This is a genomic window from Nocardioides albertanoniae (assembly GCF_006716315.1).
Lineage (GTDB): Bacteria > Actinomycetota > Actinomycetes > Propionibacteriales > Nocardioidaceae > Nocardioides > Nocardioides albertanoniae.
This window is the reverse complement of record NZ_VFOV01000001.1, coordinates 169395-283231: the sequence shown is the minus strand read 5'-3', so window position 1 is coordinate 283231 and position 113837 is coordinate 169395. Positions and strand designations below refer to the sequence as shown.

Here is a 113837-nt window from a genome sequence, read left to right as displayed (position 1 = left end):
AGAAGTTGTCCGCGTCGTCGGAGTTGTAATAGTCCCGGGCGACGTTGACGGCGGTGGAGTAGGCGGTCGCGTCCGGGGTCTCGACGAAGTTCTTCTCCGCGACGTGCACGAGGAAGTCGGGGTCGTCGTCGACGAAGGTCTCCTGGAAGTCGCCGTAGGTCTCGACACGCTGGAAGCCGACCTCTCGCAGCAGCCGGCGGGTGTAGTTCTTCCGCAGCGGGAACATGTTGAGGTGATACTCGGACCCGTCGGGGAAGCTGTAGCGGAACCGGGCCAGCCCGTCGTCGATGTGCTCCGGCTCGGCGCTGACCTCCTCGCCGCAGTAGTAGTAGGTGTGCTTGCTGGAGAAGCCGTTGTCGAGCATCGAGTCGTAGTTGCGCTGGTCGAGGATCAGGATGCCGTCGTGCTTGAGGGCGGCGTAGAACTCGGCCAGGGCCTTGCGGCGGTCACGCTCGGAGAACAGGTGGGTGAACGAGTTGCCGAGGCAGATGACCGCGTCGTACTTCTCGTGCACGTCGCGGTTGAGCCACCGCCAGTCGGCGTGGACGACGCGGAGGATGTGACCGCCGTACGTCCGGCCGTTGTCGAACGCCTTCGCGAGCATCTTCGGGCTGCCGTCGGCGCTGGTCGTGTCGAAGTGCTCCTCGACGAGGCGTACGGAGTGGAAGCCTGTGCCGGTCGCGACGTCGAGCACCGACTTCACGTTGTGGGCCTTCAGGAGGTCGACGAAGAAGCTTCCTTCGCTCTCGTAGCGGCGCTTCCAGTCGATCAGCTCGTCCCACTTGTCGACGAAGCCGCTGATGTATTCATCGGTGTAGTGGTCCGACTCGCGTACGGCGGTCGGGTCGGCGCCGAAGTCCTGTCGTAGGTCGTCCGGGCTCGCGAGATCGGTCGGGGCGTTCTCTACTGCGGTGGTGGCGCGATCCATATGCCTTCTTCTCCTCGGTTGCTTCGTGGGGAGCGGACCAAGGAAGGCGTCGCCAAGTCATGCACGTGCGGCGGACGCGGGGATCGCCTTCTCCCGTCCGGGGCGGACATGTGCGGGCAGTCGCCTTTGACTGCCGGCGCGTACGTCACGCTAGGGCATCCGGTCGTGGCGCGAGCCGGATCGCGGGGGACTTAACGTCGAGTTCGTCTGGCGGTCAGAGGGGGCTTGTGCTGTCGCCCTCCATGACCAGGGCGGACGCTTCTTCGTTCTCCGGGATCACCGGACTCACGGGCTTGCACGCGAGCGTGCGGAGCTCGCAGGTGACGGCCTGGCTCGCGCGGACCGTACCGTCGGTCGGGCTGACGGTCTGCTGTGCGACCCCGAAGAACGTGTCCTTGTCGCTCCAGCCGCTCAGCGTGAAGTGGTCCCAGGGAGCGTCGATCGCGCGTCCGCGGCCGGTCTTCGCGTCGTAAACGACGGCGTCGGCCGGTGTGACGTCGACCTGGAAGAGCGTGCTCCGGTCAGGGGACAACCGCCCGTTGGCGAACTCCGGGGCCTTGTCGACCTCACGGTGGCGGCCCTCGCCCTTGACCCCGATCGGATAGCCGTCGTGGAACAGGGTCTCGGTGTAGCCGTCGTAGATGACCGTCTCGTCGCCGACCTCGTCGCTCCGGGAGACCGAGCCGTCGCTGAGGTCGATGGTGGTGTCGTCGAAGAAGAGGCGCTCGTTGCTGACGCCCGCAAGCAGCGGCATGGTCTCCTCGTAGAGGTCGGCCAGGTCGTCGTCCTCGTCCGGCTTCTCGTCGGGCGTGCGGTAGAGCTGCTCGCCCGTGCGGGTGTCGAAGGCGGCCACCTGGATGGCGCGGGTGCCGAACTCGTCCTTCGGTCCGCGGGACTGGTCGACGGTCGCGAACACCGAGTGGTCCGCCGAGGTCGCCATGTTGTCCCAGACGACCTTCTCGACCTTCTGGGTGCGACCCTCGACGCTGGTGAACATCAGCGTCTCGCCGCGCATCCAGTAGACGCCGGTCGCACCGAGCGCGAACCGCTCGACCTTGTCGCCGAGCTCGACGGTCCGGTCGCCGACGTGGAGCGTCCCGTCGTGGAACCAGGACGGGGCGTCGGCGTCCCACCTCGTCGTCCCGACGGGCAGGGTGAAGGGGTCCTTCGAGGACTCCTCGCCGATGGAGGACGAGCACCCGGTCGTCACACCGAGCGCGAGCACACCGGCGAGAACCCCTCGAAATCTCATCGGACCATGATCACATCCGAGACGCCGACGATGTCGGAGGACAGTGCCTCAGGCGCTCTCGAACCAGGGGTGGTGGAGGTCGTAGTAGGTCGCTCCCTTCATCGCGTAGTCCGGCTCACGGCGTACGTCGGCGGGCGGCTCGATCTGCTCGCCCTTGCGGGCGTCGGCCTCGTTGGTGAACGCGATCGTGTCGATGAAGCTGCCGTCGGCCTCGATCGCGAGGGTGCCGCCGAGGATCTCCGGGCGAGCCTCGTGCAGCATCGTGGTGTCGGCGACCATCGCCTTGAGGCGGCTCGGGTCGTCGACGCGGCCACGGATGATCTGCACGAACCCGGCGTCGTCGGAGCCGCCGTCCATCATCAGCGTGACGTCGTCGCAGTCGTGGAACTCCATCGGCCCGTCCATGACCGCGTCCATCTTCGCGGCCCACTCCCCCTGCTCGGGACGGTCGGAGTTGGCCATCGCCGCCTCGCGGGACTCGAAGCGGACCACCGCGACGAGCTGGTCGTCGTCGGTGAACCCGTAGGTGCCGCCCAGCCACCCGGTCGCGCCCGGCGCCAGCTCGCGCCGCCACTCGTCGAGCACCTGGTGAGCCTCGTCCTGCCGGGTGCAGGGGCCCTGGATCATCTGGATGAACATTGCTGCCTCCTCGGTCGTCGGTGTGTCAACGGACCGGTCGAGGCGAGTTGCGAGCGGGCCCCGGCCGGGCCCACTCGCAACGTACGTCCGAAGGGTCGCCTCGCGCATACCCCAAACGGGCGTATTCGCAGGTTACGGCGGCTCGGGATCAGTCGACGTCGACCCAGTCGAGGGTGCGCTCGACGGCCTTGCGCCAGCCGGCGTAGCCGGTCTCGCGCTGCTCCTCGCTCCAGCCGGGCTGCCAGCGCTTCGACTCGTTCCAGTTGTTGCGCAGCTCGTCGGTGTCCTTCCAGAACCCGACGGCCAGGCCGGCGGCGTAGGCGGAACCGAGGGCGGTGGTCTCCGCGACCACCGGCCGACTGACCTCGACGCCGAGGATGTCGGCCTGGATCTGCATGCACAGCTCGTTGACGGTGACACCGCCGTCGACCTTGAGCACCTCGAGGCGTACGCCGGAGTCCTTCTCCATCGCGTCGGCGACGTCACGGCTCTGGTAGCAGATCGACTCCAGGGTCGCCCTTGCGATGTGACCCGACGTGTTGAACCGCGACAGGCCGACGATCACGCCGCGGGCATCGGAGCGCCAGTAGGGGGCGAAGAGGCCGGAGAAGGCGGGCACGAAGTAGACCCCGCCGTTGTCGTCGACCTCCTTGGCCAGCGTCTCGGACTGGGCCGCGTTGCTGATCACCCGCAGCTGGTCGCGCAGCCACTGCACCGCGGAGCCGGTGACGGCGATCGAGCCCTCGAGCGCATAGGTGGGCGGCTCGTCTCCGAACTGGTAGCAGACCGTGGTGAGGAGGCCGTTCTTCGAGCGTACGAGCTCCTGGCCGGTGTTGAGGAGGAGGAAGTTGCCGGTGCCGTAGGTGTTCTTGGCCTCGCCGGCGTTCAGGCAGACCTGGCCGACCATCGCGGCCTGCTGGTCGCCGAGGATGCCGGTGATCGGCACCTCGCCGCCCATCGGACCGTTCTTGAGCGTCGTGCCGTAGGCCTTGGGCTCCGAGGAGGGCCGGATCTCGGGGAGCATCTGGCGCGGGATGTCGAAGAAGCCGAGCAGCTCGTCGTCCCAGTCGAGGGTCTCGAGGTTCATCAGCATGGTGCGGCTGGCGTTGGTGACGTCGGTGACGTGCACGCCGCCGTTGGTGCCGCCGGTCAGGTTCCAGACCAGCCACGAGTCGGTGGTGCCGAAGATCGCGTCGCCGGCCTCGGCCGCCTCGCGGACACCGTCGACGTTCTCCAGGATCCACTGGATCTTGCCGCCGGCGAAGTAGGTGGCGGGCGGAAGACCGGCCTTCTGCCGGATGATGTCGCCGCGCTCGTCCTTGTCGAGGGCGGAGGCGATCCGGTCGGTGCGCGTGTCCTGCCAGACGATCGCGTTGTAGTAGGGCCGCCCGGTCTTCTTGTTCCACACCACCGTGGTCTCGCGCTGGTTGGTGATGCCCAGTGCGGCGATGTCCTTGTGGGTCAGCTTCTTGCGGTTGAGGGCCGTCTGGATCACCGAGCTGGTGCGCTCCCAGATCTCCACCGGGTTGTGCTCGACCCAGCCCGCCTGCGGCATGACCTGCTCGTGCTCGAGCTGGTGACGGGCGACCTCGTTGCCGCCGTGGTCGAAGATCATGCAGCGGGTGCTGGTCGTGCCTTGGTCGACGGCTGCTACGTAGTCGGGCATGTCGTCGGTCCTCTCTGTGTTCGGGTAGGTCTTCGGGTCAGGCGGTCTGGATCAGGCGGACGGATCAGGCGGTACGGCGCTCGGGCTCGGCGTCGGTCTCGGTGTCGGTCTCGGTGGTCGCGGGCACGCGGCCGACCTCCTCGGGCTCATCCTCCGCGGGCAGGAATCGTGCGATCAACACCTTGTACGCACCAGCACCGATGAGTCCACCGAGCAGCGGCCCGAGGATCGGGATCCAGAAGTAGAGGTCGCCCGCAGCGGTCACCCAGGCGCCGTCGTAGCCGGTGACGAAGGAGGCCAGGCGCGGGCCGAAGTCGCGGGCGGGGTTGATGGCGTAGCCGGCGTTGGCGCCCCAGGCCATGCCGATGCCGACGATCACGAAGGCGATCGCGACCGGCGAGAACCAGGCGATCGGGGCGGAGTTCTTGGCGTCGGTGATGGCCATGATCAGGAACAGCAGGATCGCGGTGCCGATGATCTGGTCGGCGAAAGCGGTGGTGAGGCTGATGCCCATGCCGGCGTCGCCGTTGCCCGGGAGCGTCGAGAAGATGCCCTGGGTGGCGTGGGTGTGGCCGGGGTCGACGCTGGCGATCGCGTCGCCGTACGCGAACCGCACGATGAGGGCGGCGACGAAGGCTCCCAGGATCTGGGCGAGGCTGTAGGGCAGCACCTTGCGCCACTCGAAGTCGCTGAACACGGCCATCGCGAGGGTCACGGCGGGGTTGAGGTGGGCGCCGCTGATCCTGCCCGCGGTGTAGATGCCGAGCATGACCCCGATGCCCCAGGCCCAGGCGATCGAGTCGTGGTCGCCGAGGCCGCCGTCACCGGTCACGACCTGAGCGACCACACCGACTCCGAACAGGATCAGTATCGCCGTGCCGGCGAACTCCGCGCTCATCTCTCCGATGAGCGTTCGACGTCTTGCCGAAGCGGAGCTCGAGGCGATTTGTTCTGTCATGTGGGTGCTCCTGCCGTGGTGGGGTCGGGCGGACCCCAGCACCGTAGGGACGAGTGATGGGCGTCACAACGAGAGTCGTTCGGCATTGCCGAACGCCCGCGTCGCGCTCGCTCCGAATGCGCTTTCCTCGCCGGCACGGCGCGCCCTACGCTTTCGGTGATGTCTCGGACCGTGCAATCCGTCGAGCGGGCTGCCGCGCTGCTGCGCGTGCTCTCCGCCGAGAGCGAGCCGATGGCGCTCGGGCCGCTGGCCGGCGCCGTGGGGCTCGCCAAACCGACCGCACACGGGTTGCTGCGTACGTTGGTGGTCGCGGGGTTCGTCGACCAGGACCCGGTCACCGGGCGCTACCAGGTCGGGCGCGACCTGCTCCACCTCGGCTCGGTGACCCTCGACCTCAACGAGCTGCGGTCGGTGACGCTCAACTGGGTCGACACCCTGGCCGCACGCACGGGCGAGGAGGCGCGGATCGCGGCCTATCGGGACGGGTCCGCGGTCGTGGCCCACCATGTCTTCCGGGCCGGGCCCGGGGCGCAGGAGATGGACACCGGACGCTCGCTCCCGCTGCACGCGACCGCGCTCGGCAAGGTGCTGATCGCGTTCGACCCCGGCGCCGCCCGCAGCGTGGTCGGGCAACCGCTCGACCAGCTGGCGTTCCGCACCATCACCGACCGGTCGCAGCTGCTGCGAGCGCTCGCGGACGCCCGCGACACCGGCTGGGCCGCCGCCGTCGAGGAGGTGCGGTCGGACCTGGCCGGCATCGCGGCGCCCGTGCGTGACCGAGGTGGGTACGTCGTGGCGTCGGTCGGGATCGCCGGGCCGGTCGCGCGGCTGTGCGACTCCCAGACCCAGCCGCGCGCCGACCTCGTCGCGCAGGTGACCGGCGTGGCGCGGTCGATCTCGCGGGCGCTCGGTCACGGCCGGGCCGCGGCATGACGTCGACCCGGTACGTCGCGGCGCTGGACCAGGGCACGACCTCGACGCGGTGCATGCTCTTCGACCGCGAGGGCCGGATGGTCTCGCTCGCCCAGCGGGAGCACCATCAGCACTATCCGCGCGCCGGCTGGGTCGAGCACGACCCGATGGAGATCTGGGACATCGTCTGCCGGGTCGTCCCGGAGGCGCTCGCCGACGCCGGAGCGTCGCCCGACCAGGTCGTCGGGCTCGGGATCACCAACCAGCGGGAGACCACCGTCGTGTGGGACCGGCACACCGGTCGGCCGGTGCACAACGCGATCGTGTGGCAGGACACCCGCTCCTCCGCCGTGCTTCCCCGGATCGCCGCCGACCTGCCCGAGACGGAGATCCAGGATCGGTGCGGGCTGCCGCTGGTGACGTACTTCTCCGGGCCGAAGGTGCGCTGGCTGCTCGACTCGTCGCCGTCGTTGCGCGCGCGGGCCGAAGCCGGAGATCTGCTGTTCGGCACGATCGACTCCTGGCTGGTCTGGAACCTGACCGGCGGCACGAACGGCGGGCTGCACGTCACCGACGTGACCAACGCCAGCCGCACGATGCTGATGAACCTCACCACGCTCGACTGGGACCCCGACCTGCTCGAGGCGATGCGGGTGCCGCGGGCGATGCTGCCGGAGATCCGGGCGACCGTCGGCTCGTTCGGGAGCACCGTCGCGCCGGTCGCCGGGATACCGCTGACCGCGGTCATCGGCGACCAGCAGGCCTCGCTGTTCGGGCAGGCCGGTTTCGACCGCGGCGACGCGAAGTGCACCTTCGGCACGGGCGGCTTCCTGCTCCTCAACACCGGATCCGCGCCGGTGCGCTCCCAGCACGGGCTGATCACGACGGTCGCGCACAAGATGGAGGACGAGCCGGCGGCGTACGCCCTGGAGGGGTCGATCGCGGTCGCCGGCGCGCTCGTGCAGTGGTTCCGCGACAGCCTCGGGCTGATCCGCTCGGCGGCGGAGATCGAGACCCAGGCGCTGACGGTCACCGACAACGGCGGCTGCTACGTGGTCCCGGCGTTCACCGGTCTCTACGCCCCGCACTGGGAGCCCGAGGCCCGCGGCGTGATCGTCGGGCTGACGTCGTACGTCACGAAGGCGCACCTGTGTCGCGCGGTGCTCGAGGCGACCGCCTGGCAGACCAAGGAGATCCTCGACGCGATGAACGCCGACGCCGATGTGCCGCTGCGGCGGCTCGCCGTCGACGGTGGCATGACCGCCGACAACCTGCTCATGCAGACCATCGCCGACTTCCTCGACATCCCGGTCGTGCGGCCGATGGTGGCCGAGACAGTCTCGCGCGGCGCCGCCTACGCGGCCGGGCTGGGCGCGGGCTACTGGCCGGACCGCGAGGTGCTGCGACGGCACTGGCGCCGGGCGGCCGAGTGGCAGCCTGCCATGTCGGCGCCCGCCCGGGAGGCCGAGTTCGCGCGGTGGAGACGGGCCGTGGAGATGGCCGTCGCATGGGGCGCCTGACGGAAACCGTCAGGGGGCAGTCACCCGGGAGACGGCGTCGCGGAGCAGCTCACGGCGCCGCCGGTGATCGGACTCGGGCTCGTCGCGGGTGGCTGCGTAGACGTTGCTGACCGGCGACCAGGACATCGACATGCCGATGACGAGCGTCTTCAGGTCGTCGGGGTCTCCCGCACGTATCCGCCCGGCCGCCTGCGCCTCGGTGATCGCGTCGGCCTTGATCCGGTCGAAGGGCGCCGTCTCCTCGGCGAGGTGCCCCGTCGGCCGGCGCTCGAGCCGCACCCAGGTCGCCAGTCTGATCAGCTCCGGATTCTCCAGATACTCGTCATAGAGACGCACCGCCCAGTCGGCGAGGTCGCCGTCCTCGATCGGAACCGCCTCGGTGATCCGCTCGAGCGAGGCGAAGAAGATCGTGTCGAACAGCGCGCTCTTGTCGCCGAAGTAGGCGTAGAGCTGTGCCTTGTTGGTGCGCGCCGCCGCGGTGATCCGCTCGATGCGAGCCCCGGCGAGGCCGTGCTCGGCGAACTCGAGAGTGGCCGCGTCGAGGATCCGCTGCCGGGTCGCGACGCCACGAGCGGTCGACGGCTCAGCGGTGGCTCGCGTCGTGCGGGGTGCGTGGTCGGCCATGCCCCACATGTTCTCAGACCTACTGGTCTGTTTGTGACATCCGGCGGACGAGGCTACTCTAAAACAGACCAACCAGTCTGTTTAAAGGATGCATGATGAGACCGACCCAGGCATGGCTCGCCGACGGCCCGAGGACGCCGCTGCGTCGAGCCGAGATCCACCGCCGGGAGCTACGGCCCGACGACATCGCCGTACGCATCGACTACTGCGGCGTGTGCCACTCCGACCTGCACGCGATCCACTCCCACCCGGGATCCGGCCCGGCGCTGGTTCCCGGTCACGAGTTCACCGGGACGGTGACCGAGGTCGGACCCGCCGCGACCGGGTTCGCGGTCGGCGACCTGGTCGCGGTCGGCAACATCGTCGACTCCTGCGGCGTGTGTCCGATGTGCCGGGCGGGGCAGGAGAACTTCTGCGCCGACTTCCCGACCCTGACGTACGCCGGCACCGACCGCCACGACGGGTCGACGACGCTCGGCGGCTATGCACGCGAGTACGTCGTGCGCGACCGGTTCGCCTATCCGATCAGCGGCGGCCTGGACCCGGCTGCCGTCGCGCCGCTGCTGTGTGCGGGCGTCACCGTGTGGGAGCCGATCAGGGCGCTCGGTGTCGGCCCCGACACGCGCGTCGCTGTCGCCGGCCTGGGCGGTCTCGGCCACCTGGCCGTGAAGTTCGCGGTCGCGCTGGGTGCCGACGTCACCGTGCTCAGCCGGAGCGCGGACAAGACACCCGATGCGCAAACCCTCGGCGCGCGCACGGTCGTGTCCACCGACCCCGACCAGATGGCTGCGGTCCGCGACACCTTCGACGTGGTCATCGACACGATCTCGGCGCCGCACGACCTGACGCCCTATCTGCGCACCGTCGCGCTGGACGGCACGCTGAGCCATCTCGGTCACCTCGGCACGGTCAGCGTCGACATGACCGACCTGCTCATCGGTCGCAAGAAGCTCTCCTCCGCCGGGAGCGGCGGCCGACCGGCCACCGCCGAGATGCTCGCCTTCTGCGCCGAGCACGGCATCACGGCCGACGTCGAGGTGCTCGCGTCCGCGCAGATCGACGAGGCGCTCGAGCGTCTCGACCGCAACGACGTGCGCTACCGGTTCGTGCTCGACATGTCCGACCTCGACGGCTGAGGCCCGGTCGAGCCACACCTCGGTCTCATCTGTTCGCGGCGGGCCGCGGAGCCGGCCAGGCCAGCGCGACCCGTGCGGACAGCCGCCAGGTCGCGTACGCAGCGGCGACCCAGCCCACCAGCAGCCCGAGCGCCGCGAGCCCGGCAGCGACCTCGAAGAGCACCAGGCCCGTCGCCGCCGCGAGGGCGCTGCTGCCCGTGGCGACGGTGCCGATCGGGAACGTGAACGACCACCAGGTCGGTGCCACCGGCAGCCCGTCGCGGAGCTGACGCATGGTCAGCGTGAGCGCGAGGGCGGTCCACAGGACCGTGAAACCCCACACGGGGACGCCGTAGCAGACGGCGAGCATGCCGAGAGCGTGCCCGTAGCCGGGCACGACCGAGGGTGCGAGAGCGCCGAGGTGATGGACCGCCGTGGTCGACTGACCCAGGAAGCCGAGCACGATCCACACGGTCGGCACCGCCGCCGGGGCGAGGGCGCCGTGACGGACCATCCGCTGCCAGAGCTGGTTGAGCACGAGGAAGCCGGCGATCATGGTCAGCCCGAAGAGGGCGTAGCAGACGATCAGCAGGGTCTCGCGGGCCTGGCCCGGCGCGAGGTGCGGCACGAGCGCGGCCCCGGTCGTCGCCGAGACCATCGGCGGCACGACGGGCATCAGCCAGCCACCGGTGGCGCTGTCGTCGGCGACCTCGTGGCGGGTGATCGCCCGGTAGGGCACCGCGATCGCGGTCCAGAGGCCGAGCACGGTGCCGGCGGTCCACAGCACGGCAGCCAACGGGACTGCCACCGTGCTCCCGAGGAGGTCCTGGGCGACGCCGATCGAGCCGGCGCCGACCGTCATCAGGGCCATCGCCGGGGCGCCGTAGAAGTGGGACATCACCGGGTCGTCGTAGTGACGCCGCAGCAGGGAGGGGTCCTCCCGGAGACCGAGCAGCATCGCCGCCCCGGTCGCGACGAGCAGAAGGCTTGCCGCCAGCCAGAACACCAGCGCAACCGGCACCGCGCCGGGCACGTGGAAGGGCAGACCGGGGAGGACGACGGCGACGATGCCGGTGCCCATCGTGGCGGCGTACCAGTTCGGACCGTAGGAGTGCCTCATACCTCCATGCTCGACGCGGCTCGCGGCCGGCGGTAGAACCCACTTCGCTGTGGGGTCACAGGGATAGGCTGTGGCCATGCTCCCCGACCTCCCCTCGCTCCGCCTGCTCGCCGACCTCGCCCGGCTGGGCAGCATCGGCGCGGCGGGACGCGCCGCGGGGATCTCGCAGCAGTCGGCCTCAGAGCGGCTGCGTGCGATGGAGACCCAGGTCGGCCTCGTGCTGGTGCAGCGGGCCCATCGCGGCTCGGCGCTGACCCAGGCCGGGAAGCTGCTCGTCGAATGGTCGGCCGACCTGCTCGAACGCGCCGACGAGATCGACAACGCCCTGCACACGCTGCGTGCCGGCCGCTCCGACGAGCTGCACGTGCATGCGTCGATGACGACGGCCGAATACCTCCTCCCCCGCTGGCTCGTACGCCTGCGGCAGCAGCAGCGGGTCGCGGTGAGCCTGCGGGCCGCCAACTCCGAGGAGGTCGTCGCGGCCGTACGCCACGGAGAAGCCGACCTGGGGTTCGTCGAGGGTCCGGTCGACACGAGCGGGCTCTCCGCCACCAGGGTCGGCGTCGACGAGCTCGCGCTGGTCGCCGCACCCGACGACCGTTGGGCTCGGCGTCGAGCCGCGATCAGCCCGCGCGAGCTCGCGACCCGTCCGCTGACCTGCCGCGAGCAGGGGTCCGGCACGCGGGCAGTGGTGGAGTCGGCGCTGGCGGCCGCGGGCGAGCGCCTGGCAGATCCCGACGTGGAGTTCGCGACGAACTCCGCGATCCTCGCCGCCGTACGCGCAGGCGGCTCCCCGGCGTTCGTGTCCGGTCGGGCCGCCCAGGCCGACGTCGACCTGGGCACCCTTGTCCGGGTCCCGGTGGCAGAGCTGGACCTGTCGCGGGAGTTCCGGGCCGTGTGGGTCGGCGGCGCGCACCCACCCGCCGGACCCGTGCGTGATCTCCTCGGGATCGCCGGCGCCTGAGAGCCTGAGGTCGCCTACGTGTCGCCGTCAGCCCACAGGTCGGCGCCAGAGGCCGAGCACCTTCGCAAGCACGAGCAGCACAGGGAAGCCGGCGAAGAATGCGAGGCCGACCGCCAGGGCCCCGTACTCCACAGCGAGCAGCGGGATCACGGCCGTGATCAGGCCGCCACCCACGAACGGGCTGAAGAACGGTGCCCGGAGGGCGTAGGCGCGACCGGCGACAGTAGCGAGCTTCGGGTCCGCCGTACGGAGCAGCATCAAGCCCACCGACGCGACGCCGGTGACGGTGCCGAAGTTGATGATCGACTGCTCGAACCAGTCACGCTGGAAGATTCGCGGGCCCACCCAGAAGAAGAGGAACAGTGCCAGACCGGCAGCCACCGCCATCAGGACAGCCAGCGGGGCGGCGTTGTCGGCGACGACAGGAAGGTCGATCGAGGCGACCGCCGAGACGACGAGGAAGTCGAGCGCCACCCCCTGGATCGTCCGGAAGACACCGGGCTCCACCGTGTCGGCCAGCGGCGTACGACTGATGATCTGCTGCACGATCCCGCCCCCGATCATCGCGAGCGGGAACAGCGGCATCCCGGGGATCACCATCTCGATGAAGTACTGCAGGACCCAGCCGATGATGATGGCGACGCCGACGAGAGCGGCGTGGAAGCCGAAGGTATCCACCAGATCGCGCTTCAGGGTCACCGCGCCCAGGGATTCGCGGCCATCAGACGGCACGACGTCGGGCTGGTCCACCGCCCGGGTGGAGGCCGAGCCAGAAGCGTGGGCCTGCACATGCCCCTTCCTGATGCCCCAGTTGATCAGCACCATGCCCATGCAGATGCCGAACGCCAGGCCAACGGTCGCCGAGGTCTGGGCCAGCGAGGCGCCGGCGCTCCAGGACTCTCCGTCGTACACCTCCGCCATCGCCCCGGCGGTGCCGTGACCGCCCGGCCAGCCGACCTCGACCAGGGATCCGAACATCTGGTTCACGTCCCACAGCGGCGCCAGCAGCGCGGCGGCGACGATCAACGGCACACCGATCATGAGGGAGGCACCGAGCCAGCCGAAGAGCAGCTGCGGTGCGACCAGGTCGTACGTCTCCCGCAGTCGCGGCAGCTTGACCCCCATCAGCATCGGGGCGAACACGACTGTCGCGAGCACGCCGGGCATTCCGGCCCAGGTGCTGATCAGTGGCTCGCCGAACAGCCCGGCACCGTGCGGGCCGAGCGCAAGCCCGACCAGTCCGCCGATCAGTGCCGCGGGGAGCACCAGCCGTCGCAGCCACGAGGCCGCCAGGCGAAGCAGGACGCCCACGAGAATGAGCACGCCGAGCACGGCGACGGCGAAGAGCAAGGTGTCGAGGCTGCCAACCTCGTCGACGGGAATCATGAGGCGCTCCTGGAGACAGCCGGGGTGAAGCGGTGATAGCCGAGAGGGGCCAGCTCGTCCGGGCGAACCCCGGTGAGGAGCCAGCGGGAGAGCAACAACGACACCGCTGGGGCGATCGCGAACCCGTGTCCCGAGAACCCGGCACCGACGAACAGGTTCCGATAAGGCGCCACCGTGTCGACAACCGGCAGATCATCGGCGCTGTACGTCTCGGCCCGGTCGGCCTGCCAGGTGAGCAGCTCGGCATCGGCGAGCGATGGGTAGGCGGCCACGGCAGCGGCCAGGTTGCCGCGGACCGCGGACTCGACGGTTCGACCGCTGCCGTCGGCCTCGTCGCGTACCCCGCGCCAGCCGCCCGTCACCATCAGGGTGTGGGCGTCGAGCGTCTTCAACGAGAGCGCGCGGCTCTGATGGCTGACAAGATGCCGACACGGCGACGGCGACGGGGTGCGTACGGACAGTGCCTGCGGATACATCGACCAGAACGGAAGATGCCCGCCACCGACCGACTGGACCAGTGGAGCCGCTCCGACATTGTTCAGCAGCACCACGGCCTCCGAGGCGAGGTGAGTCGTGCCGCCGGCTGTGACGACGCCTATGGTCCGGTCACCGTCGGTCAGCAGCTCCGCCACCGGGCTGTGCTCGGTGACGACCGCCCCGTGCCTCGCAGCCGCCGCTGCGTACGCCCTAGTGGTGGCCGTATGGTCGGCGACACCGTCGAACGGGCTCCACAGGGCTCCCGAGATGCTGTCCGCGACCTCAGGCTCGAGTTCCCGCACACCGGCAGCGTCCAACGCCTCAGTCGGCACGCCGAGCCGCCGTTGGCGCCAGGCCCAGGCTCGGAGCGCGTCCTCACCGCCACGCATTCCCACCTCGTCCTCCTCGAAGAGGTTGAGGCTGCCGATCCGGTGATATCCGGTGTCGGCATCGAGCTCGTCAGCGAGGGCGGGCCAGAGCTCGTAGGCCAGCCGCAGGGCGGGGAGCTCGGCCGGCGCTCGCCTGCTGCCGCGGACGCCACGTTTGCCGGTGCCGCCGGATGCTCCACTCGCGACCTCACCCGCCTCCAGCACCAAGACGTCAGCGCCCGAGCGAGCGAGATGCCACGCGGTGGCCGAACCGTAGACACCCGCACCAGCGATGATGAAGCGGTAACTCATGAGACCCTCTCGTCGGTCCTGTGATCCATGCCACAGCAATGTAGTATCAACTACATGAAAGAGTCCATAGTGAAATGAATACGACATCTTCTGACGGCGAGCTGACGGCTCGGGTCGCTGATCGAGCAGCCGGCCTGTCCCCGCGCGAGCGTGCCGTCGCGCAGTACCTGTTGGAGCGGCCGCAGGAGTTCACCGGGGCGAGCGCGGCGCAGATCGCCAAGGCCACCGGCACCAGTGACGCGACGGTCGTCCGCACTGCTCGCTCACTGGGATACACCGGCCTGCGAGACCTGAAGCGAGCCGCCCTCGCCAGCCTCACGCCACCCCGGGACCCGGTCGTGCGACTGAACCGCCGGCTGGATCGCCTCGAGGGTGGGCTCGGGGCCGTCCTCGACCAAGTGCTCGCCGACACCTCCGAGATGGTCGGACACCTGCCCGACACCCTTGACACCACCGCATGGGAGCGCGCCGTCGACCTGGTGGCTACCGGCGACCGCGTCTGGGCGTACGGAATCGGACCCGCCGCACTGGCCGCGGAGTTCCTGGTCGTCGAGCTCACCAGGTTCGGGCACCATGCCACGGCTGTACGCAACACCGGATTCTCGCTGGCCGACCCGTTGATGGGCCTCGGCGCCGGGGACGTCGTGGTGATCTTCGCGCCCCTTCGTCTGTTTCACGAGATCGACGTCGTGCTCGAGCACGCTCGTACGGTGGGCGCCCCGACCATCTTGATCAGCGAGGCAGTCGGTGACGACCAGACCGACGTCGCCGATGCGGTGCTGTCGATGCCGCAGACGGCTGACTCCGCCGCCAGCGAGCACTTCGCCGGGATCCTGATCGCGCGCGCCCTCGGCCTCGAGCTGGCTGCTCGCGATCGCGTCGGGTCGGTTGAGGCCTGGGAGCTGCTGCTCAGGCTGCGCACCAGCCTCGCCGGACCGGACGCGGCGCGCCCACCCGCGACAGAACCGCCCGGCGAGTAGGAGCTGCCCTGTCGGGGCCGGGCGGATCACCAGTGCTGGACTCCTTTGACCAAGGTCACCGACGCACCCGCGAAAGCGAGCCAGACGACGACGCGGCGGGCGAGAGCGGCGTCGATCCGGGATGCGGCCAGCTGCCCCACCACGACCCCGACCGCGAGGCTGACGATGGCTGCACCCAACTCGACCGGCGGCAGCCGCGGCAGCCCCTTGGTGAGGACGGACGCGGCGTTGGTCAGGGCGAAGCAGAGCTGGGTGGTGGCCACGAACTGCGCGTGCGGCCACCCCGTGCTGACTGCGTAGACGACCAGCGGTGGCCCTCCGACCCCCGCCGAGGAGTTCAGCAGCCCCGAGCAGGCACCAGCCGTCGCGGCACCGGCACGGCCGGGTGGAAACCGGATCCGACCGCCCAAGATCACCACGGCGAGCGCACCGACCGTCATGCCGCCGATCAGCGTCATCAGCACCGGCTCGGGCAGGTGCCGGGCCGCGTAGGCTCCGGCCGGCACCACCAGGACGGCAGGAACGGCCAACGGCAGCGCGAGGGCCAGATCGATCTGCCGCCACGTCGTCACGAGGACGGCGAGCGACACCATCAGCGAGAGCAGATTCGCCAGCAGGACGCCGTCGTACGGGCCGACGACCAGGACCAGCAGCGGCGCGCTGACCAGGGCGAAGCCCAGCCCGGTCACCCGCTGGCTGCTCGCCCCGGCGACGACACCCAGGGAGATCAGCAGCACCTGGATCGTGTCGAGCAGCATGGGCGGCGTCAGCCGTGGCAGATGATCGAGTAGCGGTGCGGCTCCCGGCGCCGGACGTCGGCCTCGCTCTCGCTCACCACTCGGCGATCCGACCGTCGGGGTGGCGCCAGTCCGGATCCGCGAGCTGCCACTCGGCGTGCCGGGCCTCCACCATGCTCTCGTCGATCTCGATGCCGTTGCCCGGACCGGCCGGCACCGGGAGGTGGCCGTCGACCGGGGTAAGCGGGGTGGGATCGGTGAGGTAGTCGAACATCTCGCCCTCTGGGAGGCCCTCGTATCCGGTGTTGTAGTGGAGACCCAGGCTCTGTTCGTGCATCGGCACGTTGAGCGCCGTGGCCGCGGCTTGCAGCGAGGATGCCAGCGAGACCGGTCCGTTCGGGCAGTGCGGCACCACCGGGATGTCCCAGGCCTCGGCCAGGTGGCAGATCTTCGCCAGCTCGAAGAGGCCGGTGAGAGAGACGTCGGGCTGCAAGATGTCGACTCCGCCATGCTCGAGGAGGCGGCGGAACTCCCAGCGGGAGGTGAGACGCTCACCGGTGGCGATGCGGGTGGCACCGGCGTTCCGTGCCACCTCTGGGATGAGGTCGTCGTGCCCGGGCGCGAGCGGTTCCTCGACCCACAGCAGCCGGAACTGCTCGAGCTCGGCCAGCAGAGGCCGAACCATCGATCGGTGCACCCTGCCATGGAAGTCGAGCGCAATGTCGAGGTCGGTGCCGAAGGCGTCCCGAAGCGCACCGACCCGGGCCACCACCGCATCCACCTCGCGGGCGTGCGCGACGTGGTCCATCTCCTCGGTGGCATTCATCTTCACTGCGGTGAAGCCTTGGGCGATGCGAGCACGGGCGTCCTCCACGACACCGCCGGGACGGTCACCCGCGATCCATGCGTACACCCGGATCCGGTCGCGGACCGGACCACCGATGAGATCGTGGACGGCGGCCCCGAGGTGACGACCCTTGATGTCCCAGAGGGCGTGCTCGATCGCCGCGGCGGCCGTGGCGATGACCGGTCCGCCACGGAAGAAGGCGCCACGTCGCATCCGGTGCCAGGCCTCCTCGATGCGACCGGCCGGTGTCCCGACCAGGTTGGCGCCGAGGTCCTCGACGGCGCCGACGACCGCGCGCCGGCGCTTGGGGACGATCGACTCGCCCCACCCGGTCAGCCCGGTGTCGGTGCGGACCCGCACCAGGATCCAGCGCGGTCCCACGCAGAACGCCTCGATGTCACGGATCTTCATGTCGCGCCTCACTGCCTATCCACCGATGACCTCATAGAGCGAGTACGCCGCAAGCCCGGCGATCGCGACCGTGCTCACCACGAACAGTGCCGTGACCAACCGGCTCGTCCGGAACCGACGGTCGACCTCGACCAGCCTCATCCGCCACACGGCGACGAGCACGGCCAGCAGGAAGATCGCGTTGCCGGTCGCGCCGATCTGCAACAGCAGCAGCGGGGACCGCACGGCCAGATACATCACGGCCCAGACGACCGGCAGGACCACCGTGAGGATCCGGATCCAGCGGGTGCGCACCTTGACGTCGCGCCAGTCGATGGCGCCCATCAAACCGAGCGTGTTGGTCCACAGCCTGGGCACGACCGCGACCGCGGCGACGTGGGTGGAGTACAGGACCGCAACCGCGCCGATGAGGAAGAGCCACTCGGCCCATGGCCCGAGGATGTCGGTGTAGATGCTCGAGACGCTCGTGATGACTTCGCTGTCCTCGGGAGCCGGACCCGGGCGGCCACCGAGGACAGAGGCGCCGACGATGTAGAAGGACAGCGTCGTGAGCGTGCAGAGGACCCACGAGAGCAGGACGTCGAGCTGCATCACCTTCAGCCAGCCCTCGGCGCGCTGGGCACGAGCCTCGGTGCCGTCGTCCGGCCCCGTCCACCGGGCATAGCCCTTTTCCAGGCACCAGTAGGTGTAGTTGGTCATGTCATCGGCACCGACGCCGGTCGAGCCGAACATGGCCAGCGCAAGGCCGATAGCACCCGCTGGGATGGCGAACGTCAGCCCGCTGGCGATGTCGGATGCTGTGTAGGAGAAGTCAGTGAACGGCAGGGACAGTGCCAGCGCGATCGTGGTCGTGGTGAAGATGGCCACCGACGCAGTGGTGACCCGCTCGACGACGCTGTATCGGCTGCTGCTCATCAACACGATGCTCAGCACCGTCGCGATCACGGTCCACACCGTCAGCGAGGTCCGGCTGAGCGACTCACCGACAATCGGCCAGGCGATCGAGCAGGCCGCGGCCGTGCCACCGATGACGCCACCGCGTTGGAAGTTCTTGGCGAGGTCGAGCCCGATCCATAGCCAGTTCATCCAACCCATCGGCCCGATCCGTGGCCGGACCCTCCCATATCCAGCCAGCGCGGTCTCGCCGTTCAGGATCGTCCAACGCGCGAGCTCGACCTGGACCCAGACCTTGACAGCCGCGCCCAGGATGACCAACCAGAGAAGGGCGAAGCCCGCCTTCGCGCCGAGCGAGGTCGTGACGAGGAGCTCACCGGAGCCCACCACCGAGGCGGTGATGACGATGCCGGGGCCGAGGTAGCGCAGCCGACCGCGGAGGGTCCGCGGCGGATCGAGGACGTCCTCCGGCCGCAGCTCGTATGGGTCTTGGGCCGGAGCGGCCGGGTTAACCGTGGTGGTCATGATCGTGTCCTTTCGCCGCCCGGTCTCAGACCGTCGTACGGAGAGGTGTGCCGACCGCTTCTGCGAGCCGACGGGCGCCGGCGACCAGGGTGTCGGGGTCGGACGGGTCGCCGAGGAGGTGTACGCCGACGCCGATACCGGTGCAGCCGGCCTCGATACAGTCGCGGGCCAGTGCGATGTCGACCCCGCCGGTCCCCATGTACGAGACGTCCGGGAGCGGGCCGCGCAGCTGACGGACATGGTCTGCCCCGACGGAGCGGATCGGGAAGATCTTGACGACGTCCGCACCGGCACGCACCGCGCGGCGCACCTCGGTCGGCGTGAGTGCGCCCGGCACCGAGCTGAGGCCGAGCGCCTTCGTGTGCTCGATGACATCGACGTCGACGTCCGGCGACACCATGAACTGGGCGCCGGCGGCGGCGGCGCGATCCACCTCGTCGGTGGTCAGCACGGTGCCCGCGCCGACCATCGCGTCCTGGCCCACGCGGTCACGGACGGCGGTGATGCCGGCGTACGGATCGGCACTGTTCAGCGTCACCTCGAAGAGACGCATGCCCGCCTCGTACAGGGTCTCGGCGATGTCGGCGCACTGCTGCGGCTCCTGGCCGCGGAAGATGATCAGCACGCGGTGCTTCTTGAGTTCAGTGAGCAGGTCATGCATGGCAGGTCCTTCGGTTCAGAGGTGTCGGCGCGGGACGGCGTGCCCGCGTCGGCCGATCAGGAAGTCGAGGTCGGCACCGGTATCGGCCTGGGTGACGTGGCTGCGGTACAGCGACGCCCACCCGGACCCACGTTCGGGCCGACCATGGGCCGCGGCGCCGGACGGCAGCTCCGCTGCACGCTCGCGCAGCACAGCCTCGGACACATCCATGTCCAGGCGCCGGGCGGAGACGTCGAGGGCGACAAGGTCTCCCGTACGCAGCAGGGCCAGCGGGCCGCCGCATGCGGCCTCGGGCGCGACGTGGAGGACGACGGTGCCGTACGACGTCCCGCTCATTCGGCCGTCGGTGATGCGGACCATGTCGTCGACGCCCTGATCGAGCAACGCCTTGGGGATGGCGAGATTGCCGATCTCGGGCATGCCCGGGTAGCCGACCGGGCCGGCGTTGCGGACAACCAGCACTGTGTCGGCCGTGACCGGTAGGTCAGGTGAGTCCTTCACTGCGTCGTAGTCCTCGATGGTATCGAAGACCAGCGCCGGGCCAGTGTGCTTGGTGAGGTGGGGCGAGGCCGCCGACAGCTTGATGACCGCTCCGTCGGGAGCCAGGCTCCCGCGGAGAACCGCGGTGTGCGAGCCGGGCTCGGCCAGCGGGCCCTCCCGGGGCCGGACCACGTCCGGGCGCCAGTTGGGCGCGTCGGCGCAGTTCTCGCCGAGCGTCCGACCGGTCACCGTCAGGGCGTCGCGGTCGAGCAGGTCGCCGAGCTCGGAGATCACGGCCGGGAGTCCGCCGGCGTCGTGGAGCTCTTCCATCAGGAACCGCCCCGACGGCATCAGGTCGACCAGCAGCGGGACATCCGCAGCGAGCCGGTCGAAGTCCTCGAGCCGGAGGTCGACCTCAGCGCGTCCAGCCATCGCCAACAGGTGGACGACCGCGTTCGTGGAGCCCCCGATCGCGGCGTTGACCCGGACCGCGTTCTCGAACGATCGCCGGTCCAAGACCCGGGAAGGAGCCAGGTCCTCCTCGACCATTGCGACGATGCGCTGGCCGGCCTGCTCGGCGATCCGGTGCCGGCCGGCGTCCACGGCCGGGACGACCGCGCTGCCCGGCAACGAAAGCCCGAGGGCCTCCGCGACGCAGGCCATCGTCGAGGCCGTGCCCATGGTGGTGCAGTGACCGGCGCTGCGGGAGAGGCAGGCCTCGGCCGAGCGGAACTCGCACTCGCTCATCCGGCCGGCACGGACCTCTTCGCTGAACTTCCAGACGTGGGTCCCCGAGCCGATCGACTCACCGCGGAAGCGGCCGTTGAGCGCCGGCCCTCCGGTGACCATGATGGTCGGGAGATCGACGCTGAGCGCCCCCATCACCTGTGCCGGCACGGTCTTGTCGCAGCCCCCGAGCAGGATCACACCGTCGAGCGGGTTCGCACGGAGCGTCTCCTCGACGTCCATCGCCATCAGGTTGCGGAACAACATCGCCGACGGACGCATCAACGTCTCTCCGAGAGAGATGGTCGGGAACTCCAGCGGGACCCCGCCCGCCATCAGCACGCCACGCTTCACAGACTCCGCGACCTGGCCCAGGTGGGCGTTGCACGGCGCAAGCTCGGAAGCACTGTTCGCGATACCGATGACGGGACGGCCATCGAACATCGACGCCTGTCCGCCCCGGTTGAACATCTTCGAGCGGTGGACGAAGCCGACCTTGCCGTCGGCGCCGAACCAGGCAGAGCTCCGGCGCTGCGAGGTGTCGTGCTGGTCAACCATGGGGGATCCTTTCGCTGTGACGCGGATTACATGTAACCTCATTCCACAACATTCAGCAAGCACTAGTTGCATGTAGGTGTAGGTTTGTACATATCTGTCCGAACAACATGAAGGTGATGCCATGACCGTCGCCAGCGACCACCGCGTCACCGATCGCGTCCACCAAGAGCTGCGAGCCCAGATCATCTCCGGCGACCTCCCCGCCGGGACCCGTCTCAGCGTCCCCGCGCTGGCCCAGAAGCTCGGCGTGAGCCGCAGCCCGGTCCGCGAGGCGATCGTCCGGCTGGTGCAGGAGCGGCTGGCCCGCGAGGAGCCCCGCCGTGGCGCCGTGGTGCCGGAGGTCAGCGACCGCGAGCTGATCGCGATCTACGAGGTGCGCGAGGTCCTCGAGGGCCTGGCCACCCGGCTCGCCGTCGAGAACGCCGGACGTCGACTGATCCGACAGTTGGAGGATCTTGTTCAGGAGCAGGAGCGCGCCGTCGCGCTCTCCGACCGGGTAGCCGCCTCGGAGGCCGACGTCGCCTTTCACCGACTGATCCGTGAGGCGGCCGACAACCCCGAGGTCGTCAGGATGCTTGATGACGTCCAGACCCAGGTCCGGATGGCGATGCGGACCACCCAGGTGACCGGCGGCGTCACCAATGCGATCGCCGACCACCGCGCGATCCTCGCTGCGATGGACGCCGGCGACCCGCGGGCCGCGGAGGAAGCCGCCCGAGCCCACATCTCGCGACTGCGCCACGTGCTGGTCGAGCAAGGACGTGAGAATCCGTGACATCCCTGATCAGCGCGCGGATCCGGGTGCTGCGTGCCCCGGTGCGTGACGGCATCGCAATGTCCTTCGCCCCACTGCGCCACCGCACGATGGTGCTGGTCTCGCTGAGCGATACGGACGGCCGCACCGGCCACGGTGAGAGCTGGGTCAACTATCCCTCTTGGGCCCCCGTCGAGCGGGTCGCCACCCTACGTGAAGGGGTGCTGCCGCTGCTCGCGGGCCGCGAGGTGGACGACGTATCCGCCGTCCATGCCGAGCTGTGCCAGCATCTTGACCCGCTGGGCCGGCAGTGGGGCGCGATCGGCCCCGTACGGCAGGCCATCAGCGCTGTGGACGTCGCCCTGTGGGACCTGGCCGCTCAGAGGGCCGGCACCGCGATCGCCGGCGTCGCCGGCCGGCGCATGCAGGACTCGCTGCCCGTCTACGCCAGCAGTGTCGGACCCGAGGACGTCGCTGAGCGCTCGAAGCAGTGCCTCTACGACGGGCACCGCGCACTGAAGGTCAAGCTCGGGTTCGGCCGCGAGACCGACACCCGGAACCTTGCTGAGGCGCGGGAGGCGATCGGCGCCGACGCCGTCCTGTACGCCGACGCGAACCAGGGCTGGGACGTCGAGGAGGCCGTCGCGATGGCGCCAGTGCTCCGCGAGTCGGGCGTCGCTTGGATCGAGGAGCCCGTACGCGGCGACCAACTGGCCGACCTCGAGGAACTGCACCGTCGGACCGGTCTGGTGATCGCCACCGGCGAGAACGTCTACGGGCGGCGCGCGTTCGCTGCCCTGGCCGCTTCCCCGGCGGTCACGATCCTGCAGCCAGACGTCGCCAAGGCCGGCGGCATCACCGAGACCCTCGCAGTCTGCGACCTCGCCGCGGCCTCCGACACCGCCGTCTTTCCGCACCTGTACGGCGGTGCGGCCGCCTTCGGCGCGACCCTGCAGGTCGCCGCGGCATCGCCGGCCGTACAGGGTCTCGAGTACGACATCCGCGACAACCCGCTTCGCGACGGCCTCCTCGTCGACCCACCCACCCCTCACGCCGGCCGGATCGACCTACCTGACCGACCTGGCCTGGGCATCCACCTCAACGAGGACGCCCTCGACCGTTTCACCCACGACGACCAGACCTGGGAGCCCTCGTGACCGACCCCGTCCCCCTCATCCACGGTGCCCGCCTCGACCAGGAGGCGGTCGAGCCCGAGCACGGAAGGCCGCATGAGTTGATCGACCCGGCCACCGGCGCTGCCTGGGCGACGCTCACCTACGGCGGCGAGCCCGAGGCGCGCCGAGCCGTCGACAGTGCAGCGGCAGCGCTGACGCCATGGGCGCAGGTGTCCGGCCCCGGTCGCGCGGCGGTGCTGCGGGCTGTCGCCGCCGAGCTCCGGACAGAGGCCGTGATCGACGAGTTCGCTCGGCTGATCACTCGCGAGACCGGGAAGCGGATCGCAGAGGCACGTGGCGAGGTCGGCCTATCGGCCACATTCTTCGAGTGGTTCGCGGACACGGTGAGTGGCCGCGCCAGCCAGGTGTGGAGCCACGTCCCAGGCCTACGTCACGAGGTCAGCTCGCGGGCGCTCGGCGTCGTCGCCGTCCTCACGCCGTGGAACTTCCCGGCCTCGATCCCGGCCCGGAAGATCGCTCCCGCGCTCGCCGCCGGCTGCACGGTGGTGTTCAAGCCGTCCGAGGTAGCCCCGGCCTCGGGCCTCTATCTCGCCGAGATCATCGACCGGCACGTCCCGCGCGGCACGGTGTCGACGGTGGTGGGTGAACCGGCCGCCATCTCCGACATCTGGCTGGCCGACCGCCGGGTGCGCGGCCTGACCTTCACCGGCTCCACCCGGGTGGGCCGCATCCTCGCCGCCGCGACCGCGCCGCGCTTCACCCGGTCGGTGCTCGAGCTGGGCGGCAACGCACCGTTCGTCGTCCTGGACGATGCCGACCTCGACGATGCGGTCGAGGTCCTGATGGTCGCGAAGTACCGCAACAACGGCCAGTCCTGCATCGCGGCCAACCAGGTATGGGCGCCGGCCCGCCTGGCGGACGACCTCGCCGACCGCTTCCGCCGGTCCTCGGAGAAGCTGGTCATCGGCGACCCCACCGACGAGTCCACCACCCTCGGTCCGCTGGCGCTGGCCTCCGACCCCGAGCGGATCGGCGTGCTCATCGACTCCGCCGGCGGTGACACCTGGCGCACGGACGTCGCTCTTCCCCCAGCCGGCCACTTCATCCGCCCCGCCGTCAGCGTGCGGCCAGCCCGCGACAGCGCGCTGGTCACCGAGGAGATCTTCGGCCCCGCGGTCTCGGTCCTCGGGTACGACAGCCTCGACGAGGTCCTGGAGAGCGTCGCCGACGGCCCGTACGGCCTGGGCGGTTACGTCGTCGGACCACAGCAGCGCGCGACCGAGGTTGCCCGAAAGCTCGACGTCGGCATCGTCGGGGTGAACACCGGAAGCCCGAACACTCCACAGGTTCCGTTCGCGGGGCTCAAGGACAGCGGTCTCGGTGTCGAAGGCTCGCACCTCGGCCTGGAGGCCTTCCTGGCGCCTCAGACCGTCGCCGTCGGGCAGTGAGCATCTCAGGCATGACGCGGGCGGGGAGCATCTGGCGGCCCCGGGTCTTCGACGTTGGCACCGAGCCCGATCCCCGGTTCAGCCTGGCCAACGAGCGCACCCTGCTTGCCTGGCTACGGACCGGGCTGGCATGGCAGGCCGGTGGCGTCGCCCTGGCCGCAGTCGATCTGCCGATCCATCCGGCGGCGAAGCTGGTGGCCGCCGTGCTGCTGCTCCTGCTCGGCATCGCCAGTGTGATGCACGGACTGAGGACGTGGATGCGCAGCGAGCACGCGCTGCGCACGGACCAGCCGCTGCCGCATTCCCGATCGGCGGTCGCGATTGTCCTGGGTGGCGCCCTCAGCGGCGCTGTGCTTCTCCTCGGTCTGGCCATCGGGCCATGACGACCGCGTCCGAAGACGCGCTCCAGCACGAACGCACGATGCTGTCATGGCGGCGGACGGCGCTCGCGCTCGCGGTGGTCGGCGCCGTCGCCGGACGGAGCGGACTCGTGGGCGACCACTCGCCTGTTCTGTTCGTGGCGGCATCCGTGCTCGTCCTGGGGTCGGGAGCTGCGTATGTCGTCTCCTTCGCCGAGCCCGAGGGGCCGCTGATCTCGGAGTCCGCCGGTAACGCCCGGCGCCGCCGTTCCCGGGCGCTCGTCTGGCTCGCGGTGGGCCTCGCCGCCGAGAGCGTGCTGGCGCTGGTCGCCGGTCTGGCGATCATCGCGCGTCGCTGATCCCCGCCCGGGCGCACTCACGTGCGGGTCGGTCCCGCCGCGCCCCGGGGCGTACGTCATCTTCTACTGGGTCTACCTCTCGATCCGCCGCGACCAGGATCCAGCGTTGCGCTCCCCCATGATCCGCTCCGGGATGTCTACGGCGGGAGTGCGAGGCTGTCTCCCGGACACCGGAGTACGCCGCAAGCCGGCTGATCGGGAGCTTTGACTTCAAGTACTTGAAGTTCTTAGCGTCGTTGGTGTGACTGCATCAACGGCTCCACGGAGCTACACGATCCGCGAGGTGTCGGCGCTGACCGGGCTTCCGGCCAGCACGCTGCGCTACTACGAGACGATCGGGCTGATCGAGCCGGTCGGCCGTGGCGCCAGCAGCGGGCACCGGGTCTACGACGAGACCGACCTGGACCGGCTGACCGGTGTCGCCTGCCTGGCCGCGATCGGCCTCTCGATCGACGACATGAGGGCGTACGTCGCCAACAGCCGCCTCGGTCGCGAGGGTGCCGGCGAGCAGATCGACATGCTCATCGATCACGCCGAGCGCCTCGCTCGGGAAGCCGAGAATCTCGAGCTCCGGCGGGCGTACGTCGCTCTCAAGACGGACTACTGGCGAGCCGTCTCCGCGGGCGACGAGGCCCGTGCCGAAGAGGTCGGCGCGCAGGCACACACGCTCGCCGACCAGATCCGCAGTCGCGAGAACCACTGATCCACCCCACCCAGACCCAGGAGTCATCAATGCGCGTCAACGCGTACGCAGCGCCCGCCGCCGGCGAGCCGCTCGCCCCCATCACCATCGAGCGCCGCGAGGTCGGCGAGAACGACGTGCTCATCGCGATCGAGTACGCCGGCATCTGCCACTCCGACATCCACACCGTCAACGGTGACTGGGGGCCGCAGCCCTACCCGGTCGTGCCGGGCCACGAGATCGTCGGCCGCGTCACCGAGGTCGGCTCTGCGGTGACCGCCCACCAGGTCGGCGACCGCGTCGGTGTCGGCTGCTTCGTGAACTCCTGCCGGGAGTGCGACAACTGCCGCAGCGGCGACGAGCAGCACTGCACGACCCCCGGCGGCGGAGTCGGCACCTACGCCGCGAAGGACCGCGACGGCTCGTTCACCCAGGGCGGCTACTCCACGCACGTCGTCGTCGACGCGCACTTCGCGCTCAAGGTGCCCGAGGGCATGGACCCCGCGGCCGCGACGCCGCTGCTGTGCGCCGGCATCACGACGTACGCGCCCCTGAAGAAGTGGGGCGCCGGCCCCGGCAAGAAGGTCGCGGTCGTCGGCCTCGGCGGCCTCGGCCACATGGGTGTGCAGATCGCGCACGCGATGGGCGCCGAGGTCACGGTGCTCTCGCAGTCGCTGAAGAAGCAGGAGGACGGGCTGCGGCTCGGCGCCGACCACTACCACGCGACCTCCGACCCGGAGACGTTCTCCCAGCTGAAGAACAGCTTCGACCTGATCGTCAACACCGTCAGCGCGCACATCGACGTCGACGCCTACCTCGGCCTGCTCGCCGTGGACGGCACGATGGTCAACGTCGGCGCCCCGTCCGAGCCGCTGAACGTCAACGTGTTCTCGCTGATCACCAACCGCCGCAACTTCGCCGGCTCGATGATCGGCGGCATCGCCCTGACCCAGGAGATGCTCGACTTCTGCGCCGAGCACGGCATCGGCTCCGAGATCGAGGTCATCTCGGCCGACCAGATCAACGAGGCGTACGCCCGGGTGCTCGCCTCCGACGTGCGCTACCGGTTCGTGATCGACACCGCGACGCTCGCCTGATCGCTCCGGCCTGATGGTCCGGGCGGGCGAGCACGTCTCGCCCGCCCGGATCCTCGGCGGAATGAGATAGTTTCCCAGACGTTTCTGCCTCTCTACTCCGGGGTAATGGGCGGAAACGTCTGGGACTGTCCCGATTGGTGGGGCGACGGCTAGGTCGGCGGGGAAACCGCCGCGATGCCGCGGACCGCATGCTCGAGGGCGTGCTTCGCGATCGGGTCGGCGACTTTCGCCGACTGGAGCAGCAGCGCGGCGGGCAGGGTGACGACACAGTGGCGTACGGAGGCGACGGCCGCGCGATCCGTACGTCCCCAGAGAGCGGACGCGAGCTCGAGATGGAGCGCGCCGAGCTCCTCGCGGAGCCGGAGCAGCTGCGTACGTCCCTCCTCGTCGAGCTCGGAGGCTGCGAAGTCGTCGGCGCTGGCGGCGAGCAGGAGCCGAGCGCCGTCGGCGTCATAGCCGGCGTAGGCGGCGGGGGCGAGCGCCGCCGCGACGAGAGCGACGGCGGCGTCGCCCTGACTCATCGCCTCGTCCACCTGGTGCCGCTGGAAGGCGAGGAACCGGTCGGCCTCCCGCGCCCAGACGCGCGCCAGCAGGCCGTCGCGGGAGCCGAACGCGTGGTAGACCGCCCCGTTGGACGCACCCGACACCGAGCTGAGGGCCCTGATCGTCAGACCGTCGACACCCCGCTCGACCCAGAGGGTGCGAGCGTGGGCGAGAAGCTCGTCGAGGTCGTGCTGTCGCGGGCGACCCACGGCGGCGTCAGGCGCCGGTCGTGTCGTCTGCGGGCCGCAGGGCACTGACCACGTCGGCGAACATCCGCGACTTGATCGTGCCGAGCGTGGCCCTGTCCTTGCCCGCCAGGTCACGTACGAACCCTGCGGCCGTCTCGGCCAGCTTCTCCGACGGCGCGGCGGCGTCGACGAGGCCCACGGCTGCGGCGTCTCCTCCGCCGTAGCGTCGCCCGGTCGCCATGGCATCGAGCGCCGTGCGCGGAGTGAGCTTGCTGGTGACCAGCGCGTTCATGCCCGGGGTGAACGGGATGTGGATGTCGACCTCGGGGAAGCAGAAGTAGCCCCGGTCCTCACGCATCACCCGGTAGTCGTGAGCCATCGCCAGCATCGCGCCGGCACCGAAGGCGTGCCCGTTGATCGCAGCGACCGTCGGGACAGGGAGCGTGAGGATCCGCGCGAAGAGGTCCTCGACCCGCCGGACGTACGCGTCGTGCTGGTCGAGGTTCTGACCCAGCCATTCGAGGTCGAGGCCGTTCGAGTAGAACTTGCCGCCGCCGATCGTGACCAGCACTGCCGGCTCGGTCGACGCCTCGATCTCGTCGAGCGCCGCACCCACCGCCTCGAGCCAGTCGGGGGAGAAACGGTTCTCGTCGTCCCCGAGGTCCAGTGTCCATACCGGTGCGTCGCTGGAGATAGTGACCATGGTGATGCTCCTTCGGTCGAGTGGTGCCCCGACGATAACAGAGCGGCGCTCTATAACTCTCCGGGGCAGGTGCCGACGTCATGAATCCGATCGACCGGCACGTGGGCACGGAGGTAGGTTCGGGCGGCCGGCCCACATCTGGACCGAGCGAATTCGAGATCACAGCGGGGAGACGTACGCCGTGGACGAGAGCCACAGGATCCGACCGGCGCGTGCCGACGACATGGACCGCCTGGGTGAGATCGAGGTGGCGGCAGGGGTGGGTTTCCGCGATCTCGACATGGCGGCCATCGCCGACGACGACCCGCCCACCGCGGAAGTGCTCGCGGGATACATCGGCGACGGTCGGGCATGGGTCGTGACCGACGAGACGGACCGTCCCGTCGGCTATCTGATCGCCGACCGGGTCGATGCCGCCGGCCACGTCGAGCAGGTCTCCGTCGACCCGAGCCACGCTCGCCTCGGCCTCGGCGCGGCGCTCATCGGCGCTGCCGAGAGCTGGGCGCGCCATCAGGGGTTCACCACCCTGACGCTCACGACGTTCGCCGAGGTGCCCTGGAACGCGCCCTACTATCAGCGGCTCGGGTTCCGCGTCGTGCCGGCCGCCGAGCTCGGCGACGGGCTGCGGCGGGTGCGCGAGCACGAGGCCGAGCTCGGCCTCGATCGCTGGCCCCGAGTCGCGATGTCGCGCCCGGTGGCCGCACCAGCTGATTGATCTAGGCTGGCGAGCATGAGCATCCCGGTCGCGCTGCCCGATCTCGCCTCGACGCTGGAGAGGTTCGGCAGCGGCTTCCTGCTGACCACCGCGGGCGAGCGGATCAAGGTGGTCGTCGTCGACCCGGTCGTCGAGGGCTCGGTGCTGCGCATCTCCGACCCCGGCGGCGGCACCCGCGCCAACCTCGCCACCAATCCGGTGCTCACCCTGACGTACGCTCCGTCGACCCCGCGCGAGCACGCGCTGATCGTCGACGGCACCGGTCGCGTCGACGGATCCGACGTCGTCGTCACCCCGACGGGTGCCGTGCTCCACCGGCCGGCCTCGCACGCCTCCGGGCCGGTCTCCGACGACGGCTGCGGGCAGGACTGTCGCCCGATCGGCTGACCGGCCGCCTCCACCGACGTGGTGTCCGTAGGCTCGACCCATGGAGACCGAACCCACCGTGCTCGTCACCGGCGCGACCGGCTTCGTCGGGCGGCGCCTGGTCGCCGAGCTGACCGACCGCGGCGTCACGGTGCGGGCCCTGACCCGGCGGCCCGACGACTACGACGGCCCCGGCGAGCCGGTGGGTGCCGACGTCAACGAGCCCGACACGCTGCCGGCCGCGCTCGCGGGTGTGGACGTGGCGATCTACCTCGTGCACTCACTCGATCACGAGGACTTCGAGAAGCGTGACGCGCAGGCCGCCCGTGACTTCGGCACCGCCGCGGCCGAGGCCGGGCTCCGCCAGATCGTCTACCTGGGCGGGCTCGGCGAGGACGACGGCGACCTCTCGCCCCATCTGCGCTCGCGCCGCGAGGTCGAGACCCTGCTCGGCGAGGCCGGCGTGCCGGTCACGACGCTGCGCGCTGCGATCGTCGTCGGCCACGGCGGCGTCTCCTGGGAGCTGACCCGCCAGCTGGTCAAGAACCTCCCCGCGATGGTGGTGCCGAAGTGGACCTCGACCCGGTCCCAGCCGGTCGCCATCGACGACGTGATCCGCTACCTGGCCGGCGTCATCGACAACGAGCAGGCGATCGGCGAGGTCTTCGAGATCGGCGGCCCGGAGGCGATGACCTATGTCGACATGCTGTCCGTCGCTTCCGAGGTGGCCACCGGCAGGAAGCTACCCATCGTCCCGGTGCCCGTGCTGACGCCGCGGCTGTCCTCCTACTGGCTCTCGCTGGTCACCGACATCGACCTGACCACCGGGCGCAACCTGATCGACTCGATGAGCACAGAGGTCGTCGTACGCGACCAACGCATCCTCGACGTCGTCCCCGGTGATCCGCTCCCCTATCGCGAGGCGGTCCGGCGCGCGCTGGCCGAACGGCTGGCCGAGGGCAAGAAGGTCTGACCCTCCTCGATGGCCCGGGGTCACCCGAAGAGCAACGGCAGGGCCAGCAGCATCGACAGCGACCAGGCACAGTGGGTGAGGATCGGCGCCAGGACACCACCGGACGCGCGCCGCTCGAGCCCGACCACCACACCGAGCAGGATCGCCGCGAAGGCCAGCATCACGTTGCCGGTCGCCAGCGTCGCGATCACGTAGGCGACCGACGTCCAGAGGACCGGACTGCGCGGCAGCGCGGCGTAGACGGCGCCTCGGAAGAAGAGCTCCTCCGCCACCCCGTTCACGGCCGTCACCAGGAGCAGGATGGGCAGCGACCCCCGGTCGGCGATCGCCAGCACCGAGCGCACCTGATGCTCCAACCACGGGATCTCACGCACGACCAGGCCGCCGACGACGAAGAGCGCGGCCAGCCCCAGACCCAGCAGGATCGGCGCGAGCACGGGGCGTACCAGCCTTTCCGGCCTTCCCTCCCCGCCGCTGATCCGTCCCAGGTGCAGCGGGCCGGACGCGAAGGCGCCGACGGTCCAGACCCCGGCCAGGACGAGCGTCGCCGGGTAGAACCACGGGTTGCCCGCCTCGATACGCAACGAGACGCCGAGCACGACCGCACCGATCACCACGACGGCGGCCGTGACCACCTGGCGACGGCGCAACGCGGCATCGCTCTGGCGATGATCGCGCGGGACCACGTCCCACAAGGACCTGCGCACCCAGCGCACGGCACTCCCTCGCTCGGTGACGTCTGGCTCACCACCCAACCTAGATGGTTGATGCACGCGGGCGACCGAACCACCGACCGTTCGAGCGCGGCAGGTGTCAGTCGCTGCCGGGCAGTCGGTCGAGCCAGGCGTCGATCGTGCGCCTGACCAACGCCGGCCGCGAACGTCCGGGCAGAGCCATACACTGCAGGGCGACACCGTCGACGAGCGCCAGCAGCTGAGCGGCACCCGCTTCCGGATCGGCGATGCCGAGCGCGGCGAGCTCGGTGCGGAACCAGTCACGGAGCTGCTCGTCGGTCTGCCGGGCCTGCTCAGCCAGCGTCGGCCGGACCGCTGCGGCGCCGACGGAGGCCAGCCAGACCTTGACCCGTCGCTCCCGTGCCTCGTCGAGCGGCAGCCACAGGTCGATCACAGCACGCAACCGGTGGCGCGACCGTGGCCGTTCCAGCACGACGCCCACGCGCTCCAGGAACTCGTCCTCGGCCTGCTCGAGAGCGGCGGTGATCAGCTCCTCCTTCGACCGGAAGTAGTACTGCACCTGGGCGAGGGAGACACCGGCCTCGGCCGCGACCGCGCGGATCGACACCGCGGCCAGGCCGTCGGCGGCGATCAGCCGGATCGCGGCGTCGAGGACGTGACTGCCACGGCGGCCGCCGGTCACCGGAACCGCCCGCGGAGCAGGCCGAACACGATCGTCGCGAGGACGACGTACGCAGGGATGATCAGGATCAGGTCGGGGTGGGCGATCTCGACCCCGCTGCCGTCGGCAGAGCCGAGCAGGGTGCGGTTGACGATCAGCAGCAGGAGGTGTGCGGCGACCCCGACCCAGATGCTGCCGGTGACCTGGCGGGCCTGGATCAGGCAGATGCTCCACAGGACGAGCAGCAGCACGTAGCTCACCGGGTCCTCGCCCGAGGGGCGATCGAGTACCACGGCGGACGTCCTGTGCCGAGAGCCCGGGTGATCAGTGACGTCCAGACCGTCGAGAGCCCGGGCGCGAGGACGAAGATCACCGTGGCGACGGTGGCGGCCAGTGCCGGCCGCAGCCGGCCGCGCAGCGAGCTGTAGGCGAAGCCGCGGAACGCGAGCTCCTCCGGGAACGCTTCCAGGCCGGTCGCGACGACCACCGTCGTCGCCAGGTAGATCAGCAGGGGCCACGGGTCGACGCCGCTGAACCGGATCCCGCCGAGGACCGCGGTGGGGACGATCACCACCAGCGCGGCCACGGCGACCACCGCGAAGCCGATGCCGAGGTCGCGACCGACCCGCTTCCGGCTGAGCCCGTAGGAGTCCGCGGGCGAGCCGGTGCGACGGGCCAACCAGGTGATCCCGGCGAGGGTGATCAGGGTGCAGAGCGCCGCTTGGACCAGGCTGCCTGCCGGATCCGGCCAGCCGAGCAGGTCGGCCAGCCCGAGCCCAATCCCCGAGGCGGTGCCCAGCGCGAGGCTGAACACGACCATGGCGGCCAGGGCACGACCGTACGTCAGCCTCCGGGTCGACGTCGCCATGTGCATGACCCGATCCTATACGAACGTATGGTACGAGCGTATGGCGCTTGCTGACCTGTTCGTCTCGGCCGGCGTCAGCGGCGCGCCCGTCGCCAGTCCTGGAAGGTCTGCGCCCCCACGCGCCAGGCGCGCTTGGAGACCAGCTCGCCGTTGCGTACGGCACGGGCGACGGCACCGAATCCCATCGGCACGTTGATGATCGGCGAGGTCACGCCTCGATCCTTCGCCACCGCCCTGATCATGTCGACCATCTCGAGCTGTTCGGGGCCGGCCATCTCGACCGTCGCGTCGAGGGGGTCGCCTGAAGCCAGCTCGACCAGCGCCTGGGCGACCTCGACGGCAGCGACGGGCGCCGAGAGCATCTTGGGCGCCATCAGGAACGGGCCGACCTTGCCGCGTTCGAGCATCTGCTCGGCGAACTCGTGGAACTGGGTGGCGCGCAGGATCGTGTAGGGCTGCCCCGACTCGCGCACGACACGCTCCTGGGCGACCTTGCCCTGGTAGTAGCCGGTGGGCACCTTGTCGATGCCGACGATCGAGAGGGCGACGTGATGGGCGACCCCGGCCGTACGCTCCGCCTCGATCAGGTGGGTCGAGGTCGTGGTGAAGAAGTCGCGAGACTCCTTGGCCTTGAGCGTGGTGACACTGACACAGTCGATGAGGGCGTCGACACCCTCGAGGCGTTCGGCCAGGCCGGCGCCCGTGGTCAGGTCGACGCCGGTCGAGCGGGCCAGGGGCACGGCGTGGTGGCCGGCCTTCTCGAGCTCGGTGACGACGTGCGAGCCGATGGCTCCGGTGGCTCCGGCTACGGCGATCTTCATGGTGTTCCTTCCGGGGAGACTTCGGTCAGCGGGCGGCGGTGTCGCGGTGGTGACGGGGCGGGATAAGCAGCGCGAGCGCGATCAGCAGCGTGCCGCCGAGAGCGACGACGTTGGCGACCTTGTCGAAGGTCCCATACACGTGCAGGTGGTTCACGTGGTACCAGAAGTGCGGGATCGAGAAGGTGGCCCACGCTGCGGCGACCACGGCCGAGACCGGGTAGGTGCGCCAGACGAGCACCAGCACGCCGGCGACGCCGAGCGCGAGGTAGAGGCCGCCGACGTCACGGACGAGATGCTCGTTGAACGGGCCGTCGACGCCGACCCAGATGCGGTGGAAGCCCGGGAAGGCGTCGTAGAAGGAGCGCGGGGCGAAGGTGGCCCAGCCGCCCACGTAGAGCCCTGTCAGGGTCAGGATCGCGAGGCCCGCGATGCGTATCTTGGAGATCACGCTCCATGAGACCCCGGCGGCTCGCCGGTTGTGACAACGGCGTGCCGGCACTCTCCGGGATGCTCAGAGCAGCCCGGGGAGCGCCTGGAGGTTCTGCACGAGCCCCTTCGTCGGGATGGTGCCGTCGCAGAAGACGACGTTGCAGTGCGGGTTGGTCAGCAGGTCGCTCGTGAGGACCGCCGGGTCGAGATAGTTCCTCGGGTCGACGTCGAGGCTGATCGGGTCGCCGGGGTAGGGGCCCGGGTCGGCCACGTCGACGTCCTCGACGGCGGCCATCAGCTCACGGAAGAACGTCCACTGCATCTCGTCGGGCGACGCACCGAGCAGGACCGGCGGGTCCAGCGCGAGGCTGCCGAAGTAGCCGGTGGTCACGACGGTCATGTCGAGGCTCGGGATCATCACCACGAGCTGGCCACCGGTGCCGTTCATCTCGTAGGCGTCGGCGGGCGCCGAGGGAATCGCCCGCCGGTCGAGAGTCTGCGCGCCCGGGATGTCAGCGCCGGTGCACGGCTTCGCACGGTTGCTCCAGAACAGGAGGCCGTAGCAGCCGTTGGTGGGCGTCGGGCGGCCGACGGCGGAGACGTACGAGGCCGGGACGACCTGCGTGCCCTGCCACCGGCCGTCGTTGCTCATCAGGAGCCCCAGCCGCGCCAGCTGAGCCGGCTTGAGGAACAGGCCGTTGTAGCCGTAGGCGAGGCCGGAGCGGTCACGCAGCCAGAAGTAGCTGCCGGACTCGATGCCGATCGGACCGAACAGGCGCTCCTGGGCGAACGCGACCAGGTCCTTCCCGACGGCTCGCTGGACGACGTACGCCAGGAGGGCCGGGCCGAGCTGGGAGTACTGGAACTTGGTGCCGGGCTTGTGGACGAACGGCTGGGCGAGCGCCTCGCGGGCGAGGTTCGGGTCGACGGCGGTGCTCGCCGCCTCGGCGAGGATCGCCTGCCGGGTGCCGCTGGTCTGGGTGAGGAGCTGACGGACCGTGATCGCTCGGTGCGCGGCGTCTCCCCAGCCCGGACCCTTGGGCAGGTGGCGTCCGATCGGGTCGTCGAGGTGAAGCTTTCCGTCGCCCACCGCGATGCCGGTCAGCAGCGAGGTGACTGACTTGGTCACGCTCCATACGTTGTTGTGCACCGACGATCCGGCGTCGTCGAGGCGGCTCTTGGCGACGAGGCAGTTGTTGCGGAAGACCTTGACCGAGAGACGCAGCCGGGTGCTGAGCAGGTCGACCGCGCGGCTGACCTGCTGGGCGTCGAGGCTCTGCTGAGCGGGCGTCGACGTGGCGAAGCTGTCCGACGCCGACGGCAGGTCGCACCGCTTCTGCGCGACGGCTGCCGTCGCGGAGCCCGCCGGAACGATCGACAGCAGAGCCCCCACGACCCCTGCCGCCAGGATCCACGCAACGAGTCTCCGCATCGACGAACATCTCCTCGAGAAGGGGCTTAATGTGTGACTGAGATTACTCAGCGTGTGCGTGATGCTAGCGGGCAGCGGCCCTCAGAAGTCGAGATTCGCAGGCGGGGCGGCGGGCCACGAAGGTCCCTTGACAGTCGCTGAGCAGGAGAGCAACGTGAATCGGGCGCCGGAGGAGACGCACCCGAAGTCCATCACCACGGCAATGGGGGAGCACCACGATGACCGACCAGAAGCCCACGACCACCGACGCGGGGATCCCGGTCTCCAGCGACGAGCACTCGCTCACCGTCGGCCCCGACGGGCCGATCCTGCTTCAGGATCACTACCTGATCGAGCAGATGGCCCAGTTCAACCGGGAGCGGATCCCCGAGCGTCAGCCGCACGCCAAGGGCGGCGGCGCGTTCGGCACGTTCGAGGTGACCGGAGACGTCAGCGCCTACACCAAGGCCGCCGTCTTCCAGCCCGGCGCCAAGACCGACCTGCTGGCCCGCTTCTCCACGGTGGCGGGCGAACGAGGCAGCCCCGACACGTGGCGCGACCCGCGCGGCTTCGCGCTGAAGTTCTACACCAGCGAGGGCAACTTCGACCTGGTCGGCAACAACACTCCGGTCTTCTTCATCCGCGACCCGATGAAGTTCCAGCACTTCATCCGCTCGCAGAAGCGGCGCGCCGCCAACAACCTGCGCGACCACGACATGCAGTGGGACTTCTGGAGCCTCTCCCCCGAGTCGGCCCACCAGGTGACCTGGCTGATGGGCGACCGCGGCATCCCGAAGAGCTGGCGCCACATGAACGGCTACTCCAGCCACACCTACATGTGGGTCAACGCGTCGGGCGAGCGGTTCTGGGTGAAATATCACTTCAAGACCGACCAGGGCATCGAGTTCCTCACCCAGGACGAGGCCGATCACCTGGCCGGAGCCGACGGCGACTACCACCAGCGCGACCTCTTCGACTCGATCGAGGCCGGCGACCACCCGTCGTGGACGCTCCACATGCAGATCATGCCGTACGACGACGCCGCCACCTATCGGTTCAACCCGTTCGACCTCACGAAGGTGTGGCCGCACAGCGACTATCCCCTCGTCGAGGTCGGCAAGATGACGCTCAACCGCAACGTCACCGACTATCACGCCGAGATGGAGCAGGCCGCGTTCCAGCCCAACAACCTCGTGCCCGGCACCGGCCTGAGCCCCGACAAGATGCTGCTGGCCCGCGGTTTCTCCTACGCCGACGCCCACCGCTCGCGGCTCGGCACCAACTACCAGCAGATCCCGGTCAACCAGCCGAAGGCGCCGGTGCACAGCTACTCCAAGGACGGGGCGATGCGTATGCAGAACGTCTCCGACCCGGTCTACGCCCCCAACTCCTACGGCGGGCCGCAGGCCGACCCGGAGCGCTACCCCGAGACCGCGGTGTGGGCCAGCGACGGCGAGATGGTGCGTGCGGCCTACACGCTGCGCGCAGATGACGACGACTGGGGTCAGGCCGGCACGCTCGTACGCGAGGTGCTGGACGACGCGGCCCGCGACCGGCTCGTCTCCAACGTGGTCGGTCACCTCTCCGACGGCGTCTCGCCCGAGGTGCTGGCCCGTGCACTCGACTACTGGCGCAACATCGACCAGGACCTCGGCAACCGGATCGCCGAGGGGGTCGACGGCGGCTGAGCGGCCGCCCCCGACCGACTGCCGCTGACAGACACGGTCAGAGCGCGGTGCCGACGGAGTAGCCGATCGTCACCGCGCCGAGACCGGCGGCGAGGCTGACGACCATGTTGAGCACGGCCTGGGTGCGCGCGCCGGTCTCGTAGAGGCGGACGCTCTCGTAGACGTACGTGCTGAACGTGGTGAGTGCGCCGCAGATGCCGATGCCGAGACCCAACAGGAGGTTGTGCGGCACGTCGTGGGTGGCGTCGAGCCCTGCCAGCAGGCCCAGCACGGTCGTGCCGACGATGTTGACCGTCATGGTGCCCCACGGCATCAGGGTCTGGTGGCGCGCCTGGATCGAGCGGTCGATGAGGTAGCGCGCCGGGGCGCCGATGGCGGCGCCGACGAGCACGAACAGGAAACCGATCACGAGCGGGCCTCCTGCCCGGAGAGGGCCAGCCCGCAAGCGCCCGCGACCGCGCGGCCCGCGAGCACCGCGACGACCCCGAGCAGCACGCTGACGGCGAGGTAGGCGAGACCGAGAGCCGGATGCCGCTCGAGGAGGAGCAGGTTCGCCTCGACCGCGAACGTGGAGAAGGTGGTGTAGCCGCCGATCACCCCGGTGCCGAGGAAGGGGCGCACGAGTGGGTGCAGCGACTCGCGGTCGGCGACGTACGCCATCAGGATGCCGAGCGCGAAGCAGCCGCTGAGATTGATGACCAGAGTCGACCACGGGACGCCGCCGGTCGGCACCGGCCAGGCCTCCCCGATCGCGAACCGCCCGGCGGCTCCGAGCATCCCGCCGACCGCGACGACGCCCGCGGCCCTGATGGTGTGGCGGAGCTCTTCGCGCTCGTCGGGGACGCGGAGGTCGACATCCGGGTCGATCCCCTGATGGAGCGGGGTGTCGGTGTCGGCGGTGTTGGCGCTATCGGCGGCCGCGGCGACGTGCTCGCGGTCAGATGTGGGCACGGGTGTCTCCTACCTTCGCAAATCGTTCTGCCAGGTAGGGACTGTTGGCAACGAGCCGTTGCGGTTGTCGGCGAGCCCCACCGCCATCGCGAGCATCGTACCTGACCTCACCCGAGAGGATGAGACCGTCGCGACCGAGGGACGAGGCTTCCGCCGCCGCGCGCCGAGATCGTTGAGGCATGACATCACTCAACGACATCCGCCCCACCGCCACCACCCACCCCACGCCGGAACCACCCACCTCCGACCGAGGTCGCGTGGTCGGCTGGCTGCTCGCGGCATGGAGCTTCAGCTTCGCCTGCGTCCACTTCGCCTGGGCGCTCGGCTGGGAAGGCGGTCTCCCCGGCGGCACCCCGCCGATCGCCGACCGCCCGTGGTTCCTCGCCTACGACGTGGCCGCCGGCCTGCTGATGGTGGTCGCGGCACCCGTCGCGGTGGCGATCGGCCGCGGCCGCGCCGGCCGATGGCTCCGGCGTACGACCCTCGTGGTCGCCGTGCTCGCGCTGCTGCGCGGCGCCCCCGCCCTCGCCATCGACGTCGCCACCTCGGAGTACTCCGGCGTCAGCTTCGGCTCCGACGTCTGGTTCGTCCTCGCCGGGCTCGGCGGTCTGATCCTGCTGCGCCTGACCCGGGTGCCGGTCCGATGAGACAGCGAACCGGCACCCGGGCCGGTCGGCTCCCGGCCCTCTGGCACGCTGCGCACGAGCCTGCCGTGGTGCCTCCGCGGCGCGACTCCTCATGCGACGCGACAACGAGGTTCTGGGCGCCTATCGTGCGTGCTCGGCTACCGGCGCTGCCCGAGGCATGAACCGCAGGTTCGGGTCGCCGATGGACCGGAGCTGCAGCTCGCGGGTGTCGTACAGGTAGTCCTGCCGGATCCGCCACGGCGCCCGTCTGCCCTGGCGGGGCATCACGGCGTCGCCTCTCTGGATGTAGCCCGACCGCATCGAGGCGCCCATCACCGAGACCTCCTCACGATCGCCAGGCTCCGCCTCGGCCACCACGTGGCCGTAGCCGTTGCGGGCCATGTGCTTGAGCAGGCGGCACAGGTAGGCGGCGGCAAGGTCGGCCTTCAGCGTCCATGACGCGTTGGTGTAGCCCATCACGATCATCGCGTTGGGAAGCCCTTCGACCAGGGTGCCCTTGTAGAGCATCCGCTCGCGAGGGTCGACCAGCTCACCGTCGACCTCGATCCGCATTCCACCCAGCATCTGGATCCGGAGGCCGGTCGCGGTGACGACGATGTCGGCCGGAAGCTCCTCCCCGGAGGCCAGCCGGATGCCGGTCTCGGTGAAGGCGTCGATCGTGTCGGTGACGATCGAGGCCTCGCCGCGGCGCAGGACGGAGAACAGATCGCCGTTCGGCACCACGCACAGCCGCTCGTCCCAGGGGTTGTAGCTCGGCTGGAAGTGCTTCATGTCCACCTCGCTGCCGACCTGGGCTCGGATCGCGGCCAGGATCGCCTTCCGGGCGGCCTTGGGAGCCGTTCGACAGAAGTGGTACATGCCCTGCTGCAGCAGGATGTTGCGGACACGACCGGTGCCGTAGACCGCCCGGCTCGGCACCTTGAGCAGGTTGAAGGCGGCGGAGACCGGGTCGTCGGCAGGGACCGGCACGACGTACGTCGGGGAGCGCTGCAGCATCGTGACGTGCTCGGCCTTCTCGGCCATGTTCGGGACCAGGGTGATCGCGGTGGCGCCGCTACCGATGACGACCACGCGCTTGTCGGTGTGGTCGAGGTCCTCGGGCCAGTGCTGCGGGTGGACGAGCTCGCCCTGGAAACGGTCCTCACCAGGGAAAACAGGTCGGTGCCCCTGGTCGTAGTCGTAGTAGCCGGTCGCGCCCACGAGGAAGTGGCTCGTCCACTCCTCACTCTCACCGGTGGTCTCGTCGAGCGCCGTGGTGGTCCACAGGCCGCGCTCGCTGGACCAGGACGCGGAGACGACCTTGCGACCGAAGTGGGTGTGCCGCGTGACGCCGTACTCGTCGGCGGTCTCCTCGATGTACCCCTTGATGCTCGGGCCGTCGGCCAGCACCTTCGTGCCGTGCCACGGCCGGAACCCGTAGCCGAAGGTGAACATGTCGGAGTCCGACCGGATCCCGGGGTAGCGGAACAGGTCCCAGGTGCCGCCCATCGCCGTACGGCGCTCGAGGATGGCGTACGTCCGGCCCGTCCGTTCGCGGGTCAGCTGGCTGGCGACGCCGACGCCGGACAGGCCGGCTCCGACGATGAGCACGTCGACGTGTCGTCGGGTCATGCTGTCCTCCGAAGGTCCGTGGCCGTCAGGTCCGTGCTCGTCATGTCGTGGGTCGTCGCCAGGATGGTGTCGGCGATCAGGTCGGGGTCGTCCGCCATCGGCACGTGCCCGCAGCCGGGCAGCTCGACGTGGCGGGCTCCTGGCAGGCGCACCCGCGCCTGGCCGGCCTGGTAGGGACGCAGGACCCGGTCCTTGCTGCCCCAGGCGATCGTGATCGGCACGTCCGCCGGCACGGCACCGTCGAACAGGTAGCCGCAGCGGATGATGTCGCGCACGGCCTGCTTGGAGTCCAGCATGTTGCAGAGGTCGTCGTACGCGACCTCCGCCGGGATCGCGGTCGGCCGGGCGGTCAGCCAGCTGAGGCCGAGGGTCCGGCCGACGGGGTGGCGCATCAGCCACGGCGCGACCGGCCTCAGGACGCTCGAGGTCGCGATGACCGAGGCGAACAGCGCCCGCACGTAGGCGAACTCGACGTCGTTGCGCCAGAAGCCTGCCGGGGAGATCGCAGTGACGCTGCGGGCGAGGCCGTGCTTGCTCAGCTCCAGCGAGATCAGCGCACCCAGGCTGTTGCCGACCACGTGCGGACGCTCCAGCCCGGCCGCTGCCATGAACTCCTCCAGCGGCTCGATCAGCGCCTGCCGCGGCGAGCGGCCGTCGGTCACGTGGGCAGGGGACTCACCGTGTCCGGGCAGGTCCACCAGGAACACCTCGTGGTGCTCGGCGAGCCGGTCGACGACCGGGTGCCAGGCCTGGCGGCGATGACCGATGCCATGGATCAGCAGCAGCGGCTCGCCCGAGCCGGCACTCTCGTACGCCAGCACGTCAGACCGCCGCACTGGACGGCTGGGCACGGAAGCGCGCCGCCCGACCGTCGATGCCGAGGGCCCGCCAGACCAGCTTGGCCGGTCCCTTGCGGATTCCCAGGTTGTCGGCCAGGAGGCGTACGTCCGAGAAGAGGTCGCGCAGGAGCTTCTCGGAGTCCTCGGACTTCCACCAGATCTCCTTGGCGACGTCCTTCGGGATGCCCATGTCCTCGCGGGCCTGCCTGCTCGGCACCATGATCACGTCGCACAGGAGCCGCATGACGACCGGGAACAGGTAGGTCAGCGCGCGCCGCTTGACGGGGTTCATCTGGGCCCAGTGGTGCTCGAGGTACTGGTGCGCGAAGCCGATGTGACGCGCCTCCTCGGCGATGTGGATCTGCATGACGCGGTCGATCAGCGGGTGGCTGCCGCCGGCCCGCATGATGCTCTTCTGCAGGTGGTCGATCGGCTCCTCGCCACCGAGGATGCCGACGAAGAAGATCTCGGGAAACCAGGTCCCGGCCGACGTCACCAGCGGAGCCAGCCAGGCGAACCAGCCCGGCGCACCGGCGACGCTGTCGACCCCGGAGTTCTCCACGAACCGGTTGACCGACTCCTGGAACATCTGGATGTGGTGAGTCTCCTCGGTGACCTCGTGCATCGCGTAGCGGAACTCGGGGTTGCCGTCCTTCGCCAGGATCAGGTGGTGCATCACGCCGGCGATGAGCACCTGCTCGAACTGGCGCCCGACCTTCGCGATCTGCGCGTAGCGGTAGACGCCGATCTGGATCTGCCGCTCCTTCGAGAGCGACTTGTACCACTCGTGCCGGCCGATCTCGTCGGCGTCGGTGAGCACGAAGCGCTCGTCGTTCGGGTCGAGGTGGAACTCCGGGTCGTCCCACTTGATGTCCTTGAACGCCTGGAAGTGCTGGTCCACCGAGGCCTCGGAGAGCGTGCGCAGCGTGTCGTAGTAAGACTGTGTTCTCGTTGTCGAACTCATCTCGATCTCCTTCTCAACGGGTGGGGACCGGAAGGGATCGGCTGATGATCTCCTTCATGATCTCGCTGGTGCCGGCGTAGATGCGCTGGACGCGGAGGTCGGTGAAGGCCCGAGCGATCGGGTATTCCTCCATGAAGCCGTAGCCGCCGAAGAGCTGGAGACACTTGTCGACGACGATTCCGGCTCGCTCCGAGCTCCAGTACTTGGCCATCGCCGCGGTCGGGATGTCCAGCTCGCCCTTGACGTGCAGCTCGACGCACTCGTCGATGAAGGAGCGCGCCACCCGCGCCTCGGTCGCGATCTCGGCCATCTCGAACTTGGTGTTCTGGAAGCCGAAGACCGGCCGGCCGAACGCGGTGCGCTCGTTGACGTACCGCATCGTCTCCTCGAAGCAGAACTCCATCGCGGCCACGCTGCCGACGGCCACGATCAGCCGCTCCTGCGGCAGCTGCATCATCAGCTGGACGAACCCGTCGCCCTCCTTGTCGCCGAGCAGGTTCGTGGCCGGGACGCGTACGTCGTCGAAGAAGAGCTCACAGGTGTCCTGCCCCTTCATGCCGATCTTGTCGAGTACCCGGCCGCGGCGGAAGCCCTCGGTGTCGGTCGGGACGATGACCAGGGAGATCCCGGCAGCGGCCTCCTCGGGGTTGGTCTTGACCGCGACCAGCACCATGTCGGCCAGGAGACCGTTGGTGATGAACGTCTTGGCGCCGTTGATGACGTAGTCGTCGCCGTCCTTGATCGCCTTGGTGCGGATGCCCTGCAGGTCGGAGCCGGTGCCGGGCTCGGTCATCGCGATAGCTGAGACCACCTCACCGGAGGCCAGCTTCGGCAGCCACTCGTTCTTCTGGTCCTCGGTGCCGTACGCCAGCAGGTAGTGGGCGACGATCCCGCTGTGCAGCGAGGCACCGAAGGCGGTGTCGCCGACCCGGGCCTGCTCCTCGATCAGCACCGCCTCGTGGGCGAAGGTGCCGCCGCCACCGCCGTACGCCTCGGGGATCGAGAGGCACAGCAGGCCCAGCTCACCGGCCTTGCGCCACAGGTCACGGTCGACGTGCTTGTCGGCGATGTAGGTGTCGATGTTGGGCTTGACCTCCTTCTCGAAGAAGGTCCGGGCAAGGTCGCGAAGGTCGTCGAGGTCCTGATCCATCCAGGGCGAGCGGCGGGACATGCGTGGCCTTTCGGTTGGGTACACGGTGTATCGCGGACATCGTGTCTCACTTATCTCTTGGATACAAGGTGTAGCCAGTAATTTCGCTAAGGTGGCTTCGTGGTTGACGTGGTGAAGTGGGTGGATTCCACCGTGCGGCGCCGCTCGGCGAAGGAGGCGCTCGACAACGACGCGCGGCGCGCCCAGGTCGTCGAGGCGGCCGTGGCCACGATCGAGGAGCTCGGACCGAACGTCGGGATGGCGCAGGTCGCCGAGCGCGCGGGGCTCCCCCGCCCGAACGTCTACCGCCACTTCGCCGGCAAGGAGCAGCTCGACGCCGAGGTCGTCAGGTTCGCGTCCACCGAGCTGATCCGACGCGTACGCCCTCATCTCACCCGCGCCGGGACCCCGCGCGAGGTCGTCGGTGGCGTCATCGAGCCGTGCGTCGCCTGGGCCGACGAGCACCCCAACCTCTACCGGTTCGTCGCGGCCCAGCAGCAGACCAAGGCCCTGCACCGCGCGCGGATGGGACGAACCCGATTCCTCGACGAGCTCGTCGACGCGATGGGTTCCTACCTCCGAGCCTCCGAGGTGAGCGGCACACCCTCCGACGGCATCCTCGCCGGCCTCATGGGCATGGTCGACGCGAGCATCATCTGGTGGCTCGACCACCACGACGAGACCCGGGTCCAGCTCATCGACCGGCTCACCCGGCAGGTGGTCGCGGTGCTCGCCGACATGCTCGACGACCTCGGGTTCGAGGTCCGTGAGGATATGGTCTTCAGGCCTCTCGGCTGATCAGGAACGACGAAGCGTACGTCCGTCGGTCCCTTGGGTTCGTCTCGACGATCCCGCTACGAGGGAACGACCAAAGACCTGGGTCGTCGCCGCCGTCACCGCAGTGCCGTCAGTGGGCCATGTCGACGAAGCGGCTGTAGTGGCCCTGGAAGGCGACGACGAGGTCGCGGGTGGGGCCGTTGCGGTGCTTGGCGATGATCACGTCGGCCTCGCCGGGGCGGGTCGACTCCTTCTCGTAGACGTCGTCGCGGTGGAGGAGCACGACCATGTCGGCGTCCTGCTCGAGCGAACCGGACTCACGAAGGTCGGAGACCATCGGGCGCTTGTCGGAGCGCTGCTCGGAGCCACGGTTGAGCTGGGAGAGCGCGATGATCGGCACCTCGAGCTCCTTGGCCAGCAGCTTGATCTGGCGGGAGAACTCGGAGACCTCGAGCTGGCGGGACTCGACCTTCTTGCCGGAGCTCATCAGCTGGAGGTAGTCGATGACGATGAGCTTGAGGTCGTGGCGCTGCTTGAGCCGACGGGCCTTGGAGCGGATCTCCATCATCGTCATGTTGGGGCTGTCGTCGATGAACATCGGCGCGCTGGAGACCTCACCCATCTTGCGGGCGAGCTTGTTCCAGTCGTCGTCGGACATGTTGCCGTTGCGGATGTGGTTGAGCGGCACCTTCGCCTCGGCCGAGAGGAGACGCATGGTGATCTCGGAGCGGCTCATCTCCAGGCTGAAGAAGACGCTGCTCAGGTTGTTGTGGATCGACGCCGCGCGGCAGAAGTCGAGCGCCAGCGTCGACTTACCCATCGCGGGACGGGCCGCGACGATGATCATCTGGCCGGAGTGGAAACCGTTGGTGAGCTCGTCGAAGTCGGCGAACCCGGTGGGTACGCCGTAGAGGCCGGCCTCACGGTTGGAGATCGCCTCGATCTCGTCGAGGACGCCGTCCATGATGTCGGCCAGCGGCGAGTAGTCCTCACCCGAGCGCTTGTCGGTGAGCTTGAAGACCTCGGCCTGGGCCTCGTCGACGATGTTGTCGACCTCGCCCTCACCGGCGTAGCCGATCTGCACGATCTTGGTGCCGGCCTCGACCAGGCGGCGGAGCACCGACTTCTCGCGCACGATCTCGCCGTAGTAGCCCGCGTTGGCGGCGATCGGCACGTTGGAGGCGAGCGTGTGCAGATAGGGCGCGCCACCGATGCGTTCGAGCTCGGCCTTGCGGCGCAGCTCGTCGGCGACGGTGACCATGTCGGCGGGCTCGCCACGACCGTAGAGATCGATGATCGCGTCGTAGATCGTCTCGTGCATCGGGCGGTAGAAGTCCGCGCCGCGCAGGGTCTCGGAGACGTCGGCGATGGCGTCCTTCGAGATCAGCATCGAGCCGAGGACGGCCTGCTCGGCCGCCATGTCCTGCGGCGGCGTACGGTCGTTCGTCGCGCGGGGAGCGCTGCCGGGCTCGTAGGGGGCCGGGCCGTCGCCCCACTCCTCGAACGGCGGCTCCGGGAAGTCGCTCGGACCGTTCATCGAGCCGGTCTCGCTGACGCTCACTCCCATGCCCCCTCTGTGTCTGCGGATCATCGATCCGGGTCGCTGCTCACGGTACGGAAGAGCACCGACAGTTTCGCCGTGACCAGCCCTGGGCTGCCCTCGGCGACTCCTCAAGTCTCCGCGACCCTACGTCGGCCACCGCATCGACGACAGCCAGTTATCCACAGGCCCTGGGGATAACTGGTGGATAGCGGTGGACGAAACCCCAGTCATTGTGAACAGCCTGGGGAGATGGCTGTGCATAACTGTTGGAGGACATCGTAAAATGGGTGCCTGAACTGCGATTTCGTAGTCACGAGGGTGTGGACGAAAGAAATTTCGTTGACCTTTCAGGTTCCTCGCCGAGATGGCAGTCATCCACCGGGCGTTTTGTCGACATAGCGGCGCAGCGACGTTTTCCACAGGTTTTCCACCTGGTATGGATGACCCAGGATCCTTCCTCGCAGGCATCGCCTTCCACCTCATGGCTCGACGATGCTTAACCTTGAGACCGTGACGAGCCCGACCGACGCGAAGACCCTCTCGAAGACCGACCGTCGCGGACTCGACAAGGAGATCTGGCGACTCGCGATCCCGGCATTCCTGGCGCTGGTCGCCGAGCCGCTGTTCCTGCTCGCCGACTCCGCGATCGTCGGCCATCTCGGCACGCGCGAGCTCGCCGGTCTCGGTGTCGCCGGGGTCGTCCTCCAGACGATCGTCGGGCTCTGCGTCTTCCTCGCGTACGGCACCACAGCATCGGTCGCGCGCCGCATCGGCGCAGGTGACACCGCCGGCGCGCTCCGGCAGGGGATCGACGGCATCTGGCTGGCGGTCATCATCGGGGTCGTCGTCACGATCCCGGTGATGGTCCTCGCCGAGCCGCTCAGCCGAGCCGTCGGCGCCGGCGACGAGGTGGCCGGCACCGCGACCACCTACCTACGGATCGCCGTCGTCGGTGTCACCCCGCTGCTGGTGATGCTCGCGACCACCGGCGTGCTCCGCGGCCTGCAGGACACCCGCACCCCGCTCGTCGCCGCGGTCGTGGGCAACCTGCTCAACATCGTGCTCAATCTGGCGCTGGTCTACGGCGCGGGGCTCGGGATCGCCGGCTCGGCGATCGGTTCGGTGATCGCCCAGCTGCTCGCCGCCGGCCTGCTGACGTACGTCGTCGTGCGGGCGGCCCGCAGGGAGGGAGCGCCGCTGCGCCCCGACCTGCCCGGGATCCGCTCGGCCGCTCGGGCCGGCGTCGCTCTCGTCGTCCGCACGCTGACGCTGCGGGTGGCGCTCCTGGTGACGACGTACGCCGTCACCCATCTGGCCACCGGCGACCAGGCCGTCGGCCTGGCGACCCACCAGATCGCCTTCACGCTGTGGACCTTCCTGGCGTTCGTGCTCGATGCGATCGCGATCGCGGCGCAGGCGCTGACGGGGCGCTCGCTCGGTGCGGGCGACACCTCCGAGACCCGCGCGATCACTGCCCGGATGGTGTGGTGGGGCGTGGTGATCGGGGTCGTGGCCGGAGTGGTCCTGGCAGCTTCTTCGCCCGTGCTCGGCGCGCTCTTCACCGAGGATCGAGCGGTGCGAGAGCTGCTCGTGCCGGTGGTCGTCGTCGCCGCGGCCGCCCAGCCGATCGCGGGCGTGGTCTTCGTGCTCGACGGCGTGCTCATCGGCGCGGGCGACGGGCGCTATCTCGCCTGGGGCGGGATCTGGACGCTGGTCGCCTACGCACCCCTGGTCGCGCTGGCCGTCGCCCTCGGCGGCGGGCTGGTGTGGGTCTGGGTCACCTTTGCGATCTGCTTCATGGGAGCACGGTTCGTCGTGCTCACGCTCAGGGCTCGTTCGGACCGGTGGCTGGTCACCGGCGTCTGAGCGAACCCAGACGCCGGCGACCGGCCGCTCAGATCACGCGTTGCTGGTGACCTGGATGGGGTTGTTGGCCGCGTCGTCCGCGGTGACCGCGTACGTCGCTGCGAAGGAGACCTTGTCACCGTTCGCGATTCCTGCCGTGCCGCACAGGAAGCCAGAGACGTTGGACAGCGTCAACGTGGGCTCGCTCCCCGGAAGGGAGAGCGTGCCGGACGAGTCGCCGTTGGTGTAGGAGCCGCCGACGGAGCCGGTCGCATCGAAGGAGCAGCCCGAGCCGCTGACCTTGGCGGAGATGCCACTGATGGTGCCCGCGGTGGACCCGCCGGCGTCGGTGTCACCGGTGGCGTCGAGCGACCACGTGCCCGATCCGGTGACCGTGAACTCGATGCCCACAGGACCGGTGCAGTCGGTGAACGCGACGCTGGAGCCGTCCAGCTGCGCGATCCCGGTGCCACTGAGTCCTTCGCCCGTGACCGCCGAGCCGGCGATCGAGCTGCCGGTGCAGGTGACCGACGAGCCCGCGGTCTCGTCGTTGAACGTGATCCCGGTGCCCTGACCGCTGAGAGCGACGGTCGACCCGGCCGCCGCCGATCCGGCGCTCAGGTTGTAGCTGGAGGCTGCGAATGCTGCTGGTGAGGCGAGTCCCAGCGCAGCGACCGCTGCGACGGGAACGACGGTGAATCTTGCCAGCTTGGACATGTTTGACATGACACGCTCCTCTGGTGGTGGGGAGGCCGAGAAACCTCGGCCGCGGATCACGCTAGGTGTGACGCGCGTCTCATCGCGAGGGTTCTCGGCAGCGTCCCGCGCTATTTCGTCCATATCAACAACATGTGCTTTGACTTCGCGTCGAGCGGCGGCGTTTGGCGTAGGCCGCCTCCGCCGTCCACCTCGGCAATGCCGTACGCAACGCCCGCATCATCGCGAGCCGAGGACCCGGATCGTTGAGATCCTGCCCGAAGAGCTCGCGCAGCAGGCGTACGCGATAGGCCGCTGTCGAGGGTGGCAGCTCGAGGCGGGCCGCTACGTCAGCCGGCCGGTCGATGCCGTTGTGCAACATGACCTCGAGCGTCTCGCCCAGCACCCATCTGGAATGCGGCTTGATCTTCTCGAGCGGATCCAGTGCTGCTCCACTGTCTTCAACCATCATGAAAGGCGACCTCCCGAATGGTCTTCCAAGGCGGAGCCCCGGTGCCCCGCAGTGGATCAGGTTACTGACACGTAACATCGTTCGGGACGATTCCGGAGAACAGATGTGCACTTGTGTCGAACCTCGCCGCACTCCATCATCGGCCCATGGCGACCGACCCGAAGAGCACCCTGCTGCACTACATCGAGGAACGCCGCGAGGCCCTGATCGCCAAGCTCGACGGTCTCTCCGAGCGGGAGGCGCGCCTGCCGCGTACGCCGACCGGCACCAACCTGATCGGCATCATCAAGCACGTCACCGGGGTCGAGGCGGTCTACCTCGGGGCGACGTTCGGGCGCCCGTTCCCTCACCCGGAGGAGCTGGTCTCCGACGCGCGGCTCGAGGCCGACCCGCAGGCCGACTGGTATGCCACCGAGCACGAGACGGTCGCGGGGATCATCGACCTCTACCGACGGGTCATCGCCCACGGCAACGAGACGATCGACACGCTTCCGCTGGATGCGATCGGGCACGTGCCGCACTGGGAGAACGAGGAGGTCACCCTGCACCAGATCCTGGTGGATCTCTTCGCCGACCTCGCCGGCCACGGCGGCCAGGCCGACATCCTCCGGGAGGCGGCGGACGGTGCGGTCGGCTGGCGCGGGTCGGGCGACAACATCCCGTCGGAGATCGACTGGCCGGCGTACGTCGCCAAGCTGAACGCGCTGGCCGACCGGTTCTGACCGGGCGCGAAAACCGAACAGGCCCGCCTCCCGAAGGAGGCGGGCCTGTCGCGAATCCCTAGATCAAGCGGGGACGACGTTGAGGGCCAGCTTGGCAGACACCTCGTCGTGGAGCTTGATGGAGACCTCGTGGGCACCGAGCGACTTGATCGGGTTGCCCAGCGCGATGGCGCGCTTGTCGATCGACTCGCCGGTGGTCTCGGTGACCGCGGAGGCGATGTCGGCGGCGGTGATGGCGCCGTAGAGGCGGCCGTCCTTGCCGGAGCGGACCTTCACGTTGACCGTGTGGGCCTCGAGCTTGCCCTTGACCTCGGCGGCGTGAGCCTCGTCGCGAACCGAACGAGCCGCACGGGCGACCTTGCTGGCCTCGGCCTGAGCCTCGGCGCCACGGGTCCAACGGACGGCGTCGCCGCGCGGGATCAGGTAGTTACGGGCGTAACCGTCCTTGACCTCGACGATGTCGCCGGCCGAGCCGAGCCCGGTGACTTCCTGCTGAAGGATGATCTTGGTAGCCATGTCAGATCCTCCTCAGCGACCGGTGGAGGTGTAGGGCAGCAGAGCAACCTCGCGGGCGTTCTTGACGGCGATGGCCACGTCGCGCTGGTGCTGGACGCAGTTGCCGGTCACGCGACGCGCACGGATCTTGCCGCGGTCGGAGATGAACTTACGGAGCAGGGTGGCGTCCTTGTAGTCGACGCCGGTCGCCTTCTCCTTGCAGAACTGGCAAACCTTCTTCTTAGGCTTGCGAATCACTGCCTTGGCCATTGTGGTGCTTCCTTTCTAGAAGCCCGGCCCCGCCGCCGATCGGCAGACGGGTTGAGCGCCGGAATGGTTGAGGATTCGGATAATTGCTGGTTGATCAGAAGGGAGGCTCGTCGTTGCCGACGCCCGGGGTCGCCCACGGGTCGTTGGCAGGAGCGCCGCCGCCCTGCGGGCCGCCGGTGTTGGCCGGCTGCTGCGGAGCGGGCGAGGCCCACGGGTCGTTGCCGGCCGGAGCCTGCTGCTGGCCACCACCCTGGGGACCGCCGTAGCCGCCGCCCTGGTTGTAGCCACCAGCGCCACCGCCCTGGTTGTAACCGCCGCCGCCACCCTGGCCGCCGGACTGCCGGCTGGCCTTGGTGACCTTCGCGGTAGCCCACGTCAACGACGGGCCGATCTCGTCGCACTCGAGCTCGAAGACAGTGCGCTTCTCGCCCTCACGCGTCTCGTAGGACCTCGACTTCAGGCGACCCTGAGCGACGACACGCATGCCCCGCTGCAGGGACTCGGCGACGTTCTCCGCGGCCTGGCGCCAGATCGAGCAGCGCAGGAAGAGGGTCTCCCCGTCTTCCCAGCCGTTGCTCTGGCGGTTGAAGCTGCGCGGAGTGGACGCGATGGTGAAGTTGGCAACCGCGGCGCCGGAGGGCGTGAAGCGAAGCTCCGGGTCGTCGGTGAGGTTGCCCACCACGGTGATGATGGTGTCGCCAGCCATGAGATCTCCCTTGGTTCTGATCAGGGTGTCGGTGTCGGTTCAGGAGTTCAGATAATTCGAACGTGCCTCGTCGACCCAAACATAGGGCCGAGCGCCGACAATCCGACGGGGGAACACCCGCGTCACTTGGACGGGCGGATGACCTTCGTACGCAGGATCTGCTCGTTGAGGCCGAACTGGCGGTCGAGCTCCTTGACCGTCTTGGGCTCGGCGGTCAGGTTGATGACCGCGTAGATGCCTTCGGCGTTCTTGTTGACCTCGTAGGCCAGGCGACGACGTCCCCAGACGTCAACGTTCTCGACGGTGCCACCATCAGTGGTGACGACCTTCAGGAACTTGTCAAGGGTCGGGGCGACGGTGCGCTCATCGAGGCTGGGCTCGAGGATCACCATTACTTCATAGGCGCGCATAGCGTTCTCCACCTCCTACGGACTCGGCGGCCATGGTCTCTCCATGGCAGGAGGGCTGATGCGATGTCCCATATCCGTCTGTGGAAAGGGACGCGTCAGGGTATCAACCAGCGGATTCCGTGGCCGAATCCACGGCCTCGACGGTGAACGGCACCGTGATCACGGTGTCGTCGCCGAGCCGGAACTGCGCCCACAGGCGGTAGAGACCAGGCTTCGGTACGTCGAGATGCAGCCCGAGCTCGGGCCCGAAGGTCGTTCCGGGCACGGCAAGCTCGTCGCCTTCGGCGTGGCCGTGCACGAACGTCTCTCCGTCAGCGCTCATGACCACGACGTGGCCGGCTGCGCCGAGGTAAGGTTGTAGATTGTCGACAACCTTCCCGGATCTGTCTTCGAACCGGAAGTGCAGGTCGCTCTGCCGGTCGGCGACCAGGTCGCCTTCGAGCGTGACGGTGACATTGTCGACTGTCGACGATCGCGGCCCGGCCTTCAACGGCACGGCTCCGGGCTGCGTACCTCCGACATCGACGCGCTGCCGGTCGAGCACGTCACCGATGGCGGCGCGGCGTCGGAACTCGGTGTCGACCCGGTAGGTGCCTCCCGCGGGGAAGGTCACGTCGGCCTCGAGCTCGCCCGGTCGGCCCGTCGGCTCGGCGTGCACGTGGCGGAACCAGGAGAGGTCCTGGCTGGTCACGATCACGTGCATCCAGGCCTGGTGGGTGCGACCGAGGTCGGTGATCGGATCGCCGGTCGCGGCATCGGTCACCTCGAACCGGAGGCCGCCCTCGCGCCTGGTGATCGCCACGTCGACGCCGGCGTCGTCGGAGGGAGTCGGGGCGATGTCGACCTCGTGCATCTCGGTCATCGAGGGTCGCATCGGGCTCATCCCCTGCGCCCACTCCAAGGTGCCGTTCATGCCGCGCTGGGCCGGCTCGGTGCGCGACAGGTAGGTCAGCGCGGCGCCGATGGAGAGCGCGATCACGGCTGTGACCAGGAGGTATCCACCGTCGCGCGCCTTGACGAGGAAGCCGCTCCCGGCGTACGCCTCGGGGGTCTCGGGCCGCCGGAAACCGCGCAGGCGCAGCGCGTTGGTCACCACGCTGACCGAGCTCATCGCCATCGCGGCACCGGCGAGGACCGGATCGAGGAGCGCGAGCGCGGCCACGGGGATGAGGAGCACGTTGTAGGCGAACGCCCAGAACAGGCCCTGCTTGATCGTCGCGACCGTGCGGCGGGAGAGCGCGAGCGCGGTCACCACGCCGCGGAGGTCGCCGCCGACCAAGGTGATGTCGGAGGCGGCCAGGGCCACGTCGGTGCCGGTGCCGATCGCGATACCGACGTCGGCCTGGGCCAGCGCGGGGGCGTCGTTGATCCCGTCGCCGACCATGGCGACGACCTTGCCGTCGTCCTGGAGCTGCTGGATGCGCGCGAGCTTCTGCTCGGGCAGCAGGGCACCTTCGGCGTGGCTGACACCGACCTCGTCGGCGACCTTCGCGACCGTCTCGGCCGCGTCGCCGCTGAGGATGTGCACCTCGACGCCCGACTCCTCGAGGAGACGAACGGTGTGCGCCGCCTCCTCGCGCACCTGGTCCTCGACCCGGATCGAGCCGGCGTACGTGCCGTCGACGGCCACCTGCATCGCGCCGTTCTCGGCGACCTCGATGCCTTCCTCGGCCAGCATCGCCGCGTTGCCGACGACCACTCGACGACCGTCCACAACGGCGCTGATCCCGAGCCCCGGGTGTGCCTCGAACGCCGAGACGTCACTTCTGCCGGTCGAGACGTCACTTGTGCGGGTCGAGTGGGCATCGGCTGGTGACCTCTCGACCTGCAGGGGTGACTCTTCGGCCTGCAGGGGTGACGTCTCGGCTGCGGCGGCGCGCGTGCGGATGGCGGTGGCGAGGGGGTGGTCGCTGCCGGTCTCGGCGGCGGCGGCGATCTGTACGAGGGTCTGCGACGTCCAACCAACGGCGGGGACGATCTCGGAGACCTCGGGGCTGCCGTGGGTGATCGTGCCGGTCTTGTCGAAGACGATGGCGGTGACGGAGCGGGCGCGTTCGAGGGTCTCGCCGGACCCGACGAGCACACCGAGCTCGGCCGCCCGGCCCGCGCCGACCATGACGGCGGCGGGCGTGGCCAGACCGAGGGCGCACGGGCAGGCGATGATGAGCACCGCGATCGCGGCGGTGACGGCGCTGGTGAGGCGCTCCGCGTCGGGGCCGAAGACGAGCCACGCGACGAAGGTCAGCGCGGCCACGACCAGCACGGCGGGCACGAACACCGCGGAGACCCGGTCGGCCAGGCGCTGCAGCTTGGTGCCGGAGCCCTGGGCCGACTCGACCATCGCGATGATCTGCGCCAGCGTGGTCTCGGACCCGACCGCGGTCGCCTCGAGCTCGAACGAGCCGGTCTGGTTGATCGTCGCGCCGATGACGATGTCACCCTCGGCCTTCCGGACGGGGTCGCTCTCGCCGGTGAGCATCGACTCGTCGACGTAGGACGACCCCGCGACGACTCGTCCGTCGACCGGGATCTTCTCGCCGGCACGAACGCGGATGCGATCGCCTTCGCGCAGGTTCGCAACCGCGACGGTGACGTCACGACCGCCCCGGACGACCGTGGCGGTCTCGGGCATGAGGCCGACGAGGGCCTTGACCGCGTCCGCCGTACGCGACTTGGCCCGAGCCTCGAGCCAGCGGCCCATCAGCACCAGCGCGACGATGACCAGCGCGGTCTCGAAGTAGAGGTGGAGCGGCAGGCCCCACGCCTCGGCCTGCCCCATCCAGAGGGTCACGAAGGCGCTGTAGGCGAAGGCGATCCCCGTGCCGAGCGTGACCAGGGTGTTCATGTCGACCGCGCCGTGACGCGCACCCCGCACCGCCGTCATATAGATGTCGCGCCCGGCCCACCACTGGGTGACCGCAGCGACCACGAGCACGATCGACATCACCGGCTCCATGGCGTTGACGGGGAGCGGGACGTACATCAGGGCCATCAGGCCGAGGCCCACCGCCAGCGCCGTGATCCAGCGGCGCTTGAGGCGACCGAGCTCCGCGTCGCGTCGTGCCTCCTTGTCGTCCTCGACCGCCGGCTCCTCCGGATTGTCGACAGTCAACGATCTGGTGGAGGCCTGATAGCCCGCCTTCTCGATGGCGGCGCTGATCTCGGCCAGGTCGGTGCGCGCAGGATCGAAGTGCACGAGAGCGGTCTCGGTCGCGAGGTTGACGTTGGCGTCCTCGACGCCCTCGACGCGGCTGATCGCCTTGGTGACGCGGCGTACGCAGCTGGCGCAGGTCATGCCCTCGATCTCGAGCTGCTGCTCGGTGGGAGGCGCGGCGGTGGGGGACATCGGATCAGGCCAGCGAGTAGCCGGCCTCGTCGACGGCCGCACGGATCGCGTCGTCGGAGATCGGCTCGGAAGCGGTGACGGTGACGTTGCCGGAGGCGAGATCGACGTCGACGTTGCTCACGCCGGCGATCTCGGTGATCTCTTCGGTCACCGAAGAGACGCAGTGGCCACAGGTCATGCCGACGACGGTGAAGTTCTGGGTGCTCATGAGGTTCTCCTGGCTAGTAGGATTGTTGACAATCAGGACCGGACGAGGCGAGCGATCGCAGCGGAAGCCTCGGCCAGCTTCTCGTCGGCCTCGTCGCCGCCGGCCTGGACGGCGCCAGCGACACAGTGGCCGAGGTGCTCGTCGAGCAGACCCAGCGCGACCGCCTGGAGCGCCTTCGTCGAGGCGGAGACCTGAGTGAGGATGTCGATGCAGTAGGCCTCGTCCTCGACCATCCGCTGCAGCCCGCGCACCTGACCCTCGATGCGCTTGAGACGCTTGAGATAGGCCTCCTTGTTCTTGTTGTGGAGGTAGCCGTGATCAGCGTGCTCTTCGTGCGCGGTGTGCTCGTCCATGCGATCTACCATACCCCCGTAAGGTATGAAGTCAAGAGGAGAGTGTCGGTAGCGAGCCCTAGACTGATCCCATGGCTGTTGCGATCGGTGCCCACGTAGACCAGACCGACCCCGTCGCCGAGGCGACCGCCCGCGGTGCAGGCCTGGTGCAGTTCTTCCTCGGCGACCCGCAGTCCTACAAGGGCCCGGTGGTGACGTACGCAGAGGGCGCGGCAGCGCTCAAGGCCCGCGCCGAGGAGGCCGGGGTCGACCTCTACGTCCACGCGCCCTACATCATCAACGTCGCGACGACGAACAACCGGATCAGGATCCCGAGCCGCAAGCTCCTCCAGCAGCACATGGACGTCGCCGCCGAGGTCGGCGCCAAGGGCCTGATCGTCCACGGCGGCCACGTGAGCAAGGACGACGACCCCGCGAAGGGCTTCGACAACTGGCGCAAGGCGATCGAGGCGACCGACATCAAGATCCCGCTGCTGATCGAGAACACCGCCGGCGGCGACAACGCGATGGCGCGCTACCTCGACCGCATCGCCGGTGTCTGGGAGGCCATCTCGACCGCCTCCGGTTTCGAGGAGGTCGGCTTCTGCCTCGACACCTGCCACGCCCACGCCGGCGGCAACCCGCTCGAGACGGTCGTCGACGACGTCCGCAAGATCACCGGACGCATCGACCTGGTCCACTGCAACGACTCCCGCGACGAGTTCGACTCCGGTGCCGACCGCCACACCAACTTCGGCTCCGGCCGCATCGACCCCGACCTGCTGGCGGGTGTCGTCCGCGACGCCGACGCCCCGGTCATCTGCGAGACCCCGGGCGGCGCCGAGGAGCACATCAGCGACTTCGCCTGGCTCCGCGAACGCCTCTGAGCAGGGGGCCGAAGAAGACGCCGGAGAAGGCCCTGTGCCGGGCCTGAGAGGCCGCTGAAGAATCGGCGTGAAGGCCCGTTGACCGGGACTGCCGACTATGACCCCGGGGCGCGATTGTCATATCGTTATCCGAATGAGTTCGAACTGGCGCGCCGATGTTCAGGGTCTCCGTGCCGTCGCTGTCGGTCTGGTGATCGCAGGGCACGCGGGGCTCTCAGGGTTCGAGGGCGGTTTCATCGGAGTGGACGTCTTCTTCGTCCTTTCCGGGTTCCTGATCACCACGCTGCTGCTGCGGGAGACAGACCGCAGCGGTCGAGTCAGCATCAGCCAGTTCTACGCGCGACGCGCCCGCCGCATCCTGCCGGCGGCGACCGCGACCATGCTGGTCGTGCTCGCCTACAGCGCGATCGTGCTTCCCCAGACGCTCACCGACGAGATCGCCGGTGATGCGGGCTGGGCGGCGGTCTTCCTGGCCAACGTCCACTTCGCCAAGGAAGCGGTCGACTACTTCTCCAGCTCCGCACCGTCGCCGTTCCAGCACTACTGGTCGCTCTCGGTCGAGGAGCAGTTCTACGTCGTCTGGCCGCTGCTGATCCTGGCTGTCGCGCTGTGGATCCCGAAGAAGCTGCGCCGTCGGGCGATCACCGCGCTCGCCGGACTGGTGGCGGCGGTCAGCCTCGCCTGGTCGATCCACCTCACCGCCACCGAGCCGGCGACGGCCTACTTCTCGACCCCGGCCCGCGCCTTCGAGCTCGCCGCCGGCGCCCTGCTCGCCTGCGTCATCGGTCGCCTGCAGATCACGACGAGCTCACCCAGGCGCGGACGCCTCGTCGCGGCCGGCCTCGGCTTCGCGGGCATCGGCACCCTGGTCTACGCCACCGTGAGCTTCAGCGACGCGACCCCGTTCCCCGGCTGGCACGCGCTGGTGCCGGTCGGCGCCACCGTCGCCCTGCTGATCGCCGGCCCCGACACCCCGACCGGCTGGCTGCTCTCCAAGCAGCCCTTCCGCTACCTGGGTGACATCTCGTTCAGCCTCTACCTGTGGCACTGGCCGATCCTGATCCTCGGCCCCGACGCGATCCCCGGCGGCGGCACCCGCCAGCTGCTGATCATGCTGGCGCTCACCCTGGCGGCCTCCGCGGCGAGCTACCACTTCATCGAGATGCCGTTCCAGCGTCACAAGATCCCGCATCTCACCAAGGGCCGCCGCGCCCTCGCGCTCTGGCCGGCCGCCGCTGCGCTCGCCCTGGTCGCGGGCACGAGCTCGCAGGCGTACGCCGGCTATCAGGTCGACGTCGCCAAGGCGAGCGCGAAGGAGTGGTTCGCCGACAACCCCGACGTGCTCGAGACCGACGACAAGCCTGTGCCCGGCGTGCTGAAGACGACGGTCAAGGCTGCCGAGGAGGGCGCGCCGCTGCCTCCGAAGGTCGAGTTCGACGCCAAGGACTCCTGGGCCGAGCGCGACGGCTACTGCTACGTCGGCTACGGCGAGACCCAGCTCGAAGACAAGTGCGCCTACGGCGACACCAAGGCCAAGCGCACCGTGGCCGTCGTCGGCGACTCCCACATCGGCATGTGGATGCCGGCGCTCGACACCCTCGCCGAGCAGCAGCACGTGAAGCTCGTCCCGTTCGTGAAGCTCGGCTGCGCTGCCTACGGCGTGAAGCAGAAGTCGTCGAAGATGTCGGTCGAGGAGTGTGAGGACTTCCGCACGTGGACCGACAAGAAGATCGCCGAGCTCGACCCCGACACGATCGTCGTCGGCTCCCGCGGCATGCTCGACATGAAGAAGCGTGACGGCGTCTCCACCGAGGAGCAGTGGCGCGAGGGCGTGCGCGACGTGGTCGGCTCCTTCGAGACGATCACCCGCGACGTACGCGTCTTCGCCGACGTCCCCGCCGTCGACAACGACCCCGGCGAGTGCCTCTCCGACGCCCGCAACCTCCTCGAGGACTGTGTCGTGAAGGCCAACGGCACCGAGGTCGACTCCAACGACGTGACCCGCGAGGCGATCAAGGACACCCCGGCCGACTACGTCGACATCGTCGACCTGGTCTGCACCGAGCGCTGCCCGCTCGTGGTCGGCGACGTGGTCACCTACTACGACGACTCCCACATCACCGCGACCTGGGTCGACCGGGTCACCCCCGCGCTCGGCAAGCGCCTCGGCCGCCTGGACCGTTCCGCGTAGAACACATATCAGTTCTGCGCACGCGGCCCATTGCCCATGCGGTGACGGCACGGAAGAATTGAAAGTTGCCGGGTGGGGCGGCGTCCCCCCACCACCCCACCCGGTCCCACCGTCACAGGCCGCGCGGCGCAGGTCGGGCATCCCCCTAGCGCCCGTCCCGCACCGCGGCCCGGAACCGCGAGCCCTCCCCCGAAGACCTGCGGCGTCAACGCCCGAGCCGATTTCCCCCGAATATCGCCCCGGACAGCCTCTAGGAGAACTCTCCGTTCGCCTTGATACGTGTCGATCTAGAAAATGTTCAAGGATCTCAGGCGCCGGGTGCAGCTGTCTCCCAGAGTGCGCTGATGGGCACGGCCCGAAGCTTGGGCCCGAACGAGATCGTGCGAGGTCCGGTGTGCAAGAGGTAGCCGCCGAGGAAGTCGTCGCCGGTGCGTTCCTGGAGGTGTCGGAGGCCGCGGAAGTCTTCTGCGCGTGGCGTGGAGGTGGCCTTGATCTCGATGCCGACGATCTCGAAAGCCGGAGTCTCCAGGACGATGTCGACCTCGACGTTGTCCTTGGTGCGGTAGTGGTACATCTCCGCGCCAGACTCGGACCAGGTCAACTGGCGGGCGAGCTCCATGGCCACGAATCCTTCCAGGAGTCCGCCGAGCTCACCGTCCTGGCGGGCGAGCGCATCAGGGTTCTGGCGTAGGACCGCGGCGGCGACGCCGGAGTCGACCAAGGCGACCTTCGGGGTTCGTACGGTCCGAGTGGTGGTGTTGCGTGCCCACGCAGGGATCTGGCGGATGAGGAAGACCTCCTCCATCAGCGCGAGATAGTGCTCCACCGTCGACCGCGAGATCTGGAGCAGAGCAGCAAGCTTGGCAGGCTGGAGGAGCTGCCCGGAACGCGCTGCGACGAGGTTGAGGAGTCGGCGCATCTCCCGGCCATGCTGGATCTCCGAAAGCTGGACCACATCGCGGTTGATCAGGTCGGCGACGTACGCATCGTGGAAGCTGCGCCTACGGCGCCCCTCCCGCGCGACGGCTTCAGGGAAACCACCGCGTACGACGCGCTCGACGTAGTCGCGACGGGCCAGGTCGGAGTCGTGGCGGATCTCGGTGTCAGGGTCGAGGATGGCGTCGACGAAGCCGTCCGGGGCGTCGTCGATCTCGCCCTGGGACAACGGCCACAGCGTGATCGTCTCCATCCGACCGACCAGCGTGTCGGGGAGGTTCTGGAGGCCGAGCACGCGGGCGGAGCCCGTGAGCAGGAACCGTCCGGGTACGAACTCACGGTCGACCAGCTCCTTGATCGGCAGCAGCACCTCCGGATTGCGCTGGACCTCGTCGATCACCATCCTCGGCGCCAGATTGACGAACTCGACCGGGTCGCGGCGGGCGCCGTTGAGGGTGTCCGGGCTGTCGAAGGAGTACCACGCCATGTCGCGGTCCCTCGCGACCTGGGCAACGAGCGTGCTCTTGCCTGCTTGGCGGGCGCCGTTGACGAGTACCACCCTGGTGTCGGAAAGAGCCTCGACCAGCCTGCTCTCCGCATGACGCGGGACGATGCGTCCGATCGGAGACTGATTTACCTTCACCATGCCCCCATCATGACCCGGCGTCCAGCATTTAGCCAGGTGACTCACCCGCATCTAGCCGATGATATTGCCCGCATATAGCCGCTCATCGCGCCCGCATCTAGCCGCATGACGGGTCGAGCGAAAAGGCGAGAACACTTCCCGCCCGAACCCCTTCCCCACGCTCAGATTCCACGACCGCACGGGGGGTGCCCGCACTGAAGGCACGCGCGTTCCTCGCAGCGGCCACCTCGGTCACCTGAGCCCACGCGGATGGGAGGACCTGTTGGATCCTCACTCCTCTACGAGATCTCGGGTTCTTTACGAGAAGCAGACGAACGGGGCCGGAGGTGCGTCGGCGGTGGCAGCGGGGAGAGACTCGGCGAGGGCCTCGGCGGGGGCGAGCCCCTTCGCGAGGGCGCCGTGGAGACGGCTGAAGACGTCGTACGCTGCCTCGTCGGCAACCACTGCGGGCGAGGCGATCACGGCGCGGGCGCCGGCATGGAGCCAGGCGCTGACGAGGCCGATCAGCTCCTCGCCCCAGCGTACGTTCGACCGGCCGACCTCGCAGGCGGAGAGGAGCACGACGTCGGGGACGGCGGCGAGGCCATCGATGTCGTAGCCGAACCAGGTGCCGTCGGCGAGCTCGAGGCCGGAGAAGAGCGGGTTGTCGGCGGAGTGGTGGCCGTGGGCGGCGAGGTGGAGCACGTCGACCTCGGCCGCCAGCGTGGAGACGGCGGTCGCGGTGGCGTCCGCGCCCGTGAGGGTGTGCGCGTCGGACCACGCGGTGGCGCTCTGGGCGACCTCGTCGGCGGCCCGCATGACTCGTGGGCCGGCGACGAACCCGGCCGACGCGGTGCGTAGCGGGGTGTCGGCGCGGGCCAGCCAGGCCGTGGCGCTCTGGGCGACGGTGACCGGGCGACCGGTGAAGCCGGGCAGCAACGTCCACGGCACCGCGGCCAGCACGGCGGAGGGAGTGAGCACGACCGCGCGGTCACCGACCTGCTCGAGGATCGGCGCGACGAGCAGCTCCGCGAGCCGCTGGAGCCGGGCGGCCAGGTCGCCCCGTACGGCGGCTCCGAGCGCGCCCGGAAGATCGCTCGCGGCGACGTCGAGATCCGGCAGCAGACCACCCAGGAGAGACCTCAGCGCGGCCTGGTCGCCGAGGTCGATCCGGGTGGCGCCGTCCGCGGTCACCACGATCGCGACCAGGCGTCCGGCGGCCATGACGTAGGCGACGAGGGCATGCTCACCGATGCGTTCGCGCAGGTCAGCCAGGGAGATCGGCTCAGACACCTGGCCAGATCCCTTGACCCGCCAGGCGCGCTGCCGGATCTGCTCGCGCAGCTCGGTCTCCCGCTCGGGAGTGACCTCGCTGCGGAGCTCGGCCAGGTCGGCAACGAGCTGCGGATCGGACGGGGGCCGCACCGGCTGCACCCGCGAGGCCAGCATCCGGGCCCGTTCGGACCACTCGAAGAGCACCTCGGTCTCGCCGGACTCGACGGCAAGCTCCAGGCCACGCTTCGCCAGCGTGCGGCCGTGACCGGTCACATTCGTCTGCAGGTCGAGACTGCCGAACGAGCTCTGCCACAGATGGAAGTCGTCGAGACCGGCTCTGAGCTCACGGAGCCCCGCCACCGGACGGCCCGCGACGACCGCGAGCTCGGCCCGGTGCTCCCGCTCCAGCAGGCGAACATCGATGGGCGCATCGGGTGGCACCGGACCGATGACCCTGCCGCTCGCCCGCCTCGTCGGCAGGCCGGCGTTGCCCGCCGAGCGGATGCGCGCGAGCCTGGCCTGGATGCGCACCCGCACGGCCGGCCAGCTCAGACCCTGCTCCTCGAGCGGCCCCGCCAGCGCCTCGCCGTCCTCGCTCGGATCGGCACCCGCGATCACCGCCGCCTCGAACGCCACCGCCCGCGCCCGCAGCGCCAGCCCCGGCGCCCGCGCCTCCTCGAACCAGCCCAGCGCCGACCGCGCCACCCGCTCCGCCTCCGCCGGGTCCGTCGCGACCAGGTGTGAGGCCAGCACCAGCTCGGCCTCCCCCTGCCGCTGCCGCTGCCCCTTCGATCCGTACGCCTCAGCCGCCTGCCGCAGCATCTCGCCGCCCTGCCGCGTCAAACCCGCCGCCATCAGCACCTCGGCCCTGTCGGCGTCACAGACCGCCCTCACGAGTGGCCCTGCGGCGGCCTGAAGTTCGTACGACGACTCCATCAACGCCAGTGCGCCGACAAGATCGCCGGAGAGGAAGAGCGCGTAGGCACGATTGTGTTCGGCTTTCGCAGCAGAGACCTCTTCCCCAGCCGCACGAAAGTTAACGGCTGCAGCCTCGAAGTCTGCTGCGGCAAGTGCAATGTCGTGTCGGTCCAGGTGAACGGTCCCCCTATTCAGGTGGGCTTTTGCCAGGTCAGAGCTGTTCTCCAGAGCGTCAATCGACTCGTCAAAGGCCGCTAGCGCAGCGTTGGCACGCCCTGCGCGACGCAACAATGTTGCCCGCTGTTGAAGCAAAGCTCCCCGCGTCTCACTGGCAAGACCGTCAAACCGAAGGGCCCGATCACATAGCGCGAGCGCACGATCGAGGTCAGTTTCATCAGCCGCTATATACGCCAGTGTCGACTCGATACGAGCCAGCAACGCGGGGTCCGTAGCTGACGTCAGCGCACGTTCGAGAATGCTCTTCGCATCGTCGACTCTTCCCGAACTGAGCACCGCCACACCAAGACGGTGGAGCTCTGCCGGGTCGTCGGTCTCCATGTCAGTGAGCTTCGGCGCCTTGCCTGAAGGAGGTCAACTCCTCGAGAGCCGTCCACATCCTCTTGAAGTCCTGCCGCACGTCGCTCGGACGACCACCTTCGAAGAGGAGTTGCGCAATACGTCCCGCAAGCAGCGGGGCGGCAAATGAGGTCCCGTTCCATGTGCCGAACCCACCGGTGAAATCATCAGGGTCTATCGACGAACGAGACCTGCCGTTGAACTCGGTCGCGATGGATGCTTGATACCCACCTTGAAACGTGAGTGGAAAGGTGCTGACGACGCCGGCGCCGCGTTCGTACGCTCTAACCCATGGGCCGGAGTTACTGAAGAGAGCGTCGGTTTCACCATTCGGATTGAGTGCACCCACAGAGACGATTGGAAGAGTGTCGGCGGTTAGCGAGACCGGGCCGTTCCCGTCACTCCATGGCGCGAAAGCGGCCGGGAACATGGGACGTGACGTCGCATCGTTACCCGCCGAACAGACGACGAGCGTGCCGTTCGCAGACAGGTCCGCCAAGATCGGGTAAAGCGTGCCGTCGAACATCTGGTCTTCCGGCGTCTCGTGGTAATAGCCCATGGAGAGGCTCAGGACGTCGATCCGCCGACCGCGAGGATCGCCCGCGCGATACAAGTGCATCAGCTCAGCGACCTGCGCCAATGCGGTGACCCAATCGGTCTCAGCGATCGGGCCGTCAGGCGGCACGATTCGCCATGAAAGGATCTCGGCGTCAGGACATGCCTGATGAATCAGGCCCGCAATGAATGTGCCATGTCCGGCAACTGGGTCGATCAGCCCGTCCAGAGGACCAACCTGGTCACCATCGATCTCCGAGCTGGGCACGCCTGCCGGCCACCCGATGGGGTGGTCGCCAAGGCGTACATCACGTTGAACGAAGTCCAGCCAGGGATGCGGGCCACAGCCGGTATCGAGAACGGCAACGACCGGGCGATCTCGACCGTTCAGCTCTTCGTCAACCAGACGTCGCGGCGCGGCGCCGACAAAGGCCACAGGCCGCCGGCCGCCCGTGCCGAGGGGGTCGTACCCATAACTCGGGTTGGGTTCGTTGTGCGGGTTGGGTTCGTTGTGCGGGTTCGGCTCGTTGTGCGGGTTCGGCTCGTTATGCGGGTTCGGCTCGTTATGCGGATCAGGAACGAGCACGTGCTCCAAACTCACCCCCCGCGCATTGCCACGGCCCTCAGCGCGCAGATATTGCAGCACCGTCCACGCGTCAGGGGCCTGAGCCGCCTTGCCCGGCCGAACCCCGAGCCGCACGCGACGTACGCCGAACCGCAACCCGACGGCGCACTCCGGCTCGTCTTCGGCGATGGCGCGCCACCCAAGACCCTTGGCGGCCTTCTCGATGCGCTTGAAGGTGTCGTCGAAGTCGACCGACTTGGAGATCAGCAGAACGGCGGACGAGTAGATCGTCGAGCGGGCCGAGACGCCGTCGACGGCGACGGCGTTGGTCGGGTCGAGAATGCGCGAGGCGGTGGAGCCGTGCGCGACCGACAGCAGCGGCTCGCGCTCTTTTCTGGTGGGGCGATGAACCATCGTGACTCCTGGGTCAGATCTCGAACGTGGGGGTGAGGAAGGCCGAGGTGCCGTCGGCGGGCTCGAAGCGGAGCCGGATGAGGCCGGCGGGCAGCGAGGTGAGCTCGAAGCGACCCGAGTCTCCGAGTGTGACCGCGACGATGGGCGTGCGGACGTCGTCGGCGCGGATGGCGCGGACGGTCATGGGCGAGCCGGGGACGACCCAGCCGTCGAGGCGTGCGGTGGTGTCGGTGTCGGAGGCGATCCGCACCAGCACGTCGACGCCCGACTGCGCGAAGCGCAGCGTGTAGGCCGAGCGGGCCGAGGTGGGCGCGGCCGAGCGCACACCGAGCGCCTCGCCCGTCGACGACTCGACCAGCAGCATCAGCTCGAGATCGAGCCCGAGACCGGACTCCTCGGCAGCGCCGGCGGCGGCCGCCTGCATCCGGGAGATCAGGCCGCCGGGCACGGGGTCACCGGCGACGTACGCCTGCCGGACCAGACCCAACAGCTCATCGCGCGTGGGCTCCTCCGAGCGACCCATCACGACACCTCCCCTTCGTCGAGCAGCGCATCCCGCAGCTTCCCGAGACAGCGGCCGCGGGTGGGGCCGATGCTGCCGATGGGCATGCCGAGCTCTTCGGCCAAGCCGGAGTAGTCGGGCCGGTGGTCGAAGGCGACCACCCGCAGCAGCCGACGACACCGCTCGGGCAGGCTCTCGACGGCCGCCCAGACGCGCGAGTTGCGGTCGCCCTCGACGACCAACGACTCCGCCGAGCGCTGCGTCGGCACCCGTGACTCGAGCGCCTCGTCGTCGACCGGTACGTCGCGCCCGGATCGCTTCGCGACCCGCCAGGCCTCACGGCGCGTGGTGAGCGTGAGCCAGGCGCCGACGGCTGCGGTGTCGAGGATCGAGGAGTGCTTGCGTACGAACGAGAGCCAGGTGGTCTGGACGACGTCCTCGGCCTGCTCCTGGGTGAGCCGGTAGGAGCGGGCGATCTGCCACAGGACCGGGGTCATGGTGGCGACGAGCTCGTCGAGTGCGGCGGAGTCGCCGCTCAGCCAGCGATCGAAGTCGGCGGTGGCCCGGGACCAAACGGTCGCCGGAGCATCTGTGTGGCCAACCCCCCGGCGTACCCGTGTCACAGTCCCCTCCTCGACCGGCGGCCTCCGTAGCCGTGCGGTGCCGGCGGGGGGCCAGATGACGCGCGGGCGCACCATCGTGGTGGTCATAGTTGCTGTCACGCCATGAAGGAGCACACCGCTCCAGCCGTGATACATCTGGCCGCCGACAATAGCGTCTTTGCACAACAGACTCACTAGATGTTGACGGAGAACGTGTCGGGGACGCAGTGGCGTGGACCACTCCGGCACGCCCCCGACAAGCCCAGCGGCAGGCCCACCGACCGACCCATCGACCGGTCCACCAACCTGCTCCACCACGGGTTCGGGCTGGATGGTCGAAACGGGTAGCCTTCGGCGGGTGAGTCTCACCGTGCGCCCCATCACCGCTGCGGAGCATCTCGCTTTCATCGAGAAGCAGCCCAGCGTGAGCTTCCTCCAGACGCCTTCCTGGGCACGGGTCAAGACCGAGTGGCGCTCGGAGTCGATCGGCTGGTTCGACAGCACTCTCGGCGGCGCGCTCGTCGGTGCCGCGCTGGTGCTGCACCGGCCGGTGCCCAAGCTGGAGCGCTACACGCTGGCCTACCTGCCGGAGGGCCCGAGCATCGACTGGTCGGGTGACCTCGAGCCGTGGCTGGCCCCGCTGGCGACCTACCTGAAGAAGAACCGCGCGTTCGGCATCCGCATCGGGCCCCGGGTCACCACCGCGACCTGGAGCGCTGCGCAGGTCAAGGACGGCATCGCCGACGACACCGTGCAGCGGCTCAACCAGCTCACGCCGACCCACCGCGACGCCACCGGCGCCCGCGTGGTCTCGCAGCTGCGGGCAGCGGGCTGGAAGCCGCAGAGCCCCGAGGACGGCTTCGGCGCCGGGCAGCCGCAATACAACTTCGTCATCCCGCTGGCCCACGACGACGGCACCCCGAAGACCGAGGACGAAGTGCTCAAGGGGATGAACCAGCTCTGGCGCCGCAACATCAAGAAGTCGGCCAAGATGGGCGTCGAGGTCTCGGTCGCGACGCCGTCTAAGCCCGCCGGAGGCGAGTTCGACGCCGACCTGAGCGCGTTCCACGACCTCTACGTCCACACCGCCGAGCGTGACCACTTCACCCCGCGACGCCGCGACTACTTCAAGACCATGTTCGCGGCGATGTCGGCCGAGGATCCCGACCGCATCAAGCTCTTCATCGCCCGTCACGAGGGCGACGTGGTGGCCGCCACGATCATGGTGCGCGTCGGGCAGTACGCCTGGTACTCCTACGGCGCCTCCTCGACCGAGAAGCGGGACGTACGCGGCTCCAACGCCCTCCAGTGGGCGATGATCCAGGACGCGCTGGCTGCCGGCGCGACCAGCTACGACCTGCGCGGCATCACCCCGACGCTCTCCGCCGACGACTCCCACGTGGGGCTGATCCAGTTCAAGGTCGGCACCGGTGGCGAGGCCGTGGAGTACGCCGGTGAGTGGGACCTGCCGCTCAACAAGGCCATCTACACGGCCTTCGATCTCTACATGAAGAGGCGCTGATCTCGCATGCCATTGAAGCTGACTGTCGACACCGACCGCTGGCGCAAGCACGTCCAGACCTTCGCCGAGGCTACCCCCGGGCTGGTCCCGGTGGCCAAGGGCAACGGCTACGGCTTCACGCTGCGCAAGCTCGCCCACCAGACCGAGTGGCTCACCGGCCTCGACGCCGGCGTCGACACGCTCGCCGTGGGCACCTACAACGAGGTCTGGGAGGTCGCCACCAGGTTCAGCGGGTCGATCTACGTGCTGACCCCGTGGCGGCCCTACTCCCCCGAGATCAACCCGGAGATCGCCGATCGGGTGATCCACACGATCAGCCGCCCCGAAGATCTGCCGCTGCTGCTCGAGCGCCAGCCCAACGCGCGAGTGATCCTCGAGCTGGTCACCTCGATGCGCCGTCACGGGATGACGCCGAGCGCCCTGTGGCCGACCGCCACCATCGCCCGTGAGCACGCCCAGTTCGAGGGCATCACGATGCACTTCGGGCTCGACGGCGGTTCGCTGGCCGAGGTGCGCGCGCAGATGGACGCCGTCGTCGGGGCCGAGGCCAAGACGGTGTGGGTCTCCCACCTGAGCGCCAACGAGATGGCCCAGCTGCGCGCCTCGTACGGTGACATCACCTTCCGCGCCCGCGTCGGCACCGGCCTGTGGCTCGGTGACCGCGGCGCGCTCGACGTCACCGCGACCGTCGAGGACGTGCACCCGCTGGAGCGCGGCTACTCCTACGGCTACCGAGGCCGTACGGCACTGCGCGCCGGCCACCTGGTGGTCGCCTCCGGCGGCACCGCCCACGGCATCGGCCTCGAGGCACCGCTGGGCGACACCCATCTGCGCTCGCGCGCGGTCGCGGTCGCCCGTGGTGGTCTCGACGCCATGGGGCAGGCCCGCTCGCCCTACACGCTCGACGGCAAGACGCTCTGGTTCGCCGAGCCGCCGCACATGCAGGAGTCGATGCTCATGCTTCCCTCCGGCGCTCGGGTGCCCGAGGTGGGCGAGGAGCTCGAGGTGCGGGTGCGCTACACCGCGACCTCGTTCGACGAGATCGTCTTGGAGTCCTGAGCCGCGTCGCGGGCCTCGGTCCAGCGCACCGGGTCTCGCCAGGGCTGATAGATCTCCCGGACGACGACGGAGATCAGGTAGACCTCGACCGCGACCCTGACGACGATCGCGAACCAGTAGGCCGTCTGGTCACCGCCGCCGCTGGCGAGCAGGTCGGCGAGATACCACCAGACCGCGACGAAGTAGAAGAGCTCACCGGCCTGCCAGATGAGCTGGTCGCGCCAGCGCGGCACGGCAAGCACCGCCAACGGCAGCAGCCAGAGCACGTACTGCGGCGAGTAGACCTTGTTGACCAGCAGGAACCCGGCGACGATCAGGAAGCCGAGCTGCGCCAGCCGAGGGGTCTCCCGGGCGGTCAGGCCGATGGCGAGCACGCCGGCGCACCAGGCGATGAAGAAGCCCCAGGAGACGACGTTGACCGTGTGGGCCGAGATGGTGGAGTCGGTCGCCTGCTGGGCGACCAGCCACAGCGAGCCGAGGTCGGGGCCGCGCTCGGAGTTGAAGCTCCAGAAGACCTTCCACTGCTCCAGCCCGCTCGCCATCGCCGGCATGTTGGCCAGCAGCCAGGCGAGCACCGTGGCGATGGCGGCGACCGCCAGGTCGTAGTAGCGGCGACGCCGTAGGCAGATGACGACCAGCCCGCCGAGCAGGAAGAGCGGATAGAGCTTGGTCGCGCAGCCGAGGCCGATCAGGATGCCGGTCAGCAGCGGCCGGTCGCGCGACCACGCCCACAGCGCACCGGCCACGAAGACGACGGCCAGCATGTCCCAGTTGACGACGCCGGTGGCCGCCAGCACCGGGGCCAGCGCGAAGGCGGCCGCGTCCCACGGCCGTCGGGGATGCGTACGGGCCAGGAGCCAGACGGAGAGCAGCGCCGCCACCGCGAAGCCGATCACGTTCACGATCATGAAGACCCGGATCTCGTGGTGCATGCCCGGCAGGCCCCAGAAGCTGGAGGTCTCCTCGAGATGCCTCTCGTCTTCGTCAGGGGTGTCGGTGAGCCAGTCGGTGACGTACGACGTCGCCCAGGCGTAGTAGGCGATGCCGACCGGATACTCCATCACTTGGGGGTAGCGCGCCCGGGTGTCCGCGTCGGAGGCGTACGGCCATTCCTGCTCGGCAAGGCCGCGGTCGACGTAGAGATAGGGCAGGTCGGAGTAGCAGAAAGCGGTGTATCGGCTCTCGCCGTTGGTCCAGGTGGCGTTGTAGCAGGTCTGCTTCGAGACCATCCCGATCGCGAACGTGAGCGCGGTCAGGAGCAGCAGCAGGCCGACGACGCTGAACCAGCGTCGTCGGCCGTGTGCGAGTCCCCCGAGAGGACCGCCCACGGCGGTGGAGGCTGTCCGGACTACCGGATCCTCCGCCGCCGGGGCGGTCACTGGACCTTCTGTCACTGCGTGGTGCCCTCTTCGGTGGCCGGGTCGTTGCGTCCACCATTATTGCCATCGCTCGGCGGCGAGGACGACTCACAATCGCCGAACCAGCACGCTGTCTCGGTCGGATCGGGTTCGGTCGACTCCGACGGATCCGGTGTCGGACCGTTGCCCGGCTCACCGTCGGTCGCCCCGTCGGAGGGGCCGTCGCTCTTCTCCGGCTCCTCGATCGGGATGCAGAGGCCCTTGCGCTCGTCCTTCTTGGAGCAGTCCTTCGACGGCGTCGGAGTCGGGTCGGGGGTGGCGGTCAGGGACGGCTCGTGACCGGTCTCCGGCGCCTCACCGTCCATCCAGGCGGGCTCGGGGAACTCTTCGAGATCCATGTCGTCGGTCAGCGTGCCCATGATCTCGGCCCAGGTCTCGGCCGGGTAGCCGGCACCGAAGTAGGAGTCGAGCCACCCGTCGAGCTGGCCAGAACCCTTGCCACGGACGTACATGACCGCTGTGGACAGCTGCGGCGTGTAGCCGGCGAACCACGCCGACGAGACGTCGTCGTTGGCGTTGGTCGCGGTGCCGGTCTTGCCGGCGGCCGGCTGGTTGATGACTCCGGCGGTCTTGCCGGTGCCGTTCTTCACGGTCTCCTGGAGGGCGTAGGAGGTGTCGTCGGCGGCGTCCTCGGACATCGCCCGCTCCTCGCCGTCGCGCTGGTTCCAGTCGTAGACGACCTCACCCTTCGCGTCGACCACCTTCGAGACGAGGTGCACCGTGTTGCGCATGCCGCCGTTGGCGACGGTCGCGAAGGCGTTGGCCATGTTGATCGGGCTGATCGCCTGGCGACCCAGCGTGAGCAGGTAGTTCTTCGGGTCGAAGTCGGTGGAGTAGGCCGGGATCGAGCGGTAGTCGGCCGGCGGGTTGTCGGTGTGCTGCTCGTCGGGCGGAAGACCAGCCTTGACCGCCATGTCGTAGACGTCCTCGCTGCCGTTGGGCAGCGCCGTCGACATCTGGACGAACGAGGTGTTGACCGACTCCTCCATGGCCTTGATGCCGTTGATGTGCTCGCCGTATCCGTGACCGGTCGGGTCGGCGTCGGTCTGGCCCGAGTTGCGCACGACGCGGTCGGTGCCCGGGATCTCGAGACCACCCTCGCCGGTCCAGGTGTCCTTCAGCGAGTAGCCGGCCTCGAGCGCCGCGGCCAGGGTGAACGGCTTCATCGTCGAGCCGGCCATGCCGCCGGACGCCGCCCAGTTGATCTGCGACTTGAGGTAGTCCTGGCCACCGTAGAAGCCCTTGAGAGCACCGGTCTTCACATCGACCGTCGCGGCTCCCACGTGCAGCTCGTTCTCCGGGTGCTTCTCGTTGATGGCCTTCTTGTCCTTGGGCCGTACGTCGGTGACGGCGTCCTCCGCGGCCTTCATCGCCTTCGAGCTGAGCGTGGTGGTGACCTTCAGGCCCTTGCTGTCGATCTCCTCCTCGGTGAAGAGGGGCTCGCCGTTGTCGTTCTTCAACGACTTCAGCTCGGTCTTCACCAGGGTGAGCGCGTGGCCCTTCTGGCCGCCCAGGCGGCTGTCGGCACGCGGCTTGGGGAACTTGGGCAGGGCCGACTTGGACTTCTCGAGGGTGGCCTCGTCGTAGTCGCTGAGCGCCTTGCCCTTGGCCTTGAGGTCGCCCATGCCGGACAGCACGTACTGGTAGCGGCCGAGCAGCTCGGTGCCACCGGCGTCCTTGCCGGCCTTCTCCGGGTCGAACCCGTTGGGGTTGTTGAGGATCGCGGTGAGCGCCGCGGCCTCCTTGATGTTGAGATCCTTGGCCGACTTGCGGAAGTAGGTCTTCGCAGCCGCCTGCACTCCATAGGCTCCGCGGCCGAAGTAGACGGTGTTGAGGTAGCCGGTGAGGATCTTGTCCTTCGACTCCTGCCGGCTGATCTTGAGCGAGATCACCGCTTCCTTGACCTTGCGCGAGTAGGTGCGCTCCTGGGTCAGGTAGAGGTTCTTGACGTACTGCTGGGTGATCGTCGAGGCGCCGCCCTGGCTGCCGGTGGTGGCGTTGGAGAAGAGCGTGCGCGCGATGCCCTTGAGGTCGATGCCGTTGTTCTCGTAGAAGCTGCGGTCTTCGGCTGCGACGGCAGCGTCCTTGACGAGGTCGGGCATCTCCTCGACAGTCAGCGCGTCACGGTTCTGGTCGCCCGACTGGAAACGGCCGACCTCCTTCTTGCCGCCCGCGTAGTAGACGAAGCTCGACTCGGCCTGGAACGCCTCGTTGGCGCTGGGCACCGAGATCATGTTGTAGGAAATGATCACCGCGGCGCTGCCGATCAGCGCCATGACCAGCGCGAAGACGGCCGCACCCTTGGCGATCCGGACCGCGAGGCCCTTCTTGTCACGCTCGGGGTCGTTGAACCGGTCCATCGCGGCGCCGAACGCGGCCTTGGGGTCGCGCTTCAGGTCGCCGAAGCGACCCTCGGGGCGACGCGGGCCGTTCGGATCGGGTCGTGCGGGCCGCTGGCCGAGGCGATCGACGGGCGGCTCACCCGGGCGGCGAGGGCCGGCGTAGGGAGGGCGACCGGGACCGGGGCGGGGGCCACCGGGAGGCATCGGGGGCTGCTGGGCTCCCCGAGGCTGGGGGCGGCGGGACGGCCTGCTCTGCGGAGCTCCTTGGGGTGCGCCCGGTGAGCCACCCTGCGGGCCACCCTGTGATCCGCCCCGAGAGTCGTTCTGGGGACGGCGCGGTGCCGGCGGACGACCTGCCTGCCCACCCTGCGGCGGACGAGGGCCCGCCTGGGGTCGACCTGGACGCCCACCGAGATCAGGTCTGCGGGCGTTGGAACTGCGGGGTCTCGGCCGTTGCGGAAAGTCGCCGCCGAAGGGGTCGCTCACGGGTCTGCACTGCTCCTGTGACTGCCCGGCACGTGACCGGACGGGCTGACACTGACTATCCCCCGACGTCGCTGAATCCCCCCGAGGAGATCCCATCAACCTGACGCGACGCTCACCGAACTCTCCCCCGGGTGGATCCACGGGTGGCCGAACGGCAGCCATCAGCGTACGCAATCGACGCTAGCGCCCACGCATCCACGGCCTAGCGCGCCCGAAGTCACCCGACATCAACAGTTCGGTGACGGTTGCATCGAAGTGATCTCTTCGGGCGTCGACAGACAAGACTTTGGTCTCTATTTGCCGTCGCGGATATATCGCTACGATAGGTCGTATGGCACGCCGCGCAGAGACGATCGAGCTCGCAGTCCTCGGACTGCTGCACGAGACGCCGATGCACGGCTACGAGCTGCGGAAGCGGCTCAACCTGATGCTGGGCTGGGGTCGGGTGCTGTCGTACGGCTCCCTCTACCCCGCCCTGAAGAAGATGCTGCGCAAGCACCTCATCGAGGAAGCAGCGCAGAGCGTGACGCCGGTGACCCGGCGACCTCGGATCGTCTACCAGCTGACGCCTGCCGGCGAACGTGAGTTCACCCAGCTCATGTCCGAGGTCGGTCCGATGGCCTGGGAGGACGACAACTTCGACATCAGGTTCGCGTTCTTCGGTCGCACCGACATGGAGATCAGGCTGCGCGTCCTCGAGGGGCGTCGCAGTCGGCTCCAGGAGCGGCTCGACCGGGTCCAGCGCGAGCTTGCCATGACCCAGAAAGAGGTCGACTCCTACGCCCGAGAGCTTCAGCGCCACGGTGTCGAGTCGGTCGAGCGAGAGGTCAGATGGCTCTCCTCGCTCATCGACGCCGAGCGCAACCCCAAGCCTGCGAACGACGAGCAGGCGACGGGGCGGAGGGGTCTGGGGAATGACGATGACGTACGCGACGAAGCGGACGTCTCGCGCACAGCGCCGCAGCAGGAAACTCGCGCGGCCGCAGCGCACAGCAGCCAAGAGGATGAGAAATGACCTCCTCGCCGGTGAGTCGGCCAGGAGAATTGGAAGGAGCCCCGATGGGTTCGGTTCGTGTAGCAATCGCGGGAGTCGGCAACTGCGCCAGCTCCCTGGTCCAGGGTGTGGAGTACTACAAGGACGCCGACCCGGCGGGCACGGTCCCGGGCCTGATGCACGTCAAGTTCGGCGACTACCACGTCTCTGACGTCGAGTTCGTCGCGGCGTTCGACGTCGACGACAAGAAGGTCGGCAAGGACCTCTCCGAGGCGATCAACGCCTCCGAGAACAACACCATCAAGATCGCCGACGTCCCGTTCAAGGGCATCGAGGTGCAGCGGGGCCCCACGCTCGACGGTCTGGGCAAGTACTACAAGCAGACCATCTCCGAGTCCGGCCTCGACCCCGTCGACGTCGTCTCCGTCCTGCGCGAGAAGGAGGTCGACGTCCTCGTCTCCTACCTCCCGGTGGGTTCGGAGGAGGCCGACAAGTTCTACGCGCAGTGCGCGATCGATGCGGGCGTCGCCTTCGTCAACGCCCTGCCGGTCTTCATCGCCTCCGACCCCGAGTGGGCCGCGAAGTTCGAGGCCGCCGGCGTCCCGATCGTCGGTGACGACATCAAGTCGCAGGTCGGTGCCACCATCACCCACCGCGTCATGGCCAAGCTGTTCGAGGACCGCGGCGTCGCGCTGGACCGGACGTACCAGCTCAACGTCGGCGGCAACATGGACTTCAAGAACATGCTCGAGCGCGAGCGCCTGGAGTCGAAGAAGGTCTCCAAGACGCAAGCCGTCACCTCCAACCTTCGTGGCGAGCTCGCGGACAAGATCGACGACCGCAACGTGCACATCGGTCCCTCGGACTACGTGCAGTGGCTCGACGACCGCAAGTGGGCCTATGTGCGCCTCGAGGGTCGCGCGTTCGGTGACGTGCCGCTCAACCTCGAGTACAAGCTCGAGGTCTGGGACTCGCCAAACTCGGCGGGCATCATCATCGACGCCGTCCGGGCGGCCAAGATCGCCAAGGACCGCGGCATCGGCGGCCCGATCATCCCGGCCTCGGCCTACCTGATGAAGAGCCCGCCGGTGCAGATCGAGGACACCGAGGGTCGTCTTCAGCTGGAGCAGTTCATCCGCGGCGAGTGACGCTCTGCCGTTGAGCCGCCCCGGGTGACCACGCGTCGCCCGGGGCGGCGTCTATTTTGCGACACTCCCGGGTCGACACTGTTCGAACACGTGTTCATAGGCCTAACCTGTCGGGCCGGACCGGTGAAACCAGACACGGGAGCCCCCACCATGCCCGACCACGACCACCCCACGACGACGTCGGGCGACGGCTCGACAGGCAGCGGCTCGACCGGCAACGGCTCGACCGGAAATGGCCGTGGCCTCATCCTCTTCGGCGCCGTCTCGGTCGCGCTGATCTCGACGGCAGCGGCGTACGTCGCGATGGTCGGGTTCGGGCGGGACGTGCTCGCGATGGGCACGATCAATGCGTACGCCTTCGCCGGGGTCTTCGAGCTGTCGCTGGTCACCGTGGCGCTGATGGCTCGCGAGGCGGCGCAGCAGGACCGGCCGGCGCAGACGCTGCTGTCGCTGACGTGGTTGCTCTCGGCGGCGTCGGGATTCTTCGCCGGCTGGCACGAGATCCACCTCGGCCACGCCGCCACCGCTGCGGCGTTCCGGTTCATCGTGCCGCTGCTGGCCGCGCTGATGTGGCACCTGGCCCTCGTCGGCGACCGTCACCTCGCCATGGAACGCTCCTGGTCGGAGCTGCGCACCGGCGCCAGGATGCACGCTCTCCTCGCCACCCGGGTCGAGTGGCGACGCTCTCGTGACGCAGCGCTGCGGAAGCGTACGCGGGGCTCCCGCCGCAAGCTCGAGCGCGCGCAGCGGCGCTACTGGCGCGCGGAGGCGGTCGCGCTGCGCTCGGTCGCCCCGGGAGCGATGCGCGATCAGATCACCCAGTGGGTCGACGCCTTCTCCGCGGTCGCCGAGGGCACCCGGCAGGCCGACCGGCTGCCGATCACCCTGCCCGACATGCAGCAGGCGCTCAGCGTGCCGGTCGTCGAGCGGGTCGATCCCGACCTCACGATCGCCGACCTGCCCGTGGACGTGCCGCGTGAGGTGCACCCGCCGCGGGAGAACCGCACCCGGGAGATGGCCTCGGCAGAGCCATTCACGACAGCGCCACCGGAGGCGGACGGCGCACTCCTGGACCGGATCCCGTTCCCGGAGAACATCCCCGACCCGGAGCCGGCGATGGACTATCCCGACGTCTTCCCCGACGAGGTCGAGGAGCTGCTCGACAACCTGCCCTCGGAGTCACCCGAGGCTGCCCGGGTCCTGGTCCGCGCCGGCGCCCGCGTACCCGACGTCGCTCAGAAGCTCGGCGTGTCTCCGAGCACCGTCTACCGCTGGACCTCCGGCACCCGAGTCTGACCCCTCCTGTCGAGAAGTCACCCCTGCAGGCCGAAGCGTCACCTCTGCAGGTCGAACTGGCATCTGCGTGACTTCTCGACCTGCAGGAGTGACGCCTCGACCTGCGGGAGTGACTTCTCGGCGGGTTACTTCTCGAGGTCGGACTTGAGCTTGGCGAGCGTGACCGCCATGCCCGCACGCATCTCGTCGGTGAAGGTCTCCTCGCCACCGAACGCGACCTTGGTCAGCGAGCGGGAGAGGGCGGAGATGCCGGTCGGGGCCTCACGGCGGTGGGTGACGACGGTGCCCTCGGCGGTGTCCTCGAGCTGGTAGGACCAGACGGTCGTGTTCTCCGTGACGCGGAAGGCGAAGTCGGAGTGGGGCGTGAAGCGTACGACCTTGGCGGTGGTGGGCCAGTGCTTCCAGCCCTGGTGGTTGATGTTGAGGAAGCGGGTGCCCTCCTTGACCTGGCCGAGCACGACCGTCTTCACCACCTGCGGGCTCCACGAGGCCATCCGGGGGAGGTCGGTGATCGCTGCCCACACCTGAGCGGGGGCGGCGTTGATCGTGGTGGTCGCTTCGAGGTCTGTGGTCGTCGTCATGCCGGAACCGTACCGTCAGTATGCGATCTCCGGAAGGGCTCAGTCGCTGGCGTCGGACAGTTTCCACGGCCAGTCGTAGAACGGGTCGGGCGTGCCCCAGGTCGGGCCGTAGCGCTCGGCGAGGAACCCCTCCGGGTCGGCCGGCGCGAGCAGCGCCGTCCCGTGGAACGAGATCTCCGAGGCCGGCAGCACCAGCGAGGTCGCGATCGGACGCAGCTTCATCTTCTCCATGTGGAGCGTGGTCGCGTCGCCGTCGACCAGCAGCGGGAAGAGGTCGATGTGGAGCCCGGTCTCGGGGTCGGTGATGTGGAAGTTGAGCTGGTTGTTGGGCCGGGCGACCTTCCAGCCACGCTCGGCGATCTCGTCCCTCAGCGCTGCCAGCAGCGGCTCGGCCTCCTCGCGGGTCGCGGCCTCGAGCGGGATCAGCATGTCGACGTCGTCGTCGTGGGCCAGGAAGTCGCCCTCCCGGACGGCACCGAGCAGCGTCCCGTACGCCATCAGCGCCGGCTTCCCCAGCTCGGTCAGCAGCGCGGTGGCGTGCCGCATCGTCTCGACGTAGCCGGCGGACCGCTTGCGCAGCACCCCGTGGTCGCGGAAGCCGTGGCGGGTCAGACCGGCCGGCTCGCCACCGATGACGGCGGCCGCGCGGTTGACCTCGGTCTCGAGCCTGCGCAGCTCGACGGTGGAGCCGAGCACCAGCTGGTAGGTCGGCATCGAGGTCGCCGTCGTCGGGAACCGCAGCCGCTCGGCGGCGAGCAGGTGGCCGGCGAGGGTCCACTCGTCATCGGTCAGCGCGGCGTCGGCGGGGAGTCGGAGCGGGATCAGCGCGGTGAGCAGCCGCTGCTCCTCGGCATCGGGGGTGAGCAGGCCCTTCTCCGCGAGCCGGGCGAGGTCGGCGAGCACCTCGGCGTGCGCGGCCCGGGCGGAGTCCTCGGACTCGAGCACGTCGGCGCCGACCTCCCGACCGAGCAGTCGCGAGACCAGGGCGAGCGTACGGCTGACCACCCGGTCGGAGTCGAGGGACCAGACCGTGTGGAAGCCGCCGTCGGGCCCGCCGACCGCGACCGTCAGCCGGCGGCTCCGGTTGCCCCAGCCGTCGCGCCGGTTGTAGACGCGGAGCTCGTCGGCCTCGACCGGTGTCGCCAGCCGCACCGACCACCAGGCACCGGTCTCCTTCTTCGTGCGCAGGCTGCCGTACTCGAACGCGTTGGTCCCCTTCGGCTGCGACGGAGCCGCGGAGCTCTGCTCGACCTCCTGGTCAGCGGCCCTGACCGGCACCACGGTGCCGCCGGAGTAGAGCTCGAAGCCACGCAGGTCGACCTGTCCCTCGACCTTCTCGGGGACGTGGACCCGCAGCACCGAGACCGGCCCGGCGAGCGGCACGCTGAGGTAGGCCGCGCCGATGCCACCGAACCAGCCGAGCGAGGGAAACATCGTCGGGGTGCCGGGCAGCCGTCGCAGGCGTACGGGTTCGCGTACGTGGAGGCTCTCGGGCCGGGTCGCAGCCTCGGTCGAGCCCTGAGTCGCAGCCTGGTTTGCAGCCTGGCTTGCAGCGGGCCGCCGCAGCATCGAGCGCAGAGCGCCGCCGATCGAACGTTTGCCGGTCATCTGCTAGATGCTTCCATCAAGGTCAAGCCGGTGGACGCTCGGCCCACCAGTCGAGGAGGCGTTTGCCGGCCTCGTCCTCGGAGAGCACGCCCTCGTCGAGCCGCAGCTCCATCAGGAACTTGTACGCCGCCCCGACCTCGCGACCTGCCGGGATGTCCAACAGCTCCATGATCTGGTTGCCGTCGAGCGCGGGGCGCAGCGCGGCCAGCTCCTCCTCCTCGGAGATCCGCTCGATGCGGGCCTCGAGGGCGTCATAGGTGCGGGCCAGCCGGTCGGCCTTGCGGCGGTTGCGGGTGGTGCAGTCGGCACGGGTGAGCACGTGGAGCCGCTCGAGCTGGTCGCCGGCGTCGCGCACGTAGCGTCGCACCGCCGAGTCGGTCCAGTCGCCGTCGCCGTAGCCGTGGAAGCGCAGGTGCAGGTCGACGAGCTTGGCGACGGCCTCGATCTCGTCCTTGGAGAAGCGCAGCTGCTTCATCCGCTTGCGGGTCATCTTGCCGCCGACGACGTCGTGGTGGTGGAAGGAGACGGTGCCGTCGTCGTGGAACTTCCGGGTGCGCGGCTTGCCGACGTCGTGCATCAGCGCGGCGAACCGCGACACGAAGTCGGGCCCGCCACCGAGCCGCGACTCCTGGTCGATCGACTGCTCGAGCACGGTGAGGGTGTGCTCGTAGACGTCCTTGTGGCGGTTGTGCTCGTCGCGCTCCATCCGCAGCGCGGCGAGCTCGGGCAGCACCAGGTCGGCCAGGCCGGTGTCGACGAGCAGCTGCAGCCCCTGGCGCGGGTAGGGCGCGCAGATCAGCTTGACCAGCTCGTCGCGCACGCGCTCGGCGGAGATGATCGAGATGCGCTCGGCCATGTCGGTCATCGCGGCGACCACCTCGGGCGCGACCGTGAAACCGAGCTGGGCGGCGAACCGCGCGGCCCGCATCATCCGCAGCGGGTCGTCGGAGAAGGAGGCTTCGGGGGTGCCGGGGGTGCGAAGCACCCGAGTCGCCAGGTCCACCACACCGCCGTAGAGGTCGACGACCTCCCGGGCCTTCCCGTCGGCCCCACCCAACCGCACGGCCATCGCGTTGACGGTGAAGTCGCGGCGTACGAGATCGTCGGCCAGGGAGTCGCCGTAGGCCACGGCCGGCTTGCGGGAGTCGGGGTCGTAGGCCTCGGAGCGGTAGGTGGTGACCTCCACCTGCCAGGGGCCCTTGCGGGTGCCGATGGTGCCGAAGTCGCGGCCCATGTCCCACAGCGCCTCGCCCCACGCGCGCAGGATCTTCTCGGTCTGCTCGGGACGGGCCGAGGTGGTGAAGTCGAGGTCGTTGTGCGGACGGCCGAGCATCGCGTCGCGAACCGGGCCTCCGACGAGCGCCAGCTCGAAGCCGGAGCGGGCAAAGGCCTCTCCGAGGGAGTCGATCACCGGTGCGATACGGTCCAGTTCAGCAGTCACCGATCGCTGAACATCGGCGACGCTGATCGGGGGAAGCTGGCTGTCGGACACAACGCCGCAGTCTACGAGGACCGCACCCCCGGAAAGATATTCTCGAAGCCATGCCAGTCCGCCAGCACCAGGCGACGCCCTCTCGACCACGGGGGCGGATCACCGCCGCACTCGTCGTGGCGCTGCTGGCCCCTCTGCTGATGCTGTCGACGATCCTCGTGCCCGCGCCCGCTCGGGCCGCCGACGACGACCAGGAGACCGACCCGCTCGCGGTGAGCATCGACGAGCTCGACGCGGTCAGTCTCGACCCGCGCGCCAAGGGCAAGATCACGGTGAGCGGCAAGGTCGAGAACACCACCGACAAGCAGTGGGGCGCGGTCAAGATCTACCCGTTCGTCGGCAACACGCCGATGACCACCTCCGACGAGCTGGCCGAGGCCGCGAAGCTGCCCGCCGACGCGCTGGTCGGCGAGCGGGTCGTCGCCGAAGGGTCTTACGCCACCGTGCCCGACCTGGCGCCCGGCGAGACCTCCTCGTGGTCGATCACGCTGCCCCGCAAGCTCCTCGGGCTCACCCAGCCCGGCGTCTACTGGTTCGGCGTGCATGCGCTCGGGGCGACCACCCCCACCACGGCCGACGGCCGGGCGCGCACGTTCCTTCCCCTGGTCGCGCAGCCCAACAAGAAGGCCAAGGCCGAGAAGGTCTCGCTGGTCATGCCGTTGCGGCGCAGCGTCGTCTACAACGCCGACGGCAGCGTCAACTACCTCCCCGGCTGGACCCGTGACCTGCGCGAGGGCGGGCGGCTCTACCGGATGCTCGAGACCGGCTCGGAGATGCCGGGCGTGACCTGGGCCCTCGACCCCGCACTGGTCGATGCCGTACGCAACCTGGCGGAGGGCAACCCGCCGCGAGACGTGGCGGCGACCGACAACGGCGAGGAGCCGGAGGAGAGCGGCAGCGAGAGCACATCCCCGTCCGCCTCCGCCCTGGTGCCGAGCTCACCGTCGAGCACCGACGCCGCAGCCGAGGAGGAGGTGACCGACGAGGAGGCCGAGGCCGCCAAGGAGGCGGCGAAGGCATGGCTGGCCCGCCTCGAGGAGGCCCTGGCCGGCCACAACCTGCTCGCCCTTCCCTACGCCGACCCCGACCTGTCGGCGCTCGCCGCCGGCGACCCCGACCTCCTGGCCCTCGCCCGCGAGCAGACCGAGCAGGCGCTCGCCGACCTCGGCATCAAGGCCACCTCGGCCGTCGCGCCGCCCACCGGGTTCCTCGACCGGGCCGCGGTCAACCTGCTCGAGCCGGGTTCGGTCAACCTGGTCAGCGAGAAGATGTTCCGCGGCGAGGCTCCGGCCGTCGCCGACTTCGACGGCCACGAGATGATCGTGGCCTCCTCCCGCGCCGCCGCCGGCGGACCTGGGCCCAACGACCCGATCGACGCGATCTCGGTGCGTCAGCGGATCGTCTCCGAGGCCGCTCTGCGCCGCGACTCCGGCAAGCCGCTGGTCGTGGTCGTCGACGACGCCTGGCACCCGCCGCAGAGCCCCTCCTCGTTCGTCGCCGCGTGGAAGAAGGCTCCCTGGATCGCCTCTTCGACACTGCCCGAGGCGGTCTCCGACCAGAAGGCGACCACCATCACCGCCGACAAGCTCCGCTACCCCCGGCGCGAGATGAAGGCGGAGATCTCCGCCGAGCGGATCCGGGCGGCCAACGAGCTCATCAGCGCCGGCGAGACGCTGCAGCGCATCCTCACCCACAACGACGAGGTCTCCTCCGACGTCATCGGCGAGGCGCTGACCACCACGGCCTACTCCGCCCGCAAGGGGGAGACGCGCTCGGCCGCCGACGCGCTCGAGAAGATCAACGCCGACCTGGCCTCGATCACCGTGAGCGTGCCGCCGAAGGTGATCCTGTCGAGCATGAAGGGCGGGGAGTTCCAGGTCACGCTGAGCAACGATCTCGACCAGCCCGTCACCGTGCGGCTCGACGCGGTCACCGACGAGTCGCTGCGCGTCGCCACCTCGGAGCCGATCCAGCTCGACGCCAACTCGAAGGCGAGCTTCAACCTGGCCGCGAGCATGCACGACACCGGCACCCACACCGCGCAGATCGTCGTCACCGACACCAAGGGCAACCCCCTCGGTGCCCACGCCTCGGTCCCGATCCGCCCCTCGCAGGTGAGCGGCGTGATCTGGTGGTTCGTCGGCACCGGCTGCGCGCTACTCTTCGCCGCGATCGCCGTGCGACTGACCCGGCGCATCATGAAGGCCAAGAAGACACGTACGGCGGGAGGCGACGAGTGAGGAGCGGGCGCGAGCGAGGAACGAGCTCAGGCGTGCGCGACGAGCGAGGAGCCACAGCGAGCGAAGCGAGCGGCGGATCTGTGACAACGACCGAGCAGAAGTCCGGCGGCAGCTCGGTTCTCGCCAACAGCGCGGTGATGGCCGCGGGGACGCTCTTCTCCCGGGCCAGCGGGTTCATCCGCTCCGCGCTCCTGGTCGCCGCTCTCGGTTCCGGGCTGCACGCTGACGTCTTCAACATCGCCAACACCGTGCCCAACATGCTCTACATCCTGTTGGCCGGCGGTGTCTTCAACGCGGTGCTCGTGCCGCAGCTGGTCAAGGCGCAGAAGAACGACGAGGACGGCGGAGCGGCGTACACCGACCGGATCATCACGCTGGCCGGGCTCTTCCTCGGTGCTGTCACGGTCGTCCTGGTCGTCGGGGCGCCGCTGCTGATGCGGCTCTACCTCGACGACAAGTGGTACGCCGTAGCGAACGCGGCCCAGCTCGAGTCGACCCTCGACTTCGCCCGCTGGTGCCTGCCGCAGGTCTTCTTCTACGGGATGTTCGTGCTGGTCGGGCAGGTGCTCAACGCCCGCGGCAGCTTCGGCCCGATGATGTGGGCGCCGATCGCCAACAACATCATCGCCGTCTCGACCCTGGTGACCTACCTGGTCGTCTTCGGTCCCTCCGACGTCGGTGGCTTCACCACCGGCCAGGAGACGCTGCTCGGCCTGGGCTCTACCTTCGGCATCGCGCTCCAGTTCCTGCTGCTCCTACCGGTGCTTCACCGGGCGGGTGTCCGCTACCGCCCCCGTTTCGACTTCCGCGGCGCCGGGCTCTCCCAGACAGCGAAGCTGGGCATGTGGACCGTGCTCTTCGTGGTCGTCAACCAGGTGGCCTACACGATTGTCGTCAAGCTCGCCTCGGGCGGTTCGGAGTCCGGCGGCACGGGCTACACCGTCTACTCCAACAGCTTCCTGGTCACCCAGGTGCCGCACTCGATCATCACCGTCTCGCTGGCGACGGCGATCCTGCCGCTGCTCTCGCGCCACGGCGCCGCCGGCGAGCTGCCCGAGCTGGGACGTACGCTGTCGCACCAGCTCCGCAACGCGCTCGCGATCGTGATCCCGATCGCGGCCCTGCTGCCGGTGCTGTCGGAGGACATCGCCCACATCCTGTTCGGCTACGGCGCCGGCGCCGACGCGTTCCGCGACTACGCCCCGACGCTGTCGGTCTTCGCCGCCGGGCTGGTCTTCTTCACGATCCACTACCTGCTGCTGCGCGGCTTCTACTCGCTCGAGCAGAACCGCACGGTCTTCTTCATCCAGTGCGCGGTCGCCACCACCAACATCGTCGCCGCGCTGCTGCTGACCAAGGCGGTCTCCGCGGAGTTCACCGCGCCCGCGCTCGCCGCCGCCTACTCGCTGTCCTACCTGGTCGGCTCCGTCGTCTCGTACGTCGTGCTCAAGCGCACCCTCGGCGACCTCGACGGTCGAGGGCTGCTCGGCTTCCTCGCCCGGCTCGTCATGATCACGCTCGTCGCGGCCGCCGCCGCCTACCTGCTGCGCACCGGGCTGGGCTTCGTCAACGACGAGCCGACGATGGTGCTGGCCTTGATCGGGGCCGCTATCGTCGGGTCGCTGCATCTCGGCATGCTGCTCCTCGGGGCGCAGGCTGCCCAGGTCAAGGAGCTGACCGCGATGGTGCAGAAGGTCGCCGGACGGCTGCGCCGCTGAACCTGCGGCAACCCTGTCAGGTGACGGAGTAGACATCTCAGGCTCCGTGCTGTTGGCAAGGTCCGCCATACAAAGGTCTGAAAGGATGGGGCCCGATATGGAGTTCACGCAATCAGGCGACGTCCTCGCCGGTAGGTATCAGCTGACGGATCTGCTCAGCGAGTCCCGCGAGGGACGCTTCTGGCGCGCCCAGGACGCAGTGCTCGGCCGCCCGGTCGCCGTGCACGTGCTCGACGCCCGCGACGAACGAGCGCCCCGCCTGATGGCCGCGGCCCGCAACTCCGCCGCGATCGGTGACCCGCGCATGCTGCGCGTCCTCGACGCCGCCCAGACCGACCAGGTGGCGTACGTCGTCAACGAGTGGGGCGCCGGCAGCTCGCTGGAGAACGCCCTGGCTGCCGGTGGGCCGCTGCCGCCGCAGCAGGCCGCCTGGATCGCCTCCGAGGTCGCCGACCTGCTGGCCCTCGCCCATGACCAGGGCCATGCCCACGGTCGGCTCAACCCCGAGGCCGTGCTGCTCGACGACCTCGGTGCGGTGCGCGTCATCGGCTTCGGCGTCGACGCGGCGCTCCACGGCATCGACCCCGACACCCGTGACTCCCAGCGCCGCGACCAGGTCGACGTCGCCGGTGTGCTCTATGCCGCGCTGACCGGCAAGTGGGCCGGCGAGACCCTGTCGTCGATGCCGCCTGCTCCCCGCGACCACGGCCGCGTGCTACGCCCGCGGCAGGTGCGCGCCGGCGTACCTCGTCCGCTCGACGACCTGTGCGACCGGGTGCTCGGCAGCGGTGCCGACATGGCGCCGCTGAGCGCCGCAGAGCTCCACTCCGCGCTCGCCGGCTTCTCCGGTGAGCCCACCGCGCCCGTCAACCGTCCAGCTGCCGCCGACGAGGAGACCCAGGCGATGGCCCCGCCGGCCAAGGCCGAGCCCGCCGAGGCACCGGCCGCTGCCAGTGCAGTCGGTGTCGCCCCCGAGGTCGTGCGCCCCCAGCGTCAGCGTCCGTCGACGCCGCCGCCGATGCAGGACCCGACCCCGTCGAAGCCGCTCTTCGCCGACGAGACCCCTGGCTACACGCCGCCGCAGCGATCCGCTCAGCGCCCGCAGTCGGCGCCACGCCGCCCGGTGGCCCCCGACGCCTCCTACAACGGCTGGCAGAGCTCGTGGACCGGGGCCAACGTGCCGATCGCCGACGAGCCCAACTACGACCGCAAGCCCGGCACCAACTGGATCCGCGTCGCGATGGGCGTGGCTCTCGTCGTGCTGGTGCTCGTCGCCGGCACGATCGCCTGGAAGATCGTCAACGACACGCCTTCCGTTCCCAGCGCCGAGAATCCCGCAGCGGACGGTGACCAGGGCGGCGACGGCGACAAGCCCGCCAAGCCCACTCCGATCAAGGGCATCACCGCCAAGGATCTCGACCCCCACGGCGACCCGCCCACCGAGACCCCCGACCTCGTCAACCTCGTGGTCGACGGCGACCCCAACGGTCTGGCCTGGCGTACGTCCCGCTACAACGATCAGATCGGCCCGGTCAGCGAGAACCCGCGATCGCTCAAGCCCGGCATCGGCTTGGTGCTCAACCTCAGGGGCGAATACTCCGTCGACTCGCTCAAGTTCAACATGATCGGTGAGCCCACCGACATCGAGGTCTACGTCGGCGACTCCCCGTGGTCCGACGATCCCACCGGCGCTCCCGCCGCCAAGGGCAGCGTCGGCACCGAGGGCGAGATCAAGCTCGACAAGCCTGCCGACGGCAACTTCGTGCTGGTCTGGATGACCGGCCTGCCCAACGTCGACGGTGGCTACCGCGCCGAGGTCAAGGAAGTCCAGGTCCTCGGCACCTCGCTCGCCTGACCTGCCACTCCCGAGAAGTCACCCCCGCAGGCCGAAGAGTCACTCCTGCAGGTCGAGTTGGCACTGCGATGCCCATTCGACCTGCACACCTGACCTCTCGACCTGCAGACGTGACGTCTCGGCGTTCAGGGTCCTGGAATGTACGTGGCCTACGATCTGTTGTGCAGTTCGCCAGCCACACCTGAGGAGCCATAGATGCCGACCCCGTCGTCCCCGACAGAACCCCGCAACGTGATCGTCGTGGGCTCCGGCCCGTCGGGCTACACCGCAGCGGTCTACAGCGCCCGCGCCGGTCTGGAGCCGCTCGTCTTCGAGGGCTCGGTGACCGCTGGTGGCGCCTTGATGAACACGACCGACGTGGAGAACTTCCCGGGGTTCCGTGACGGCATCATGGGCCCCGAGCTGATGGACAACATGCGCGCCCAGGCCGAGCGCTTCGGTGCCGAGCTCGAGCCCGACGACGTCGTCGAGCTGGACCTGACCGGCGAGGTGAAGGTCGTCAAGACCGCCACCGAGACCCACTACGCGAAGTCCGTCATCCTCGCGACCGGCTCGGGCTACAAGAAGCTCGACCTGCCCCGCGAGGACGAGCTCTCCGGCAAGGGCGTCTCCTGGTGTGCGACCTGCGACGGCTTCTTCTTCCGCCAGAAGCCCATCGTGGTCGTCGGCGGTGGCGACTCGGCGCTGGAGGAGGCCCTCTTCCTGACCCGCTTCGGCTCCTCGGTCACGCTCCTCGTACGCCGCGACGAGCTGCGCGCCTCCAAGATCATGCAGGAGCGCGCCTTCGCCGACCCCAAGCTGGAGATCGCCTGGAACTCGGCGGTCGAGTCGATCAACGGCGAGCTGTCGGTGGAGAGCATCACCGTCAAGGACACCAAGACCGGCGAGCTGCGCGACCTGGAGTGCAGCGGCCTGTTCATCGCGATCGGCCACATCCCGCGCTCCGAGCTGCTCGTCGGCCAGGTCGACCTCGACGACGACGGCTACGTGCTCACCCAGGGTGAGACCACCGCCACCAACATCGACGGCGTCTTCGCCGCCGGTGACTTGGTCGACCACGTCTACCGTCAGGCGATCACCGCCGCGGGCACCGGCTGCCAGGCCGCGCTCGACGCCGAGAAGTACCTCGCCCACCGGGCCCACACCGACGCGGCTGCCGTCGCCGTCTGATCCGAGCATCTACGGTGGTGGTCTCGACCACCTCGACCACCGTGGCGCCGGGAATGCCCGACACGACCCCGGCGTTCTGACCACAGACCTCCCCAAACCGTCCCTACTGAGAAGGAACCCATCGTGGCTGACAACATCTCCGCCGTGACCGACGCCGAGTTCGACTCGACCGTCCTCAAGTCCGACAAGCCCGTGCTGGTCGACTTCTGGGCCGAGTGGTGCGGCCCGTGCCGCCAGGTCTCCCCGATCCTCGAGGAGCTCGCCGGTGAGCACGGTGACAAGGTCACCTTCACCAAGATGAACGTCGACGAGAACCCGGTCACCCCCTCCAGCTACCGCGTGACCGGCATCCCGACCATCAACGTCTACCAGGGCGGCGAGGTCGTGAAGTCGATCGTCGGCGCCAAGCCGAAGGCCGCGCTCCTCAAGGAGCTGCAGGAGTTCATCGGCTGACACCCGCTGTCACCCACCTGCCCGCCACCCTCTGGGGTGGCGGGCAGGTGTCATTTCGAGCGCGTCATCCACCGAGCAGAGGTTTCACGGGAAACATCACTCGGCATCGCGATGCAGCTCGGTGGAGGCCGGTGACGGATGGCTGCGAGGGCGTACGACCTCCCGCAGTCGCTCCCAGGCCTGCTCGAAGTCGTCGATCCAGGTGACCGTCTGCTTGAGATCCATCCGCATCCGCGGCACGGTGGGGTGCTCCCGGAACGTCTTGAAGCCGACACGGCTCAGGAAGTCGACAGGGGCCGCGCATCGCCGGCCGTGGATGCCGCTCAGCGGCCCGACGTCACCGAACGCCTCGATGGCCCTGAACTGACCGCGTTGCACCAGGTCACGGGCCACCCCCTGCACCAGCATCCGCCCGATGCCACCGCCGGCCCGGCGCGGGTCGATCCACACCGTCGTCATCAGCACCGCATCGCCGGAGACCGGGCCCGAGGGGAAGGACGCCACCCGCGGCACGAAGACCGGCGGTGCGTAGAGCACGAACCCGACCGGGTCGCCGTCGATCACGGCCACGCGTCCGCACGATCCCCACTCCCGGAGCACCTCGGAGATCCAGGCCTCCTTGACCCCGACGGCATCCGAGGAGTCGACACGACGATGGCCGACCGGGTCGCGCTCCCAGAACAGGCAGGCACGGCAGGGCGCCGGGATCTCGGCGAAGAGATCCAGCGTCAGCGGGAGGATGCGGCGTGCCACGTCTCACCTCTGATCCTCGGTTGAGACTCTGTCACCAGCGTATGCGATCCTTCATGATGGTGACACCATGACTGATCTTCCCCAGCGCGCAACATCATCCCGCCTCGACCCGTACGCGGACCGCTATGCCGCGCGCACGGCAGGCATGACGGTCTCGGAGGTGCGGGCCCTGTTCGCCGTGGCCGCCCGCCCGGAGGTCGTATCGCTCGCCGGCGGGATGCCCAACATCTCCAGCCTGCCGCTGGACGTGGTCGGCGACTCGATCGGCGAGCTGATCCTCAACAAGGGCGCGACCGCGCTGCAGTACGGCGGCGGCCAGGGCGACTCGGCGCTGCGGGAGCAGATCTGCGAGGTCATGCGCCTGGAGGGCATCGAGGCCCACCCCGACGACGTCGTGGTCACCGTCGGTTCACAGCAGGCCGTCGACCTGGTCACCCGGGTCTTCTGCGACCCGGGTGACGTCGTGATCTGTGAGGCTCCTTCGTACGTCGGGGCTCTCGGTGTCTTCAAGGGCTACCAGTGCGACGTCGTGCATGCCGAGGTCGACGCCGACGGGCTCATCCCCGACGCGCTCGAGCAGGCGATCGTCGCCACCAAGGCCTCGGGTCGCAAGGCGAAGTTCCTCTACACGATCCCCAACTTCCAGAACCCCACCGGCGTCACCATGAGCGCCGAGCGCCGCACCGAGATCCTCGAGATCTGTCGTCGCCACGACATCCTGGTGCTGGAGGACAACCCCTACGGCCTGCTCGGCTTCGACGACGAGCCGCGCCCCGCGATGCGTGCTCAGGACCCGGGTGTCATCTACCTCGGCTCGTTCTCCAAGACGTTCTCCCCCGGCCTGCGTGTCGGCTGGGCCCTGGCCCCCTCCGCGATCCGCGAGAAGCTCGTGCTCGCGCAGGAGTCGGCCACGCTCTGCCCGCCGCCGTTCAACCAGATGGCCGTCTCGGCCTACCTGACCAACCACGACTGGCAGGGCCAGATCAAGGAGATGCGGGAGATGTATCGCGAGCGTCGCGACGCGATGCTCGACGCGCTCGAGGCCTACATGCCGGCCGCCTGCACCTGGACCAAGCCCGACGGCGGATTCTTCGTCTGGCTGACCCTCCCCGGTGGCATCGACTCCAAGGCGATGCTCCCTCGTGCCGTCACCGCCCGTGTCGCGTTCGTGCCCGGCACCGGCTTCTTCGCCGACGGCTTCGGCGCCTCCTCGATGCGTATCTCCTACTGCTATCCCACCCCGGAGCGCATCCGAGAAGGCGTACGCCGCCTCGCCGGTGTCATCGAGGCCGAGATGGAGCTTCTGGAGACGTTCGGAGCCACCGGCCCGATCCCCGGACTCCCCATCCGCGGCGCAGAGCACCCCTCCACGAACACTCAGTAGCCTCTCCGGCCGCAACCGGGGAGCCGCCATCGCTCCCAGCGCTTCTGTGAGCGCCATTCTCCGGCGATTCCTGGCGTCCGGATCACGACAGCTGCATGCCGAAACGGGCACAGATCGCCTCTGAGAGAAGCGATCTGAGCCCGTTTTCGAACGTCGCTGAGCTATTTGTCGACAAAGCGCTTTATCGCTTAGCCGCTAGATCAACTAGTCGTCGCTCGGGTTCATCAGGTCGACGATGCGCCGCAGGTCGTCGAGGGTCGCGAACTCGACGGTGATCTTTCCCTTCGACCGCCCGAGGTCGACCTTGACGCGAGTGTCGAAACGGTCCGAGAGCCGGTCGGAGATCTCCTTCAGCCCGGGAGCGTTCGGCTTGGCCCGGGTCACTCGCGGCGTGGCGAACGCGTCGCCGTCGGGATCGCCCAGAGCGACGATCTCCTCGAGGCCGCGCACCGAGATGCCTTCGGCCACGACCTTCTGGGCGAGCTTGTCCTGCTGAGCCTCTCCCTCGACCGCGAGCAGAGCGCGAGCATGGCCCGCTGAGAGAACTCCGGCGGCGACCCTGCGCTGCACCGACGGCGAAAGCTTCAGCAACCGGATCGTGTTGGAGATCTGCGGACGGGACCGACCGATCCGCTGGGCGAGCTCGTCGTGCGTGCACTCGAAGTCGTTGAGCAGCTGCTGGTAGGCGGCGGCCTCTTCAAGCGGGTTGAGCTCGGAGCGATGCAGGTTTTCCAGGAGCGCATCGCGGAGCATGTCGGTGTCGTCGGTCTCGCGGATGATCGCCGGGATGACGTCGAGGCCGGCTTTCTGGGTCGCGCGCCAACGGCGCTCGCCCATGACCAGCTCGTAGGACTCCGTCGCGACTTTTCGGACCACGATGGGCTGCAGGAGCCCGATCTCGCTGATCGAATGGACCAGCTCGGCCATCGCTTCCTCGTCGAAGACCTGACGAGGCTGCACATGGTTGGGATGGATCTGCTTGACCGGCAGCTCGGCGAAATATGCCCCGTCGACGGGCGCCAGATCCGAATTCTCGATCTGGGGGCCTTCCGTCGAGCCAGTGGACCCGGGGTCCACGGAAGGCCCAGAAGTGTCTCCAGTGGAAAGGTCCGAATGGCGGACCTCCGAGTGGACAGCAATCGCCTCGCCGGACTCACCTCCAGCATTGGCCGGAGCCGTCGGGATCAGCGATCCCAGACCTCGTCCAAGGCCGCGTTTCGGCGCCTGCTTGCTCATCTTCCAGTCCCCCAGGTGTTCAGATTCATCGCAAAAGTCATGATCGTCGATCAGGCGAAGGGTCAGTGCTGGCCCTGCTTGGCGAGCTCCTTGGCCGCCTCGAGATAGCTCAGCGCACCCGGCGAGCCGGGGTCGTACGTCATCACCGTCTGACCGAACGACGGCGCCTCCGAGACGCGTACAGCGCGCGGGATGAAGGTGCGCATGACCGTGTCACCGAAGTGCTCGCGCACCTCCTCGGCGACCTGGGACGCGAGGCGGGTGCGGGCGTCGTACATCGTGATCAGCATCGAGGAGACCCGCAGCGTCGTGTTCAGCGAGGCACGCACCATCTCGACCGTGCGCAGGAGCTGCCCGAGACCCTCGAGCGCGTAGTACTCCGCCTGGATCGGGATCATCACCTCGGTGCTCGCGACGAGCGCGTTAACCGTGAGCAAGCCCAGCGACGGCGGGCAGTCGATGAGCACGTAGTCCCACCGGTCCTCGGCGTCACCGACGCGAGGGGAGTTCGCCAGAGCCGTCTTCAGACGCTGCTCCCGACCCTCCTCCTCGACGAGCTCGACCTCGGCGCCGGCGAGGTCGATCGTCGCGGGCACCAGGTGGAGACCCTCGAGGTTCGGCACGGGCACGATGACGTCGTCGATCGATGCGCCTTCGACCAGCACCTCGTAGGTGCCCGGCGTGCCTTGGAAGTGGTCGACGTCGAACGCGGTGCAGGCGTTGCCCTGCGGGTCGAGGTCGATGACCAGCACCTTCTGGCCGAGCTGGGCCAGGGCGGCCGCCATGTTCACCGTCGAGGTGGTCTTGCCGACGCCACCCTTCTGGTTGGCCGACACGATCACCCGGGTGCTGGCCGGGCGAGGCAGCGGCGGCCGGTTGCTGGCGGCACCCCGCGCGAGGAGCGTGTGCTCCGCGGCGGCGGCCAGCGGCGTCGTCTCCGCCGTGAAGTCGTTCTCGTACGATGCGATGTCACCGGCCGTACGAAGACTGATCGCTACCGGCTCGTCGGTTTCACGTGAAACGGCGCTCTGCGCACCCTCGTCGTCGTACGGCATTTCCCTCATCCTCCGTTGCTGGCGGCCGAGCATGTCGAGACCACCGCGATATGCCAACACTTCCGTGGTCTCGACCATCCCGACCACCGTCAGCGGCGCTTCTTCTTTCGGGACCCACTCTTGGAGCCCTGACGGGCGCCCTTCGGGACCGGCGGCCAATCTACCCGTGCAGGATCGGACCAAACCACCCGAACCGCGACAGTTGTTGTCTCCAAAACGTCTACACCGAGCTCTGAGACGGTCGGCGGGGCACATCCCCACCTCTCGAGGTCCGCCCGGGCCTCCTCGATCTCCGCCTCGATGCTCGAGCCCTTCATCGCGACGAGCGCGCCCTTCGGGGACACCAGCGGCATCGACCAGTCGAGCAGCTTGCCCAGGCCGGCGACCGCCCGTGAGGTCACGGCGTCGAAGCCGAGCTCTCCATGGAAGGCGTCTGCCCTCCCCCGCAGCACCGTGACGTTGCTCAGCCCGAGATCCTCGGCGACCTCTTCGAGGAATGTCGTACGCCGCAGCAGCGGCTCGATCAGGGTGATGTTCAGGTCGGGGCGAGCGATCGCCAGCACCAGCCCCGGGAGTCCGGCACCCGACCCGATGTCCGCCACCGAGACCCCTTCGGGGATCACCTCCCCCAGCACCGCGCAGTTGAGGATGTGCCGATCCCAGAGACGAGGCACCTCACGCGGACCGATCAGGCCACGCACCACGCCGGCGTCGGCCAACCAGGCGGCGTACCGCTCGGCGAGGTCCAGCCGCTCCGCCGGAAACAACTTCGCGGCCCGTTCGTCGACTCCGCCCACGTCCTCACGTCCCTCGCTCACCCCCAAACTGTTTCACGTGAAACGCAGATCTCGGAACTCCGTCCCGCGACTATCAGCCCCGGCGAGACCACCGGCTCGGATCCCGCCGGCGACACCACCGGCTCGATGACCTGTTTCACGTGAAACTGAGAGGTTCGGTCCGCCAGCACGGACCGCTGCGTTACAGTCCGCAGGCAGCCTCGATCCTGATGCAACCACCGAGGCTGCCCAAACGTCTCAGTCGTAGAAGTCGCACTCGGGTGCGGTGCCGACGGCCCGATCGAACGGGCCACCATCCCAGACACCACGGAGCTGAAGTGAACGTCCGTAGAACCCCGGTAGCGATGCTGCTCACCGCCATCCTCGCCCTGGGCCTCTCCCTCGGCAGCATGCTCGCACCGAGCAGCGCCCAGGCAACCACCACGTCGACCTCCGTCGGCAAGACCGGCCTGCACACGGCCTACAAGGCTCTCTACAAGCAGGGCTCCTCGGGCATCGGCGTACGCCGCGTACAGGCCCGCCTCAAGGAGCGCCGCATCTACGGCGGTCGCGTCACCGGAAACTACGGTTCGAAGACCGCAGGTGCCGTCAAGATCTTCCAGCGCAACCAGCACCTCGCCGTCACCGGGAAGGTCAACCAGCGCACCCTCGACCGTCTCCGGTCGATGACCCACACCCCGACCGACGCGAAGCTCTACAACCTCCACCGCAACTGCGTCACCAGCGGTCGCGTGCTCTGCGTCGACAAGACCGACCGTCGGATGCGCTACGTACGCAAGGGGCACATCGTCCGCTCGATCGATGCTCGCTTCGGCTGCTCGAACAACAAGTCCCGTCAGGGCACGTTCAAGGTCTACCGGAAGAGCCGCAACCACGTCTCGTCGATCTACCACACGCCGATGCCCTATGCGATGTTCTTCTCGGGCGGTCAGGCCGTGCACTACTCCTCCGACTTCGCCGCCCGCGGCTACAACGGCTGCTCCCACGGCTGCGTCAACGTACGCAACAAGTCGTCGATCCGCTGGGTCTTCGACCAGATCCGCATCAACGACCGCGTGGTCGTCTACCGCTCGTAGGCACCGCCCGTTCCACGTGAAACACCGCAGATAGAAACATCGCAGACAGAAAGAGCCCCTCGTGCCGGACGGCACGAGGGGCTCTTTCGTTCAGCGACGCGATGTCACTCGGGCAGCACGACCACGTAGCGACGCGGCTCGACGCCCGACGACTCGGAGGTGAGCCCGGCCTCGGCGACGGCGTCGTGGACGACCTTCCGCTCGAAGGGCGACATCGGCTTGAGGGAGACCGGCGCACCGGACTCCTTGACCTTCGCGACCGTCTCGTCGGCGAGAGCCATCAGGGTGTTGCGACGGTCGGCGCGGTAGCCACCGACGTCGAGCATCATCCGGGACCGCTCACCGGTCTCGCGGTAGACCGCGAGCCGGGTCAGCTCCTGGAGCGCGTCGAGCACCTCTCCGTGGCGGCCGACCAGCTGCTGCAGGTCGCCACCGACGATGGAGACGGCGGCACGGTCGCCCTCGACGTCCATGTCGAGGTCACCGTCGAGGTCGGCGATGTCGAGGAGCTCCTCGAGGTAGTCCGCCGCGATGTCACCCTCCTGCTCGAGCTGCTTGAGGCGTGCGTCTTCGCTGACACCCTCCGCAGGCTCCGTCACGGTGCCGCTCACATCCTGCGTCGTCACTTGGTTCCCCCGTTCTTCTGGGTCGTGGAGCGACCGGCGCTGCTGCCGGCCTTCTTCCGCTGGCTCTTGCTCTGGTTCTTGGGCTGCTGCCGCTGCGCGGGCCGCTTGTCGGCGGCGACCGCCTTCGTCTCGACGACAGCGTCGGCGTCTTCCTCGGGAAGACCCTTCTTCTGGCGCTTGGCCTTCTCACGCTCCTTCTTCGCGTCGAAGGCGGGCGTGCCCGGGGCCGGGTTGTTACGGATCACGTAGAACTGCTGGCCCATGGTCCACAGGTTGGAGGAGGTCCAGTAGAGGATCGTTCCGACCGGGAAGGCGATACCACCGATGGCGAACACGACCGGCAGCACGTACAGGAGCAGCTTCTGCTGCTGGGCGTACTGGCCGGTCATGGCGTCCGCCGGCATGTTCTTCGACATCAGCTGACGCTGGGTGAGGAACGTCGTGGCGATCATCGCGACCACCAGGAACCCGGTGAGGATCTGGGTCGAGACGTGGTCAGCGGTCGTGAACTGGTCCGACAGCAGCGAGCCCAGCCAGGTCGAGTTGGCGAACTCGTGGGCGTCGGCATCGGTCAGGAAGCCCTTGCCGTCGCCCTTCGAGGCGTGGGAGAGCATCCGGAACAGCACGAAGAAGATCGGCATCTGCAGCAGCAGCGGCAGGCAGGACGCGAACGGGTTGGTGCCCGAGTCCTTGTAGAGCTTCATGGTCTCGTTGGCGAGCTTCTCGCGGTCGTGACCGTACTTCTTCTGCAGCTCCTTGACCTTCGGCTGCAGCAGCTGCATGTTGCGGCTGGAGTTGATCTGCTTCACGAACAGCGGGATCAGCAGCGCACGGATGGTCACGGTCAGGCCGACGATGGCCAGTGCCCACTGCCAGCCTTCGGACGGAATGACGTACGAGAACGCCTTCTGCCACACGAGCAGGACGCCGGAGATGGCGTAATAAAGCGGTGTTGCGATCCATCCGAACAGATCGCCTATGGCTCCCACGGATCAGGCTCCTCGGTTTGGGGGGTCCGCACTGACGCGGACGAGGTCTTCAGGGTTTTCAGGTCGGGTCCCGACGGGCGCGACGGGTGGTACGGGGTCGAAGCCTCGAGTCTTGGCCCACGGCACGCACCGCGCCAGTCGGCGAGCGGTCAGCCAGCTCCCACGCCAGGGCCCGTGAGACCTGACGGCCTCGAGCGCGTACTCCGAGCACGAGGGGTAGTAGCGGCACACGTCGCCGTAGAGCGGGCTGATCAGAGTGCGCCACACGTGGAGAAGCCCGACCAGGACGTACGTCATCGCGGCACTGAGCCCAGCCATGACCGTCTTCATCGGAGTACTCGCTCCAGGCAGCTGCGCAGATCGGCGCCCAGCTCGTCATAGCCGGCGTCGGCCGAAGCGGGGAGCGCACGGACCACAAGCACAGCAGAGCCCGGGAGTCCGCTCAGGGACTCCCGGGCCTGGTGACGCAGTCTGCGCTTCACACGATTCCGGACCACTGCCGGACCGACGGCCTTGCTCACCACGAAGCCCACCTGCGGTCCGTCGACCTGGTCGGCAGCGCCGGCGCCAGGGACGAACAGATGGACCACCAGGCTCTTCGAGCCCGCGCGCTTGCCTCGTCGTACTGCTTCTTTGAAGCCCGACGAATCGACCAGTCGGTGGCGACGGGGCAGCACGCGCGTGGTGGCTGAGGCCGCGGCCTCAGACGGTCAGGCTCTTGCGACCCTTGCGACGGCGCGTCGCGAGGATGGCGCGGCCGGCGCGGGTGCGCATGCGCAGACGGAAACCGTGCGTCTTGTGACGACGGCGGTTGTTCGGCTGGTAAGTACGCTTGCTCACGGGTGCTTCCTTATTTGTGTGGTGGCCGGTTGCTCTGCCGGCTGGTCTGGACGGGGTCACCAGCGGTGACTCCAGGGCGGACGGTTTCAACAAGCACCGCCCATCCGCGCCTCGACCAACCAAGGCGTGGACATGCGGCACCCGTAGATCGGGCGACCTAGCAACGGTACGTGGACGGCGAAACCACGGTCAAACTCGCGCCCTACCACACGCGTGTGATTCGACCGCCACCTGTGGAGGACGGGTTGCCCGCCACCGTCACCTGCCGGTAGTTTCGTAGTCTACCGAGGTTTCCCTGCACTTAGTCAGGACCATCGGTCGCATTCGGGGGAATGCCGCGCTGGGATCGAAATGTCCGGCCTGACCTGCCGAAACGGCCGGTTTCTTGTGAGCGACGACGTGTCTCGGTTGGTCCCGGATGCCTAGATTCGGGGATGCTCCACAGCTTGTGGAAAAGTCTGTGGAGGATGTAGACCAGACCGCTGCGCCAATGCAGAACACCCACCCGAGCCCCATCAGGGAAGGCAGGAACCTGTGGAGAACTCCGGTCTCGCACCCGAACCGCAGCCAGATCTCCAATCCGCGTGGACGAGGGTGGTCGCCGACCTCCCGGCGAACCAGCGGGCCTGGCTGCGTGACAGCGAGCCGCTGACGCTGCACGGGTCGACCGCGATCGTCGAGGTCCCCAACGACTTCATCCGCAACCAGATCGAGGGCCGCCTTCGCGGCACCCTGGAGAAGTCGCTCGGCGAGATCTTCGCCGGCGAGATCCGGATCGCGGTCACCGTCAACCCCGACATCGAGGTCACGCCCGACCCCGACACACAGGCGATCATGATCTCCGAGCGGGAGATCGCCGCCGCCGACGCGGCCGCAGCGGCGGCTCGGGAGCAGCAGCAGTCGCCCTTCCCGCACCAGTCGGTCTATCCGCCGCAGCCGAGCTTCCCGAACCAGACGGCCTACCCGACCACCTCGCCCGGCCTGATCCCCGGAGTCCCCTCCGCGACCGGCCCCGAGGAGACCGAGGCCCCCGAGGCGTACGCCGCGCCGCAGGCCTCGCCCATCCCGCCGCCGCCTCCGCCGCTCACGCCGATGGCACCGACGGCGCGTGAGGACATGGGTCCCGGCTATGGCGACATGTCGACAATTCAGCCGCCTCCGGTGGCTCCTGTCGACGAGCCGGCACCGGCCCGTCAGCTCGTGCCCGGGCCGCCGACGCGGCCGAGCGAGCCGAGCCCCAACGTGCTCGAGACCCGGCTCAACCCGAAGTACACCTTCGAGACGTTCGTCATCGGGTCCTCCAACCGGTTCCCCCACGCGGCCGCCGTCGCGGTCAGCGAGGCGCCGGGCAAGGCCTACAACCCGCTGCTCGTCTACGGCGAGTCCGGGCTGGGCAAGACCCACCTGCTGCACGCGATCGGTCACTACGTACGGAGCCTCTACTCCGGGGCGAAGGTGAGGTACGTCAGCTCGGAGGAGTTCACCAACGAGTTCATCAACGCGATCCGCGACGACCGGCAGGACCGGTTCAAGCGGCGCTACCGCGACGTCGACGTGCTGCTGATCGACGACATCCAGTTCCTGGAGGGGAAGACTCAGACGCAGGAGGAGTTCTTCCACACCTTCAACACGCTCCACAACGCCAACAAGCAGATCGTGCTCACCTCCGACCGTCCGCCCAAGCGGCTCGAGGCGCTGGAGGACCGGCTGCGCAACCGGTTCGAGTGGGGTCTGATCACCGACGTCCAGCCGCCCGACATCGAGACCCGCATCGCGATCCTCCGTAAGAAGGCGGCGATGGAGCGGCTCACCGCGCCGCCGGACGTGCTCGAGTTCATCGCCTCGAAGATCCAGACGAACATCCGTGAGCTCGAGGGCGCGCTGATCCGGGTCACCGCCTTCGCCAACCTCAACCGCCAGGACGTCGACCTGACCCTGGCCGAGATCGTGCTCAAGGACCTGATCCCCGAGGGCGGCGAGCCGGAGATCACCGCCGGCCTGATCATCGCCCAGACCGCTGCCTACTTCGGGCTCTCGATCGACGAGCTCACCGGGCCCTCGCGTGGGCGTCACCTGGTGATGGCCCGTCAGATCGCCATGTATCTGTGTCGTGAGCTCACCGAGGACTCCCTGCCCAAGATCGGCAAGCACTTCGGCGGCCGCGACCACACGACCGTCATGTACGCCGAGCGCAAGATCAACCAGCTGCTCGCCGAGCGCCGGGCGGTCTTCAACCAGGTCTCCGAGCTCACCAACCGCGTCAAGATGCAGGCACGCCAGAGCTAGCCCGGCACCACATCCACACGGCCGCCGACCCCATCCGGGTCGGCGGCCGTCTCTGTGTCCGGCCCGTGTCGCGTCCGTGTTTTGGGATTTCCAAAACCCACTGGACGAGATTTCCCACGGTCATCCACAGCCCACAGCCTGGGTGGAACCTGTGGAGAACCCCGGGTTCAAATGGGATGGAAAAGGGGATGGCCTGTGCACAAAACACTCGAACGGGCCGACAACTCTCCACAGCCCACAGTGACGTACGTCATTTCAGCATCGCCTCCACACCCCCTGTGGAATCACATTCCTGCGCACGACCTGCGAAGACGCCGTTCGTCCACATTTCCCACAGATGCTCTTACGACGTACTGAACTCTCAATGTCCATGGATCATCCGTGAAATTCCACGAACGCCCCACCCTGGGGACAACCCACACATGCACCGAGTTTCTACACAGGCACTGCTTCGCCCTCGAGCATCACGAACCCGGCTGAGCGCTAACCGGTTGTCGGCGGTCCGTGGCAGGATGCGTACTCCAGGTCATGTCAGCGCGGGGGCGTTCCGGATCCGGTGACGTCTCCCTTCCCCGGCTCAGATGACCTGACACGCCCGATGTCGAGCTAGAAGAAGGACAGGTCATCGTGAAGTTCCGCGTCGACCGCGACGTGTTCGCGGATGCCGTCGCCTGGGCTGCCCGCAGCCTTCCGGTCCGCCCCAGCACCCCGGTGCTCTCCGGTCTCCTCATCGAGGCAGGACACGAGGGCCTCGTGCTCTCGACCTTCGACTACGAGACGTCCGCACGTGCGACGCTCTCGGCCGAGGTCGCCGACGAGGGCAAGGCACTGGTCTCGGGCAAGCTGCTCGCTGACATCTGCCGCAGCCTCCCGGCCAAGCCGGTCGAGATGGTCACCGACGGTGCGCGCGTCTCGCTCACGTGCGGGAGCGCACGCTTCAGCCTGCAGACGATGCCGGTCGAGGACTACCCGACCCTGCCGGAGATGCCGACCGCGGCCGGCACGGTGAAGTCCGAGCTGTTCGCCCACGCCGTCTCCCAGGCCGTGACCGCCGCCGGTCGCGACGACATGCTGCCGGTGCTGACCGGTGTGCGGCTCGAGATCGAGGGCTCCTCGATCTCGCTGCTCGCCACCGACCGCTTCCGGCTCTCCCACCGCGAGCTCGAGTGGAACCCGGCGACGCCCGACGAGACCCTGGCCGCGCTGGTGCCGGCGAAGGTTCTCGGCGACACCGCCAAGGCACTGACCAACGGCAGCGAGGTCACCCTCGCGCTGTCCACCACCGGCACCGGCGAGGGCATCATCGGCTTCGAGGGTGCGGCCGCCGGCGGCGTACGACGCACGACGACGCGCCTGCTCGACGGCGAGTTCCCGAAGGTGCGCAGCCTGTTCCCGGCCGAGCACCTCACCACCGCGCTGGTCGACAAGGCCTCGCTGGTCGAGTCGGTCAAGCGTGTCGCCCTGGTCGCCGAGCGCAACACCGCGGTGCAGATGGTCTTCGAAGACGGCGTGCTCACCCTCGACGCCGGTTCGGGCGACGAGGCGCAGGCCTCCGAGTCGATCGAGGCGACCATGGAGGGCGAGGGGCTGACCACCGGGTTCAACCCGCAGTTCCTCCTCGACGGTCTGCAGGCCATCGACGAGCAGGTCGTCGAGCTCGCGTTCACCCAGGCGCCCAAGCCTGTGGTGATCAGCGGCAAGCCGGCCGAGGGTGGCGAAGACCCGGGCTTCCGCTACCTCCTGATGCCGCGCCGCCTGCTCTCCTGACATTCGACGGTGGTCGAGCTTGTCCAGACCACCGTCGCTCGTAGTGTGGTCCCGACAAGCTCGACCACGACTTTCGCTGGATAGGAACCTCGCATGCACATCGGACTCGTCGGTCTCGGCAAGATGGGTGGCAACATGCGCACCCGGCTGCAGGAGGCCGGTCACACCGTCGTCGGTTACGACCGCAACCAGGATCTCGCCGACGTGGCCAGCCTGGCCGAGCTCGTCGAGGCGCTGCCCAGCCCCAAGGTGGTCTGGGTGATGGTGCCGGCCGGCGACCCGACCCGTTCCACCATCGCCGAGCTCAAGGAGCTGCTCAGCGAGGGCGACCTGGTCGTCGACGGCGGCAACTCGAAGTACACCGACGACGCGAAGAACGCCGAGAGCCTGGCCGAGAAGAAGATCGGCTTCGTCGACTGCGGCGTCTCCGGCGGCGTCTGGGGCCTGCAGAACGGCTACGCCCTCATGTACGGCGGCTCCGAGGAGGACGCCGCCAAGGTGATGCCGGCCTTCGAGGCGCTCAAGCCGGAGAACACCGAAGACGGCCTGGTCCACTGCGGCACCACTCCCGGGGCGGGCCACTTCTCCAAGATGGTCCACAACGGCATCGAGTACGCGATGATGCAGGCCTACGCCGAGGGCTGGGAGCTCCTCGACAAGGTCGACATCGTCGACAACGTTCCGGAGATCTTCGCCTCGTGGCGCACGGGCACCGTCGTACGTTCCTGGCTTCTCGACCTGCTCGTCGACCAGCTCCGCTCCGACGAGCACCTCGAGAAGATCAAGGGCTACGCCGACGACTCGGGCGAGGGCCGCTGGACCGTCGAGGCGGCGATCGAGAACGCCGTGCCGATGCCGGCGATCTCGGCCAGCCTGTTCGCGCGCTTCGTGTCGCGCCAGGAGGACGACCACGCGATGAAGGCGATCGCGGCGATGCGCAACGGCTTCGGCGGCCACGCGGTGATCTCCGAGTCGGAGGCCTGATCCGACCCGCCTCACGGGGCCTAGATCGCGGGGATCACTCCAGCCGCGGTGAGCACGAGCCGCACCGCGCCGTAGGCGATGAAGATCGCCACGAGACCGAGGACGATCGGTTTGCGGACGAGCTTGTCGAGCTCGGCCGGGCGCTTCCGGGCGAGCCGGGCGCGGCCGGCGACCACGGCGAGCACGAAGACCACGGCGATCAGCAGCGGTCCGAACCAGTTGCTCGCCAGCGACGAGCCGAGGTCGCCGTGCATCAGGTAGACCCACGACCGGGTCAGTCCACATCCGGGGCACGGCAGCCCGGTGAGCGCGCGGAACGGGCACAGGACCGGACCGTCCTCGATGCCTCCGGCAGGCAGCAGAGCGGCGATCGCCACCCCGCCCAGGCCGAGCGCGGCGACGACCTCGGTGGAGGTCACCGCCGCGAGGCGCCCGCGTAGTCCGGCGCGGTGCGACTCAGGCGAGGGGGCGTCCGTCAACATCCGGGAACTTTCGCACAGCGATGAGGATGATGTCGACGATCGACCAGATACCGAAGCCGCCGCAGGTGATCAGCTTGAGCACGCCGAGACCGATCTGCCCGACGTAGAACCGGTCGACGCCGAGCGAGCCGAGGAAGATCGAGAGCAGCAGAGCGACGAGCCACTCGCGGCTGGAGAAGACGCCGGGCACCTGTTTCACGGGAAACCACTGCTGGTCGTTGCCGAGGCTGGCCGGCGTATCCGCCTTGACCTGGCCCGCGGCCGCCATCTGGGCGAGCTGCTGCACCGGGTAGGGCCCGTGGACCTGACCCATCACGGACAGATAGAAAGGCCCACCCGGCGCTCCGTTGGCGGGTTGCCCTGGAGGCGGGCCGTATGGGTTGGGAGACTGGGTCATGCGGAAACCTTAAAGACTCCGCACCGACGACGCAGCAACGAGAGCATCAACGAGAGAGGAAACACGATGTACGTCTCCCACCTCTCGCTCCATGACTTCCGCTCCTACCCGAGCGTCGAAGTGCCCCTCGAGGCGGGCGTCACCGCCTTCGTCGGGCGCAACGGGCAGGGCAAGACCAATCTGGTCGAGGCGATCGACTATCTCTCCCGGCTGCAGTCCCACCGGGTCGCGAGCGATGCGCCGCTGGTCAGGGCGGGCGCCGACCAGGCGGTCGTACGCGCCGCGGTGGTGCGCGACGGACGCACCGCCACCCTCGAGGTCGAGATCAATGCCGGCCGGGCCAACAAGGCCCGGATCAACAAGAGCCCGCTCCCCCGCACCCGTGACCTGGTCGGACTCGTGCGCACCGTCGTCTTCTCTCCCGAAGACCTCACCCTCGTCAAGGGCGACCCGTCCGACCGCCGCCGTTTCCTCGACGACCTGATGATGCTGCGCTCGCCGCGACTGGCGGGCACCCGCAGCGACTACGACCGGGTGCTCAAGCAGCGCAACTCGCTGCTGAAGACGGCCGGCTTCGCGCGAGGGAGCGCTCGCGAGGGAGCGCTCGCCACCCTCGCGGTCTGGGACGACCATCTCGCCCGCACCGGCGCCGAGATCCTCGCCGAGCGGCTCTCGCTCACCGAGGCGCTCCGGCCCTATCTCGGCAAGTCCTACGAGACGGTCGCCCGAGGCGCCTCGCGCGACGACGCCGAGATCGACTACAAACCGTCCTTCGACCTGGCCGGTGCGACCTCCCCCGCAGATCTGCAGCTGGCGATCCTCGAAGAGGTCGCCCGCCGGCAGAAGGACGAGCTCGACCGTGGGATCAGCCTCGTCGGCCCCCACCGCGACGACCTGCAGCTCTTCCTCGGCCACGGTGCGGGCGCCGAGCGCCTCCCGGTCAAGGGCTACGCCAGCCACGGGGAGTCGTGGTCGTTCGCGCTCGGGCTCCGGTTGGCTGCCTACGACCTGTTGCGGTCCGACGGTGACGACCCGATCCTCATCCTCGACGACGTCTTCGCCGAGCTCGACAGCCAGCGTCGCGTGCAGCTGGCCGAGCTGGTCGCCGACGCCGAGCAGGTGCTGGTCACCGCCGCGGTGCCCGAGGACGTGCCCGCCGCGCTCGCGGGTGCCCGCTTCCATGTCGCTGCCGGCGAGGTGACCCGCGGTGACTGATGAGCCGGGTGCGGAGATGGAGCCGAACGCCGAGACCGACGGCGCCGAGGCCGACGAGACCACCGAAGAGATCGCCGAGAAGCCTGCCGACGGCCTCGACCTGGCCCGGTCCCTGACCCGCGCGACGGCGAGGATGCCGGCGCCGAAGGCCGGGACGCAGCGGAAGCGGCGTACGCCGCCTGACGGTGGGCCGCGCCGCGGGCGGGTCTCCGGCGCCAGGCCCGACGACCGCGATCCGCAGCTCATCGACGCGGTGGTGAGCCGCATGGTCGACGACCACGGCTGGGACACCTCGTTGCGCGTGCACGGCGTCATGGCCCGCTGGCCCGACATCGTCGGTGAGGAGATCGCCGACCACACCACCCCCGAGTCGTACGCCGACGGCAAGCTCTCGGTGCGCACCGACTCCACCGCGTGGGCCACCCAGCTCAAGCTGCTCGCCCCCAACCTGGTCAAGCGGCTCAACCAGGAGCTGGGCCACGGCACCGTCGTGATGATCGAGGTGCTCGGCCCGCATCTTCCCTCGTGGAAGAAAGGCCCGAGGGGCCTGCGAGACGGCCGTGGCCCGCGCGACACCTACGGCTGAGACCCCCACTTTGCACAAGTGTTCGAGCCCATCGGCGTGAGCCGCGATCTGCCGCTTCAGGCGCCCCATGGCCGTATGGGGACTCACTGAGCCCCCTGCTGGACGCGCAGAGCCGCCGTCACGAGACGCACAGAGGCTCATTTCGGTCACAGTTGCCCTCCGCTGGAGGCCGCATGCGTGGAATCCGGGCTTCCGCGGGGTATTATGGATGTTGGGTCGATCGCCGTAGGTTCCACTTCCCCGTCGCTGGTCGGCCCATCGCATGCCCGACCGACGCCACGTCCGAATCCGGACCGAAATGACAGGTGGATCGCACCGGTGACCGCTGCCGACCAGACGACTCCAACCACGGACGACAAGACCGCAGAAGGGGTCGAGTACGACGCCTCTGCCATCCAGGTTCTCGAAGGGCTCGAAGCGGTCCGTAAACGACCGGGTATGTACATCGGCTCGACCGGCACCCGGGGTCTGCACCACCTGGTGTGGGAGATCACCGACAACGCCGTCGACGAGTCCCTCGCAGGTTACTGCGACACCATCCGGGTGACGCTGCGCGAGGACGGCGGCGTCAGCGTCGCCGACAACGGCCGCGGCATCCCGACCGACACCGCACCCGGCCGTGACGTACCCGCTGCGACCCTGGCGCTGACCGTGCTGCACGCCGGGGGAAAGTTCGGCGGCGGCGGCTACAAGGTCTCCGGTGGTTTGCACGGTGTGGGGTCGAGCGTCGTGAACGCCCTCTCCACACGCCTGCACATGGAGATCAAGAACCGCGGCAAGCTCTGGGAGCAGGAGTTCACCCAGGGCGTGCCCGACTACGACCTCCGCGCGGTCCGTGACCTCGAGACCGACGAGCCCACCGGCACCACGATCACGTGGTACGCCTCCGACGAGGTCTTCGAGACCACCGACTACAGCCTCGAGACGATCTCCTCCCGCTTCCGGGAGATGGCCTTCCTCAACAAGGGCCTCAAGATCGTGCTGCGTGACGAGCGTCCGCACGTCGACGAGATCGCCGACGCCGTCGAAGACGCCACCATCGAGCACGACACCGACGCTCCCGACGCGCTGCACGCGAGCACCAACGGCACCAAGGCGCTCGAGCAGACGTTCATGTACGAGCGCGGCCTGGCCGACTACGTCGACCACCTCAACAAGCGCAAGGTGCCGGTCTCCTCGGTGATCTCCTTCGAGGCCGAGACCGACGCCAAGGTGAAGAACCCGATGAGCCTCGAGGTCGCCATGCAGTGGCAGGCCTCGTCCTACAACGAGTCGGTGCACACCTTCGCCAACAACATCAACACCCCCGAGGGCGGCACCCACGAGGAGGGCTTCCGGTCGGCGCTCACCACCCTGATGAACCGCTGGGGCGAGACGTGGGGCCTGATCAAGAAGAAGGAGGACCGGCTCACGGGTGACGACATCCGTGAAGGTCTGACGGCGATCATCAGCCTCAAGATCGTCGAGCCGCAGTTCGAGGGCCAGACCAAGGCCAAGCTCGGCAACACCGAGGTCAAGGGCTTCACCCAGTCGGTGATCAACGACGAGCTCGGCGCGTGGCTGGAGCAGAACCCGGCGGAGGGCAAGGAGGTCATCCGTAAGGCGATGGCCGCCGCGACCGCTCGCGTCGCGGCCCGCAAGGCGCGCGACCTGGCCCGCAACCGTAAGGGCATCGGCGGCGGTGGCGGCCTGCCCGGCAAGCTCGCCGACTGCCAGTCGACCAACCCCGAAGAGTGCGAGATCTTCGTCGTCGAGGGTGACTCCGCCGGTGGCTCCGCGAAGTCGGGCCGTGACCCGCGCATCCAGGCGATCCTCCCGATCCGAGGCAAGATCCTCAACGTCGAGAAGGCCCGGATCGACAAGGTGCTCGCCAACCAGGAGGTCCAGGCGATCATCTCCGCGCTGGGCACCGGCGTGCACGACGACTTCGACATCAACCGGCTGCGCTACCACAAGATCGTGATGATGGCCGACGCCGACGTCGACGGTCACCACATCAACACGCTGCTGCTGACGCTGCTGTTCCGGTTCATGAAGCCGCTGATCGAGCAGGGCTACGTCTACCTCGCCCAGCCGCCGCTCTACCGCCTGCGGTGGAACAAGCCGGCCGAGCACGAGTTCGTCTACTCCGACGCCGAGCGCGACGCGCTCATGCGTGACGGTCTCGAGCAGGGCAAGAAGCTGCCGAAGGACAACCCGGTCCAGCGCTACAAGGGTCTGGGTGAGATGAACGCCGACGAGCTGTGGGAGACCACGATGGACCCCTCGCAGCGTCTCCTGCTGCAGGTCACCCTCGAGGATGCCGCCCACGCCGACGAGATCTTCTCCATCCTCATGGGTGAGGACGTCGCCGAGCGGCGCTCCTTCATCCAGCGCAACGCCAAGGACGTACGTTTCCTCGACATCTGATGCCCGCGCGGCTCGACAGGCCACCGGCATTCACAGATAGACCCATGCAGAAAGAGAAATCGTGACCGAGACTCCTTCGGAAGGCTCCTCCGGGATCGTCCCCAACGGCGGCCGGATCGAGACCGTCGAGCTTCAGGCGTCGATGCAGGCCAGCTACATCGACTACGCGATGGCCGTCATCGTCGGCCGAGCGCTGCCTGACGTACGCGACGGCCTCAAGCCGGTCCACCGGCGCGTGCTCTACGCGATGTACGACGGTGGCTACCGCCCCGACCGCGGCTACTCCAAGTGCGCCCGCGTCGTCGGTGAGGTGATGGGTAACTACCACCCGCACGGCGACTCGGCGATCTACGACACCCTGGTGCGGCTCGCGCAGCCGTGGGTGCTGCGCTACCCGCTGATCAACGGCCAGGGCAACTTCGGCTCGCCCGGCAACGACCCGGCCGCGGCCATGCGTTACACCGAGTGCCGGATGGCGCCGCTGGCCCTCGAGATGGTGCGCGACATCACCGAGGACACCGTCGACTTCGGCCCCAACTACGACGGCCGCTCCCAGGAGCCGGCGATCCTGCCGGCCCGGTTCCCCAACCTGCTGGTCAACGGCTCGGCCGGCATCGCGGTCGGCATGGCGACCAACATCCCGCCCCACAACCTGCGTGAGGTGGCCTCCGGCGCGAAGTGGGCCCTCGAGCACCCCGACGCGACCCGCGAGGAGCTCCAGGAGGCGCTGATCGAGCGCATCAAGGGGCCCGACTTCCCCAACGGCGCGCTGATCGTCGGCCGCGAGGGCATCGAGCAGGCCTATCGCACCGGCCGTGGCTCCATCACCCAGCGCGCGGTGATCGAGGTCGACGAAGACAAGTCGGGCCGCACCAACCTGGTCATCACCGAGCTGCCCTACATGGTGAACCCGGACAACCTCGCGCAGAAGATCGCCGACCTCGCCGACACCGGCAAGGTGCAGGGCATCGCCGACGTCAAGGACAACACCTCCTCGCGCACCGGCCAGCAGCTCGTGGTCGTGCTCAAGCGTGACGCGGTCGCCCGGGTCGTGCTCAACAACCTGCTCAAGCACACCGAGCTGCAGACCAACTTCTCCGCCAACATGCTGGCGCTGGTCGACGGCGTGCCGCGCACGCTCTCGATCGACCAGTTCATCTCCAACTGGGTCGAGCACCAGATCGACGTGATCCGGAGGCGTACGGAGTTCCGGCTCCGCAAGGCCGAGGAGGACGCCCACATCTGGCGCGGTCTGGTCAAGGCGCTCGACCAGCTCGACGCGGTGATCGCGCTGATCCGTTCCTCCCCCGAGGTCGACGACGCCCGCCAGGGGCTGATCCGGCTGCTGGAGATCGACGAGGTGCAGGCCAACGCGATCCTCGACATGCAGCTGCGTCGCCTGGCGGCGCTCGAGCGGCAGAAGATCGTCGACCGGCTCGCCGAGCTCGAGGTCATCATCGCCGACCTCGAGGACATCCTCGCCAACGTCTCCCGTCAGCGTCGGATCGTCGACGAGGAGCTCGACGAGATCGTCGCGAAGTACGGCGACGACCGGCGTACGCAGATCATCGCCGCCGTCGGCGACCTCTCCATGGAAGACCTCATCCCCGATGAGGACCTGGTCGTCTCGATCACCCGCGGTGGCTACGCCAAGCGCACGCTCGCGGGCGAGTACCGCACCCAGAAGCGCGGCGGCAAGGGCGTACGCGGCGCCACCCTGCGCGGTGACGACGTGGTCGAGCACTTCATCGCGACCTCCAACCACCACTGGTTGCTCTTCTTCACCACCGCCGGGCGGGTCTACCGGATCAAGGCCTACAACCTGCCGGAGGCCGCGCGTGACGCCAAGGGCGGTCACGTCGCCGGGCTGCTCTCGTTCCAGCCCGACGAGTCGATCGCCCAGGTGCTCGCGATCCGCGACTACGAGCAGGCGCCGTATCTGGTGCTGGCGACCCGCTCCGGTCTGGTCAAGAAGACGCGTCTCGCCGACTACAACTCGCCGCGTCAGGCCGGCGTCATCGCGATCAACTTCCGTGAGGACGACGACGCCCTGATCGGCGCCCAGCTGGTCAACTCCGAGGACGACATCCTGCTGGTCTCCCGCAAGGGCCAGGCCATCCGGTTCCGTGCCGACGACAACCAGCTGCGTCCGATGGGCCGGGCCACGTCCGGCGTCACCGGCATGAAGTTCCGTGAGAGCGACTCGCTGCTGTCGATGTCGGTGATCCGGGCCGAGCACGTCGCCGCCGAGATCGCGGCCGGGCTCTCCGAGGCCAACGAGGACACCCCCGACGTCGACGCTCCGGTCACCGGCGAGGAGTCGCCCGACGAGGTCAAGGAGCAGTTCGTCTTCACGATCACCGACGGTGGTTTCGCGAAGCGCTCCAAGATCTCCGACTACCGCCTGCAGTCCCGCGGCGGCCTGGGCATCAAGACGATGGCCCTCTCCAACACCGACCGTGGCGGTCTGGTGGGTGCGTTCATCGTGGTCGACGGCGACGAGGTGCTCTCGATCACCGCGAGCGGCCAGGTCGTACGCAGCCCGATCAACGCCGACTTCCGCGCCACCGGTCGCTCCACCCAGGGCGTCAAGTTCGTCTCGCCCAAGAAGGGTGACTCGGTCGCCGTCGTCGCCCGTTCGGTCGAGGCCCGCGAGGTCGACGTCGAGGCGGAGGATGAAGTCGTCGCCGCGACAGAGGTTGCAGATGATGTAACAATCGGTGGGGACGGCGAGAATGGGGAGTCGTCCGAGACCACTACGGAAGATGAATCCTGATGACGGACCGCACCGCAGAGCGCACGACCGGGGGAGGCGCGATGACCGAGCGGAACGAGACCGAATCACAGCCGGTGACCCAGCGGATCACAGGCAAGGTTGCCAACGCCGCTGGTGAGTTCAAACGTACGACCTCGGCGGCCGCGTCCGCGGTGGCGTCGACCGCCCGCACCTCGGGCCCGGCCGGCGCCGCGCAGGCCTCGTCGGCCGGCTCGCGCCGAGCTCGGCTGAGCCTGAGCCGGATCGATCCGTGGTCGGTCATGAAGATGGCCTTCCTGCTCTCGATCGCGCTCAGCGTCGTGATGATCGTGGCCGTCTTCGTGATCTGGTTGGTGCTCGGCGCCGCCGGCGTCTGGGACTCGATCAACCAGGCCGTGCAGGACGTCGTCGGTGACTCCAGCGCCGGCTGGAACGTGCAGGACTACCTCGGCCTCGCCCGCATCATGGGCTTCACGATGGTCGTCTCGGTGTTCAACATCGTGCTGATGACCGCCGTCGCCACGCTGGCCGCGTTCCTCTACAACATGGCCGCCGCGCTGCTCGGTGGCGTCGAGGTCGAGCTGACGGAGAACTGAGCCGCGCCCGCTCTTCACACCTGGGGAGGGTCGTCCGAACACAGTTCGGACGACCCTCCCCAGGTTCATGTGTGCAGGCGGCAGTTCTGTCCGCAGTTCCTCCCCGAGGTTGCCGACGTGTCACCGTTTTGGCTCCGCAGGCGGCGGCCGGGTAATGTTTCCTCTCGCCTGCTGGTAGGGGCTTCCACCCTCCAGTTGGCGCCTGCGCTTATAGCTCAGACGGTTAGAGCACCACACTGATAATGTGGGGGTCGGAGGTTCAAGTCCTCCTAAGCGCACAGCATTCGCCCTGAACTCCGGTTCGGGGCGTTTCTGCTTGTCAGGCGCCCTTTTCCTCCTCGCCCTCAACCTCTGTCTTGGGGGCCTCGGTGTCGTCTGAATCGGGGTTGTCGGTTTCGTGGTACCCGAGAGGTACTCGACCTTCTTGGCGGCGTCCCAGAGGTTCGCGCCTGGCCGCCTGCCGATGAACTCCGACCAGCGAGGAGCGACATCAATGTGGGGAACGGCAAGCGGCGGTGCCCCCGGGCACCTGCCCAAAATTTGGTAGCTGCCCCGGACCGAAGCCATGTCTGCTTGCGCGGGCTAATGAATCCGAAGTGTGACGGATCGCTACATCGCGAGCCGCCACACCGCTGGGGAGTTCAAGGTCAGCCTCCATCAGTCACGTAGCAGGCACGTAGCAGGTCAGCCTGTGCATCAATCACCTAGCTGCCGTTGCGTACGGCGTCGTAGAAATCGCTCAGGCGGGTGATCAGTTCTTCCACCATGGCCGGGGTGGGTCCCGCTGCGGGTACGTCGAGGACCCAGTCCGCGATGATGTCGAACAGACCGCCGATCAAGCCGATCACGATCCCGTGGTAGCGCTCTGTCAGGACGGTGCCGTAGCCGACCCACAAGTCTTCGACGAACGCGGCGGCCGCGCGGCGGTTCTCGCGGCGCTGTCGCTCAGCCGCCGGCGTGATGGCGCTGCCCTGGCCGAAGGTGACCTGCGCGATCCGGACGTCATCAACGAAAGTGTGCGCCAGCTCGGCAAGCAGCAAGCGGGTGCTGGTCTCCTCGTCGGGTGCCTCATCGACCACACTCGCGAGCCGTGCGAAGGCTCGGTCGGTGATCTGCTGCAGCAGGGTGCCATAGAGGTCGTCGCGGCCGTCGAAGGACTCGTAGAAGGACTTGGTGGCGACGTAAGCGTGCTGGCACAGCTGCTCGATCGAGGTGTTGACGAAGCCCTGCGCGGCGAACAGCTCGAGCGCCGCATCCAGCAGGGCCTGCCGGCGCTGCTCACGGCGCTGGTCGGCGTCCAGGCCGCGGATCACCCTCTGCTGCTTGCCCGTGGTCTTGCCGCTGGTGCTGTTGCGTGGCGTCACTGCACCGAGGTTAGAGCACCCTGGTCGGGATGCCTCGCCCCCGTCACCGATCTTCGGTGCCGGGGGTGTGGCGTTCCGCGAGACGGTCAGGACAGCCAGGGCATCGGGACGCAGCCGACGGGCTTGGCGTTCGCCGGGTCTAGCGCGTTGGTCACCAGCGCGAACACGTTCGGGTCCCAGGCCAGGCCCAGGTGGCCACTGAGGTCGACCGCGCACACGTCCTGGAGAACGACGTTATTCACATTGCTCGCCGGCGCGAGGATGCCGCTGGTGTAGGGCGTGACGACCTCGTCGTACTTGGTGACGATGCTGGTGTAGCTGGGTCCGGGGACGCTCACGCCACCTTCGTTGAGGTCTTTCATGAACTCCGAGTTCGGAGCGAACTCGTTGCAGGACGTGCAGCCGCCGGCGTCCAGGATCGGCCGGAACCCGAGCAGGTCCGCGAGCTGCTGCAGACCCCCCAGAGTGCTCCCCTTGAAGTTCGAGCCGAACCCGACGAAGTGCTTGACCACCTTGTCACCGCCGAGGAACTTCAGGTAGTACGCCGGTACGGTCGTCCCCTCGGAGTGTCCGGCGATGCTGACCTTCTTCGCACCCGTCGAGGCTCGGACCTTCTCCACGAACTCATCGAGCTCGACCGCGCTCTCGCGCATCGAGGCGAGCCCGCCGATGAACGGGCCCCAGTGGGTGGTGCCGTAGGTCTTGTAGTAGACGCAGTAGCCCTGGCTCTTGAGATGCTGGGAGAGCAGCAGCATGCCGACGTCGCCGCTGCTGCCCAGGCCGTGCCACAACACGACCGGTTCCGGATGTGCAGCGCTCGGCCGGCAGGTCCAGTCGTTGATGCCCGACGTGGGCGCGGCGGTGGCCGGCGCGGCCACCGCCAGACTGGCCAGAACCGCCACGAGCGCGGTCGCCAGACAGGTGACGATCTTCTTCATGGGTCTCTCCGAACGCCTAAAAGTGATGGGGGTCACCAGATTGGAACATGAATGCGACTTTGAAACAAGAGTCCTTTTCCGGATGGTCGCCGAGCGCGGACTTTCGCCCAGCGCGATGACGGATGCCAGAGAGCAGGAACTGTCCGATGGGGGCGGTGATGTTGCCGAACTTGGTGACATCGACGTGGATCAGTGGTCCGGTCGATGTGGGTGAGCCGGTTGACCCGGCAGCGTACGAGGACCGCGTGCACCGTCGAGGCCTGCATCCTCCTTCGGGGCCTCTTCCGGGTTCTAGATGTGATGTCCAGGGACGTTGGTCAATCGGCTGATGGGTGGTTGGTCTCCGATGGCGCTGTGGGCTCGGTGGTGATTGTAGAAGTGAAGCCAGCCTGGGAGGGCTGCTCGACGTTCGGCTTCTGAGTTGTAGAAGCGTGCGTAGGCCCATCCCTCGCCCAGGGTCCGGTGGAAACGCTCGATCTTCCCGTTGGTCTGGGGCCGGTACGGACGGGTCCGTTTGTGCTTGATGTTGAGGTCTGCGCAGGCGTCGCGCCAGGCGAAGGAGCGGTAACAGCTGCCGTTGTCGGAGAGAACGCGTTCGACGGTGACGCCGTGCTCGGTGAACCAAGCCACTGCTCGCTGTAGGACCCCGACGGCGGTGTCGGCCTTCTCGTCGGTGCAGATCTCGACGTAGGCGAGGCGTGAGTGGTCATCGATCACGGTGTGCGCGAATGCTTTGCCGGTACGTGGCTTGTAGTCGGCACCTTTCGGGAGCCCTGTGGTGGCGCGTTTGTTGCGTTCGCCTTGCTGGCGGCCGACGTAGCGGTGGCCGCCGCCGTCGGGGATGTTGCCGAACTTGGTGACATCGACGTGGATCAGCGAACCCGGGTGCGGATGTTCATAGCGGCGTATCGGTTCACCGGTGGCTCGGTCGATGTGGGAAAGCCGGTTGATCCGGCAGCGCACCAGCACGGCGTGCACGGTCGAAGCCGGCATCGCGAGCCGGCCGGCGATCTGGACCGGGCCGAGGCGGTGTCGCCACCGCAGGCGCACGATCTGGCGGACCAGGTCCGGGCTGGTCTGAGTCGGGCTGGTGCGTGGTCGTGAACTGCGGTCGCGCATGCCGGCCGGACCCTCGGCCCGGTACCGGTCAGCCCACTTCTTCGCGGTACGTGGGGCAACCATGAACATCTTGGCTGCGGCAGCGTAGGTCCACCGGCGCTCGACAACGAGCTGGGCGAGTCGTAAACGAGCGCGTGGGGTCAGGGCAGCGTTAGCGTGGGACACGAAGGCCTCCGGTCGGTGAAGTGTGTGAACTAGACAGCTCCACTTCACAACCGGAGGCCTTCACCTCTCAGCAGACTCACCGTCCCAGGGCGGTACAACCTCCCTGGACATCACATCTAGAGCAGGCTGGTGGCATCGTGGTCGTGGGTCGGGACGATCCGCATCTGGTGGCGAGCCAGATGAAGGCGGTGGAGAGCGGCGAAGGCGGCGTCTCGGTCTTCGTCGACGAAGTCTCCCGGGAACGACGGCTTCTGCCTGATCAGGTCGACCTGGTCGTAGTGCCAGGCGGCGTCGCCAGCGATCAGGACCCACCCCGTGGCGGTTCGGGCGAGGACCCCGATGCTTCCCGGCGTGTGGCCGGCGAGGTCGACCAGGATGACCGAGCCGTCGCCGAACATGTCGTGGGAGGCGGTGAAGGTCGCGACGGGCGGCCCACCGAGGTCGTACGTCTCGACGGACCGTCCGTCGGTCAGGGCGGGGCGCACTCCCCCGACAGGTGCGGGCCCGGGGCCGAGGATCCAGTCGCGCTCGATGGTGCGCAGGTGCACCGGGAGGCTGGGCAGGTCCAGGAGGCCGCAGACGTGATCCCAGTGGGCGTGGGTGGGGAGGGCGAAGTCGGGCCGCACCTGGGCGGCGCGCAGCGAGTCGACGGTGGCCACCGTGTCTGCCGGCGGTGCGACCAGGCGGCGAAGCATGCCGGGGAGCTCTGCCAGGGCTCGCTCGGGAGCGTCGCGGCAGTAGGACGGATCGACGACGAACGTGGCGTCGGGATGCTCGACGACGAAGCCGGTCATCGCATTCCGGACGCGGCGTAGGGGCCCGGCGCCCTCGATGATGCCGCCGGCGGGCAGGGCACGTGAGACCTGCGGCAACGGACGCACCGTGACGGTTCGGTCTCCCCGGGGCAGGCCGGCGTCGCTGATCGAGGCGAGGAGCCGGTCGTCGGGTCGCCGGGGCCGCAGCAGGCCGCGGCCGAACCCGCTCAGAGCGCCGAACAGGTCGCGGGGCGAGAGGGCGGCAGAAGAAGCAGTCGCATCGCTGGTCACATCGGGAACGTACCGACACCGCCACGGGATGCCATCCGCCCACGGTAGGAACGACATGCGAACATCACAGACATGACGAAGATCGACCTGCCGTTCGACCTCGACTCGTTCCCGTGGCGTACGCGTCGCTGGGTGAGGCAGGGAGTGAACCGTACGTCTCGCTGGACCCGGAAGCTCGGCGGGCGGGTCGGGCCGGTCATCCCGAACACCTTGGCCACCGGAGGTGCGCACGACTGGACGCCGCAGGGGCTCGGCTATGACCCCGAGACCAACCTGCTGGCGCAGAGCTACTACTCCCACGACCGCGGATCGGCGCTCGTCCTGGTCGACCCGAAGTCGGGAGAGAACGCCGGCGAGGTGATCCTCGCGGGCTACCGGGGCAAGGCCGGCCCCGGCCACGCGGGCGGCGTCGCGATCGACGGTGACGACGTGTGGGTCTGCAAGGGCACCGGTGGCGCCGGCCGGCTCTACCGCTACTCGCTCTCCGCGATCCGTTCGGCGGAGAAGGGGGCCGAGGTCGAGCCGACCGAGCCTCCGGCGAAGGTGGCTGCCGGCTCCTACTGCCGACTGCGGGGAAACCGCCTCTACCTCGGCGGGTTCGGCA

General features: G+C 68.8%; 108 protein-coding genes and 1 tRNA gene (2 of these 109 cut by a window edge). 45 read left to right on the top strand and 64 right to left on the bottom strand.

What is annotated here, in order from left to right; genetic code table 11:
* From FB381_RS01350 to FB381_RS01330, 5 genes are all read right to left on the bottom strand, one after another.
* Positions 1-928, bottom strand: the 5' portion of a protein-coding gene (locus FB381_RS01350) for a glycine/sarcosine N-methyltransferase (protein WP_141778625.1). The gene continues 758 nt to the left of window position 1, outside the view; only the first 928 of its 1686 coding nucleotides appear in the window; its start codon is at positions 926-928; its stop codon lies beyond the left edge, outside the window.
* Between the two features lie 214 nt (positions 929-1142).
* Positions 1143-2180: a hypothetical protein gene (locus tag FB381_RS01345; protein WP_141778624.1), complete on the bottom strand. Its 1038-nt coding sequence runs from the start codon at positions 2178-2180 to the stop codon at positions 1143-1145.
* A gap of 48 nt (positions 2181-2228) precedes the next feature.
* Positions 2229-2819 carry a hypothetical protein gene (locus FB381_RS01340; RefSeq protein ID WP_141778623.1) on the bottom strand — a complete coding sequence of 197 codons (591 nt, stop codon included), beginning with the start codon at positions 2817-2819 and terminating at the stop codon, positions 2229-2231.
* A gap of 148 nt (positions 2820-2967) precedes the next feature.
* Positions 2968-4485: a glycerol kinase GlpK gene (glpK, locus tag FB381_RS01335; protein WP_141778622.1), complete on the bottom strand. Its 1518-nt coding sequence runs from the start codon at positions 4483-4485 to the stop codon at positions 2968-2970.
* A 64-nt stretch (positions 4486-4549) separates the two neighbouring features.
* Entirely contained in the window at positions 4550-5443 is an 894-nt protein-coding gene (locus tag FB381_RS01330) for an MIP/aquaporin family protein (protein WP_141778621.1), read from the bottom strand.
* A gap of 159 nt (positions 5444-5602) precedes the next feature.
* Here FB381_RS01330 and FB381_RS01325 point away from each other — a divergent pair, with 159 nt between their 5' ends.
* Together FB381_RS01325 and glpK (FB381_RS01320) are read left to right on the top strand one after the other, a co-directional pair.
* Positions 5603-6376 (top strand): IclR family transcriptional regulator, encoded by a 774-nt coding sequence (locus tag FB381_RS01325; protein WP_141778620.1) that lies wholly within the window; start codon positions 5603-5605, stop codon positions 6374-6376.
* The gene (gene glpK / locus FB381_RS01320; RefSeq protein ID WP_141778619.1) at positions 6373-7875 is read left to right on the top strand and encodes a glycerol kinase GlpK; all 1503 of its coding nucleotides are present in this window, start codon (positions 6373-6375) and stop codon (positions 7873-7875) included. The genes FB381_RS01325 and glpK (FB381_RS01320) overlap by 4 nt, the downstream gene beginning before the upstream one ends.
* Before the next feature lie 9 nt (positions 7876-7884).
* On the opposite strand, the gene FB381_RS01315 is transcribed toward glpK (FB381_RS01320), so the two are convergent.
* Complete coding sequence (locus FB381_RS01315; protein ID WP_141778618.1) at positions 7885-8499, bottom strand: TetR/AcrR family transcriptional regulator; 615 nt, start codon at positions 8497-8499, stop codon at positions 7885-7887.
* Between the two features lie 95 nt (positions 8500-8594).
* Here FB381_RS01315 and FB381_RS01310 point away from each other — a divergent pair, with 95 nt between their 5' ends.
* Complete coding sequence (locus FB381_RS01310) at positions 8595-9635, top strand: NAD(P)-dependent alcohol dehydrogenase (RefSeq protein ID WP_141778617.1); 1041 nt, start codon at positions 8595-8597, stop codon at positions 9633-9635.
* A gap of 25 nt (positions 9636-9660) precedes the next feature.
* Here FB381_RS01310 and FB381_RS01305 read toward each other — a convergent pair whose 3' ends face one another.
* Entirely contained in the window at positions 9661-10734 is a 1074-nt protein-coding gene (locus FB381_RS01305; RefSeq protein ID WP_141778616.1) for a TDT family transporter, read from the bottom strand.
* Between the two features lie 76 nt (positions 10735-10810).
* Between FB381_RS01305 and FB381_RS01300 the strand changes: the two genes are divergently transcribed.
* Positions 10811-11698 carry a LysR family transcriptional regulator gene (locus FB381_RS01300; RefSeq protein ID WP_246087908.1) on the top strand — a complete coding sequence of 296 codons (888 nt, stop codon included), beginning with the start codon at positions 10811-10813 and terminating at the stop codon, positions 11696-11698.
* 27 nt (positions 11699-11725) lie between these two features.
* Here the strand turns inward: FB381_RS01300 and FB381_RS01295 are convergent, their stop codons facing one another.
* Positions 11726-13084, bottom strand: a complete 1359-nt coding sequence (locus FB381_RS01295) for a sodium/glutamate symporter (protein WP_141778614.1) — start codon at positions 13082-13084, stop codon at positions 11726-11728.
* Positions 13081-14241, bottom strand: coding sequence for an NAD(P)/FAD-dependent oxidoreductase (locus FB381_RS01290; protein WP_141778613.1), 1161 nt, complete (start codon positions 14239-14241; stop codon positions 13081-13083). The genes FB381_RS01295 and FB381_RS01290 overlap by 4 nt, the downstream gene beginning before the upstream one ends.
* A gap of 74 nt (positions 14242-14315) precedes the next feature.
* On the opposite strand from FB381_RS01290, the gene FB381_RS01285 reads away from it, so the two are divergent.
* Complete coding sequence (locus tag FB381_RS01285; RefSeq protein WP_141778612.1) at positions 14316-15221, top strand: MurR/RpiR family transcriptional regulator; 906 nt, start codon at positions 14316-14318, stop codon at positions 15219-15221.
* Positions 15222-15247: 26 nt separating this feature from the next.
* Here FB381_RS01285 and FB381_RS01280 read toward each other — a convergent pair whose 3' ends face one another.
* The 5 genes from FB381_RS01280 to FB381_RS01260 all read right to left on the bottom strand — a co-directional run bounded on the left by FB381_RS01280 (position 15248) and on the right by FB381_RS01260 (position 21060).
* On the bottom strand, positions 15248-15979 hold the full coding sequence (locus tag FB381_RS01280) for a sulfite exporter TauE/SafE family protein (protein ID WP_141778611.1): 732 nt from the start codon (positions 15977-15979) through the stop codon (positions 15248-15250).
* A 73-nt stretch (positions 15980-16052) separates the two neighbouring features.
* Positions 16053-17216 (bottom strand): galactonate dehydratase, encoded by a 1164-nt coding sequence (gene dgoD / locus FB381_RS01275; protein WP_141778610.1) that lies wholly within the window; start codon positions 17214-17216, stop codon positions 16053-16055.
* Between the two features lie 15 nt (positions 17217-17231).
* Complete coding sequence (locus tag FB381_RS01270) at positions 17232-18635, bottom strand: Nramp family divalent metal transporter (RefSeq protein ID WP_141778609.1); 1404 nt, start codon at positions 18633-18635, stop codon at positions 17232-17234.
* A 25-nt stretch (positions 18636-18660) separates the two neighbouring features.
* On the bottom strand, positions 18661-19296 hold the full coding sequence (locus FB381_RS01265; RefSeq protein ID WP_141778608.1) for a bifunctional 4-hydroxy-2-oxoglutarate aldolase/2-dehydro-3-deoxy-phosphogluconate aldolase: 636 nt from the start codon (positions 19294-19296) through the stop codon (positions 18661-18663).
* A 15-nt stretch (positions 19297-19311) separates the two neighbouring features.
* Positions 19312-21060 carry an IlvD/Edd family dehydratase gene (locus FB381_RS01260; RefSeq protein WP_141778607.1) on the bottom strand — a complete coding sequence of 583 codons (1749 nt, stop codon included), beginning with the start codon at positions 21058-21060 and terminating at the stop codon, positions 19312-19314.
* A gap of 121 nt (positions 21061-21181) precedes the next feature.
* Here FB381_RS01260 and FB381_RS01255 point away from each other — a divergent pair, with 121 nt between their 5' ends.
* From FB381_RS01255 to FB381_RS01225, 7 genes are all read left to right on the top strand, one after another.
* Positions 21182-21835 carry a GntR family transcriptional regulator gene (locus FB381_RS01255; protein WP_141778606.1) on the top strand — a complete coding sequence of 218 codons (654 nt, stop codon included), beginning with the start codon at positions 21182-21184 and terminating at the stop codon, positions 21833-21835.
* The gene (locus tag FB381_RS01250; RefSeq protein ID WP_141778605.1) at positions 21832-22971 is read left to right on the top strand and encodes a mandelate racemase/muconate lactonizing enzyme family protein; all 1140 of its coding nucleotides are present in this window, start codon (positions 21832-21834) and stop codon (positions 22969-22971) included. The genes FB381_RS01255 and FB381_RS01250 overlap by 4 nt, the downstream gene beginning before the upstream one ends.
* The gene (locus tag FB381_RS01245) at positions 22968-24398 is read left to right on the top strand and encodes an aldehyde dehydrogenase family protein (protein WP_170225024.1); all 1431 of its coding nucleotides are present in this window, start codon (positions 22968-22970) and stop codon (positions 24396-24398) included. The genes FB381_RS01250 and FB381_RS01245 overlap by 4 nt, the downstream gene beginning before the upstream one ends.
* Positions 24399-24409: 11 nt before the next feature.
* Positions 24410-24781, top strand: a complete 372-nt coding sequence (locus FB381_RS01240; RefSeq protein WP_141778603.1) for a YidH family protein — start codon at positions 24410-24412, stop codon at positions 24779-24781.
* Positions 24778-25116 (top strand): DUF202 domain-containing protein, encoded by a 339-nt coding sequence (locus FB381_RS01235; protein ID WP_141778602.1) that lies wholly within the window; start codon positions 24778-24780, stop codon positions 25114-25116. Before FB381_RS01240 ends, FB381_RS01235 begins: the two co-directional genes overlap by 4 nt.
* A gap of 241 nt (positions 25117-25357) precedes the next feature.
* Positions 25358-25819, top strand: a complete 462-nt coding sequence (locus FB381_RS01230) for a MerR family transcriptional regulator (RefSeq protein ID WP_170225023.1) — start codon at positions 25358-25360, stop codon at positions 25817-25819.
* A gap of 29 nt (positions 25820-25848) precedes the next feature.
* Positions 25849-26895 carry an NAD(P)-dependent alcohol dehydrogenase gene (locus FB381_RS01225; protein WP_141778601.1) on the top strand — a complete coding sequence of 349 codons (1047 nt, stop codon included), beginning with the start codon at positions 25849-25851 and terminating at the stop codon, positions 26893-26895.
* Between the two features lie 149 nt (positions 26896-27044).
* On the opposite strand, the gene FB381_RS01220 is transcribed toward FB381_RS01225, so the two are convergent.
* Positions 27045-27647, bottom strand: a complete 603-nt coding sequence (locus FB381_RS01220) for a TetR/AcrR family transcriptional regulator (protein WP_170225022.1) — start codon at positions 27645-27647, stop codon at positions 27045-27047.
* 7 nt (positions 27648-27654) lie between these two features.
* Complete coding sequence (locus tag FB381_RS01215; RefSeq protein ID WP_141778599.1) at positions 27655-28329, bottom strand: enoyl-CoA hydratase/isomerase family protein; 675 nt, start codon at positions 28327-28329, stop codon at positions 27655-27657.
* 181 nt (positions 28330-28510) lie between these two features.
* Here FB381_RS01215 and FB381_RS01210 point away from each other — a divergent pair, with 181 nt between their 5' ends.
* The 3 genes from FB381_RS01210 to FB381_RS01200 are packed head-to-tail and all read left to right on the top strand — an operon-like array spanning position 28511 to position 30383.
* Positions 28511-29044, top strand: coding sequence for a GNAT family N-acetyltransferase (locus FB381_RS01210; RefSeq protein ID WP_246087907.1), 534 nt, complete (start codon positions 28511-28513; stop codon positions 29042-29044).
* 15 nt (positions 29045-29059) lie between these two features.
* A complete protein-coding gene (locus FB381_RS01205; RefSeq protein ID WP_141778598.1) occupies positions 29060-29431 on the top strand; it encodes a pyridoxamine 5'-phosphate oxidase in 372 nt (123 codons plus the stop codon).
* 40 nt (positions 29432-29471) lie between these two features.
* Positions 29472-30383, top strand: a complete 912-nt coding sequence (locus tag FB381_RS01200) for an NAD(P)H-binding protein (protein ID WP_141778597.1) — start codon at positions 29472-29474, stop codon at positions 30381-30383.
* A gap of 20 nt (positions 30384-30403) precedes the next feature.
* Here the strand turns inward: FB381_RS01200 and FB381_RS01195 are convergent, their stop codons facing one another.
* From FB381_RS01195 to FB381_RS01170, 7 genes are all read right to left on the bottom strand, one after another.
* On the bottom strand, positions 30404-31090 hold the full coding sequence (locus FB381_RS01195; protein WP_246087906.1) for a CPBP family intramembrane glutamic endopeptidase: 687 nt from the start codon (positions 31088-31090) through the stop codon (positions 30404-30406).
* Between the two features lie 106 nt (positions 31091-31196).
* A complete protein-coding gene (locus FB381_RS01190) occupies positions 31197-31760 on the bottom strand; it encodes a TetR/AcrR family transcriptional regulator (RefSeq protein WP_170225021.1) in 564 nt (187 codons plus the stop codon).
* Positions 31757-31999: a hypothetical protein gene (locus FB381_RS23770; RefSeq protein WP_170225020.1), complete on the bottom strand. Its 243-nt coding sequence runs from the start codon at positions 31997-31999 to the stop codon at positions 31757-31759. The genes FB381_RS01190 and FB381_RS23770 overlap by 4 nt, the downstream gene beginning before the upstream one ends.
* Entirely contained in the window at positions 31996-32613 is a 618-nt protein-coding gene (locus FB381_RS01185; RefSeq protein WP_141778594.1) for a CPBP family intramembrane glutamic endopeptidase, read from the bottom strand. The genes FB381_RS23770 and FB381_RS01185 overlap by 4 nt, the downstream gene beginning before the upstream one ends.
* A 68-nt stretch (positions 32614-32681) precedes the next feature.
* On the bottom strand, positions 32682-33428 hold the full coding sequence (locus tag FB381_RS01180; protein ID WP_141778593.1) for an SDR family oxidoreductase: 747 nt from the start codon (positions 33426-33428) through the stop codon (positions 32682-32684).
* 25 nt (positions 33429-33453) lie between these two features.
* Positions 33454-33876 (bottom strand): hypothetical protein, encoded by a 423-nt coding sequence (locus tag FB381_RS01175; protein WP_211352295.1) that lies wholly within the window; start codon positions 33874-33876, stop codon positions 33454-33456.
* Between the two features lie 63 nt (positions 33877-33939).
* A complete protein-coding gene (locus tag FB381_RS01170) occupies positions 33940-35289 on the bottom strand; it encodes a serine hydrolase domain-containing protein (protein ID WP_141778592.1) in 1350 nt (449 codons plus the stop codon).
* A 218-nt stretch (positions 35290-35507) separates the two neighbouring features.
* Here FB381_RS01170 and FB381_RS01165 point away from each other — a divergent pair, with 218 nt between their 5' ends.
* A complete protein-coding gene (locus tag FB381_RS01165) occupies positions 35508-36956 on the top strand; it encodes a catalase (protein ID WP_141778591.1) in 1449 nt (482 codons plus the stop codon).
* Positions 36957-36993: 37 nt separating this feature from the next.
* Here FB381_RS01165 and crcB (FB381_RS01160) read toward each other — a convergent pair whose 3' ends face one another.
* Together crcB (FB381_RS01160) and crcB (FB381_RS01155) are read right to left on the bottom strand one after the other, a co-directional pair.
* Positions 36994-37365 (bottom strand): fluoride efflux transporter CrcB, encoded by a 372-nt coding sequence (gene crcB, locus FB381_RS01160; protein ID WP_246087905.1) that lies wholly within the window; start codon positions 37363-37365, stop codon positions 36994-36996.
* Complete coding sequence (crcB, locus tag FB381_RS01155; RefSeq protein WP_141778590.1) at positions 37362-37907, bottom strand: fluoride efflux transporter CrcB; 546 nt, start codon at positions 37905-37907, stop codon at positions 37362-37364. The genes crcB (FB381_RS01160) and crcB (FB381_RS01155) overlap by 4 nt, the downstream gene beginning before the upstream one ends.
* 179 nt (positions 37908-38086) lie before the next feature.
* Here crcB (FB381_RS01155) and FB381_RS01150 point away from each other — a divergent pair, with 179 nt between their 5' ends.
* Positions 38087-38554, top strand: coding sequence for a hypothetical protein (locus tag FB381_RS01150; protein WP_141778589.1), 468 nt, complete (start codon positions 38087-38089; stop codon positions 38552-38554).
* Between the two features lie 120 nt (positions 38555-38674).
* Here FB381_RS01150 and FB381_RS01145 read toward each other — a convergent pair whose 3' ends face one another.
* Genes FB381_RS01145 through FB381_RS01130 form a run of 4 tightly spaced genes read right to left on the bottom strand, consistent with a single transcriptional unit; the run spans position 38675 to position 43139 of the window.
* A complete protein-coding gene (locus FB381_RS01145; protein WP_141778588.1) occupies positions 38675-40165 on the bottom strand; it encodes a flavin-containing monooxygenase in 1491 nt (496 codons plus the stop codon).
* A complete protein-coding gene (locus FB381_RS01140) occupies positions 40162-41016 on the bottom strand; it encodes an alpha/beta fold hydrolase (RefSeq protein ID WP_141778587.1) in 855 nt (284 codons plus the stop codon). Before FB381_RS01140 ends, FB381_RS01145 begins: the two co-directional genes overlap by 4 nt.
* The gene (locus FB381_RS01135; protein ID WP_141778586.1) at positions 40988-41968 is read right to left on the bottom strand and encodes an AurF N-oxygenase family protein; all 981 of its coding nucleotides are present in this window, start codon (positions 41966-41968) and stop codon (positions 40988-40990) included. The genes FB381_RS01140 and FB381_RS01135 overlap by 29 nt, the downstream gene beginning before the upstream one ends.
* A gap of 13 nt (positions 41969-41981) precedes the next feature.
* Positions 41982-43139 carry an acyl-CoA dehydrogenase family protein gene (locus FB381_RS01130; protein ID WP_141778585.1) on the bottom strand — a complete coding sequence of 386 codons (1158 nt, stop codon included), beginning with the start codon at positions 43137-43139 and terminating at the stop codon, positions 41982-41984.
* 99 nt (positions 43140-43238) lie between these two features.
* Here FB381_RS01130 and FB381_RS01125 point away from each other — a divergent pair, with 99 nt between their 5' ends.
* The gene (locus tag FB381_RS01125) at positions 43239-43916 is read left to right on the top strand and encodes a TetR/AcrR family transcriptional regulator (protein WP_141778584.1); all 678 of its coding nucleotides are present in this window, start codon (positions 43239-43241) and stop codon (positions 43914-43916) included.
* 109 nt (positions 43917-44025) lie between these two features.
* Here FB381_RS01125 and dnaB read toward each other — a convergent pair whose 3' ends face one another.
* Entirely contained in the window at positions 44026-45432 is a 1407-nt protein-coding gene (gene dnaB / locus FB381_RS01120) for a replicative DNA helicase (RefSeq protein WP_425465454.1), read from the bottom strand.
* 516 nt (positions 45433-45948) lie between these two features.
* On the opposite strand from dnaB, the gene FB381_RS01115 reads away from it, so the two are divergent.
* The gene (locus FB381_RS01115) at positions 45949-47304 is read left to right on the top strand and encodes an MATE family efflux transporter (protein ID WP_211352294.1); all 1356 of its coding nucleotides are present in this window, start codon (positions 45949-45951) and stop codon (positions 47302-47304) included.
* A 33-nt stretch (positions 47305-47337) separates the two neighbouring features.
* Here the strand turns inward: FB381_RS01115 and FB381_RS01110 are convergent, their stop codons facing one another.
* Together FB381_RS01110 and FB381_RS01105 are read right to left on the bottom strand one after the other, a co-directional pair.
* The gene (locus tag FB381_RS01110) at positions 47338-48009 is read right to left on the bottom strand and encodes a hypothetical protein (RefSeq protein ID WP_141778581.1); all 672 of its coding nucleotides are present in this window, start codon (positions 48007-48009) and stop codon (positions 47338-47340) included.
* Between the two features lie 115 nt (positions 48010-48124).
* The gene (locus FB381_RS01105) at positions 48125-48448 is read right to left on the bottom strand and encodes a helix-turn-helix domain-containing protein (protein WP_211352293.1); all 324 of its coding nucleotides are present in this window, start codon (positions 48446-48448) and stop codon (positions 48125-48127) included.
* Positions 48449-48597: 149 nt separating this feature from the next.
* On the opposite strand from FB381_RS01105, the gene FB381_RS01100 reads away from it, so the two are divergent.
* On the top strand, positions 48598-49173 hold the full coding sequence (locus FB381_RS01100; protein WP_141778580.1) for a DinB family protein: 576 nt from the start codon (positions 48598-48600) through the stop codon (positions 49171-49173).
* A 63-nt stretch (positions 49174-49236) separates the two neighbouring features.
* Here FB381_RS01100 and rplI read toward each other — a convergent pair whose 3' ends face one another.
* From rplI to FB381_RS01065, 7 genes are all read right to left on the bottom strand, one after another.
* Positions 49237-49689 carry a 50S ribosomal protein L9 gene (rplI, locus tag FB381_RS01095; RefSeq protein ID WP_141778579.1) on the bottom strand — a complete coding sequence of 151 codons (453 nt, stop codon included), beginning with the start codon at positions 49687-49689 and terminating at the stop codon, positions 49237-49239.
* A 12-nt stretch (positions 49690-49701) separates the two neighbouring features.
* Entirely contained in the window at positions 49702-49938 is a 237-nt protein-coding gene (rpsR, locus tag FB381_RS01090) for a 30S ribosomal protein S18 (RefSeq protein ID WP_008355445.1), read from the bottom strand.
* A gap of 94 nt (positions 49939-50032) precedes the next feature.
* Positions 50033-50644 carry a single-stranded DNA-binding protein gene (locus FB381_RS01085; protein ID WP_141778578.1) on the bottom strand — a complete coding sequence of 204 codons (612 nt, stop codon included), beginning with the start codon at positions 50642-50644 and terminating at the stop codon, positions 50033-50035.
* A 122-nt stretch (positions 50645-50766) separates the two neighbouring features.
* Entirely contained in the window at positions 50767-51054 is a 288-nt protein-coding gene (gene rpsF, locus FB381_RS01080) for a 30S ribosomal protein S6 (RefSeq protein WP_141778577.1), read from the bottom strand.
* Positions 51055-51157: 103 nt separating this feature from the next.
* Entirely contained in the window at positions 51158-54400 is a 3243-nt protein-coding gene (locus FB381_RS01075; RefSeq protein ID WP_141778576.1) for a heavy metal translocating P-type ATPase, read from the bottom strand.
* A gap of 4 nt (positions 54401-54404) precedes the next feature.
* Positions 54405-54608 (bottom strand): heavy-metal-associated domain-containing protein, encoded by a 204-nt coding sequence (locus FB381_RS01070; protein ID WP_141778575.1) that lies wholly within the window; start codon positions 54606-54608, stop codon positions 54405-54407.
* A 32-nt stretch (positions 54609-54640) separates the two neighbouring features.
* Positions 54641-54961: a metal-sensitive transcriptional regulator gene (locus FB381_RS01065; protein ID WP_141778574.1), complete on the bottom strand. Its 321-nt coding sequence runs from the start codon at positions 54959-54961 to the stop codon at positions 54641-54643.
* Between the two features lie 71 nt (positions 54962-55032).
* On the opposite strand from FB381_RS01065, the gene FB381_RS01060 reads away from it, so the two are divergent.
* Positions 55033-55827, top strand: coding sequence for a deoxyribonuclease IV (locus FB381_RS01060; RefSeq protein WP_141778573.1), 795 nt, complete (start codon positions 55033-55035; stop codon positions 55825-55827).
* A 133-nt stretch (positions 55828-55960) separates the two neighbouring features.
* Positions 55961-58018: an acyltransferase family protein gene (locus FB381_RS01055; protein ID WP_141778572.1), complete on the top strand. Its 2058-nt coding sequence runs from the start codon at positions 55961-55963 to the stop codon at positions 58016-58018.
* 307 nt (positions 58019-58325) lie between these two features.
* Here FB381_RS01055 and FB381_RS01050 read toward each other — a convergent pair whose 3' ends face one another.
* From FB381_RS01050 to FB381_RS01030, 5 genes are all read right to left on the bottom strand, one after another.
* The gene (locus FB381_RS01050; protein WP_211352292.1) at positions 58326-59600 is read right to left on the bottom strand and encodes an ATP-binding protein; all 1275 of its coding nucleotides are present in this window, start codon (positions 59598-59600) and stop codon (positions 58326-58328) included.
* 297 nt (positions 59601-59897) lie between these two features.
* Complete coding sequence (locus tag FB381_RS01045; RefSeq protein WP_141778571.1) at positions 59898-61748, bottom strand: CHAT domain-containing protein; 1851 nt, start codon at positions 61746-61748, stop codon at positions 59898-59900.
* Between the two features lie 583 nt (positions 61749-62331).
* Entirely contained in the window at positions 62332-63882 is a 1551-nt protein-coding gene (locus FB381_RS01040; RefSeq protein ID WP_141778570.1) for a S8/S53 family peptidase, read from the bottom strand.
* Between the two features lie 13 nt (positions 63883-63895).
* Complete coding sequence (locus FB381_RS01035) at positions 63896-64405, bottom strand: hypothetical protein (protein ID WP_141778569.1); 510 nt, start codon at positions 64403-64405, stop codon at positions 63896-63898.
* Positions 64405-65007 (bottom strand): RNA polymerase sigma factor, encoded by a 603-nt coding sequence (locus tag FB381_RS01030; protein WP_141778568.1) that lies wholly within the window; start codon positions 65005-65007, stop codon positions 64405-64407. The genes FB381_RS01035 and FB381_RS01030 overlap by 1 nt, the downstream gene beginning before the upstream one ends.
* Before the next feature lie 337 nt (positions 65008-65344).
* Between FB381_RS01030 and FB381_RS01025 the strand changes: the two genes are divergently transcribed.
* On the top strand, positions 65345-66508 hold the full coding sequence (locus FB381_RS01025; RefSeq protein ID WP_141778567.1) for a lipid II:glycine glycyltransferase FemX: 1164 nt from the start codon (positions 65345-65347) through the stop codon (positions 66506-66508).
* 6 nt (positions 66509-66514) lie between these two features.
* Complete coding sequence (locus FB381_RS01020) at positions 66515-67567, top strand: alanine racemase (RefSeq protein WP_141778566.1); 1053 nt, start codon at positions 66515-66517, stop codon at positions 67565-67567.
* Here the strand turns inward: FB381_RS01020 and FB381_RS01015 are convergent.
* Positions 67525-68895: a glycosyltransferase family 87 protein gene (locus tag FB381_RS01015; protein WP_246087904.1), complete on the bottom strand. Its 1371-nt coding sequence runs from the start codon at positions 68893-68895 to the stop codon at positions 67525-67527. The genes FB381_RS01020 and FB381_RS01015 overlap by 43 nt on opposite strands.
* Before the next feature lie 62 nt (positions 68896-68957).
* The gene (locus FB381_RS01010) at positions 68958-71531 is read right to left on the bottom strand and encodes a transglycosylase domain-containing protein (RefSeq protein ID WP_141778564.1); all 2574 of its coding nucleotides are present in this window, start codon (positions 71529-71531) and stop codon (positions 68958-68960) included.
* A gap of 613 nt (positions 71532-72144) precedes the next feature.
* Between FB381_RS01010 and FB381_RS01005 the strand changes: the two genes are divergently transcribed.
* From FB381_RS01005 to FB381_RS00995, 3 genes are all read left to right on the top strand, one after another.
* Positions 72145-72828 (top strand): PadR family transcriptional regulator, encoded by a 684-nt coding sequence (locus FB381_RS01005; protein ID WP_141778563.1) that lies wholly within the window; start codon positions 72145-72147, stop codon positions 72826-72828.
* Between the two features lie 44 nt (positions 72829-72872).
* Complete coding sequence (locus FB381_RS01000; protein WP_141778562.1) at positions 72873-73955, top strand: inositol-3-phosphate synthase; 1083 nt, start codon at positions 72873-72875, stop codon at positions 73953-73955.
* A gap of 150 nt (positions 73956-74105) precedes the next feature.
* Positions 74106-75251 carry a helix-turn-helix domain-containing protein gene (locus FB381_RS00995; protein ID WP_141778561.1) on the top strand — a complete coding sequence of 382 codons (1146 nt, stop codon included), beginning with the start codon at positions 74106-74108 and terminating at the stop codon, positions 75249-75251.
* A 125-nt stretch (positions 75252-75376) separates the two neighbouring features.
* Here the strand turns inward: FB381_RS00995 and FB381_RS00990 are convergent, their stop codons facing one another.
* From FB381_RS00990 to FB381_RS00980, 3 genes are read right to left on the bottom strand one after another with little or no spacing between them, the layout of a single operon-like run.
* The gene (locus FB381_RS00990; protein ID WP_141778560.1) at positions 75377-75832 is read right to left on the bottom strand and encodes an SRPBCC family protein; all 456 of its coding nucleotides are present in this window, start codon (positions 75830-75832) and stop codon (positions 75377-75379) included.
* Positions 75833-75871: 39 nt separating this feature from the next.
* The gene (locus tag FB381_RS00985) at positions 75872-77440 is read right to left on the bottom strand and encodes a LicD family protein (RefSeq protein WP_141778559.1); all 1569 of its coding nucleotides are present in this window, start codon (positions 77438-77440) and stop codon (positions 75872-75874) included.
* A 22-nt stretch (positions 77441-77462) separates the two neighbouring features.
* Entirely contained in the window at positions 77463-78908 is a 1446-nt protein-coding gene (locus tag FB381_RS00980; RefSeq protein WP_170225296.1) for a CCA tRNA nucleotidyltransferase, read from the bottom strand.
* 74 nt (positions 78909-78982) lie between these two features.
* Between FB381_RS00980 and FB381_RS00975 the strand changes: the two genes are divergently transcribed.
* The 5 genes from FB381_RS00975 (at position 78983) to trxA (ending at position 86368) form a co-directional block, all read left to right on the top strand.
* Positions 78983-81172, top strand: coding sequence for a DUF6049 family protein (locus FB381_RS00975; protein WP_141778557.1), 2190 nt, complete (start codon positions 78983-78985; stop codon positions 81170-81172).
* Between the two features lie 80 nt (positions 81173-81252).
* Entirely contained in the window at positions 81253-82890 is a 1638-nt protein-coding gene (gene murJ, locus FB381_RS00970; RefSeq protein ID WP_246087903.1) for a murein biosynthesis integral membrane protein MurJ, read from the top strand.
* Between the two features lie 97 nt (positions 82891-82987).
* Positions 82988-84745: a protein kinase family protein gene (locus FB381_RS00965; RefSeq protein ID WP_170225017.1), complete on the top strand. Its 1758-nt coding sequence runs from the start codon at positions 82988-82990 to the stop codon at positions 84743-84745.
* A 195-nt stretch (positions 84746-84940) separates the two neighbouring features.
* Positions 84941-85915, top strand: a complete 975-nt coding sequence (trxB, locus tag FB381_RS00960) for a thioredoxin-disulfide reductase (RefSeq protein ID WP_141778554.1) — start codon at positions 84941-84943, stop codon at positions 85913-85915.
* Between the two features lie 123 nt (positions 85916-86038).
* On the top strand, positions 86039-86368 hold the full coding sequence (trxA, locus tag FB381_RS00955) for a thioredoxin (RefSeq protein ID WP_141778553.1): 330 nt from the start codon (positions 86039-86041) through the stop codon (positions 86366-86368).
* Between the two features lie 96 nt (positions 86369-86464).
* Here the strand turns inward: trxA and FB381_RS00950 are convergent, their stop codons facing one another.
* Positions 86465-87121 carry a GNAT family N-acetyltransferase gene (locus tag FB381_RS00950; RefSeq protein WP_141778552.1) on the bottom strand — a complete coding sequence of 219 codons (657 nt, stop codon included), beginning with the start codon at positions 87119-87121 and terminating at the stop codon, positions 86465-86467.
* Between the two features lie 67 nt (positions 87122-87188).
* Between FB381_RS00950 and FB381_RS00945 the strand changes: the two genes are divergently transcribed.
* Positions 87189-88505, top strand: a complete 1317-nt coding sequence (locus FB381_RS00945) for an aminotransferase-like domain-containing protein (protein WP_141778551.1) — start codon at positions 87189-87191, stop codon at positions 88503-88505.
* 204 nt (positions 88506-88709) lie between these two features.
* Here FB381_RS00945 and FB381_RS00940 read toward each other — a convergent pair whose 3' ends face one another.
* The 3 genes from FB381_RS00940 to rsmG all read right to left on the bottom strand — a co-directional run bounded on the left by FB381_RS00940 (position 88710) and on the right by rsmG (position 91614).
* Positions 88710-89741, bottom strand: a complete 1032-nt coding sequence (locus FB381_RS00940) for a ParB/RepB/Spo0J family partition protein (protein ID WP_141778550.1) — start codon at positions 89739-89741, stop codon at positions 88710-88712.
* Between the two features lie 62 nt (positions 89742-89803).
* Positions 89804-90796, bottom strand: coding sequence for a ParA family protein (locus FB381_RS00935; protein WP_281285018.1), 993 nt, complete (start codon positions 90794-90796; stop codon positions 89804-89806).
* An 89-nt stretch (positions 90797-90885) separates the two neighbouring features.
* Positions 90886-91614 (bottom strand): 16S rRNA (guanine(527)-N(7))-methyltransferase RsmG, encoded by a 729-nt coding sequence (rsmG, locus tag FB381_RS00930; RefSeq protein WP_246087902.1) that lies wholly within the window; start codon positions 91612-91614, stop codon positions 90886-90888.
* A 296-nt stretch (positions 91615-91910) separates the two neighbouring features.
* On the opposite strand from rsmG, the gene FB381_RS00925 reads away from it, so the two are divergent.
* Complete coding sequence (locus tag FB381_RS00925; RefSeq protein ID WP_211352291.1) at positions 91911-92669, top strand: L,D-transpeptidase family protein; 759 nt, start codon at positions 91911-91913, stop codon at positions 92667-92669.
* 104 nt (positions 92670-92773) lie between these two features.
* On the opposite strand, the gene FB381_RS00920 is transcribed toward FB381_RS00925, so the two are convergent.
* From FB381_RS00920 to rpmH, 5 genes are read right to left on the bottom strand one after another with little or no spacing between them, the layout of a single operon-like run.
* A complete protein-coding gene (locus FB381_RS00920) occupies positions 92774-93268 on the bottom strand; it encodes a Jag family protein (RefSeq protein WP_141778549.1) in 495 nt (164 codons plus the stop codon).
* Between the two features lie 23 nt (positions 93269-93291).
* Entirely contained in the window at positions 93292-94284 is a 993-nt protein-coding gene (gene yidC / locus FB381_RS00915) for a membrane protein insertase YidC (protein WP_141778548.1), read from the bottom strand.
* A gap of 3 nt (positions 94285-94287) precedes the next feature.
* Positions 94288-94581: a membrane protein insertion efficiency factor YidD gene (yidD, locus tag FB381_RS00910; RefSeq protein ID WP_211352526.1), complete on the bottom strand. Its 294-nt coding sequence runs from the start codon at positions 94579-94581 to the stop codon at positions 94288-94290.
* A gap of 29 nt (positions 94582-94610) precedes the next feature.
* Entirely contained in the window at positions 94611-94961 is a 351-nt protein-coding gene (gene rnpA, locus FB381_RS00905; protein ID WP_141778546.1) for a ribonuclease P protein component, read from the bottom strand.
* A 25-nt stretch (positions 94962-94986) separates the two neighbouring features.
* Positions 94987-95124, bottom strand: coding sequence for a 50S ribosomal protein L34 (gene rpmH / locus FB381_RS00900; protein WP_141778545.1), 138 nt, complete (start codon positions 95122-95124; stop codon positions 94987-94989).
* A gap of 594 nt (positions 95125-95718) precedes the next feature.
* On the opposite strand from rpmH, the gene dnaA reads away from it, so the two are divergent.
* The 3 genes from dnaA to gnd all read left to right on the top strand — a co-directional run bounded on the left by dnaA (position 95719) and on the right by gnd (position 100161).
* Entirely contained in the window at positions 95719-97410 is a 1692-nt protein-coding gene (gene dnaA, locus FB381_RS00895) for a chromosomal replication initiator protein DnaA (protein WP_246087901.1), read from the top strand.
* Positions 97411-98037: 627 nt separating this feature from the next.
* Complete coding sequence (gene dnaN, locus FB381_RS00890) at positions 98038-99177, top strand: DNA polymerase III subunit beta (protein ID WP_141778543.1); 1140 nt, start codon at positions 98038-98040, stop codon at positions 99175-99177.
* 93 nt (positions 99178-99270) lie between these two features.
* Complete coding sequence (gnd, locus tag FB381_RS00885) at positions 99271-100161, top strand: phosphogluconate dehydrogenase (NAD(+)-dependent, decarboxylating) (RefSeq protein ID WP_141778542.1); 891 nt, start codon at positions 99271-99273, stop codon at positions 100159-100161.
* A gap of 20 nt (positions 100162-100181) precedes the next feature.
* Here gnd and FB381_RS00880 read toward each other — a convergent pair whose 3' ends face one another.
* Positions 100182-100643, bottom strand: a complete 462-nt coding sequence (locus tag FB381_RS00880) for a DUF2752 domain-containing protein (RefSeq protein ID WP_141778541.1) — start codon at positions 100641-100643, stop codon at positions 100182-100184.
* On the bottom strand, positions 100618-100956 hold the full coding sequence (locus tag FB381_RS00875) for an NINE protein (RefSeq protein ID WP_170225295.1): 339 nt from the start codon (positions 100954-100956) through the stop codon (positions 100618-100620). The genes FB381_RS00880 and FB381_RS00875 overlap by 26 nt, the downstream gene beginning before the upstream one ends.
* A 150-nt stretch (positions 100957-101106) precedes the next feature.
* Between FB381_RS00875 and recF the strand changes: the two genes are divergently transcribed.
* The 6 genes from recF to FB381_RS00845 all read left to right on the top strand — a co-directional run bounded on the left by recF (position 101107) and on the right by FB381_RS00845 (position 108879).
* Positions 101107-102255, top strand: a complete 1149-nt coding sequence (recF, locus tag FB381_RS00870) for a DNA replication/repair protein RecF (RefSeq protein WP_141778540.1) — start codon at positions 101107-101109, stop codon at positions 102253-102255.
* On the top strand, positions 102248-102841 hold the full coding sequence (locus FB381_RS00865; RefSeq protein ID WP_246087900.1) for a DciA family protein: 594 nt from the start codon (positions 102248-102250) through the stop codon (positions 102839-102841). The genes recF and FB381_RS00865 overlap by 8 nt, the downstream gene beginning before the upstream one ends.
* A gap of 204 nt (positions 102842-103045) precedes the next feature.
* Positions 103046-105250 carry a DNA topoisomerase (ATP-hydrolyzing) subunit B gene (gyrB, locus tag FB381_RS00860; RefSeq protein ID WP_141782537.1) on the top strand — a complete coding sequence of 735 codons (2205 nt, stop codon included), beginning with the start codon at positions 103046-103048 and terminating at the stop codon, positions 105248-105250.
* A 61-nt stretch (positions 105251-105311) separates the two neighbouring features.
* Positions 105312-108026: a DNA gyrase subunit A gene (gyrA, locus tag FB381_RS00855; protein WP_141778539.1), complete on the top strand. Its 2715-nt coding sequence runs from the start codon at positions 105312-105314 to the stop codon at positions 108024-108026.
* On the top strand, positions 108026-108601 hold the full coding sequence (locus tag FB381_RS00850) for a DUF3566 domain-containing protein (RefSeq protein WP_141778538.1): 576 nt from the start codon (positions 108026-108028) through the stop codon (positions 108599-108601). The genes gyrA and FB381_RS00850 overlap by 1 nt, the downstream gene beginning before the upstream one ends.
* 204 nt (positions 108602-108805) lie before the next feature.
* Positions 108806-108879: transfer RNA gene (locus FB381_RS00845), tRNA-Ile, on the top strand.
* Positions 108880-109305: 426 nt separating this feature from the next.
* On the opposite strand, the gene FB381_RS00840 is transcribed toward FB381_RS00845, so the two are convergent.
* Positions 109306-109965, bottom strand: a complete 660-nt coding sequence (locus FB381_RS00840; protein ID WP_141778537.1) for a TetR/AcrR family transcriptional regulator — start codon at positions 109963-109965, stop codon at positions 109306-109308.
* Positions 109966-110051: 86 nt separating this feature from the next.
* On the bottom strand, positions 110052-110903 hold the full coding sequence (locus FB381_RS00835) for an esterase/lipase family protein (RefSeq protein ID WP_141778536.1): 852 nt from the start codon (positions 110901-110903) through the stop codon (positions 110052-110054).
* On the opposite strand from FB381_RS00835, the gene FB381_RS23765 reads away from it, so the two are divergent.
* Positions 110902-111117 (top strand): hypothetical protein, encoded by a 216-nt coding sequence (locus tag FB381_RS23765; RefSeq protein WP_170225002.1) that lies wholly within the window; start codon positions 110902-110904, stop codon positions 111115-111117. The two genes, FB381_RS00835 and FB381_RS23765, sit on opposite strands and share 2 nt — an antisense overlap.
* A gap of 77 nt (positions 111118-111194) precedes the next feature.
* Here the strand turns inward: FB381_RS23765 and FB381_RS00825 are convergent, their stop codons facing one another.
* Positions 111195-112187 (bottom strand): IS481 family transposase, encoded by a 993-nt coding sequence (locus tag FB381_RS00825; protein ID WP_141778534.1) that lies wholly within the window; start codon positions 112185-112187, stop codon positions 111195-111197.
* A gap of 116 nt (positions 112188-112303) precedes the next feature.
* Positions 112304-113233 (bottom strand): MBL fold metallo-hydrolase, encoded by a 930-nt coding sequence (locus tag FB381_RS00820; RefSeq protein WP_141778533.1) that lies wholly within the window; start codon positions 113231-113233, stop codon positions 112304-112306.
* A 72-nt stretch (positions 113234-113305) separates the two neighbouring features.
* Here FB381_RS00820 and FB381_RS00815 point away from each other — a divergent pair, with 72 nt between their 5' ends.
* Positions 113306-113837: the 5' portion of a hypothetical protein gene (locus tag FB381_RS00815; RefSeq protein WP_141778532.1), read on the top strand. 413 nt of this gene lie beyond the right edge of the window; the window shows 532 of its 945 coding nt (coding positions 1-532); the start codon lies at positions 113306-113308; the stop codon falls past the right edge of the window.

What these genes read in the sequence shown, in the direction of transcription:
- FB381_RS01345 (WP_141778624.1), bottom strand. Translation starts at nt 2,180, where the DNA reads ATGAGATTTCGAGGGGTTCTCGCCGGTGTGCTCGCGCTCGGTGTGACG.
- FB381_RS01340 (WP_141778623.1), bottom strand. Translation starts at nt 2,819, where the DNA reads ATGTTCATCCAGATGATCCAGGGCCCCTGCACCCGGCAGGACGAGGCT.
- glpK (WP_141778622.1), bottom strand. Translation starts at nt 4,485, where the DNA reads ATGCCCGACTACGTAGCAGCCGTCGACCAAGGCACGACCAGCACCCGC.
- FB381_RS01330 (WP_141778621.1), bottom strand. Translation starts at nt 5,443, where the DNA reads ATGACAGAACAAATCGCCTCGAGCTCCGCTTCGGCAAGACGTCGAACG.
- FB381_RS01325 (WP_141778620.1), top strand. Translation starts at nt 5,603, where the DNA reads ATGTCTCGGACCGTGCAATCCGTCGAGCGGGCTGCCGCGCTGCTGCGC.
- glpK (WP_141778619.1), top strand. Translation starts at nt 6,373, where the DNA reads ATGACGTCGACCCGGTACGTCGCGGCGCTGGACCAGGGCACGACCTCG.
- FB381_RS01315 (WP_141778618.1), bottom strand. Translation starts at nt 8,499, where the DNA reads ATGGCCGACCACGCACCCCGCACGACGCGAGCCACCGCTGAGCCGTCG.
- FB381_RS01310 (WP_141778617.1), top strand. Translation starts at nt 8,595, where the DNA reads ATGAGACCGACCCAGGCATGGCTCGCCGACGGCCCGAGGACGCCGCTG.
- FB381_RS01305 (WP_141778616.1), bottom strand. Translation starts at nt 10,734, where the DNA reads ATGAGGCACTCCTACGGTCCGAACTGGTACGCCGCCACGATGGGCACC.
- FB381_RS01300 (WP_246087908.1), top strand. Translation starts at nt 10,811, where the DNA reads ATGCTCCCCGACCTCCCCTCGCTCCGCCTGCTCGCCGACCTCGCCCGG.
- FB381_RS01295 (WP_141778614.1), bottom strand. Translation starts at nt 13,084, where the DNA reads ATGATTCCCGTCGACGAGGTTGGCAGCCTCGACACCTTGCTCTTCGCC.
- FB381_RS01290 (WP_141778613.1), bottom strand. Translation starts at nt 14,241, where the DNA reads ATGAGTTACCGCTTCATCATCGCTGGTGCGGGTGTCTACGGTTCGGCC.
- FB381_RS01285 (WP_141778612.1), top strand. Translation starts at nt 14,316, where the DNA reads ATGAATACGACATCTTCTGACGGCGAGCTGACGGCTCGGGTCGCTGAT.
- FB381_RS01280 (WP_141778611.1), bottom strand. Translation starts at nt 15,979, where the DNA reads ATGCTGCTCGACACGATCCAGGTGCTGCTGATCTCCCTGGGTGTCGTC.
- dgoD (WP_141778610.1), bottom strand. Translation starts at nt 17,216, where the DNA reads ATGAAGATCCGTGACATCGAGGCGTTCTGCGTGGGACCGCGCTGGATC.
- FB381_RS01270 (WP_141778609.1), bottom strand. Translation starts at nt 18,635, where the DNA reads ATGACCACCACGGTTAACCCGGCCGCTCCGGCCCAAGACCCATACGAG.
- FB381_RS01265 (WP_141778608.1), bottom strand. Translation starts at nt 19,296, where the DNA reads ATGCATGACCTGCTCACTGAACTCAAGAAGCACCGCGTGCTGATCATC.
- FB381_RS01260 (WP_141778607.1), bottom strand. Translation starts at nt 21,060, where the DNA reads ATGGTTGACCAGCACGACACCTCGCAGCGCCGGAGCTCTGCCTGGTTC.
- FB381_RS01255 (WP_141778606.1), top strand. Translation starts at nt 21,182, where the DNA reads ATGACCGTCGCCAGCGACCACCGCGTCACCGATCGCGTCCACCAAGAG.
- FB381_RS01240 (WP_141778603.1), top strand. Translation starts at nt 24,410, where the DNA reads ATGACGCGGGCGGGGAGCATCTGGCGGCCCCGGGTCTTCGACGTTGGC.
- FB381_RS01235 (WP_141778602.1), top strand. Translation starts at nt 24,778, where the DNA reads ATGACGACCGCGTCCGAAGACGCGCTCCAGCACGAACGCACGATGCTG.
- FB381_RS01225 (WP_141778601.1), top strand. Translation starts at nt 25,849, where the DNA reads ATGCGCGTCAACGCGTACGCAGCGCCCGCCGCCGGCGAGCCGCTCGCC.
- FB381_RS01215 (WP_141778599.1), bottom strand. Translation starts at nt 28,329, where the DNA reads ATGGTCACTATCTCCAGCGACGCACCGGTATGGACACTGGACCTCGGG.
- FB381_RS01205 (WP_141778598.1), top strand. Translation starts at nt 29,060, where the DNA reads ATGAGCATCCCGGTCGCGCTGCCCGATCTCGCCTCGACGCTGGAGAGG.
- FB381_RS01200 (WP_141778597.1), top strand. Translation starts at nt 29,472, where the DNA reads ATGGAGACCGAACCCACCGTGCTCGTCACCGGCGCGACCGGCTTCGTC.
- FB381_RS01185 (WP_141778594.1), bottom strand. Translation starts at nt 32,613, where the DNA reads ATGCACATGGCGACGTCGACCCGGAGGCTGACGTACGGTCGTGCCCTG.
- FB381_RS01180 (WP_141778593.1), bottom strand. Translation starts at nt 33,428, where the DNA reads ATGAAGATCGCCGTAGCCGGAGCCACCGGAGCCATCGGCTCGCACGTC.
- FB381_RS01170 (WP_141778592.1), bottom strand. Translation starts at nt 35,289, where the DNA reads ATGCGGAGACTCGTTGCGTGGATCCTGGCGGCAGGGGTCGTGGGGGCT.
- FB381_RS01165 (WP_141778591.1), top strand. Translation starts at nt 35,508, where the DNA reads ATGACCGACCAGAAGCCCACGACCACCGACGCGGGGATCCCGGTCTCC.
- FB381_RS01150 (WP_141778589.1), top strand. Translation starts at nt 38,087, where the DNA reads ATGACATCACTCAACGACATCCGCCCCACCGCCACCACCCACCCCACG.
- FB381_RS01145 (WP_141778588.1), bottom strand. Translation starts at nt 40,165, where the DNA reads ATGACCCGACGACACGTCGACGTGCTCATCGTCGGAGCCGGCCTGTCC.
- FB381_RS01135 (WP_141778586.1), bottom strand. Translation starts at nt 41,968, where the DNA reads ATGAGTTCGACAACGAGAACACAGTCTTACTACGACACGCTGCGCACG.
- FB381_RS01130 (WP_141778585.1), bottom strand. Translation starts at nt 43,139, where the DNA reads ATGTCCCGCCGCTCGCCCTGGATGGATCAGGACCTCGACGACCTTCGC.
- dnaB (WP_425465454.1), bottom strand. Translation starts at nt 45,432, where the DNA reads ATGAACGGTCCGAGCGACTTCCCGGAGCCGCCGTTCGAGGAGTGGGGC.
- FB381_RS01110 (WP_141778581.1), bottom strand. Translation starts at nt 48,009, where the DNA reads ATGTCAAACATGTCCAAGCTGGCAAGATTCACCGTCGTTCCCGTCGCA.
- FB381_RS01105 (WP_211352293.1), bottom strand. Translation starts at nt 48,448, where the DNA reads ATGGTTGAAGACAGTGGAGCAGCACTGGATCCGCTCGAGAAGATCAAG.
- FB381_RS01100 (WP_141778580.1), top strand. Translation starts at nt 48,598, where the DNA reads ATGGCGACCGACCCGAAGAGCACCCTGCTGCACTACATCGAGGAACGC.
- rplI (WP_141778579.1), bottom strand. Translation starts at nt 49,689, where the DNA reads ATGGCTACCAAGATCATCCTTCAGCAGGAAGTCACCGGGCTCGGCTCG.
- rpsR (WP_008355445.1), bottom strand. Translation starts at nt 49,938, where the DNA reads ATGGCCAAGGCAGTGATTCGCAAGCCTAAGAAGAAGGTTTGCCAGTTC.
- FB381_RS01085 (WP_141778578.1), bottom strand. Translation starts at nt 50,644, where the DNA reads ATGGCTGGCGACACCATCATCACCGTGGTGGGCAACCTCACCGACGAC.
- rpsF (WP_141778577.1), bottom strand. Translation starts at nt 51,054, where the DNA reads ATGCGCGCCTATGAAGTAATGGTGATCCTCGAGCCCAGCCTCGATGAG.
- FB381_RS01075 (WP_141778576.1), bottom strand. Translation starts at nt 54,400, where the DNA reads ATGTCCCCCACCGCCGCGCCTCCCACCGAGCAGCAGCTCGAGATCGAG.
- FB381_RS01070 (WP_141778575.1), bottom strand. Translation starts at nt 54,608, where the DNA reads ATGAGCACCCAGAACTTCACCGTCGTCGGCATGACCTGTGGCCACTGC.
- FB381_RS01065 (WP_141778574.1), bottom strand. Translation starts at nt 54,961, where the DNA reads ATGGACGAGCACACCGCGCACGAAGAGCACGCTGATCACGGCTACCTC.
- FB381_RS01060 (WP_141778573.1), top strand. Translation starts at nt 55,033, where the DNA reads ATGGCTGTTGCGATCGGTGCCCACGTAGACCAGACCGACCCCGTCGCC.
- FB381_RS01055 (WP_141778572.1), top strand. Translation starts at nt 55,961, where the DNA reads ATGAGTTCGAACTGGCGCGCCGATGTTCAGGGTCTCCGTGCCGTCGCT.
- FB381_RS01050 (WP_211352292.1), bottom strand. Translation starts at nt 59,600, where the DNA reads ATGGTGAAGGTAAATCAGTCTCCGATCGGACGCATCGTCCCGCGTCAT.
- FB381_RS01040 (WP_141778570.1), bottom strand. Translation starts at nt 63,882, where the DNA reads ATGGTTCATCGCCCCACCAGAAAAGAGCGCGAGCCGCTGCTGTCGGTC.
- FB381_RS01035 (WP_141778569.1), bottom strand. Translation starts at nt 64,405, where the DNA reads ATGGGTCGCTCGGAGGAGCCCACGCGCGATGAGCTGTTGGGTCTGGTC.
- FB381_RS01020 (WP_141778566.1), top strand. Translation starts at nt 66,515, where the DNA reads ATGCCATTGAAGCTGACTGTCGACACCGACCGCTGGCGCAAGCACGTC.
- FB381_RS01010 (WP_141778564.1), bottom strand. Translation starts at nt 71,531, where the DNA reads ATGCCTCCCGGTGGCCCCCGCCCCGGTCCCGGTCGCCCTCCCTACGCC.
- FB381_RS01005 (WP_141778563.1), top strand. Translation starts at nt 72,145, where the DNA reads ATGGCACGCCGCGCAGAGACGATCGAGCTCGCAGTCCTCGGACTGCTG.
- FB381_RS01000 (WP_141778562.1), top strand. Translation starts at nt 72,873, where the DNA reads ATGGGTTCGGTTCGTGTAGCAATCGCGGGAGTCGGCAACTGCGCCAGC.
- FB381_RS00995 (WP_141778561.1), top strand. Translation starts at nt 74,106, where the DNA reads ATGCCCGACCACGACCACCCCACGACGACGTCGGGCGACGGCTCGACA.
- FB381_RS00990 (WP_141778560.1), bottom strand. Translation starts at nt 75,832, where the DNA reads ATGACGACGACCACAGACCTCGAAGCGACCACCACGATCAACGCCGCC.
- FB381_RS00985 (WP_141778559.1), bottom strand. Translation starts at nt 77,440, where the DNA reads ATGACCGGCAAACGTTCGATCGGCGGCGCTCTGCGCTCGATGCTGCGG.
- FB381_RS00975 (WP_141778557.1), top strand. Translation starts at nt 78,983, where the DNA reads ATGCCAGTCCGCCAGCACCAGGCGACGCCCTCTCGACCACGGGGGCGG.
- FB381_RS00965 (WP_170225017.1), top strand. Translation starts at nt 82,988, where the DNA reads ATGGAGTTCACGCAATCAGGCGACGTCCTCGCCGGTAGGTATCAGCTG.
- trxB (WP_141778554.1), top strand. Translation starts at nt 84,941, where the DNA reads ATGCCGACCCCGTCGTCCCCGACAGAACCCCGCAACGTGATCGTCGTG.
- FB381_RS00945 (WP_141778551.1), top strand. Translation starts at nt 87,189, where the DNA reads ATGACTGATCTTCCCCAGCGCGCAACATCATCCCGCCTCGACCCGTAC.
- FB381_RS00940 (WP_141778550.1), bottom strand. Translation starts at nt 89,741, where the DNA reads ATGAGCAAGCAGGCGCCGAAACGCGGCCTTGGACGAGGTCTGGGATCG.
- FB381_RS00935 (WP_281285018.1), bottom strand. Translation starts at nt 90,796, where the DNA reads ATGCCGTACGACGACGAGGGTGCGCAGAGCGCCGTTTCACGTGAAACC.
- yidD (WP_211352526.1), bottom strand. Translation starts at nt 94,581, where the DNA reads ATGACGTACGTCCTGGTCGGGCTTCTCCACGTGTGGCGCACTCTGATC.
- gnd (WP_141778542.1), top strand. Translation starts at nt 99,271, where the DNA reads ATGCACATCGGACTCGTCGGTCTCGGCAAGATGGGTGGCAACATGCGC.
- FB381_RS00880 (WP_141778541.1), bottom strand. Translation starts at nt 100,643, where the DNA reads ATGTTGACGGACGCCCCCTCGCCTGAGTCGCACCGCGCCGGACTACGC.
- FB381_RS00875 (WP_170225295.1), bottom strand. Translation starts at nt 100,956, where the DNA reads ATGGGTCAGGTCCACGGGCCCTACCCGGTGCAGCAGCTCGCCCAGATG.
- recF (WP_141778540.1), top strand. Translation starts at nt 101,107, where the DNA reads ATGTACGTCTCCCACCTCTCGCTCCATGACTTCCGCTCCTACCCGAGC.
- gyrB (WP_141782537.1), top strand. Translation starts at nt 103,046, where the DNA reads ATGGATGTTGGGTCGATCGCCGTAGGTTCCACTTCCCCGTCGCTGGTC.
- FB381_RS00850 (WP_141778538.1), top strand. Translation starts at nt 108,026, where the DNA reads ATGACGGACCGCACCGCAGAGCGCACGACCGGGGGAGGCGCGATGACC.
- FB381_RS23765 (WP_170225002.1), top strand. Translation starts at nt 110,902, where the DNA reads ATGGGTCTCTCCGAACGCCTAAAAGTGATGGGGGTCACCAGATTGGAA.
- FB381_RS00835 (WP_141778536.1), bottom strand. Translation starts at nt 110,903, where the DNA reads ATGAAGAAGATCGTCACCTGTCTGGCGACCGCGCTCGTGGCGGTTCTG.